The following is a 115,343-nucleotide window of genomic DNA, read 5'->3' as shown; positions in this document are numbered from 1 at the left end:
CAACACTTGCAATTTATGTAAGTAACGAGCCATTTAACTACAACGCTCAACAAGCGGGTTTATTTGGTGTAATAGCATTGGCTGGCGTAATTGGCGCTAAGTCATCGGGTAAATGGGTCAGCAAATTAGGGTCTAAAGCTCTAATTATGATTGCACTTACGCTTGCGGCAATCGGCTTTGCTATTACAGGTTTGTTTAATGGCAGTTTAGCGTCGTTAATTATTGGCATTATTTTAATCGACTTTGCCATATTTAGTGCACAAGTGGCTAACCAAGTGCGTGTTTTTAGTATTGACCCCACTGCGCAAAGTCGCATAAATGGAATTTACATGCTGGGCTATTACATTGGAGGCGCTGTTGGCTCAATGGTTGGTGTTAAAGCATTTGCACTGTATCAATGGCCTGGCGTTGTTGCTGTAAGCATTATATTTATTTTGTTAAGTGGCATTTTTAATTCATTTGCTAAAAAGTAATCGCTTAAAACTTAAGGAGTAAAAATGGGTATGTTAAAAACAGCGGGTAGCTTTACATTACTGTGTATTGCCAGCTTAACTATTATGGTGGGAACCCTAATTGCGCCAGGTTTAGTAATTATTTCACAAGGATTAGGTATAACCGATAACACCATACTTTTAATTACGTTGCCATCGTTAGGCGCTGTGGTTTTTGCGCCGTTAGCAGGAAAATTAATAGATAAATACGGAGCTTATAAACTTTTAGTCATTGGGTTATTTTTATATGGGGTTGCAGGTGCCAGCGCTTACTTTTTAAAAGGCTCAACGCTTGTATTTGCTAATCGATTTTTACTCGGCGGTATAACTGCTGTGGTAATGGCAAGTTGTACGGTTTTAATTTCTACGTGGTACACAGGCGAAGCACGCCTTGGCATGATTGCAAAACAAGGCATGGCGATAGAGTTAGGCGGTGTTATATTTTTATTTTTAGGCGGATTATTAGCGTCGCAATTTTGGGCACTGCCATTTTCACTTTATTTAATAGCGTGGGTATTTTTGGCCATGCTTTTATTATTTGTGCCAAGTAAAAACTCACTGGCTAGTAATAACGATGAAGTGTCAGAACATCTAAACCACAAAGCTAATAATGGTCTCTCGTTAAAAAGCGTTTATGTAATTTCAACACTCGCGATGACCATATTTTTTACGTCTACTGTTTTACTGCCCATTACAATGAACGAGGAAAACTTTAACGAATCACAAATAGGCCAACTACTCGCATTTATATCTTTAGTGGCTGTAGTTACCGCAGGCTTTATGCCTAAAATAACAAAGAAGCTTGGTGAGCCCAAAGTTTTGGCATTTGCCTTTTTAGCGTTTAGTTTATCGTATATTTGTTTTACACAAGTAAGCACCCTACTTTTAATTTTAGGCGCAATATTAATAGGTATAGGATTTGGTTTTAGCATCCCGCTTTTAAACCATATGACGGTAGAGCTCAGTGATGTGAAAGTACGCGGCCGTAATTTATCGTACTTTACGATGGCTGTATTCTCGGGTCAGTTTTTTACCTCATTTATGCAGTACATACCTGGTGGCGAGAAAAACGTATTTATAATTTGTAGCGTTTCAGCGTTTATAATTGCACTAGTATTGTTTTTTAAACCGATCAAAGCAAAGTAGTAGTAACTTAAAAAAGAGCATTTTTATAAATGCTCTTTTTATCTAAACATCCTGCTTTATTATCTGCACTATCTTATTGATAATCTTTTTCTAATTCAACTCTATTGCTAAGTTTAGCGTTATAACAATACTTAGTATGATGTGTTCTTATACTATAAAGCCACCAGCTAATTTATATTAACTACATTAAGAGCGTAAAAAGATCGTTAAACTGTACTGAAACTACAAAGTACTTACACTGCTTATTGCTGATCACAAAGGCGTAAAGCTGATTAAAAGCAGTAACAAATACGTGTGTTATATACCCATAGGTACTGGCGTCATTCTAACTCAACACCTAAGCACTGTATATAAATACAGTTAATTTATTTGCTGTGCAAATATAAATTAAACCAACTGCCCTTTCTAAGTCGTTAATAATATTAAACTTAGTAAAGTGCTATAAAGCAGATTGAGCATTCTAAATACATAAAACAGCGATAACTGTATATACATACAGTTATCGCTTAAACCTATCTAATCTACTTTTTAATAAACGCACTATAACCAGCTAATGCCTTTGATACACTAAGTGGTGGATTATCTGAATGCTCAGCACCTTTGTTTATAGCGCTTTGCCACACAAGGTTATTGTTAGGGTTGGCTGTTAAAACAGTCTCTAAATTACTAAACGCTTTTAACATTAACGGATGCTCTGCCCCACCAACAGAAAGATATAAATAAGTAGGTGACTTAATTTTGTTAGCTTGAGAAGTTAAAAACGCTTCTACATTATTAACTACGGTCATATCGTCATACCAAGCCGCTGGGCTAAAAGCAAAATAGCCATTAAACAGTTCAGGCTTTGTATGCAAGGTATAAAGTACAAAGCTGCCACCGGCAGAAAAACCACTTAATACACAGTTATTACTAAGCTTATATTTTGCCGATAAATACGGGAGTAACTCAGTTTCAATAAATGCTAAAAACTTGTCGGCTTCACCATTAGGCTCTATAAGTGTTTCATTTTCTGGGCGCGCTTGTGTATTTACATCTTGGCGAGCATAAGGAGGCACTAAATCGCGATTACGTGTATCTGTAAAAAATAAATTAGGAATAGACACCAATATAGCCTTATCCCCTTTTTCGCTCTTAGCTTGTTTGGTAAGTGCTTTATCCCATGTATCTAAATTAAAATTACCATCGGTTTTAATAATTAACGGATATGCTTTTTTAGGATTGTAATTAGTCGGTAATCTTATAAACACTTTGCGCGACTCATTAAGCACGCTTGAGTTAATTGTTACATCTGTATAGGCCGATACATAATGGTTGTAATAACGTATGGCTAAAATACCAATTGCAAAAATGACTACGGCCAAACTTAAATTAATAATATAGTGTTTTGTTATTTTTATTGCCATACAGCATTCCTTTTAATGTTTAGGGGTTATTTAACCAAGCTTAACCCATTGTTTTATTTCAAGCGCGGTCATAATAAGCTCAACCGAAAACGCGGCTAAAATCATCCCCATCACACGCGTTAAAATAGACGCGCCGCCAGTACCAATTAGCTTAATAATTTTACCCGAAAGCAGCAACAGTATTAATGTAATACCCAACACACCAAGTGTAACAAGCGCTGTCCCTATTTGAGTAGTAATTGGGTGAATATGATTGTCGGTAAGTAGTATTACCGCCAAAATAGCGCCTGGGGTCGCAGTTGCTGGTATAGCAAGCGGAAACACGGCTATATCGTGATCGGGGTCTTGTTTAGCTTTGTTAGAATCGTTTCCAAAAATCATTTGTAGGCCAAACAAAAACAATATAATTCCGCCCCCTAACTGAAACGATACCAATCTAATTCCCATCGCATTAAGTATTAGTTGCCCTATTAAAATAGACCCTAATAATACGCCCCCCGCATAAAGCACCGTTTTAAATGCAGTTTTACGACGTTGTTGATCAGTTAAATGAGAAGTAAGCGCAGCAAACAGCGCCATTGTGCCTATAGGGTCAATGGTCGCCCAAATTACAAGCGCATCTTGAGAGAGTTTTTCTAGCATATAAAATCCTTGTTAAGCGTAAATGTTTAATAAAACACGGGTAACAAATTCATTTACTTACGCTTAACTATAATAGAAAGCTACTATATTTTGTATTTTATTTACTGAGCTTTAAGGATTGACGATTGTAAAAAGATAAGCGCTTATAATTCTCGTGATGAGTTAAAGTGATTTATGCCAGACAGAATTTTCTCTTAAACTAAACCCTAGTTTCATAAGTAAATTATGACAACGTGCATTATGTGCGCTCACCTCGGCCGACAAATGTTTAAGCGGTACATGCTTAACTAGGGTTTCAATAAAACCGGTCACCACTTCAAACATTACGCCCTTATCCCAAAAGTCAGGATGCAGCTCAAATCCTATAAACGCACTACTTTTACACGGCGTTAAATTATAAAGCCCACAAGTACCCATTAACTTTCCAGATATATTATGTTCAATTGCAACTCTAATCACTTCACCTTCGTAATATGCACTAATATCATCTTGTATTAATTGCTTGATTTGCGTTTTGCTGAGCGGTGTTTCGTAGTCGTTAAATTCTGACACATGTGGGTGGTTTAAAATATTAAATAAACACGCAGCGTGTTTGTGGGTAATTAAACGCAGCGTAACGCGTTCAAGCTTTGTGGTATTAAACATTTTATTTAAGTGGTAAGTTAATTAGCTCTTTATGGACACGCATTATTAACTTACCATACGCCATTAACAAGCATTATCTTTAAAGCAAAAAGAGTGGATAACGTAATGAGTGACGATTTTAAAGTAATACAACCCACTACCACAGTATATTGCCCAAAGCGCGGCGAAGGCTGGACCTTAACAGGCATTACTAATATTAACGAGTTTACCTCAGTAATGTTTGACGGCACACGCTATACACTGCCAGCACGCGAAATAGTAGAAGAGCTTCTTCCTAACCAGTTAGCGCGTGAGCAAAATAGCTAACCAAACACATACACAGTAAAAAGGCTGCAACTTTGCAGCCTACTATCTAATTAACGAGTTAAAATGCTTCGTCTTCACTGTAAACATTAACGTTTAGCTCGTCATCATTCTCAAATACCACAAACGAAATTGGCTTACAGCATACTTGGCAGTCTTCTATGTATTGCTCATCAATATCTGCTGCATCAAGTAATACTTCAATACTTTCTCCACAATAAGGGCAGCTTATTGATTTTTCAGTTAACTGGTTCATTTGTCACCTGCTAATTTATATCACTAATGTTGTCACTTTAATGAACACGTAAGCATAATTCAACAACCCTTTAAATAACGCTTAATTGGTTAACTTAATTAAACCATGCTACTAACTTAAATAGTGATCTTACTACTAGCCTCATCCCTATAAAGCTTGTCAAAAGACAATATTGCACCATAGACAAATTAGCCAGCCCTCTACAATGAAATTGTATTAGCACTAAGCGGGTCTAACTTTATAAGTATTTATAAACTCACACTACAGGTGGATAATTTTATGAAAAAATCACTTACGCTTGCATTAACATCTGCCGTTATTTTGTTTAGTACATTTTCCCATGCAGAAAAAACTGAAAAAGCCGTTTTAGCTGGAGGCTGTTTTTGGTGTATGGAAAGTGACTTTGAAAAGCTAGAAGGCGTAACCGATGTAATTTCGGGGTTTACCGGCGGTAAACTTAAAAACCCGACATACAATGGTAATCATAAAGGCCATTACGAGGCCGTAGAAATCACTTACGATCCAGCTATAGTAAGCTATCAAGGTATACTTGATCATTACTGGGTAAATATTGATCCCTTTGATGCAAAAGGCCAATTTTGTGATAAAGGCCCTAGTTACTTAAGCGCTATATTTGTACAAAACGACGAACAACGTAAATTAGCTGAAAAAACAAAAGCAGCAGTAGTTGCCGAGTTTCCTAATCAAACTGTGGTTACACCTATACTAAACGCAAGTACCTTTTACCCTATTAAAGGGAAGGAAAGCTTTCACCAAGATTATTACAAAAACAACCCAATCCGATATAACACGTATCGTTGGCGTTGTGGTCGCGACAGCCGTCTAGAAGAAATTTGGGGCGACAGAGCAACTCACTAGTATTTATTAAGCAACTTAAATTACACCAATAAAAGGCTGCATATTGTGCAGCCTTTTACTTATCTACAAAACTAGCTATCTCTGCTTCAAGTAAGTATACAAACCTTCATTATCAATAAATAGTATATTCTGTTTCCTAAAGCAGGCTGTTTATCTACTAAATCAAATGCAATAAATTGCACTCTTAGATTGATATAAACCAAATTCAACAACTGGAGTGACACAAAATGTTTGCCAACCAATTACAGCTAGCGCGTGCTCTAGAATTACCAACACGACAAGCCATGCTTTACCGTGAACAATCAGTACAACACTTTTGGAATAGCAACACCGACCTAATTACAAACGCGTGGAGCGAATGGGAAGCAACATCAATAGATAGCTCAACGTTCACGCTTGACGACACACTACTTGATAAAAACCTACGCGAAGCAGTAAAGCAAGCATGGGACGATCCATCAAAAGAGCTTGCCGTAAAAGCGTTATTACACGAAGTAGCCCCTGATGTGTTTCAATTTCAATTTTTTGATCCTGAGCGCCTCGCAGTTTTACGCGGATATTTAGAACAAGTATGGAATTCGCAAATTCCTTTGCGCCCGCCATACGGCATAGTGTTGAATCGCCGTGGCGCCATGCTTGATAGCCGCTCAGAAGGTTATTTAGCCGCGCCAAGCTTTCAAGCATTTTATAACGAAATACTAAACACTTATATGCGCCCTATTTCGCGTATGCTGTTCCCTGAGGTTATGGGGTTTGATACACAAACATTTGGTTTTTCAATTTATTATGAGCCAAATACAGATTCGTCAATTCGTCCACATACCGACGCATCAGCTGTAACGCTTAACATTAACTTAAACTTACCAGGCGAAGAGTTTACAGGGTCAGAAGTTGACTTTTATCACCCGTACACAGGCGACATAAAATCACTTACCTTTAAGCCGGGTACTGCCATGTTACATCGAGGCAATATTGCACATGCAGCCAAGCCTATTACCAGTGGCGAGCGAACTAACTTTGTCTTGTGGTTGTATGGGGAGCGCGGTCGATTACCAGCACAAGGTGCACCACGAATTCCTGTTGATGCTAAACAGCGCTGGAGTAACCCTAACAAGCCAAATGATGGCTATGCACCGTTTTAAGTACGTATTTTAGAGGTTTTAAAAACAAAAGGCTGCCTAATTTAAGCAGCCTTTTTGAGTTTTAGATTAACAGTTTAAAATTTATATGATGCAGAAAACTTAACGTTTCTAGGTGTACCAGGTTGTACCCATGCATCAGCAAACGAGTTTGTATAATACGTTTCATCAAACACGTTATTTACCTCAGCCGTAATATCAATCGCGTCTGTTACATCGTAATTTACAAAAGCACGCGCGGTTGTGTAACTTGGTAGTTCAAAGTCGGTACCAAAAAAACCATTACGCTTACCACCATGTATTAAACCACCACCAAATTTTATAGCTTTACCGTATAAAGCGGCCGATTTAACCAATTGCAAGCTAAGCTGTTGCTCTGGTATGTTTAATAACGAGCTACCCGCCTCTACTGTGTAACCAAAGTTGGCATCAAAAAATGAGTTTTCGATTGTTGCATCAGTATAAGCATACGACGCCCACACTTCTAATGTATCAGTAAGCTCACCTGTAATATCAATCTCTATTCCTTTACTTTGTGCTTCACCAATAGCTGCGTAAGTAAACGCAGTTGCATCGTCTACAACAAGCATGTTGTCTTGCTCTACTTTAAACACAGCAACAGTACCAAATAAGGCGCCATCGTTTAGCGTAAATTTAACACCCACCTCAGCAGATGTAGACTGGTTTGGCTCAAAACCATCACCATTAGCATCAGCGCCCGAAAGCGGACGGAAGTTTTCGCCATAAGCTCCATAAACAGATACATAATCGCTTGCTTCATACACCACACCAAACTGCGGACTCACACGTGACTCAGTTTGTTTAGTGTTGGTGTTGGCTAAGCGGTTATTTAAGCGCTGCTCATAATCATCAAAACGTGCACCAATGCGAATATCTAACTTATCGGTAATGCTTATTTGGTCTTGAATGAATACCCCTACCGACTCTTGAATTTCTACTCGGTCAGTATTAGCTGTTGGCGTTGGTAATTCGTACGCGCCGTAAACAGGGTTAAATACATTAATATATTGATCACCACGTACACGTAAAATTACTTGATCGTTTTCAAATTTATCGGCATCAACACCCATAATTAAACGGTGCTCAAACCCGCCCAGCTCAAGATTACCACTTACCTCAGTTCTAAATACTTGGTATTTTGCATCAAAATCGCGGTAGCGTCTAAAGCGATTTACTTCACCGTCAATCACGCCATCAAAGCCGGTTTCGGTTGCAAAGCCCTCCATAGAGGTATCACGATAGTTTGCACCAAATAAAATGCTCCAGTTATCATCAAAGTCATGAATGTACTCTAACTGATGCCCTAGTACATCGGCTTCAATTGGGCCGTCGCCCGGCTCACCTAAAAAGCGACTTTCAGGAATTAAACCAAGTTCGCCATCTATAGCTAAAACGCCTCTATCAAATGGGACTTCTTGATCGGAGTATTCAAGTTCATATATTAGCTGGCTGCTGTCGTTTATATTCCACACTATTGATGGGCTAAAGCCTTGCTTAGTGGTTTCTATGGTATCTCTAAAGCTTTCGGCGTCTTCGTAAAAACCAACCAGTCTAATTGCTACGTCGTCGTTAAGCGGCGTTGTGTAATCAACATCGGCGCGATAAGTATCAAAACTACCTACAGTAAGCTTAATTTCACCTGCGGTATCGAACGTTGGGCGTTTAGTAACTAAGTTTACTGTACCACCTGGTTCACCACGGCCAAATAACGCCGCGCGTGGGCCTTTTAAAACCTCAACCGATTCAATACCAGATAAGTCACGCGAGCCACCAAAACCACGCCCAGCATTAAAGCCATTTACTAAGTAGTTACTAGGTAGGTTTTCATCACCTACAAAACCACGTAATGCAAAACTATTCCAAAGCCCACCAAAGTTATTTTGGCGCGCAACAGAGGCTGATAAATCAAGTGCTTGATCAAGGCTTACTGCACCAGCGTTTTCGAGGGCTTCTAAATCTATTTTAAGCTCCGATTGCGGTGTTTCTAAAGGGCTAAAGTTACCTTGGTAAGCTTGGCGAGTTGCAACAACGGTTACTTTTTCAATTGCGTCATCCGTTACGCTTTTAACTTGCTGCTTTTGCTCAGCGGCCATAATCTGGCTGCTAAACAAACTTACTAAACAAGCACTTAAATAGGTGAGCTTATGCCCTTTTGTATTGGTTTTCATGTTTTACCTTGTGAGTAATGTACGTATTTTATAGTTGTGTTTTAAATATGTTATTGCGCTAAACAGCTATGTTTAGCGCTGTATTTTTATTTGCTGGTTTGCGTGGTGCTTTCAAAGCGTGGCATGTTTTCAAGGGCTGCTTTAGTTGGGTCGCCTTTGTAAAATAACCACGGGTAATAAAACTCGCGTAATTGTTGATGGTAATCTCTAATTTGCTGCTCGTAGTTATAAGCTGCCACCGAGTCGGTATTAGCTGCACGCGTTAGGCTACGTTGTAATAAAAGCGGTGGCGACAACCAAGATACAGTCCCCGCTAGCTCATATTTTTTAGCGGCTGAATCGCGGTAAGCTTGTGAAAGTTCTGCCGCTTTCAAGTCCCCCATTTGCTGAAATGCGTAATACCATTTCCATTCAAATTCACTGCTCATATCAACGTAAGGCGCAAGTGCTGGGTACTCTTTAATAAAAGCATTCATGGTGGTTGATTTATGTAAATCCCACGCGTCGTTTACCGCTTCACGCTGTGTAAGCACAATGTCGCCACCATTAGGAGAGTGCACCGTTTTATTAATAGCAAGGTCGCCTAAAATAGGAATAATAAAAGCAAATAACACCCACAAACCAATTAAGCTTGAAGCAACACGCGGCGCACTGGTTGCATTTTTACCTAACCACACACTAAGCACTGCCCAAAATGCAAGGTATGCAATGCATAAAAGTGATACATACGCCACTTTAAAGGCGCTTGCTCCAGCTATAAAAGCACCCACAAAAAATGGCAGCATTAAACACACTATTAACGCTACAAACCTCACGGTTATGCGTGCGCCCCATAAAGCAAAGTAAGACTTAGCAGTAGTTACTAATAGATCGTGCCTGCCGCTGGTGCGCTCGCTTGCAAATAAATCATGAAACAGCAAAATAATAACCAGTGGCGCAAGCGCACTAATTACAAACACAAAGTCTATTTTTCCGGCTTGTGCCAGCTCAGCATTTTGTGCATCGCTTTCGTAAATTTGCCCCTCAAGCGCCAACAAATTAATGCGGTGCTTCCACGGGAAAATATCGCGCTCACCTAATGCAGCAAATGCAAGGTTAGATGGCTGAGAGTACGTTAAATGAAAGCTGTAATACGCTAACATGCCCGCATCGTTTTGCTTTTGCTGTACGTTAGCGCGGTCGCTTTGATCTGCAGCTTTTAAACGCTCAATAGTTTGCTGCTGTTCGCTTACTTCGCTTAGCCCGCTGTAAATAGCAAAACCAGATAACACAAGGCTACAAAGCAGTAACACCACTACGTATTTTTGGCGCAGTAAAAAGCCCCATTCACGCGTAAATTGCTTAATTAAATAGTTCATGACAAACGCTTCCCTACAAATTTAATACCGCCTACTAGCACTGCTATCCACAGCAATAATTGTAAAAAAGCAGGTACACTTCTTTGTGCGCGAATATTTGCGCTATCTACAGTAAAGTTAAAGGCTTGCAGAATTTGCCAATTATCAGCGCTTACGCGTGCTTTTTGAGTCGCTGCGGCATTGGCATTGCGGTTCATGTCGTCTTGGTAGTTAAGTTTTTCAATGTGAACTTTATTAAGCCCTTGCACAAAATCAAAACGTAGTTGCTCGGTTTCGCGTAAAAATCGGTGGTGCGTTTCTATACTTGTACCCACAACAATCATAGAGAGCGAGCGAATAGCCACCATAGGGGATACCCAGCCAAAATAACGTGATACTTGCGTTTGTTTAAGCTCAGCTTGCATACGCTGTTCGGCAAATTGGTTTAGTACATCGGTTTGTTTTGCCTCTGACTCACTTGCCACTAACCCTCTAAAGTTTACTGGCAGCTCATCAATGCTATTTACGTTGTACTTTTCAAGGAGTGATTGTTTAAATTGCTTAAATGCAGGATCGTTCGTGTTATGGCCATCGCCTAGTTTTCTAAGCTCAGCTTTAACTGCAAAGTCGGTTTCTATTTTGCCCGTTGATGGTACAGCTGTTGATGCACTCGTACTTGCAACACGCGGCATAACAATACACAGTAAAATCCATACAAACGCAAGCGCTGTAAAGCTACCACTGTTTTTACTAAACACGCTCGATGCTAATAAAATGAGTAATACCCACACGGTTAAATATAAAGCGTAACCTACAACAAAGCTTGTAACTGCTAGTAAGCTTTCGCCCGCAGACATCGTAAATAAAGCCGATACTGCCAGTGGCGCAATAATTAAGCCCACAACAGAAAGTAACGCTAAACCTTTACCGACTATTAATGTAGTACCCGATGTGCCTTGCGCTAATAAGTATGAAAGCGTTTGCGATTCACGCTCACGACTAATAGAGCTGTAACCAATTAATATAAGAAGTAACGGCGCTAATGTTTGCACAATAAAAGCAGGTGTTAAACTACCTAATTTGGTAAGTGCTGTACCTTGTCGTTGGTCGGCAAACATTGCGCTGTTTTGCCTATGTCCTTCTAAAAATATTGAGTTACCTGTGTAAGCGTCAATACCTGGGTCGAGCGTGCTCAGTGGTGAAGGCGTTCTAAATGCATAGTGCCCATAGTGCACCATTCTGTGCGGGTGACGATCGGGTTGATCAACAAAGCTTTGCTCAGCATTTGATTGAAGCTCATGGCGAGCATGGCTAAGTTCATGCATAGTAATGGCGGTAACCACTACCGATGAAAGCGTTAGCAATAAACCAATAGCCAGCACAGTCATTGCTAGTTTTGAGCGTAGCCAATAGCGCCATTCATCTTTGGCGACTATAACCACTTTTGAAAAGTTATGTATGCTCATTACGCGCCTCTTTGCGCAAAAGCTGCATGCACTTGTTCAGTATCAATACGGCCATTTTCGGGCGCGTCAAATTCGCCCACCAGCTCACCCGCTCTTAGTAAACCAATTCGATTTGCTACCTGGCAGGCGCCATATACATCGTGTGTAACCATTAAAATAGTAGCGCCTGATAATGCAAGCTCACGTACTAACTGGTTAAACTCATCTATGGCAACAGGATCGAGGCCTGATGTAGGCTCATCAAGTAAAAATATCGGTGCTTCACGTAAAATAGCTAATGCAATCGCGGTTTTTTGTCTCATGCCTTTAGAGTATGTTTGCATAGGGCGCTCCCACGCCCCTTCTTGCAAAGCAACACGCTTAAACGCGGCATTAATCTGCTCGTCTGTTTTATTAATATCAGCAAGTGATAAAAAATATTCTACGTTTTCGCGTGCTGTTAAATGCGGGTACAACGTTGCAGACTCTGGTAAATACGCCGTTTTACCACGAACAAAGTCAAGTGCTTTACTCACCTCTTTGCCCGCTACTCGTACCGAGCCCTGCGTTGGTTTATTAAAGCCCAGTAACGTTTTTAAAGTGGTTGATTTACCCGCGCCATTACCGCCAAGTAATGCGTAAATTTCGCCTGAGCCCACCGTAAAATTTAAGTTTTTTAATATAGCGTTGTTTTTAATACTAAAACTAAGCGAGTCCACTTCAATAATGGCTTTATAATTAGCCCTCTTATTGTCATTATTTTGATTTTTTGATTGTTCTGCAATTGTAGAATCGTTATTAGATGTGTGGTTAACCGGTTGGTGTGTTGTCACATTCAAGCTCTTTCATGAATTAGAATGCGGCGAATGTTATACTATATCAATATTTAAATGCAACAATATAACGTTCAAATCATTAACAAACGATATAAAGTATATTTGTAAGTTACAAAGCCTACTGTAAATAGGTTTACTGGTATTTTATATATGCAGCTAACTCACCTGCATTTACTTAACTACTTGTATCAATTACGTTTTATAAATAATTTAGCGTTAAACAATCAAAATTTTGCGCTAATGCTAAATAATGTCATTTTCTTAAATTCATCATTCTTACGGATTTAGTTAAAGACCATGTTGATGAAGTTGGTAATTTAATAAATTGTGCTATCTTTTTATTATCTACATTATAAAAATACGGGCTAACATGTTGTTCCGAGGTACAATTGCCATAGCAATATTGGCAATCTCTGCTGCTAATAAAACCTATGCAAACGACATAGACGTACAATTTAGCGGTTTCGCATCCTTAACACTCAGCTACACGGACGATTCAGATATTGGCTTTGCATCGAGCTATTCAAATGTCAACGAATCTGGTTTTTCAGCAACGCGAGATTCAATTTTAGGTGGGCAGGCTAATATATCATTGGCCAAAAATTGGGACTCTGTGGTTCAAGTGGTCATTCAAGATCATGCTTTTAAAAGCTTTGATAATTTTTTAGAGCTCACATTTGTACGTTATCGTCCCTCGCGCCATTGGGCTGTTCGTGCTGGCAGGTTAAATAGCGATCTTTACTTACTGTCTGAATACCCTTACGTAGGGTATGCCTATTTATGGGTGCGCCCGCCGCATTCGTACTACTCGTTTGCAAACATTGCAGGAAATTTCGATGGTGTAGATGTTGAATACAGTAAAGCCATTAACGATGGTTTTTTACGTTTAAAACTTGCTTATGGTAGTACAACAGCCAAGCTACAAGCCTATAATGACGACTTTTTTATTGATTTTGATAACTTAACAACTTTTAGTGCAACCTACTCTTTAGATGCATGGACTATGCGCTTTTCATTATCAAAATCAGACTTTGGGGATTATAAGTTAACCGCTTTAGATGAGTATTTAGCCGCACTCGATGCCATACCACAAAGTATATGGCCGCAAGCACAAAAAATATCAAGCAAATTTAACACCAAAGGCAACAGTATAGAATACGCTGCGTTTGGGCTTACTTACGATCACAACAATTGGCTAATCCAATCTGAGCTAGGTATTTCAGAATCCGATTGGATAGTTGCTCCTTCAGTTATTAGTGGCTACATTAGTGCAGGTTACCGTGTAGATAACGCAATATTTTACACAGGTTTTACAGCGGCTAAACACCGCCATGACGTAATAAAAGTAAACGATCCCGCTTTTGCGCCAAGTACTCCCGAACAATTTTCAGTACCTATACAACAGCTCGCAGTTGCCAGTCAGTCAGCAGTTAAAATTACCAATGTTCACCAGCACTCAATTAACGTAGGCGTAAAATGGCAACTGTCTGAGCGCATAGCATTAAAAGCCCAGTTAGACCGCTTTGATATAAAACCTCAAGGTGCAGGCTTATGGAGTCTTAGTAACCCTTCAGATGTTGATGAGGGCCACAAAGTACATATACTTAGTCTAAATGCTAGTATGGTGTTTTAATGATGAGCCCTAGCAACCTATTTATAAACGCATTGCTGCCCTTGTGCCTGCTTGTTGTGAGCTTTTATGCTAAATCGACAGAGTTTGTCGTCGTTGTTAATAAAAGCAATGCAATTAACACATTATCAAAACGAGAAATTATTGATATTTACATGGGCCGCTATTTAACCTTCCCTGATGGTGAGACCTCAAAACCGCTTGATTTGCCCGCGCAATCAACATTAAAAAACGACTTTTACTTAAAACTGGTTAATAAAGACGAGCAAAAAATAAATGCGTATTGGGCAAGGCTTTTATTTTCAGGGCGCGCAAAGCCACCCACGCCTTCAACATCGGTAGAAGACGCAATAAATAAAATAGCTTCATCACAATTTGCAATTGGCTACATACCGCTATCGCAAGTTACAGATGCAGTAAAAGTGGTATACACATTTGATTAAAGTTATTAGCCAAAAACTCTATATACGGGTCGCTATATCAATTGCGTTAGTGGCTATTGTTGTGTCTTTAGTCTCGTCAACGCTGTCATATTATTCAGGCTTTAAAGAAAAGAAAAACACCAACTACTTACTCGTTCAACAATTAGCGCAAACAATGGAAAAAACAGCCGCCATAGCTGCTTATTTAAACGATAAAGAATTAAGCCAAGAAATAATCAACGGTCTACTAAGTAACGACCTAGTACAAGGCGCAAGCCTAGAAGGTGAAGCAAACGCAAAAGGCGACATGGCGTTATTTATTGCCAATGGCACTATTAATAAACAAAAAGAAGCTGTGTTAGTTAGGCTTGTGCACCCCTTTTTAGATGACACCTATATAGGGGCATTATCAATATATCCCGACGATAAGTTTATACAGCAACAAGCACAGGCAGCGCTTAAAAAAGAGTTTATATTAATGCTGATTCAATCTATTGTTATCGCATTTTTTGTATCGCTTGTAGTACAGCGTTGGCTTACTCAACCTATTCAAAACCTGACCGATAGCTTTGCTAAAATAAACCCAAGCGAGCCAGAAACCCTTAAAATGCTAACCTTTAAGCAAGGCAAGCGAGACGAAATAAGCCGTTTAACGCACGGTATAAATGCCTTAATGAACGAGCTGCATTTAACTATTAGTAATGAGCAAACACTGCGTAAAAAAACCCAAGAGCTAGAAGCCAAGTTTAGACTTATTTTTGAACAAGCCAGCGCAGGTATTTGTTTACTCGATAGCAAAAATAGTATCACCACATTTAACCCTGCATTTAAGCATTACTTTACTGTACCTGGCGAAAAAGAGTTACCAACCTTAAATTTTCCTGAGTTACTAAGCAATGAAGACGAGTTACAAAGCCTACTGGACGATATTCGCTCTGCTAAAAACCCACCACAAACCACCTTAGATGTTGAGTGTAAAGTTGGCTACAAAACGGTGTGGTTTCATTGCTTATTTGTAAGATTAACAGACCAAAGAGAAAGTAAACGAAGCCCTAAACAAGAGCAACTAGTAGAAGTAATTTTACACGATGTAACTGAGCGCGCAGAGCGTGAACTACAAACCCGCTTTGAAGCCGATCACGACCCGCTCACCGGCTTATTAAACAGGCGTGCCGGTGATAAACGCCTTAAAAAAGCACTGCGTGAATGTATTAAACATAATGAACACTTAGTGCTTATGATGATTGATTTAGATAAGTTTAAACCCATAAACGACACCTACGGCCACGAAGCCGGCGACAAAGTGCTAATTGAAATAGCGCACAGATTTAAAACACTGTTTCACGAAAAAAACGACATGTGTATCCGCCTAGGCGGTGACGAATTTATTGTTGCAAGGCAAATTAAAACCTACGATAAAGCGGCAACACAACAAAAAGCGAACGCCTTACTCAATGAGTTAAAACACGATATTAATATTACACAAAATAAAACATGCGCAGTAGGTGCAAGCATAGGTATTGCAGTAGCCCCAAATGATGGTAACGAACTAGTTGCGTTAATGCTAAACGCAGACAACATGCTCTACCACATTAAAGAAACTGGCCGAGGGCAAATTGCATTTTTCGATGAGTTTAAAAAATAGCGATTAGTAATAAACGGCAAAAGTTATCACTTCGTCGATTCAAATATCACGTTGATGTAATAAACCACGGTTAATTAAACTAACAAAAACATATTTTAAACCTAACCTCTAAAGTACATTGAACAATTAAGTTTTTGATTGCTAGAATGCCAACCTATTTTTCTATCAAGAGATACAATGGCAAATTTCAATACTCACCTTAATACTGCAGTCATCGTCACCGGTTTAGGTTCAGCCACTTTATTATCTGCAGGCCATGTTGATTTAAACGGCGCGCTTTGGTTATGGTTTTTAGGCTCTATTGGCGGCTTATTACCCGACATAGACTCAGATAACTCCACATCGCTCGATACTATTTTTAACTTATTTGCACTGAGCGCTGTATTACTGGTGCTGCATTACATAACCACCGAGCTCATTATTACAATTAGTTTTGTTGAGTTAATAGTAGTGCCGTTATTAGTGTACGGGTTTATGAAATACATTATCAGACCCATTTTTGAATGGATCACAGTGCACAGAGGTAGTTGCCACTCTTTACTATTTATACTGTTATGCGCGCTATTAACAACTCAACTAACATGGAAGCTGAATGACCAATCCACTACACAAGCAGCCGTCTTTGCCTGGTTAACGGGTGGATTTATTTTACTCGGCGGGTTAATTCATTTATTGCTAGATGAAATTTACAGTGTAGATTTAAGTAATGTCACCATTAAACGCTCTTTTGGTACGGCTTTAAAAATAGCTGACTTCGATAATAAATTAATTACGTTGGCATCAATAGTTGCTATTACAGGTTTAATTTATGTTGCACCCCCTACCAAGCAAACAATCATAGCGTTAAGTGACTGGTCTAATTTTAGGTTTTTATCTTAATAAAGCCGATTTAAGCCCTTGTACAACCTTATCCGACTAAAGTAAGTAGCTTTGTTCAAAGTCGCTTATGCCCATTGCCAAAATGCATCTAAATACCCTCTTAGTAATTAAAAGTTAATTCACAAAGAGGGTATAAGGCGCAGTGCTTTTAAAGGTTTAAAAGCTTAACTCAATGCGACTTTGCCAGTTTAAGTTTTATAAAAAGCTAATGCTTGAGTCTATTTGTAATTAATTATTATTTTTATTGGTTTTAGTGAAATTTTAAAATCGCTTTGCCTGTCTTATAGTTTCAATATTTATATAAAAGTTTCAACGGTTTGATGTGTGCAAACTTACTGCATCTTTTAAAAGCGTTAAATATAAAATCAAAAGAGGTCCATAATGGAATTTACACATAAACGCACTACCCTAATTACAGCATCGTTATTGTTGATATTGGCGATATCACAGGGTATTTATTCAGCCCTTTACAGTGCTGAAATTAGCTTTTCAAGACAGGTTGCTTGGGGGCTAGAAGCACTAATATTTACTTTACTTGTTGCCTTTGCAGGCACAGCTATGGTGCAAACAAAAAACGCTCAACTAGGCTGGTCGGCTATCGCGTTTAGCGCAGTACTTAACATAGTACAGGTGAGCGTTGGCCTTACATTGTTTTCTACATTTGGAAAAGTTGCAGGCACAGTAGAAGGCGCACAACCTTTAATTGGTGGCGTAGTTTCGTTGTCATTCATGATTTACTACGCAGCTAAATTATTATTAGGATTAGCAGCACTTGTATTTGGCCTATCATTTATCGCTAAAGGCGGCAAAGCCATTGGTAATATTACAGCCCTTGCAGGCGCAATTGCAATGCTTGCCAATGGTATTTTAATTACCTGTGGCCGTGATGGATTTCTGCCATCAGGTGTTGCTGGCGCATCAGGCATGATTGCAACGTTACTTTTAGCAATCTGCTTATTTGGTCTTAACCGTAAACAAGATTAATACTTAATCTCTTATTAGTAAGGTATTAAGTTAAATAATGTTTAAACATCGGCGTGAATTAGGTTGCTAATCCGCCGATGTTTTACATTTAGAGTGATGAGATTTACAACCTTAATTATGTATAGCTAATTCACAAAGAGATTATGAGGCGCTTCGCTTTTAGAGAATAGAAATAGCTAATATCAAAACCTTTAAACCAATTCATATTTTAATGTATGAAGTCAAGATTTGACCCCTTCAGCTTTGACCCCTTCAGCTATTTGACCCCTTCAGCTATTATTTGCACTTACACCAGTTTAAACCTTTCGATGCCACCCACCCTTTGCCGTTAGATTCGAAAATGACATTTTGCTTAGGTGTGTTAAAGGGTCTGCACAATGTACATGCTCTTTTAGCAACTGATTGCAAGTAAGAGTTCCCTGGCCGTGATTTATACTTTCCGTCACTACGAATAAGAATGCTTTCATTTGTAATAACATTGTTATTTGTTAGTTCTTGATATGCGTTTTTGTTATGTTCTGAGCCATGGTGAGGTGCAGTGATAATAGAATCATTCCCAACGTCCCGTAAGTTATAATTTAAAGCTAAATCTGAGTCAGCGCTGAAGAGTACATTTGCTCTTCCATTTTCTGTGGGAGAATGGAAAACAAGACTTTCTTTGTTAGCCTTGCTTAATGATAGATACTCTAAGGCTGATTTACGCTTTGAAATTTGAAATGTTTCTCTTGAATTTATAGGCTTCAGGTATTTTTCACCACAGTTTTTTGTGGGCTTTTGGCCAAATTCAAACCATCTTATCTTGGCCCCAGAATGATAGGCTAATATTGCCATCTCTCTAATTTTTTCTGCAGTTTGAATTGCATCAATATATATATCTATTTTTCTATCCAGCATTTTATGAATATGACGGTGGTATAAATACTCAGAAGAAAAGCGAAATTTCCATTCATTATTTTTTCCTTGTCTTTCAATTGATGAATAAATCCTTGATATGTCAATATATGATTCATCAGGTCTTAAATTTTCAATACAATCTGTATTTATACTTTCACCTATTTCTTCTAGGTTGATCTCATCTCCCAGATATTTATCCACTATATCCTTGTGGGCTTCAAAAATGAATTCGTCAGGTGTGTTTATAAGATCTTCTAGCCTGCTGGTCCAAACACCTGGTAGCCAGACTTCTGCAATGCTAAACCCTTGCTCTAATAATCCAAGTAAACCATTTATATGATCTGCATCAGCATGGGTGCAAACTAATATGTCTATAGACTCAGAATTTGTTGTTCTTAAAAATTGCTGTGGGAATCCATTTCTAGATTTTCCACCATCAACAAGGATTTTTCGTTTTTCCCTTTCTAAATAAAAGGCGTCCCCCTGGTTGACACTTATCGAGATGAATTTTTCCAATTAAACTCCTAATGCTTCTAACGCTTTGCTAAGAGGAAAATAATGGTTGGCTATAATCGCGAAGCGATGGCCAACTGCTATTATTCCGTTTAAGCAACTTATTAGCCATTTTTGACCAGATAAAAGATGAATCCTTGCCGAGGTAAAATACCTCCCTCAACACGATAAATTTTTTGAGTTGAACTTTTAGTTATTAACCTTGGTAATGATGACATCAAAGGAGAAACATCAAAGTCATACTTCTCAGGAAAGTTAACAATTATGTCAGCACCGATAACAGGGACTTTTGTTGCTTGAGCATCTGTAATATCTCCGAGGTAAGCTCTTCGAAATACAGTTTTATACTCTACGTAGCTTTCAGGTGGAATATTGACCGTATATTCCACCGAAGTATGCTTACCGTCAGTGTTTACATCAATATTTTTGTTATTACTCAAATCAGAAGGATCATAGTGGACTAAAACCTCTCCAGCGATACTAAGACATTCTGCAGAAATAATTTCGTATTCTTCACCACCAAGAGAATCAAGCTCCAACTTAACTGGATCAGAAACAGCCTCTTGGCTTAAGTTATGAAGTTCATACCTAGTAGTTTGAGTGCAAATAACTTTACCACCTGACTCTTCAAAGTTATAAATCCATTTTGCTTCACGCCTAACAACTTTATTTTCAATAATCTCTTGCTTAATTATTTTAAAAATTTCTTCTGGGATAATCGTTTTAAAAAGACTATCAAAAACATTAACATTGACCGCTTCATTTAACTTTATTAATTCGTTTTCTTTTTCTTTCTGCTGACTACTTTGTAGTTTATTAGCAACAAATACAGTTATAAAAATTGCAGCTGCAAGGCCGTATAAGAAGTTCTTTACTAAATTAATAATTTGATGCCATAAAGGATAAACAATCTCTAAAGTAGTGGTTATATTACCATCTTTATCAAGCAAACTTTTGGGTCCTATTTCTACAGTCAAGTGTGAAGATAAAACATCTAAAGCAAACGCTGAAAAAGCAACAAAAAGAACTAAAACAATGTAACCTGATATTTCTCTATTCTTCAAAACTACCTCGTAAATATTAATAATGGCTAACGTCTTATTGAACCCCACTTTGGGGTTTCTAACACCCCAAAACGGCGTATATTACGTTGTCCGACAATTACACTAAACAACTCGTTTATAAAAAATAATTACAATTACTACTCAGTAGCCTTTGATATTTAACCCCAATAACGCCTTTTAATAATGTTATGGGGCAAAAATTACATGGCTGTATTTATACACAGCCATTAATTAACTCTATTTTTATTTAACCAAACTTTTAATTGAACGATTTATGAAATTACCACTCATCTTGGAACCTTGTATCTCTCTCACAAGGGTCACCATCTCTATCGCCATCCATTTTTGTATTCGGGCAATTATTAATAAAAAACACAGCCTCTTCACGTGAGCGCATTTCAGTACAATATTGCCTGCCATCACAGGTAAAATTTTGCGTGTTTTTTGGTATCACGATTTTTGGGTATTGCTCATCGAAGGTGGCTAAATCGTCGTTGGTAATAACGGAAGTGTGGCTATTAAATTGCTCGTTACTTTTATAATGGTTGTATTTACTTACTGCGACAAAGCCAAGCACGGCGATAATGCTAATGGAGGCAACTTTGCCTAAAAAGCTACTGGTAAAATTAGACTTGGCAATACGGTGTGGCTGTTGTTTGTGTTTTTGATAAGGTGCTTTAAGCTCTGCAACGCCTTCTATGCGGCAGTTAATGGCTTTGGTTTTACCATCGGGCTGCGTAGCAACTTCAAAATAAATGGTGTCGCCCACTTTAGGCTTGCGGCTCATGTGTTTGAGCGCTGATATGTGTATAAACGTGTCGTGTTCTAGAGAATCTGATTTAATAAAACCAAAACCTTTGTCGGTTTTCCACGTCTTTAACAATCCTTTGTTCATGTACCCGCCTATTATGCTTAAGCTGCGTTTTACGCAAATTCCATTTAGTTAACACTTGTTATTATACGTTCCTAAATTAGGACGATGCAACCACATATTCATGTTGCGTTAATTTTACGCTTTACTTAATTATTAAATTCAGCTTAAAAATAAACGCGCTAAAAACAACTAAAACTCAACTTATTTTATTTATAATTTGCGGCCAAATGTCCTTTAATTCATATCAACCATTACGCACTCACCCACCAACTTAACAGCTTGTTTACACTCGATTTTGTTATTAGTTATTTTTATCTAAATTAACCTTTTTTAGTACGATTTTTCATTCGTTATTTACTTAATTTATCTATACAATCCACACCTTATTTTTACGCACGTATTTTAAGTGATTATCTCATGTTACTAACCGTTGTTTATATTATTGGTATTACCGCAGAAGCCATGACCGGCGCACTTAGCGCTGGGCGTATGAAAATGGATTGGTTTGGCGTAGTGCTGGTAGCAAGTGCAACGGCAATTGGCGGTGGCAGCGTGCGAGATATTTTACTAGGTAATTACCCGCTTACCTGGGTACTACACCCAGAGTATTTATTAATTACCTGTATTGCCGGTATTGTCACTACGTGGCTGGCTAAGTGGGTAGTTAAATTTAAAGGCATTTTTATGCGCTTAGACGCACTGGGCCTTGCTGCCTTTAGTATTATTGGCAGCCAAGTGGGGCTAAATATGGGATTGCATTATGGTATTTGTGTAGTGGCTGCGGTTGTAACGGGTGTTTTTGGTGGCTTACTACGTGATTTAATATGCCGCCAAGCGCCGCTTGTATTACATAACGAGCTATACGCGAGTGTATCGTTACTTGTAGCTTGTTTATACTTGGCGCTGCACCATTACAATATTGATGACAACATCAGCATTATTGCAAGCCTTGTTGCAGGCTACTTAATACGTATGGCTTCAATTCGCTTTAAATGGCGCCTACCTACCTTTAGTTTATTAGAGCAGCACGCTAAATAAAAATAAGCTTAATACAAAATAAGGCAGGTAATATACCTGCCTTAGTTAATATAATTATTAGCGTATTACTTTACTGCCCGCTTACATCACTTAGCGCGGTTTTTATCCCGCTGTTATTTTGCTTAAGTACGCTAAAACTGCCATCGGTTTCTAGCACTACGGCGGCTACATCTTCTATGGCTAATATACCCGCACCACGAATAGCGGCGCGAATTTCTGATTTAGTTACCCGCTGCGACTCAAGTGCTGCCGTGCAGTATTCACCATCACTTAGTAAGAGCGTGGGCTCTGCTTTTATGAGTGAAGCAAATTTAGATGAGCGCACACTAAGCCACGTAATAACATATTGCAGCCCTATTAACACAACAAACGCGAGTATGCCCTCTATCAGCGCAACGCTTTTTGAAATGATCACCGAGGCTAAAATAGATCCCAGCGCAATAGTGACTATAAAGTCGAACACGTTCCATTTAGAAAGCGTACGTTTACCCGATATACGCAGCCAAAACACCAGCGCGATATAACCTAGTACGCCAATGATAAGTACACGTATTAAGCCCTGCATATCATCAAAAAACATAGTCACTCCTTTATATGCGTTATTTACTTTGTGTAAGTAATTTCTGCAGTAGTTAATTAAACCCTACATGGCACTTAGTTAAATAACGATGAATAAAGCGCCCTATTTTATTTTGCTAATTGTTTTACAAACTTAATTTTACTGAGCATCGTACTGTGTTTATCGACATAGCCACCTATGTAATAGCCATTTGTGATTAACATAGTGAGCATTTGAGGAAACCGGTTCATCGATTTTACATGTATATGGGTATAGCCTTGCTCCGCGGCCCATTGCTCTTGCCTAATAAGTAGCTTTTTAGCTATACCACGCCTTCGGTATTTATGATGTACGCCACCAAGCCAGCTATAAAACTGCGAATTAGACTGCTCATAGCCAATTTTAAAACCGACTAATTCATTTTCATGGTAGGCCACTAATATAAGTGCTTTTTTATTATTTAAGCGGCTATCCAAAGCTTGGTTATCAATAGTGGTTAAAAGTTCGGGAATATGTTTACTTACAGCGGTTATATCCTTAAATGTGCCCGTGGTTATTGTAATAGCCATGTACTTCCTTATTTTAAAATTGCGCTATGTAATTTAAACGACGGTTGATTATAATAATTTAAGCATTATATCTCTATTTTCGCTTCTTAATTTATACAAAGGATTACCATGTCTAACTATAACGAATCGCCAGAGCAAATTGAACAGGCCACTAAAGGCTATGTGATGCAGCAAACTATGTTGCGTATTAAAGATCCAAAACCGTCGCTCGAATTTTATCAAAATGTATTAGGTATGAAGCTGTTAGGTAAGTATGACTTTCCTGAAATGAAGTTTACATTGTACTTTTTAGGCTACGAGCCTGAGCAGCCAGAAGGTGATGATAAAACTAAGGCTAAATGGGTATTTGGCCGCCCTGCGCTAATAGAACTTACCCATAACTGGGGCACAGAAGACGACGATAGCTTTGAGGGTTACCACAGCGGTAACCAAGAACCGAAAGGCTTTGGTCACATAGGTATTAGTGTACCCGATGTATACGCAGCGAGTGAACGCTTTGCAAAGTACGATGTAGAATTTGTTAAAAAGCCAGACGATGGCTCAATGAAAGGCTTAGCATTTATTAAAGATCCTGACGGCTACTGGATTGAAATACTCTCCCCAGAGGGCATTACCGATATTATTTTTGGTAAATAACCAGCTCCCACACACTAAAAAGCCAGCTATTACGCTGGCTTTTGTGTTTTTAAATAAGGGTTAGCTTATTTACGCAGAGCGTCTATTCGCGCTTCAAGCGGTGGGTGCGATGAAAACAGCTCAGCAACACCTTTACCACTTGCAATACCAAAGGCCATCATTGAACCTTGTAATTGCGACGGGTGGTTTTGCTTTAATCGCTCAAGGGCTGATCGCATTTTGTCAGCACCAACTAGTTTTGCTGCGCCGCTGTCGGCTGCAAATTCACGTTTACGACTGTAACTTGCAACCACTATGCTTGCGAGTACACCAAATAATACTTGGAATAACATATCGAATAAGAAGTATGTCCAGCTACTACCGCCCTCTTCTTCATCGCTATTTATAAAGTTATCTACAATGCCTGCCAGTACTTTTGCGGCAAATATTACAAATGTGTTTACCACGCCTTGTATTAGCGTAAGCGTTACCATGTCGCCGTTAGCCACGTGCGATACTTCGTGGGCGAGTACAGCTTCGGCTTGATCTTTGGTCATGTTGTGCATTAAGCCTGTGCTTACTGCCACTAACGAATTGTTTTTACTTGGGCCCGTTGCAAACGCGTTCATTTCTGGGCTGTCGTAAATTGCCACTTCTGGCATTTTAATACCCGCTTTTTGTGCTTGCGCAGATACCGTTTGTACAAGCCAATGTTCGGTTTCATTTCGAGGCTGCGTAATTACATGCGCGCCTGTTGATTTTTTAGCGATCCATTTCGACATAAATAACGAAATAAACGATCCACCAAAACCAAATACGGTGGCTATAAGTAAAATTCCGCCTAGGCTACGATGGCTTAAGCCCAGCGCACTCATTATTATTGAAAGCACTACACCTAATACCAACATAACCGCTAGGTTAGTTAATAAAAACAAAAATATACGTTTCATATTGTCCTCACAAAAATAGGTTTGATCACCGAACATAAAATTAAATTAGGTTAAAGCAATCACTGCGTTATGACACACTATGTCATAACGTTAGTGCTATTCTGTGACAAACTATGTCATAACACAAGTGTTATTTATGTGTTTATTGATAATTTTTTTAAGAAGGGTTTTACAGCAAATTTAAGACTAAAGTTTTTATAGATCCGCTTATTACAAGCTGTTATTTAGCTCTGCCATATCGATTGGAAAACCACGCTCGTGTGCCAATATGCGTGCAACTTCGTCAATTTTTTCGCCGCTATTATGTTTAAGGTACGACCATTGGTGGGTACTGCGGTGATGATTTACAGCAGGATCGCTACTTATTATTCCTAATTTTATAAACTCACCCACTATTTGATCTGCCGCTATTAACGTTGACGATGCTTTTACATTTTCAGCCCGTGCGTAACTAATATGCGAATATAAACTTACATCGGCTACGCGCAAAGTATCGTCATCACCTGGGATTTGTTGCCCGCCATACAAGGCATTATTTTGTGTGCTAGCAGTTTTAAATGCAGGTACAAACTCCGCTACATAATCAATTGCTGTTTGAGTGCGTGTTTGCAATGCTGCTTCATCCCAGCCATCTTTAATATAATGCAGGTATTTATTGGGAATTTTAGGCTGTGCGCTCATTGGCGTTGCATCAGCTAAGCCATCATTAAACAATGTAATGTTGTTAGTCATGCCATGTATTTGAAAGTAACCATTAGGGTAAGGGGTTAGCTGCGCCATACCTTCTGGCGTACCTCGGTTACCATAAATAATTATTTCGGGTATTTGTCCACCAGCACCTTGCCAATGAGTAATGTAAGAGGCTTTAAATTCGACCATGCGTTTTACATCTACACCAACCATGTCGTCAATAATACCGGTTTGAAAACCACACGCATTAATTAGGTAATCTACCTCAATGGTTTGTGAATCGGCTTGTGTATCGGTTGAAGTATCAGGTTTTTCATTAAGATTTAGCTCTGATTGATATTCAATGCGCCATTTAACTGTTTGCTTATCATTATTGGTATTTATAACTGGCGATACATTTTTAACACTGGTGCTTGTTAAAACGTGAGCATGTTTATACTCGGCAAGCGCGAGTTGTGCACTGGCCGATAAACGAAATATATTCCAGCCATATTCTTGTGCAACAATTAGCGGAAACTTTAGCTTATCTAAATCTAAATGCTTAGCAACGGGTATCATCCACTCATCTAACGACGTTGGCTTGGCTACTTGCTTTTGCTTGGCAAGCTTTAGCATTTGCTCATAACTATATAACTGATAATAATGCTCTGGCTCGCCTAATACTTTATTAGCGCTGTCTTGCTCAACAAGCTCGCTATAGGCTTTTACCAATTTATTTAAACGCGGAAATAAATCCTCCGGTGAGTCGTCATCGCGCTTGGGTACGGCAAATACTGTGGGGCGAACATCTATGGTGTAAGGATAAAGGCGAGCAATATCTATACATTGCTTGAGTAAATCTATGCAGTCTTCGTCGGGGATTTCACGATATAAGTTGCCACCTGCATGCAAGTGGCACATTGGAGGGCCATCAATTAACGACTTTTTCTTTTCAAACACATAAGTCTCTAACCCTAACGCAGCAAGCCTAATGGCTATTGTGGCACCAGCTGTACCCCCACCTATTATGCCTACGCGTTTTTTAGGTAAGCCATAGTTTAGTGCTTTTGGCTCAGCGCTTACGTGCGCATCTGGGGCGTAGCTTTCAATAAATGGGGGCGTCATATAGTGGTTATGTCCTTAGTAACATTGTCTTTAAGCAAACTATGTATTTATAAAGGTTTATATGTGTACTAAGGCTGACTATTTCAAGATTTACCTAAAAAGTAACTTTTTTAAAACCACTTAAGTGTTAATAGATAACGCACTAAGCAAGCTTTTGTATATTTGTAACTTAGGGGTTTGCTCGCTGTATGGACTTATGGCAAGTATTGGAAACGGTAAACGTGCTTTAAGTGAATCAAGGTTTGCTTGGTACTCGTCCATGTTTTTATCTACTTGGTTTGCAATCCAACCAACGCAGTTTATACCCATACTTTGCATATGCGCAGCGGTTAATAACGCATGATTTAAGCAACCTAGCTTCATACCAACAACCAGTATTACCGGCATTTTTTCTGCTTTAACCCAGTCGTATAAATAATCGTTTTTATTAATAGGCAATGCCCAACCACCAGCACCTTCGGTAAGTATAAAATTAGCGCCCTGCTGTTTTACGTTTTTATAAGCATCGCTTAGTTTATCAATAGTAATACTAACTCCCACTTGCTCAGCGGCTATGTGCGGCGCAATAGGTGGTGCAAACGCAAACGGATTTACTACGTCGTATTTTGCGCTCACTGTTGCGCTTTCCATTAGTATGAGGGCATCAGCATTTACTAGCTGATCGAACGCCATTTCGCAACCAGCAGCAAGAGGTTTAAAGCCAATGGCTTGTTTTTTGTGTTGGGCAAGTAACTTTAATAGCAAACTGGTAACGTGGGTTTTTCCGGCATCGGTGTCGGTGCCTGTTATAAAAAATTCTTTCATGCGTTGCCTTTAATGTCTTTGGGCTTATTTAGTGTTTTTCTAATGATAACAGCACCACATGATAAGACACACATGCTTTGTTATTTATAAGCGGATACGCACTGCATACTTTTTTAAGCGACGATTTGGTAAGTAACCCTTGGCGCGTATTGGTATGATTTTGCGTTGTTGCACCAATAGCTTTAATTGAAGCAATAGCTTTTAAAGGTGTTATGTATTCATCGGTGTAAATACGTTTTTGAGCGCTGTTAATAGTAAAACCTGCTTTTTGGACTGATTGGTTTATATGCAACTCACTATTAAAGGTATTTATGTGGCTGTTAGAATCAAGCGCTGCAAAGGCTGTTTTTATTTCGTTAAGTGAGCCCTCTACCACAGCGCTTATGTACGCCTGCCCGCCTGGTTTTAATATGCTGTAAAGTGATTGCATTAAAGCCGAAAAATTAGCAGACCACTGCACTGCAAAGTTACTGTAAATAACATCAACACTGTTTGCTTGCAGCGGTAAGTTATCCATATCGGCGCATATTTTGGGTGCGGTTAAATCACTACTTTGCAACATGTTTAAGCTCAAATCTATTGCTACAACGCTTGCAAACATACTTTGTAAGGTATGCGTATTAACAAGTGGGCCTGCGCCTAAATCAACACAAAGCTTATTTTTATTAATGCCTGGTTTTATTAGCGAAAATAGATCGCTCGCAGCATGTTTTTGTACATTTGCATGGGTGTTATAACTCGCTGCCGCCTTTGAGAACTTACTTTGAGTAGACTTTTTAAGATCCTTGTTTAGCTCTCGACTTGATTCTCTATTTAACTCGTCATTTAAATCGTTACTTACTAGGCACGGTTTTACAAGTTGTGTTTGCACTAGGTCTGTTTTTAATACCGGCTGAGCAGTCATGCTATTGCACCTACTAAATGCTTAACTAAGTGCGTTATATCTTGCTCGGAATGTGCAGCGGTTAAAGTAATGCGTAAACGTGAGGTGTTATGTGCAACCGTGGGCGGTCTAATTGCAGTGAGCCAAATACCCTGTTGTTTAAGTTTATCTGCGGCTTGCAACGTTTGCTCAGCGCAGCCTAATACTATGGGTTGTATGGCTGTGTTTGATTGCATTACAGCAATATTATGGGTTTTAGCGAGTTGCTTAAATAATGCAATATTAGCATTAAGCTTATCGCGTTTATCATCAGCTGTTTTTATGCTTTTAATACGCGCAAGTGTGTGGCTTGCCATAAGCGGTGATATGGCGGTTGAATAAGTGTAATCGCGATTAAATTGCAGCATGTAATCAATAAAMTGTTTACTGCCTAATACACACGCGCCACTACTGGCAACGGCTTTACCAAAGGTAATAACTAAAATATCTGGAAGTGTAATACCCTCTTCTAAAAGTACTTCGCAACTACCAAGCCCTGTTTTACCCAAAGCGCCGAAGCCGTGGGCATCATCAATCATTAACCAGGCATTATGTTGCTTTGCCAAGGCGAGTAATTCTTTTAATGGCGCGGTATCGCCATCCATCGAAAATACGCCTTCGCTAATAATTAGCTTGTTTTGCGCTTTTGATTTTTCGAGCCGTGAACGTAAATGATTCATTTCGTTGTGATTAAAACGCACTAAAGCCGCGTTAGAATGCATAGCACCGTCAATCAAGCTTGCATGGTTTAACTTATCTTGAAAAATAGCACTGTTTTGCGCAGCGGCTTTATCTTGAAACAATGCTTTAATTACGCTGCTATTAGCGCTAAATCCTGAGTTAAATAGCATCCCTTCGCCATAACCAAATTGCTCGCATAAGCATTGTTCAAGCGCTTTTTGCTGCGTCTGATAACCTGTCACTAATGCAGAGCTGTGGCTGCCTAATGCTTGGGAGTCATTAAGATTAACAGCCTCATCACCAAAGCCTAAGTAGTCGTTACTGGCAAAGTTAAGGTAGGTTTTATTATTAACCGTTATGGTGCGCGCTGTAGCGTGTTGTACTATGTGGCGTTTACGAAGTAACGCATCTTGCTGGCGATCCTGCAGATGCGTATTTATAAAATCAAAAGGCATAGATATAAAAGCCTACGCTTCGTAAAACAATTCAGAGGTTGCTTGGTCGGCTACTTGCGATGAAAGCGAGGCTTCTACTGCTTCGTCTGAATAGTCGTGACGTTTTTCTGGGTTCATGCCTAGTTTTTTAATTAGGTTCATATCGGCATCAGCGTCTGGGTTTTCGGTGGTAAGAAGTTTGTCGCCATAAAATATTGAGTTAGCGCCTGCAAAAAAGCACATTGATTGCATTTGCTCGTTCATGGCGTTACGCCCTGCCGATAAACGCACATAGCTATGTGGCATCATAATACGCGCTGTTGCAATGGTACGTATAAATTCAAAGTGATCTAAATCCTCTGCGTTTTCAAGCGGTGTGCCTTTAACTTTAACGAGCATATTAATAGGCACGCTTTCTGGCTGTTGTGGCAAATTAGCTAGTTGCATAAGTAGTCCAAAGCGGTCGCTTGCTTGCTCGCCCATACCGACTATTCCGCCAGAGCATACTTTCATACCGGCATCGCGTACGTGGTCAATAGTATTTAATCTATCTTGAAAGGTACGGGTTGATATAATTTGCTCATAATACTCAGGTGACGTGTCAAGGTTATGATTATAGTAATCAAGCCCTGCGTCTCTAAGTTCATGGGCTTTTTCGTTTGTGAGTTTACCCAGCGTCATACAGGTTTCAAGCCCTAGCTCTTTTACTTCTTTAACCATTTGCGAAATGTATGGCATGTCTCTGTCTTTTGGATCTGACCATGCAGCCCCCATACAAAAACGCGTCGCGCCTTTTTGTTTTGCAAGGCGTGCTTGCTCTACAACTTTTTCTACTTCTATTAAGCGTTCGCGTTCTAAATCAGTTCTGTAATGGCCCGACTGCGGGCAGTACTTACAGTCTTCTGGGCAAGCGCCTGTTTTAATTGATAACAACGTTGAAATTTGCACTTCATTTGGATTGAAGTTAGCACGGTGAACCGATGCGGCTTTAAAAAGTAAATCGTTAAATGGCATTTCAAATAATGCTTTAACTTCAGCGTGGGTCCAATCGTGACGGACAGGTGCAAGTTCCATAATACTCTCTTATTTTTTTTCATAACGGTGATATTGGCTTAGTCTACGAGTTGAAGTACCATTGTCAACGAAGCCCACCAAGTTAAAGTTTACATATGATTAAAAAGAATACGATTGACCTTGATTTTGATCGTGAGCACATTTGGCATCCATATACGTCTATGACTAAGCCAATTCCGATATACCCCGTTACACATGCAAATCACAATATTATTCACCTCGAAACTGGCGAGCAATTAATCGATGGTATGGCCTCGTGGTGGAGCGCAATACATGGCTATAACCACCCTGTTATAAATAACGCCATGATTGAGCAAATTAATAATATGAGCCACATTATGTTTGGCGGTATTACGCATAACAGCGCGGTAGAGCTTTGCAAAAAAATAGTAAATATAACGCCGCCGAGTTTAACTAAAGTGTTTTTAGCCGACAGCGGCTCAGTAAGCGTTGAAGTAGCGATTAAAATGGCGCTGCAATATTGGTTAAGCCAAGGCATTACAACAAAACAAAAATTAATGACGCCATACAAGGGCTACCATGGCGACACCTTTGCAGCCATGAGTGTATGCGACCCAGTTAACTCAATGCATAGTTTATATTCAGGCTTTTTACCTGAGCATGTATTTGTGCCTGCACCGGTTAGTCAATTTGGGGGCGAGTTTAACCAAGCTGAAGCCCAGGAGCTTGAAGAATACTTTAAAACAAACCATAACCAAGTAGCCGCCTTTATCATTGAGCCAATAGTGCAAAACGCGGGTGGTATGAACTTTTATCACCCTGATTATTTAGCCTGCGTACGTAAATTGTGCACCCAATATAACGTACTGCTAATTTGCGACGAAATTGCCACAGGCTTTGGCCGTACAGGTAAATTATTTGCTGTAGAGCACGCCAATATAGAGCCCGATATAATGTGTATTGGTAAAGCATTAACTGGCGGCTCAATGACGCTATCGGCCACTATCACTAGCGACAAAATAGCCATTGGCATCAGCGAAGGTGAAGCAGGTGTTCTAATGCACGGCCCTACTTTTATGGGTAATCCGCTTGCCTGTGCAGCAGCCTGCGCAAGTATTGATTTATTACTTGAGCAAAACTGGCAACAACGAATAAAGCAAATAAACACCCAGCTACAACAACTTAATAAATGCAGTGAACTAGAAGCGGTTGCCAATGTACGTACCTTAGGTGCTATTGGTGTTGTTGAGCTAAACGAGGCTACTGGCAATGTTGATGTTGCTAAAATTCAGGCTTATTTTGTAGAGCAAGGCGTATGGATACGTCCATTCGGTAAACTAATTTACCTTATGCCACCGTATATAAGTGATGATGCAAGTATAAAAACACTGTGTGATGCCATTTATAATGCTATTAAAGGCAAGCATTACGCTTAATAGCCGGTCTCAATATATTCTCTTAATACAGGTTATAGCACTATTTGCTGTAACCTACCGCTACATTTAGTGTTTTTATCTATTAAGCGAGTTTGTGGTTATTGATCTCGTTAACTATTAGCTATATGATAATGTCTATCATTTACAATTACCTTTTTGGACTCTTTTGCTATGAAATTACTATTTAAACCAGCCAAAACTTTAGGCGCAAGCCTTTTACTAGCCTCGGCGTTTATGGCTCAACCAGTATTAGCTAACGGCCCTATTGGCGAGCATGTTAATCATCTTCAAGCTAACCTTAAAAGCTACACCGAAGAAGTAGAATGGATGGTAGGCAAAGTTGATACCATGGTAAGCGACTACGATACTAAAGGCTCAAAAGCAGTAAAAACTGATGATTTAATTGAATATTGGGAATCAGTTAAGTTTCACAGCGCAATAGAAACTAATTTTGTACCAGTATACGCTTCTATTTGGCAGGGTCTTTATGGCGTAAAAATGGCCATTGATAATAAAGAGCCTGCTGAGGAAGTTCGTAAACAGCAAAAAGCGATGAACATAGCCTTGTGGCAAGGCCTTGGGGCTGTTAAGCTTGCTGCAAAATTCCAGCAAAAAGGCTTGTTAGACACTGTAAAAGCAACCGCTACAACTCAAATGACACAAAGTGCCACAATTGATGAAATTAAGCACAAATTAGACCGTGTTGTAGCTAAATTTGCTGAGCGTTTACGAGACGAAGCAACTGAAATTGTTCACGATACTTACCTGCACCTATTTGAAGGCGTAGAAGGTACGCTTATTGAACAAGACGCTAACCTAGTTGAAGTGCTGGAAAAAGACTTTAACGTAACACTGCCACAAGCCATTAAAAACAGCAAAAGCGTAGACGAAGTACGCGATGTGATCAGTGATATGCAAACAAAATTAGACCGCGCTAAGGTTTTAATAGAAAAAGCCGAAAAAGCACGTAAGGATGTATTTTAAGTGAAGCGTAGGACCTTTATTCAAGGCCTAGCTGCGTTAGGGGTGGTTGGCTCATTGCCACTGCCTCTTTCTCGTGCGCTAGCCGCTGATATAGCAAACCCTGTTTCTGTTGACGATTTACCAAAGCTTAAAGGCGAGTTAACCCTTTACTTAGGCCGAGGCGAAGGTGGTTTGTATGAAAACGTATTACAAGCAATCCAGAAAAAAAATCCAGACTTTAAGTTAGGCATTCGCCGAGGTCCTACTGCTGCTTTAGCAAATACCATTGTTGCAGAAGCTAAAGCTGGCGTTAAACGCGCTGATTTATTTTGGGCGGTTGATTCAGGCGCGATTGGTTTAGTAACCGATGCAGGCCTTGCACAACCTTTCCCTGGCGATTTATCTGCTCAGTTACAACCACAATTTAGATATAAAGAGTGGGCACCAGTAACTGGCCGTATTCGTACATTGCCATATAACACGTCGCGTTTAACTAAAGATCAAATTCCAACAAGTATTATGGAAATTGCCGACAGCGATTTAAGTATTGGCTGGGCACCCGCCTACGCTTCTTTTCAATCGTTTGTAACCGCAATGCGAATCTTAGAAGGCGATAACAAAACCGCTAAGTGGCTTAAAAAGATTCAAAAACGTGCTAAAACATACGCTGGAGAATTAGGCGTTGTTATGGGTGTTGAGCGCGGTGAAGTTGATATTGGTTTTGCAAATCACTATTACACTCTGCGTTTAAAATCAGGCAAGCCTGATGCCAAGCTTGATTTAGCATTTACACAAAATGATGCGGGCTGTTTAGTTAATGCATCGGGTGTATTAGCACTTAACGATGATCCGCTTGCTACTAACTTTATGCGTTACTTACTAAGTAAAGAAGTACAAGGTTACTTAGCCAGTGAAGCGTACGAAATTCCGTTAGTAAATGGTATTACCCAACCTGAGGGTTTACCGTCACTTGCTAATATTTCTCCACCTAAAGTAGATTTAACACAGCTTGCTGATTTACGCCCTACTATAGATTTGATGCGAAGCAGCGGCGTATTGTAATGAAAATACCTGCCTCTTATCCAATGGCGCTGCTTGCAGCGCTTGTTGCACTAACCCCTGTTTATGTATTAATTGTGCTTGCAAGCGATGCAAGCTCAGTATTTGACACCCACAATCTGCAAATTTTAGGCAACACGTTATCGTTAATGGGTTTAACGGTACTCGGATCTATTTTAATTGGTGTGCCACTAGCGTTTATTAGCGCGTACGTGCATTTACCATTTAAAAAGCTCTGGCTGGTTGTATTTGCAGCCCCACTGGCAATTCCCAGTTATATTGGCGCATTTACCCTTTATGCTGCTTTTGGCCCCGGTGGCGAAATAAACACCTTAACAGGAATAGAAACACCATCAATGTATGGCCTAACAGGTGCCGCCATTGTAATGACACTTTATACCTTCCCATTTGTAATGATGACAACTCGCTCATCCTTACTAAGCCTTGATGCAAGCATGGTTAATGCCGCGCGTACGCTGGGCATGTCGATGACGCAAAGTATATTTAAAGTTATATTACCGCGCGTAGTAAACGGTATTGCAGCAGGCTCTTTGTTAGTCGCGCTTTATACGTTATCAGACTTTGGCACGCCCGCAATGATGCGCCTAGATACTTTTACCCGCGTAATTTATGTTGAATACAACGCCTTTGCGTTAGGGCGCGCTGCAATGCTTTCACTTCAACTGATGGTTATTGTCGGCTTTTTACTTTTAGTAGAATCACAAATAAAAACAGCGCCTGAGCGCCATGGTCGTCCGTTAATTTTATTTCCAAACAAGTTACAGTTAAGTGCAATGTTTGTTACTTTTTCACCTGTTTTACTACTCGCTATTGGCTTGCCTTTGGCTATATTTTCGCTTTGGTTAGCTCGCGATGGTTTTAGCTCATTTGATTTTAATATTGCGTGGAACTCTACGTATGCATCGGGTATTGCGGCAATTGTAGCCGTTATCGTTGCGATCCCCGTTGCGCATGCCGCACTGAGTGGAAAAGCGGGTCGTATAATGGAACGTGTTACTTACTTTGGCTTTGGTATTCCGGGTATAGTAATGGGCACAGCGCTTGTTTACGGTGGTTTACAGTTGCCGTTTTTATATCAAACACTGGGGTTGCTTATTATTGCTTACATGCTGCGATTTTTACCACTTGCTGTAGGCTCTGTTAGAACAAGCACCGAACACTTAGATCCGAGCTTAGTAAAGTCTGCGCGCGTATTAGGGGCAAGCCCACGTGAAGTATTTACTCGCATAACACTGCCTTTAACTATGCGCGGTATTATTGCTGGTGCAGCACTAGTATTTTTAGAGTCAATGCGCGAACTAGAAGCCACGCTACTACTTGGCCCAACGGGGTTTGAAACCCTCTCTACCTATTTATGGCGTGTATACGAAGCGGGCTATTTTGGTCGCGCCGCTATTCCTGGATTGTTGTTAGTAGTGATATCTGCCTGCGGGTTAGCTATTATGATGGCTGGCGAAAAACGCAACCAGTTTGAAAATTAAGGATTAAAAAAAACAATGCTATCTGTAAGTCAGTTGTCTATAGATTATGGCAGTAACCGCGTAGTAAGCGATTTAAACCTATCGCTTGAACAAAGTGAAATCCTTATGCTTGTCGGCCCTACAGGCTGTGGTAAGAGCACAATTTTACAAGCACTTGCTGGGCTTTTACCTATCAGCGAAGGCGAAATAAACGTGGGTAAATGGCGTGCTACGCCTAAATTAACGGTACCACCTGAAAAACGCAGTGTTGGTATGGTGTTTCAAGACTTTGCATTATTTCCGCATTTAACGGTTGAGCAAAACATTTGCTTTAGATTAAAAGATACAGCCCCTGCTGAGTATTGGATAAACCTACTTGGACTGAGCGATTTTAGAGACAAAAAACCAGCAACGCTTTCTGGCGGACAAAAGCAGCGCGTTGCACTTGCGCGTACCCTTGCCCATCAACCTGACTTTGTATTACTTGATGAGCCGCTTTCAAACTTAGATGCCGCCCTTAAAGACATGCTTCGTTGGGATATTAGAAACGCACTAAAAGCCGCTGGAGTACCCGCTATTTGGGTAACACACGACCAAGAAGAAGCACTCTCAGTGGGCGATCGCGTTGGTATTTTAAAAGGCGGTAAAATTCAGCAAATCGATACACCCGAGCGCTGTTTTAGTACCCCAAACAATCGCTTTGTGGCACGCTTTTTAGGTGAAGCCAGCTTTATTAGCGGCCAATTTAGCCAAGGACAAGCCACTACCTCAATTGGTAATGCGCCCGCTCATGGCGTTGACTGTGAAAGTGGCGACGTTGATGTACTACTTAGACCAGACGATGTGTTACTTGTACAAAGCAGTGTTGGCAATAACGGCGAAGTGATTTGGGTACGTTTTGAAGGTGGTAGCCGCTTATGCGCTGTAAAACTTGTGTGCTCTACGGTTGTAACTAGCCGAGTAAGCCATGAAGTTGTGGTAAACCCTGGCGATGAAGTGCATGTATCACTCAGTACCTCGCACCCACTAGCGGTTTATACAAAAGCTAACTAGTAGAGCTAAAAACTAAAAAAGCCCATATGTATGGGCTTTTTTAGTTAATACATTAACGCAAATCACCACTCAAACATGTAGGCCATTTTGCTTATGGTTTTTAGCGGCACATTATGTGAGTTTCGTTTAGCGTATAGGTGCTGCATAGCTTTGTCTTTTACTTCACCCACTATCACTTCTTTTACTTGATAACCTAAAGCAACGGCAGCTTGAGAGTAAGCTATAAATTCCCACTTTTTAATATTGGTGTTATCTACGATCACCAATGGAATGCCTTGAGCAAGTGCATTTATAAAGCGCGCCAAATTTAAATTATGAAATTGTGGTAACTTAAATTTATCAAAATGATATTCGCCCTGCTCATTACTAAAGTAATCATCAGTTGAGCAAATTAGATACTGACTTTCGTCGGCTCCACCTAATTCGTCAGCAAGGCTTTGCGCGTAGTAAGACTTACCACTTCCTGGTAGTCCTCGTAAAATAAAAACTTGTTTCATAGCATCGATTTTTTAAGGGTGAATAAATATTAATTTAGTTTGTATGTTAATAATGCCACAAAATCATTAAATTTCAGAGTAACAAATCATAATAGTGGCAATTAAACTCTAAAAACTGTTTAAAAATAAAGCGCATGCATAAAAACTTTTAAAGAGTTGCCCACAATAGTTTTTTTATTTAACTTTACTAGGTAAGATACAGGGTTCAAGTGCAACGCCGTTTATGTGCAATTTATGCCCGAGTGTTGCGCACAGTTAAAATAAAATAGTTAGGCAACTTATATCATTGGAGTGAAGATGAGCCATTTAGCGATTTCAGAGCTATTAAAAGGCAATGTTGCGGTAGACAGCCAAGTAACAATTAAGGGCTGGATCCGTACTCGCCGCGATTCAAAAGCAGGAATTTCATTTTTAGCCGTTCATGACGGTTCGTGTTTTGATCCTATTCAAGCGGTAGTTCCTAATTCACTGAATAATTATGATGAAGTTACTAGCTTAACAGCCGGTTGTTCTGTGTCGGTTACTGGTGTTTTAGTACAATCTGCTGGCCAAGGTCAGTCTTTCGAAATTCAAGCTAATACTGTAACTGTATTAGGTTGGGTAGAAAACCCAGATTCATACCCAATGTCGGCAAAGCGCCACAGCATTGAGTACTTACGTGAGCACGCACACCTTCGCCCTCGTACAAATATGATTGGCGCGGTAACACGTGTACGTAACTGTTTAGCACAAGCTATTCACCGTTTTTACCACGAGCAAGGCTTTTACTGGATCAGCACGCCAATCATTACGGCAAGTGACTGTGAAGGCGCTGGCGAAATGTTCCGTGTATCAACGCTTGATATGCAAAACTTACCGCTTACAGACAAAGGCGACGTTGACTACAGCGAAGATTTTTTCGGTAAAGAAGCATTCCTTACTGTATCTGGCCAGTTAAATGGCGAGACTTACGCGTCTGCAATGTCAAAAATTTACACGTTTGGTCCTACGTTCCGTGCAGAGAACTCAAATACATCTCGCCACCTTGCAGAATTTTGGATGGTAGAGCCTGAAGTAGCATTTGCTGATTTAGAAGATATAGCAAAACTTGCTGAAAACATGCTTAAGTATGTATTTAAAGCTGTACTTGAAGAGCGCCGTGATGACATGGAATTTTTTGCACAACGTGTAGAAAAAACTGCAATTACGCGTTTAGAAGAATTTGTAGATAAAGACTTTGCACAAGTTGACTACACAGACGCTGTAGAAATTCTTAAAACATGTGGTAAAAAGTTTGAGTACGCTGTTGAATGGGGCGTAGATTTACAGTCTGAGCACGAACGTTACTTAGCTGAAGAACACTTTAAAGCACCGGTAGTTATTAAAAACTACCCACGTGACATTAAAGCATTTTACATGCGCCAAAACGAAGACGGTAAAACCGTTGCCGCAATGGACGTTGTAGCACCTGGTATTGGTGAGATCATTGGTGGTTCACAACGTGAAGAACGCCTTGACGTACTTGATGCACGCTTAGAAGAAATGGGCTTAAACAAAGAAGATTACAGCTGGTACCGCGATTTACGTAAATACGGTAGCGTACCACATTCAGGCTTTGGTTTAGGCTTTGAACGCTTAGTTGCTTATGTAACAGGTATGGGCAACGTACGCGACGTTATTGCCTTCCCTCGCACTAAAGGCAGCGCAACTTACTAATACTAAGTTAGCCGTTTATAAATACTAAAAACCAGCCATTTGGCTGGTTTTTTTGTGTCTTGAATTAACCGTATAAAAAAGCCGCAGCACTCAAAGAGCACCACGGCTTTCAACCAGAATAAGTTTGTTTATTTAAAGGCTATAAAGCACTCTCTAACTGTGGCAGTACTTCAAACAAATCAGCCACTAAACCGTAATCAGCTACCTGAAAGATAGGTGCATCAGGGTCTTTATTAATCGCGACGATTACTTTTGAGTCTTTCATGCCGGCTAAATGCTGAATAGCACCGCTGATACCTACTGCAATATACAAGTTAGGTGCTACAATTTTACCTGTTTGCCCTACTTGCATGTCGTTAGGTACAAAGCCTGCATCAACTGCAGCGCGCGACGCACCAATAGCTGCACCTAGTTTATCGGCAATACCATTGAGTAATGCAAAGTTTTCGCCGTTTTGCATACCGCGACCACCCGATATGACCACACTAGCAGCTGTAAGCTCAGGGCGTTCTGATTCGGTTTGCTCAACACTTACAAAGCTACTTAATTGCGAATCTGAAACTGTATCAATACTTGTTATAGCAACAGCTGATTGCTCACCTTGTAAATCAAAACTACTGGCACGCACGGTAATTACTTTTTTACTGTCGAGTGATTTAACCGTGGCGATTGCATTACCAGCATAAATAGGTCGTTTAAATGTATCTGCATCCACTACTGCGATAATTTCAGAAATTTGCGCAACATCTAATAGCGCGGCAACACGTGGCATAAAGTTTTTGCCCGTTGTAGTAGCACTTGCAACAATGTGGCTGTAGTTGTCGCTAAGTGATAAAACTAAATCGCTCATGCTCTCAGCTAACTGATGTTCATAAACGCTATTATCGGCAACTAAAACATTAGCTACGCCATCAATGCTGGCAACTTGTGAGCTCATTGCGCTTAAGTTGTTACCTACAATTAGCACATTAATAGGAAAACCCATTTTTACTGCGGCGTTAATAGTTTTTGAGGTTTCTGGTTTTAAGGCACCGTTGTCGTGCTCTGCAATTACGAGTGTTTTCATTTAAATCACCTTTGCCTCTGTTTTTAATTTTTCTACAAGCTGCGCAACGTCTTCAACAATAATTCCTGCGGTGCGTTTAGCTGGCTCTTCTACACTTATTAACTGCATACGCGGTGTTAAATCAACACCAAGCGAATCTGCTGCTATTACTTCAAGCGGCTTACGTTTGGCTTTCATAATATTTGGCAGTGATGCATAGCGAGGTTCGTTTAAGCGTAAATCGGTTGTAACAATCGCTGGTAAATTAAGAGCCACCGTTTGCAGCCCGCCATCAACTTCGCGGGTAACATTTACTTTGCCATTTTCAATAACTACTTTTGATGCGAAAGTACCCTGCCCGCGATTAGTTAATGCAGCAAGCATTTGACCTGTTTGATTATTATCTGAGTCGATTGACTGCTTACCTAAAATGACAAGTTCAGGCGTTTCTTGATCAACAATTTTAGCGAGTAACTTTGCAATATGAAGTGACTCGAGCTTTTCATCGGTTTCGATGTGAATGGCTTTGTCAGCGCCCAGTGCTAATGCTGTGCGTAATTGTTCTTGCGACGCTTTTGGACCAATAGTTACGGCAACCACTTCAGTGGCAGTACCGGCTTCTTTGAGGCGAATTGCTTCTTCTATAGCGATTTCACAAAACGGGTTCATTGCCATTTTTACGTTAGTTAAATCAACGTCGCTGTTATCACTTTTAACGCGTGCTTTTACGTTGTAATCAATCACTCTTTTTATTGGTACGAGAACTTTCATAGGAACTCCATAATTATTTAAACCTACAAGGTAACGTGCACGTCAACTTATTTATTTCATGAAATTAGACTACTTCCTGTTGACGTAAACGTCAACCTAAAATAACCTTTAACTATTCACAGTCTGTAACGTTTAATTTGCAAGGTTAAAAATAGGCTGTACACCTTATTTAAATGCGTAGTAAACATTGAAATAAGTCCGTCATAGATAAAGAGGTTATTATGGTCGAACGTGAAACCATGGAATTTGATGTAGTAATTGTTGGTGCAGGCCCAGCTGGGCTTTCAAGTGCAATTAAACTCGCGCAATTAGCACAAGAAAAACAACAAGAGTGCATGATTTGCGTAGTCGAAAAGGGTTCGGAAGTAGGCGCACATGTTCTCTCTGGTGCTGTTTTTGAAACCAAAGCTTTGGATGAACTACTACCTAATTGGCAAGAGCTTGGCGCACCGGTTACAACCAAAGTAACTAACGATGAAATTTATTGGTTTAACAACGAGCAAAAAGCGACATCAATTCCCAATTTTGCTACACCAAAAACATTTCATAATGATGGTAACTACATTGTGTCTATGGGTAATGTATGTCGATGGCTTGCAGAGCAAGCTGAAAGCTTAGGCGTAGAGATTTTTCCAGGATTTAGCGCACACTCTTTAATAATTGAAGATGAAGCAATAAAAGGCATTATTACTGGCGATATGGGTGTCGACAAAGACGGGAATGAAAAAGACGGTTACATGCCTGGCATGGAGCTTCGTGCAAAATACACTATTTTTGCTGAAGGTTGCCGTGGTCATTTAGGTAAACAATTAATTAATGAGTTTGCACTTGATGCAGATTCATCGCCGCAGCATTACGGTTTAGGCTTTAAAGAAATCTGGCAAATAGATGAAAGTAAACATGAGCTTGGCAAGGTAGTTCATGGTACAGGTTGGCCACTTAGCGGCGATACTAATGGTGGTGCATTTATGTATCACAGTGAAAAAAATCAAGTTGTTGTTGGTTTAATTGTTGATTTAAATTACTCAAACCCACATTTAAGCCCGTTTGATGAGTTTCAGCGAATGAAGCACCATCCAGTATTTAAAAATGTACTTGAAGGCGCAGAACGTATTGCTTATGGTGCGCGTGCTATTGCTAAAGGTGGCTTGCATTCATTACCAAAAATGCATTTTGCTGGTGGTTTACTTGTAGGGTGTGATGCAGGCACACTTAATTTTGCAAAAATTAAAGGTAATCACACCGCAATGAAATCGGGAATGATTGCCGCTGAGGTTATTTTTGAAGCATTGCAAAATGAGTTGGCAAATACCGATTTAACTCATTATCAAACGGCATTTGAGCAATCGTGGGCATATAAAGAGTTATATCAATCTCGTAACTTTGGCCCTGCAATGCACAAACTCGGTAAGTTTGTAGGGGGTGCGTATAACACGCTTGATCAAAATATTTTTAATGGCGGTTTACCGTTTACATTTAAAGATAATACGCCCGATCACTCTACCCTTGTTGATGCTAACGCCGCTGAGAAAATAGCGTACCCAAAACCAGATGGACAACTTAGCTTTGATAAACTCTCAAGTGTATTTTTATCAAATACTAATCACGAAGAATCACAGCCGTGTCATTTAAAGCTTAAAGATGCGTCAATTCCTATAAATGTAAACCTAGTTAAATTTGATGAACCCGCACAACGTTATTGCCCAGCAGGCGTTTACGAAGTACAAGAAATGGCAGGCAATAAAGAGTTTGTTATTAATGCACAAAACTGTGTGCATTGTAAAACCTGCGATATTAAAGACCCAAGCCAAAACATTACCTGGGTTACGCCAGAAGGTGCTGGTGGGCCAAATTACCCTAATATGTAACTAAATTATGCGTTATATAGCCATATAACTACGTTTTTTACATATAAATTATAAACATATCCTAAATTGCAGGGGCTTCGGCCCCTTTTTTACGTTATGCTAATAATAGTTTTAATAATAAGAGTGTTATTTATGCCGTCGTCAAAAGTTATTTTTCGTTTTTTAGCAGAGCCTACCGATGTTAATTTTGGTGGTAAAGTTCATGGTGGGGCCGTCATGAAGTGGATTGACCAAGCAGGTTATGCATGTGCTGCAGGTTGGAGTGGTCATTACTGCGTAACTGTTTCGGTTGCGGGTGTTAAATTTAGACGTCCTATTTTAGTGGGTCAAATAGTCGAAGTAGAAGCTAAAATTGCCCATACGGGTAGAAGTAGCATGCAAATATTTATTCAAGTGCGTTGTGGCGATCCAAAAACGCAAAATATGGTTGAAACAAATCATTGTGTTATCAGCTTTATAGCAATGGACGAAACAGGCTACCCTATAGAAGTGCCTTCGTTTAAAGCTGTAACAGAAGAAGATATTAAATTAGAAAATTACGCTATAAAAATGAAAGAAATAGCAATTGAAACAGAAAACTTGCTTCATACAGTTTAAATTACAATTAACACTTTAGAGATGTACCTGATAGGCATGTAAAATACTCATAAAGTTTTGTAAAACATGCAACTCGTATTTGAAAGCAAAATCATAGAAAAGTTCAATTTGTTTATAAAACAACCTAAACGTCATGGTAACTAATACAAAAGTAGCTATTATGGCGTTTTAATACCCTCTTTTAAAATTGGCATGTTCGCTGCAACTAGTTAATTGTCGTTTGATAAATTTAATCAAACATTTAAATTATTTTAAAGGAGCTATTCAATGATTAAAACACTTTCTCTTTCTGCACTTGCTTTAGCAACAATGGGTTTTAACTCTGCAGCACACGCTGACATTTCTGATTTCGATTCTCCACGTATCTATACAGGTATTGGTTACGGTCAATATTCTTTTGAGTTTGAAGATAGCGACAACGACACTGACTTTGACGACGATGCACAAATGCTTAAAGGTTACGTTGGTGCACAATTTAACGAGTACTTAAGCTTAGAGCTTGCTTATCAAAACTTCGATGAAGTAAGTGATATTGATAGTAAAGCTGAAATTGATGGCGTATCGCTTGCCGCACGTTTAGGGTACCCAATAACAGAGAGCTTTTCTGTATACGCAAAAGGTGGTTGGCTTGAGTGGGATGCAGATTACACACAAGATTTACCAGTAGGTAGTGTATCAGCCTCTACAGATGGTGGTGATGCATTTTATGGTGCGGGTATTGAATACGCGCTTACAACAAATGTACAGTTTCGTTTAGAGTACGAACGCTACAAGCTTGATGATGATATTGATCCAGACATGGATGTAGCGTCTGTATCAGTTCAATACATGTTTTAATATGTCTTGAACATGTTTGAAAAGGGTAAGCTTAAGAGCTTACCCTTTTTTGTTTTAGGTCCTTTTTAAATACATTAATATAAACTACTCAGTCTAATAAATAACTTTAAACCATTTGGTCTACAAGCAATAAACTTACTTACATTAATGCCATAAATACTAAATGCAGGTAGAATAGCGCTCTATTTTATTTGTACCCGAGTACTATGAGCGATTATACCATTTCGGCTATTGGCCACATTGAATCTCCTTATAAACAAAAGTTTGCTATACCTAGGCAACCTCGTTTAGTGCCACAAGCCAAGGCAAAACTTATTTTTGCACCTGATTTTAATCGCGAAGAATTTGTACGCGGGCTCGATGAGTTTACTCATATATGGTTACTATTTCGTTTCCACGAAACGGCCGATAAAGGTTATTCTGCCATGGTGCGCCCACCACGTTTAGGTGGCAATGAGCGAAAAGGTGTATTTGCTACCCGCGCTACATTTAGACCAAACGCGATTGGTATGAGCGCAGTAAAACTTGAAGGTATTGAGTATAAAAACGGACAACTTAGTTTATTACTCGCTGGCATTGATTTACTTGATGGCACACCCATTATCGATATTAAACCGTACTTACCCTATTCAGATGCAATGCTTGACGCCAGTGCTGGCTTTGCAGATACACGCCCAGAAACACAAATGACGGTTGAATTTAGCCCTCAGGCAATTGAGTTTGTTAATACGCAAACACAATACCCAGATTTACATGATTTTATAGCTAATGTTTTAAAACAAGATCCCCGCCCCGCTTATAAAAAACAAAAAGAAGGCGAGCAGAGCTATGGGATGACTTTGTACAACTTTAATATTCGTTGGCAGGTTAATGACTCGCATAACGTAGTAACAAGCATAGAAAAAAACTAAATAACTCACTTAGCGCTTTAGTGTAAAAGCATCCGCTGGTAAACTTAAGCTCTATTAAAAGAATATAATTACTCTATTTCGGAAAAAAAATGCGTACAAGCCAATATATACTCGCAACACTTAAAGAAACGCCATCAGATGCTGAAATCGTATCGCATCAGTTAATGCTTAGAGCCGGTATGATCCGTCGCGTCGCTTCGGGTTTATACACTTGGTTACCCTCTGGTTTACGTGTGCTACGTAAAGTAGAAAACATTGTACGTGAAGAGATGGACAAAGCAGGTGCTATTGAAATGCTAATGCCTGTTATTCAACCCGCTGACTTGTGGGAAGAATCTGGTCGTTGGAATGAATTTGGTCCCGAGCTTATGCGCTTTACAGACCGTCATAACCGTACGTTTGCACTTGGTCCAACACACGAAGAAGTAATAACTGATTTCGTACGTAAAGAAATAAGCAGCTACAAGCAGTTACCAGTTACTTTATACCAAGTACAAACTAAAGTACGCGACGAACGTCGCCCTCGCTTTGGTGTTATGCGTGCTCGTGAATTTACAATGAAAGATGCCTACTCTTTTCACTTAAGTGAAGAGTGTTTAGATGCGACTTATCAAGCGATGCACAAAGCATACTGTAATATTTTCGAGCGTTTAGGCCTTGATTACCGTCCTGTTATAGCCGATACAGGCTCTATTGGTGGTAGCGTATCGCACGAGTTTCATGTACTTGCTGAGTCGGGCGAAGATGCAATTGCATTTAGCGATGGCAGTGATTACGCCGCTAATATTGAAAAAGCAGAAGCACTGGCGCCAAACGAGCCACGCCCTGAAGCATCAAAAGAGCTTAAAGCGTTTCCAACTCCTGACGCTAAAACAATTAATGAACTTAAAAAACACTACGGTGTAAAACCTCATCGCGGTGTTAAAACGTTAATTGTTTATGGTACGCCTGATGAAAACGATGTACGTGGTTTAGTGGCGCTTGTACTGCGTGGCGATCATGATTTAAATGAACTTAAAGCTGAAAAACACCCATTAGTAGACTCTCCGCTTGAAATGGCAACAGAGGCAGATATTGTTGCTGCTATTGGCGCAAGACCTGGCTCATTAGGCCCGGTTGGCTTATCTATGCCTATTATTGTTGATAGAACAGCAAACATACTTGCTGATTTTGTTGCCGGTGCAAATAAAGACAACGAGCATTACAGCGGTATTAACTGGGATCGTGACGTAACAGATTATGAAGTTGCTGATATTCGTAATATTGTTGAAGGCGATATGAGCCCATGTGGCCAAGGCGTTTTACAAATTAAACGTGGTGTTGAAGTAGGTCATATATTCCAACTTGGTACTAAATACTCAGAAGCGATGAAAGCGGGCGTATTAAACGAAGGTGGTAAAAACCAAACCATGACTATGGGTTGTTACGGTATTGGTGTTTCACGTATTGTTGCCGCTGCCATTGAACAAAACAACGATCAATACGGGATCATTTGGCCACAATCAATCGCGCCATTCGATTTAGCAATTGTTCCTATGAATATGCATAAATCACATCGTATTCCTGATATTGCAAATAACCTTTACCAAGGTTTAAAAGATGCAGGTCTTGATGTGTTATTTGATGACCGTAAAGAGCGCCCTGGTGTTATGTTTAATGACATGGAACTCATTGGTGTGCCATTTACGCTAGTAATTGGTGAGCGTAACCTTGACGAAAACAAAGTTGAGCTTAAAAACCGCCGAACTGGTGAAAAGCTAATGATTGATATCGATACAGCTATTGATGCAATTAAAGCAGCCGTTAAAGGTTAGCAAAACGCACGCTTAAAAAGACTATAGGCTGCATTTTAAATGTGGCCTTTTTTATGCGTAATCATATCTGATCATCACTCACTTTCCTCGATGTTTTAATTACATGATTTTGTATAAATTGTCATAGAGGCTTCGCTAAAGTGTCCCATAAGTGTCATTAGATTTATCTACAGTGTATAATTATTACACTATAGATGACGGGCATGACAAACAATCAGCAGCATAAAAAACAACACTACCCTACTATTTGGATATCTGATGTTCATTTAGGTTACAAAGACTGTAAAGCAGATTACTTACTCGATTTTTTAAACTCGGTAGAATCCGACACACTTTATTTAGTGGGTGATATTATTGATTTATGGTCAATGAAACGACAGTTTTATTGGCACCCTTCTCATTATGAAGTATTAAACTGCATACAAACAAAAGCAGCTAGCGGTACGCGCGTCATTTATATTCCCGGTAATCATGATGAAGCGTTTAGAAATTATATAAATCAAACATTATTTGGTGTTGAAATCCACCAGCAGTTTATTCACACCACTAAAGCTAATAAACGTTTTTTAATTATACACGGAGACGACTTTGATTCAGCGACTCGTTACAACAAACTTATCAGTATTGCGGGGGATGCAGGATACGACTTTTTATTATTTTTAAATCGCTGGACCAATCGTATACGTAAAATATTTGGTGGAAACTACTACTCGCTAGCATCATGGATAAAAGCTCGCGTACACAAAGCTCGAGAAGCGATTAGTGCATTTGAAGATGCTGCAGTTCATGAAGCTAAAAAGCAAAACGTAGACGGTATTATTTGTGGGCACATTCACAACCCAAAAATAAAAGTGGATGACGGAATTATTTACTGTAACGATGGTGACTGGATCGAGAGCTGTACTGCGCTTGTAGAGCAGCAAGACGGAAAGATAGAATTACTACACTGGTCAGATACTCAGTTTATACTCGATAGCGCAGACATAGCTATTATTAAGACGCCTTTAAATACATCAACAAGTACTAAACCAAAAAAATCAGCTGCCTAGCAGCTGATTGTCAAAACGATTAGCTTAACCAAGTAATTAGCTTGTCTTTTAAAGTTTGTGGTTTAATTGGTTTAGTAATGTAGTCGTTCATTCCAGCAGCTAAACATCGCTCTCTATCACCTTCCATCGCACTCGCTGTCATAGCGATAATAGGTATGTGAGTATAATCTACTCCGGCCTTACTATTTCTAATTTCACTTGTTGTATCGTAGCCGTTTAAATTAGGCATTTGGCAGTCCATTAATATAACATCAAAAGCTTGCTCTGTGTTTTCTCTCAGTGCTTCTAATGCTTCTACACCGTCTGATGCACAGGTGATTTTTACTTTAGTGCGTTTTAATATTGCCTTAGCTACTTCGATGTTAATCATATTATCGTCAACTAATAAAATATGATAGGCAGATAGATCAGGCTCTACTTGTTCCTCTTCCAAGCCTTTAGGTGGCGCTATAATACAATCACTACTAGCACCAAATAAGCTGGCTAACTTATAGCTAAATTGATCTTGGGTAAGCGGTTTATTTAGAATATGGCTACCCTCAGGTAATACCATTTTTATTGGCTTATCTGTCACCATATCTCGTAAAATTAAAACATACTTTTTATTAAACTGTTTACAGTAATCAATTAACGCATCAATTTGAGGATGCTCATCATCAATTAACAATAAATCTGCTCCGAACTCCTTGTGCTCGCTAAAGTAATCCAGTCGTACAATGTTTTCTGCTTTTACTTTGCAGGTTAATAGTAATAAGTCGCACACGTTTTTGTAGACGTTATCGCGCGCTATTAATGCAGCGACGTTAATACTTGTAGCAAGCTCTATGCCTGTGTTTAGTTTTTTCTCTTGTGCCACGTGTAGCTCGACCGTTGCAGTAAAGGTACTACCTGCGCCCTTTTCACTTACGACAGTAATATTGCCACCCATTAACTGAGCAAGTTTTTTACAGATAGATAAACCTAAACCTGTACCACCAAAGTGGCGGGTTGTGCTTGAATCTTCTTGTGTAAATACTTCAAATAGTTTGTCTATGTTTTCAGGTGCTATACCAATTCCGGTATCTTTTATTGTAAAGCTCATTAATAGCTTTGAGTCAGTAATGTACTTAGAGCCAATAGTTAAACTTACTTCACCTCGATGAGTAAATTTAAATGCATTATTAACTAAATTAATTAAAATTTGTTTCAGTCGATGGCTGTCGCCAATAACCATTCTGTCTACTACACCTTTAGTATCTAAAAAAACTTCAAGACCTTTGCGCTGGCCCTGTAACGCTAAAGAGCTAATCATATCGCTACATACAGTAACAACATCAAATGTATGATTATCAATATCAAGCTTACCTGCTTCTATTTTAGAAAAATCAAGAATATCATTAATCAAATTCATCAATGAATTTGCACTGCTATTTGCTAGTTTTAAATAATGATATTGTTGATCGGTTAAGCCATCTTCTTTGAGCATTTCAAGCATACCCAAAACACCATTCATTGGTGTGCGTATTTCGTGAGAGATATTTGCTACAAAGTCACTTTTTGCTTGGCTTGCTGCTAATGCTTGGTCAATTGCGCGCTCTAGTTCAATGGTCCTTTGTGAAACCTTTAGCTCCAGAGTACTGTTTAACGCTTCGAGCTCTGATTGCGTATTTTTTAATGAGCTGATATTTCTTAAAATAGCCGCAACTTGATAACGATTATTGTATACATCAAAAATACTGCTAAGCGTAATTGAAAAATATTGTTCGTTACCATAGCCATCTGTGTAGATTGCTTCAAACGGCATTTTTGAACCGTTTGTAATAGTCTCTTGTATACAATTAGTGTCTGCTTCATTTAAATTAAACAACGAGACAAAATTAGGATTAATGCCTGAAATTGAACTACCAAAAACCTCTTTAGCTGTATTATTAAAGTGAACAATTTCGCCGTTTTGCTCAATTGTAAAAATAGCATCTAGAGAATTTTCTATTACTTTATTGTTTTGCTCTTTTAGAGAATTAATTAACAGCTTACGGTTTATAAAGCGTTGGTATAAAAAGGCGATAACTAAAAATATGCTAAAAAATACCACTAACGTTGCAATAAAATTTTGACGTCTCTCGTTCACCTTTGCAAATAAAGTTTTTGTATCAACACTTACACCAAGCTCTAAAGGTAGCATGGCTACATCACCTTCAAACGAAATTCGTTTTTTTAAAGTGAAAGCCACAGGATAATTACTTATTGGTAAAGTACCTTGCTCTGTCATTGTAGTGTCAGTTGTAAACTCTTCAGTCCACGTTTTAGCTTTATTAAATTCAAAACCAAAGCGGAGTTGAGGGTTTGGATGATATAAAAATTCACCTTCATTGTTCATAAGGTAAATTTGTATTCCTTGAGGGGATTCTACCGTTAAGCTTTTTATTAATTTATCTGCAAAGTAGTTAGTGACTAATATTGCGAATATTTTATTTTTTTCATCAAAAACTGGCTTAGCTACACGAAAAGTACTGATGTAAGGTTCTTGTATCTGGCCATTTTCACGGTTGTAGTTAATTGGAGAAATATAAACACTTTTCTTATCAAGCATACTGGCTTTGATTATATAATCGCGTTGACCTTTTTTTTGTAATTGCAGACCTTGCAGTCGATTAATCTCTCCAAGTTGATTTCTATCAACTCTGACAACTTCTTGCCCACCATCTTCGAGCATAATATAGCGAGCTTGCAAAATACTGTCATCGGTCTGCATAAAACCTGTAAAAATGCTTGCTAAGCGCTCTTGCCAAACATCAATTGGCGTACCAAGAACGGGATCAATTAGTTTATTTTCTTTTGCGCGGGTAATGCCTTGTATTGGTGGTGTAGCATCTAAAAAGCGAATGGCGGTAACACTGTCTTTAAGATGTTTTTTTAATGAAAGGCTTTTTGTTTCAAGTTCACGCTTTAATTCTATTTGAGCTGAATGGTAAACATCATTTCTTACTTTTTGATCAAACAAATACAGAGATGGTAAAGCTATAAGAACAAATATTATTGTTGCAACGAGCATTAGTCTATTATTTTTTGTCACATTCAAAAAATTATTCCTTTTTAACATTTATCTTCACCATAAAATTCTACTCGCTATATTATAGAGCATTAATGGCTAAAAAGGACCCCAAAACTAATTAGTTATCGTTATTAATTTTAATGTTTTTACATATTAAAGTACTAATGTATTACCTAAAAAGCTGTATTTGCAAAAGGTTAATTCAAGATAAACAAACGTTGAACCTAAAGGATTATTTAGGAATGCTCGGATTGTTCAGACCTTCTTTCACAACAAATATGACTATAACCATGCAGAAAATAAACCCTCCTCCTATACAGATATAGTTGATTATTGGGTTAGACTCAGTATCAAGAGTCATTGCTAAGAGCCCATAACTCAAAAGAATTAAACCAACAAGTGACGCAGCCATTAATCTAATAAGTTTTTTTGTGGTTTTTTTCATTCTATTACTCCTTGTTCCCTGGCAATACTCTCTAAATTCTTCAAAAATTGAACCGATTCATTAGTTATGTCTTTAATCATAAACTGTGGCTCTATTTCAACTTCAGTACCATCTATTTCACTGTTACTAACAGTCTTTAAAAAAACAGCTTTGCCTTCATCATGCAGTGATATTTCTGTCGGTATTTGATTTGTGTCGTACTTAAATTTACGCATAAAATCTATTAAAGGCACATCTAAAAAGCCAGCAAACGTTTTTCCAAAATAAGTATCTTCTCTTGCTCGTTTTAAAAGCCAAGTATATTCAGCAGATGATAGAAATTGGTTTGGGAATGAACTTGTTTTTACTGTTTGGACTTTTTCATCATCAAAATACCCTATAAATAAATTTTCGCCTTCCTTTTCGTAGGCAATATAATTATTAGGGTCGTTTTTAGGATCTAAGCTCATTTCATAAATTTGTTCTTTAGTAAACCCTGGCGCATATTTCATCATATCAGTAAGAGCTTTATCACTATTTTCTTTATTTAAAGCATAATCTAATCTGTATGCGATATTTTTTTGATGATCTAAAATATATTGGCCATCATCTTTAATAGTCATTTCTGTAAAGGTTTTATTTGGCAAAAAATAGTCTGTACGAAGATATTTATCGGTGACTTTTATTTTAATGTATGCAAAATGATTTAACTCTTTAGTAACTTGATAATTAAGTGTTAGGTTATTTTGTGCGTGTACATAACCACATAAACTTGCAGTGAGTAATATTATAAATTTAAATATCTTTTTCAAAACCTTATCCTTAAAATTTAATGGTTAAAAAGCTACATTACTACAATGGCTTATAATTAACACTATCAGTAACCCAACACTAAATACAGTACCTATTAAAGAGATATAACTTTTGGCAGAGCAATAGCAAGTATAATGAGTGTAAACAAGCAAACCAATAAACCAATATGCAGCTTAAATGGGTAAACCATTTGGCTTGTTCTGTCTAACGATACTGGATATTTATATTTTAATAATGAAAACACAAGTGTTTTACTATCAACACTCCAATGAGACAGTGGGATACTCTGCCCCTTTGTTGTATTAAATACTAGTGAGATTAAATGCGACCTTTTAGTTGTTCTTCCAATTGATCCTTCAACTGAGTCGTAATCGTAATTCCATTTAGCCTCAATGCTAATAATATCCTGCTTAGTTAGTGTGCGCGGTGTTTTATCAGTAAATAATAACGCGGGTAAATAAAGTTCATCATCATCTATTATTATGGAGCTTAAGGGCGCTGTTTTTATAAAATAGTATTTATTACAAATAATTACCCTAGCAAAATAGTAGCTTGCATAAGTTATAACTAAAAATGCAAAAGAAGGTTTCCAGTTTTGTGATGAGAACGCAATAAATAGCGAAAGCAAAGCAAAACACACTACGATGAAATGAACTAAGTTTTTCTTACTATCAGGGAGTGGTAGCGCGCATCTAAGTATGGAAATATTATTTTTAGCCTCAGCATTACCTAAAATAGTATTTTGTGGGAATATTTTTGAAAATTTGTTTACTGTTGCTGAGTTTGTTTTTTCAGCCTCGGCCTCTTCACGTTTAGCAGTATAAACGCGCTCAACGGTTGAAAGCTTATTCACTAATAGCTGCGCTTGTTTAGCTTGCTTAAAACACCTAAACGTATAAGTGCTCAATTTCCCCTCTGCTGAAGTGTAATTAATATCAATTACGCTAATAGGTTTATCTGCTCTAAACGATATTGTGTTTATACTGTTTGTATCAATGGTGTGGTGACTATACGTAAAGAGTTCTTTCTTAAAAAAATGAGCACCTAACTTTATATCTATTTGATTCTTGTGTTCATCAAACTTTAACCGATATTGAAACATCAAAAGCGCAAAAATGAATAAAACGTCAAGCCCATCGCTTGTATCAAAAATCAAGCCTTGACTTAAAACACCCAGTACAAGCCCTGCTACAGTTAGCCAAATGAATAGCCATTTAATCGTTTCTAATATTGATTTTAATATAATTGAATTAGCCAAAATTCCCTCTTTGAATAAAAAAGTATGCTTAATTGCAAGCTCTTATAACATATAAATACTTAAGGTGTTGGAAAAGCCAATTAGCTAGACGCAACAATTATTATTCAGCCATTTTCTTTGGTAAGTTCTAATACACAGCCGTCAGACACGAATTTTTTTCACCATACTGGGCTCTTATGTCAACCTGTGCATAATTAGATTTTGATTCAGTTGATAATTTTTGAGATATAACCTTAAATTCAGGGCTTGTTACATACTTTTGAAACTTTTCTGCCTTTTTACTCAAGTATGCGATAGCGCGTTTTTTTTTCTTCTTCTGTATCTTTAAAATGCTTTGGTACAAAAGACATCAAGGTATCAATGTCTTTATCAGCTTTTGCTTGTCTAAACTCTTCGCATTTTTTTATAAATAATGGATCTTGATTATCCTCAGCAGGCAAATCTACGTTAGATTCATCAGCAAAAGCTGCTGTGCTTAGAAACATAATGCTAGAAAAGGCTATTAATTGTGATTTCATTTCAAACCCTTTGTTAACGGAACAAATATGGGGGACGTGGTGTAAATATTAAGCTTTTCCTCATCTACACTGATTGCTGTGGCATCCATAGTAAAATTAAACCCACCATTAGCCTCTTCTCAAGTAAAGCTACTAACGTCAGGTGCTTGAGCAAATAACTTTCGCTCATTATTAAAACAAGAAACTCCCTGTAGCATTTTTTGTTGATTTTCTAAATGCCAGAAGTCGTTATCTGGTCAAGAATCCATCCTTGTTGGTTTATCCATAAAGCATTTACAGTTATAAACTGTACCTAATTTATATAAAGTATGCAATTTAATCAAAAGTGATTCTTAGAGTAATCAATTGTGTATACTTTAAGCTAAATTAAAGTCATATTCAATATGACTTTTTTGTAAGTCCTTTATAAAATGGTGATAGCAAACCGTACATACTTAAAAGTCCGCCACCAATCATTAACCCAAAAGTAATTGCTTGCGAAAATTCAGGCTGAATTGCAAACCGATATAACCCTATACTTAATAACGTGATCCCAGTACGGCAATTACAATAATACTTATAAATCCTTTAATCATAACGTTCCCTCTGTTTTAAACTTTGTGTATTGATGAATACTCTTTAAATAATCCGTTAGGTTGAAAATTTCTGCTTGAGCTAAATAATTGATTTTAAATACCCTGCCCCTAGCCAATATAAGTAGAGACCTATCATTACAAAGTTTCCACCCATTGACATAGCCCGCAGCAGAATGAACACAACACTGTCACCGCCATCAGTAAGGCCATACTTGTAACTCACGGGGTAATCAAAATAAATGCAAAGATAAAGCAAGTATGTTGCGATGGTATTCGGTTTAATTGTATAGCGTTCATTGTTTTTTAGAACTACAACAGCTTGGGAAATGTGTAATTGTTTTGATTGATAGCCTTGCCCGTTTGAACGTGTATACCCGTAGCTAAATTGTATGTAATCTATATCGGCTTTAGCCATAGTTATGTGTTGCTGTTTAGATGCTTGCAAATAAAAACTCAATTCCTAAATTTAGCTTAAATAATTTAGTCACTACCGACATAGTAATTTTACTCGTGGGGGTCAGGACATCTTTTTCTGGTAAAATTACGAGCTTAAACCAAAATTTGTCATCTAATTGTATATCTAACTGTTCGCTTTGCATTAATAATCTCAACAGTAAATTATAATAAAGAGCATGTAGTAATAACTATTGCATGCACTTCTGGTTTTAACGTGCACGACAACTAATCTTACAGTAAATTAATATGGTTATTTAAGTTAAGTATGTTTGTACAATAATCATGCTTGAGAGTACTGTTAAAAACAGTGCTGCGAACATAATTGCAATAACCTTTATAACCGGTGGGAACAAATAAGATACTTCTACAGGTGTTCTTTTAGTCATGACTTCTACCATTTCAGGTAGCATAAAAAGGTTTATTCGATTAATTGTCAGCGTGTGTTTATCAGTAAATAAAAATGTAGCATGAGTAAAAAATGGCAGTTTAATATTTTCATGGCGACTTATCGTTCCGCGGATACGCTTAACTATGGTGTAATCAAACTTACCTACTGTTACTCCTTCAATATCCCGATAGTAAAATTTCTTATTTACATTACCAGTATCTTTAAATTCAAAATAGTCTTGATAGAGAGTAATTGATTGTTTACTGCCACGCTTAAAAAACAAAATAGCGAATAAAAAAGCAAAGTAAAAGCCGGTAAAATAAAATACAACATATTCAGCTCTTATATTAGTATCAAGCACCTCACCTTCGCTTATAAAAAAACAGGTTAATAAAAGCCCAACAATGTAAGCTATTACACTGTGTAGGTAGAGTTGCTTTTTAGTGAAGTTTTTTAATAAAGGATACGTTGTTAAATCGGCTTGACACTCTTTCTCAAGGCGTTCATCCGCGCTATATGAGTTAGTAAACTGCCTAAATTTATTACACAAAAAGTCCATAAAGCCTCTTTTATAAAATCAAAGATTCCCTTTGACGGGTTAGATAAAAAATAACAAAATCATTAAGAAAAAAATGGTCAACAATAAAAAATACAGTGGGAATTTTGTAATTAAAGATGTTTTAAATTCAATACTTACATCATGTTTCTTATTTAACCAATCTACGAATTCAGGAAGCTGTAATATCGATAATCGATTAAAAACCTGTTTTTTATTGTTCTGGTATTCAATTACCGCCCCGGTAATAATTTTAAAATCAGTACTTTTAGTCGGAAATGCTTTTACCGTTACTTTAACCGGCTTAGTAAATTCAATGGTTTCTACACAGCCTGTATGTTTATCTACGGTTAAATCTTTGGCACATTTAATACTATGGTTAACCCATATAACAAAGCGGATTGTATTTATGAGTAATAAATTTAAAACTATTGATTGGATTAGTTGTGGATCTGAATAGGTAGGATATTTATTGGGGGTAAGGTCTATGCCGATTAATCCAAAAATAACGGCAACAAGTGTATTTATTACAAAAAACATCAACCACTGTTTTGTTGTTTTTTGTGGCCAGCGCCCCGTATTTTTTAGTTTATAATTATCATTATGTGCAAAAACAGGCATGTTTTTTACATTGTTATATATATAGTGCGAGAGTGAATCTTTCACGTTTTAAAGGTTCCTTCTTCTAGCGTATTGCGATGCAGTAAAAACTATTTAGCTAACCAATTTACAATGAATATTCAAACTCTACAGGGCCAACAGTTCTTGCTTCATAACTTACACCATGATCCGCCACTAATTCACCATGAAAATTAAGCGTGGCTTTATTTCCACCAATAAATTTAAGTGTTGTATTAAAGTACTCTGATGTTATTGGCATGCCTACATTTTTATAGCCATCAAACGAACACCCAATCATTAAGTTGTTAATACCTGGGCCATCGATCTCCGCTTTGTTTTCAAGGATTTTACAGGGGAAACTTATTTCACAGTATTCTTGTTTGTTATTTCCCTCTAGATTAAAGAACACGCTATGGAAAGGGTGACCTTTATCATCAGCTGGTTTAAACTTTTTAAACGAGGTCATTTTAATTTCGCCATTGGTGCAGCCTGTTAATAAAACTAAGCTGGCTGTAATTACTGTAATAAAAATATTTTGCACATTATTCCTTTTAAAAAATAATTTTTTTAAGAATTACAAAGCACCTTACTTATTAATCTTAAGTTAGGTTAATCCATTTTCCTGTGTATATATTATTTAAAGCGTGTATTCAAACTCAAGTGGCTTTAGTGTTTTCACTTCAATCGATAAATCTTCTTTTCGCGTGTACAACACTACATTTAATGATAACGTGGCTTTGTTGTCACCTAAATGGTGTAACTCTGCGTGTTTATATTCATGTGTATAACCCGTGCCATAACCTTTAACATCATCATATTTACAACGCATTCGCAGTTCAGAGCCGGTGCCTTTGATCGCTCTTTTACTTTTTAGCATACCTATTGGAAAATCAATCTTACAGGTACCCGCTTTTCCATCACCTTCTATTTCAACAACCAAAAAAGGCTGTGTTTTAGCATTTTCGCGCATAAATTTTGATGGTTCAAAGCTAATCGCTTTTGTCATAACAACATCTTGTGTGCCACACCCTGTTAACACACTGGCAAGTAGTGGGATTGATAGATATTTTAATTTCATGTCTTTCCTTAGTTTTTTAAATAAATTAAACAATAAAGCCCAATAAAAACCCGATTGGGAAAAGAGATAAGTAGGTTAATGTCCACCATGAAAAACGGTGTTTAATTTTTACGTTATGCACTTTCGCTAAATAATTAACAATGCTTCTATAGTCACTTAAATTAAACGTATGTACTCCATAACGTTCACCGTTGACTGATTTAATCGCTAAATGCGTACTTATGTATGGACCAAAGCAAAATAGCGGCGTCAACGGAAAGTAATTAATATACATTGCCTCTATATCTTTAAAAGCAATAAACACCTCACGCTCGCCTTTAAAATCCGGCATGGTTATGGCACTAGGCGTAACATAGACATCGGCGTTATAAAATGTTTTTTGTAACGAGGATTGCAATAGCACCAAACCAAAAAACAAAAACGGGGTAACCACAAACATAGTATTCAATGTTTGGTCAGCATTTGAGTAACTCGGTTGACCATCAATAAAAAAGGAGGCGACAAACGCCCCTAGTAACATACCTAAAAACGATTTTATTCGCGTATAAGGCACCCAGCGCTTGTGTGCAAAACATACTTCAAATGTATGCGTAAGCTTTTCAGATATAAAGTTCATAATCAAAGTAGTCTATGATACATATACCATTTGTTATCAAACTCCAAAAATGAGCATGATTTACCTTCATCACGTTCATCATTTTTAAAAGTATAATTTAAGGTATATTCTCGAGTAGCTTCTGGGTAAAAGCGGGCCATCCGTTTATCTACTGAGCTCTGTAAGCCTACTGGTAACATATTGCCATCTTCACCTACACCTCCATAATCTAACATTGTAATAACCAAATTATTTGAATTTAGTTGTTCCCAATCCTCTTTATAGTCTTTTATCGCTTTATCAACTTGCTTCCATGCTGTTTTACCTTCATTCCAGCTTTGTAATTTTGGTGGTAACTCTGCAAATAAAGCCTCTCGGTCTCCGGCTTTAATGCTTTGCCATGCGTCCATACAGCGTTTATTAAAATACTCTTTTGTTGGCACTTCACTAGCCATCGATAAAAAAGATGAGCTGATTAAAGGCGCTGCAATTAAAAGTGTGATTAATTTATTTTTCATAAAAATGTCCTTTTATTTTTTAATATGAGCAGTAATTGCATCCACAGCCGCCCATTTTAAAGTCGTAAATTCTTTGCTTTTATATTTAGGCAATTGATTATTATTTTTTATAATATAATCTGCAAACTCAATCACTTCATCTAGCTTAAGTGCTTGTGCGAATAAAGCTTTTAATTTTGCGAGTTGCTGTGTTTGGTTCACGCCACTTAAGCCCCATGCAGTAGATGCAGCAACAAATCGTGGTGTAATTTGTAAATCTGCTTGCCCTAAATAAAGTGCATTTAAATAATACTTTTGTTCATCACCAAAATATAAGGTAATCGTTGTGGCGTTATTGCTTGATACAGGCACGACGGCAACACTATTGTTAACATCGACCGTTTTTTCTATGCCAGATATAAATGTACTTGCAACCACTTTAGAATTAGCAAAAGTCAGGGACTTATCTATTGTTAATGTTGTTTTACTAAATAAAGCAATTTTAGATGCGTTACTTTTTCCATAACTGTTTTTTAAATATAACTTGCCTGAATCAGCATTTGCAGGAACTGTAAAACTTAAGCTAGTAGGAGAAGTTGCTAAAGGGGTAAGCTCTACCTCATTTAAATACACTAAAGTATCGTCTGAAAAGTTTATTCCAGATAAAGTAACTTCCTGATTCACTGAAGATTCTATAACCCCTTGACTCACTATTATCGGCGAGAATTGTTGATTAAACGAAAGTGCAATAGGTGCTGTACGTATATTTGCTGCACTATAACTAATGCTAGTTGCATTGCGCGGCATTACAAAATCTACATAATCTTTCCCATTAGCATTTACAGCTATATTAACGGGTACTGTACTGCCTTCAATATTAAAATTTAAAAAGCCGGTTGCTAAGTTTTCACCGTAAACACGGTGTTTTTGGTTAGCTAAAATAACCCCCTCAATTGTTTGACTGCCATATAATAAGTAATAAATATTACTCACTTCTAAATAGCTATCTGTTCCATACCCGCCATTTGAGGCTAAGTTTAAAGGCTCAGGATCATTCACATCTAAAATTAGATCGTTATCGTCATCTAAATCTATAAAATTGGCAAATTGGTCTTTATCATGATTTAAAGGTCTTTTAGGGTTCCCCGCATCTTTACTATCGTCAATAGTGTTTGCATCGGAGTCTAAATCTACAAAGTTACCCAAGCCATCTTCGTCTAAATCAAATGCACCTTCTAGTACATCTTTAATCCCGTCATTATCTGAGTCTTCATCAAGCCAGTTTGGTGTACCGTCATTATCAACATCAAGGGCATACGCTGAATCTAAATTAAACACGTAAAATTCAGTACCGTCATAAATGCCATCGCCATCAGTATCCTGCGTATAACCTTTAAAGCCAAAAGCAGGCTCTAAAGAGTCATCAATTACATCTACATCCTCATCTACAAACACATGTAGTTGGTAATCGTAAGACACCTCACCTCTAAATTCTTTATCGTTAATAACAATATAATAGGTGCCAGACTCGCTCGGCTTTACTTGAATAGCCCGCTTATACTTACCAACAGCAGTAAAATTGGGTGCCCATGATTGAATAGCCACTACAGAGCTGTCCATTACTGCCATACCAGGGTCAAACTCATTACTTGAAGAAGATAAAAGTACAGTTATTGCCACATCTTTTTTAAGTTTAATTTTGTAATAATCTTGATCGTTCACTTGCTGAATTCGGCCAAAAAGTTTAATTGGTAACTTTTCAGGTGCGACAGTCGCTACATCATTATTGTTGTTAAATTCTTCTTCTTTAACAAATTCGTATTCACTTTTACTCGTATCAAACGGATAAGCATCAAGCTCATCAACAACCCCATCGCCGTCTTCGTCTTTATTTTGCCAAGTGCCTATATGGGTAGTTGGCTGAATTGTTTTTACTTGTGAAGGTGTTGCAAACGTGAGTAAACTAAAAGTACTGCTTACACTAAATAGCGAGATATATAATAGGTGTGCTTTCAAGAATCCATCCTTGTTTTATAATCCAGAGTTCAGCCCATAAATTTAAACTATTTAATCACCGAATACAAACCACTTTAAAAATTGGCTTCAAAAACAAAAAAGCATCACTAAAGTGATGCTTTTTATTACCAATAAATTCTTACCTAAATAATACATCTTCTCGGTTAAACCATTTAACACAAAATGCTAGTAACGCTCCTGCAATAAGCGCGGTTGCTAAAAATATTAAGCCTACAAATGTGTAATCAACTGTGCCTTTAATTATATCTTTAATTGCTAAAGCAACATTAGTAACAGGTATAAACGCAGTTTTAGCGGTTAGCTCCATATTAGGTAATATTGAAATTATAATAGGAAAGAACACACCCATACTAAGCGGTGCCATATAATTTTGAGCTTCTTTAAACGTACGTGCATAGATAGATATAGCCAATGCTAATGATGAAAATATTGCAGCCAAAGGTAGCAGCAATACAAATATCATTAGTAAATCTGTTACTGCTAAAGAACTAAAAGCCGTTTTAATCACATCTAAATCTGCAAATGCTAATGCCACTGCAACCCAACAGCCCATACTAAGTACTGTTATTGTTGTGGACGCTATAGAAGTCGTTAACAGCGTTATAAATTTACCAAGTACTAACTCAGTACGAGTAATAGGAGTGAGCAGAAGAGTTTCTAGTGTGCCACGCTCTTTTTCACCGGCGCCTAAGTCTATAGCTGGGTAAGTCGCCCCCATTAATACAAGAGGGATAAGTAAATAAGGTAAAAAACCACCCATTTTTTCGCCTAAGTTTTCACGCTTATCTGCGGTATCAACCTTTATTACATCTACTGGATTTAACAGCGCTGCGTGCGCTGACATATCAATACCAAAACTAATCAATTGTTCTTTTTGTAAGTTGTCGCTGTATTCTTTTGCGAGCTCTTTTACACGTTCAAATAAAAAATTAATTGATTTTGAATCGTTAAATACTACTTGCCATTTACTTTGCTTTTCATCATTTAGCGTTTGTTTTGAATCACTGGGTAAATAGATACCCATATCGATATCACCAGCAATAACACCCGCTTTAAGCTCTTCAATAGTATTAAACGTTTTGTTGCCTTTATACAACTCAAAACTTTTGTGATAAAACACTTTGTCTGTAAATTCTTGTGCGTACTCACCATTGATAATTACGTATGTATTTACTTTTTGATCAGCATCAAGCGCTGCTTGAGAACTTATAAATGCCATTACTGCAAATATTATTGGAAATATAATAACGGGCAGCGCTACAACAAACAGTAGCGTTTTTTTATCGCGAAGGAGTTCTCTTAATTCCTTTTTAAATACTTCAAACATCGTGTTTCTCCGTTAATATATTCATAAAGGCTTGGTTTAGCTCTTCGCTATTACCTGCTTGTTTAAATTCTTCTACTGTTCCGTCAAAGCAGCTAACGCCTTCGTTAATTACAGCAACTCGGTCACATAAAAGTGCAACTTCATCTAAATGATGGGTTGAGAAAATAACAGGCGTGCCTTGCGCTTTTAAACCTTTGATAAATTTAATAACAGTTTGTGTTGTCATTATATCTAGGCCCGTTGTTGGCTCATCGAGTACCACAACTGCTGGGCGATGAACGACTGCACGTGCTATATTTGCTTTTTGCTTCATACCTGTTGAAAGGTTTTCTGCCCGTTTATCAATAAACTTATGCATATCAAGCAATGTGAATAGCTCATCACAACGCGTTGCTATATCTCTTTTGCTCATACCGTGGAGCTTTGCAAAATACTCTATGTTTTCTTTTACCGTTAAGCGACCATACAAACCGGTTGAGCCTGATAAAAAACCAATAGACTTACGCCCTAATAACGGTTTTTTTACAATATTGTTTCCGGCAACCGTTATTGAGCCTTCGTCTGGCTTTAACGCGGTTGAAATCATTCTCAGTGTCGTTGTTTTACCCGCACCATTTGGGCCGAGCAATCCAAGTACCTCACCTTTAGCGCAGCTAAAACTAACGTCTCGTACTGAGTGAAAGTAGTCTTTATCTTCACGAGGATCGATGTCGTCTATTTTATTTTTTTTGTGATCTTTAGTTAGCTTAAATTTCTTTTTAAGCCTAGCAACTTCTATCATATTCGGTTCCTTCGTTTCGCTCTAAAATAATCTGTATTGTTGTAAAAAGAGTCATCTTTGTTTTCGTCATGCCAGCCAGGCACGCCTAATAACGGCAGTGGTGAAAGCTGTTTGTTATCGGCTAAGCAGTTATCTATTTTAATCATCTCATAAAGGGCTTGGTCTAGGTACTGATATTGAGTAACTAAATCTTTACAAAATATTTTATCTGGTACACAAACAAACAATGCTTTACCCGTTAAACCTATATAAGGTTTAGTGAGCATTTCATAATTAGCGTGGCCAAACATAAACGCTTTAATGCTTTTTCCCCATTCGCTTTTATGCTCAACAAATGCTGTTTTCCATTGGTGATCGCAAAGCCACTGCTGCCATTTACTCTCACTTATAGCTAATACCACACCACATTCATCAAAGAGCGTTAATGCATTACGATGTTTGGTACGCTTTTGCAAACCATGCTCAGCTATATCTTGTACATGTCGCTGGTTTATAAGCGCTTTAGTTTTAGGAAATAAACACCAAATAAATCCACCGAACAAGTCATGCCAATTTTCACTACGTGTAGGTACAACACCCGTTTCAAAAATTACTTGCTCGTAATACCTATCACCAAAGTCTACCTTTGCATCTTCTTCAAAAGTAATAGGAATATTATTCTCATTTATAGCGGTTAAAAATGGAGAAAACCACTGCGGCGCCGGCCAATCTGTCAGTTCGTTAACTTTAAATAGCTCACGTAAATGCGCAAATGCACCTGTTTCTAAACTACTGATTTGCCACTTCTCGGGGGGAGTAAAACGCTTCATTTAAACCTTTAACAATTTATGCCTATAATTTACGATAAGTTTACCGTAAAAACTGGTTCTGCTTAATAGAAGTTAATATACTAATCACAACTTAAAACAAAAAAAGAGCTGACATGAAACATTATTTCTCTCTCACACTCCTCGCTACTGCTGTTTTAGCTGGTTGCGCAACAACAAGTATTACCCCTACTGATATAACAAATGGATATAACAGTATTCAAGCTAATGAACTGGCTAAACATGTAAAAGTACTCGCATCGGACGAATTTGGTGGCCGTGCTCCTTCATCACCTGGTGAAAAGCTAACACTTGATTATTTAACTGCGCAGTTTAAAGCCTTAGGCTTAAAACCAGGTAATGGCGACAGTTACTTACAAGAAGTGCCATTGGTTTCTTTAGAAGCTGATTCGGACATGGTGCTTAGTATTGGGGGTAAAGACTATCAATACAAAAAAGACATGGTTATGGGTAGCAGCCGCATTAGCGCACAAGAAGGCATAGAAAATTCTGAACTTGTATTTGTCGGCTACGGCGTTAATGCACCTGAATACAATTGGAATGATTACAAAGACTTAGACGTTAAGGGCAAAACCGTTGTAATGCTGGTTAACGATCCGGGCTTTGCAACAAAAGACCCTGCTTTATTTACAGGCGATGCAATGACCTATTACGGTCGTTGGACATACAAATATGAAGAAGCAAGTCGACAAGGTGCAGCTGGCGCAATTATTATTCATGAAACAGCACCAGCATCTTACCCGTGGTCAGTTGTTGAAAACTCGTGGAGCGGTGAGCAGTTTGGTTTTCAAAAAGAGAACAACAATATGGACCGCGTAGCGGTTGAAGGCTGGGTTACAACTGACGTAGCAAAAGAGCTTTTTACTAAAGCAGGTTTAGATTTTGATACTGCGAAAGAAAACGCTGCTAAAGGTGCTTACCATGTTGATATGGGCGATTTAACTGCTTCTGTTAGTGTTAAAAACACGATTAAAAAATCAGTATCGTATAACTTTATCGCTACGTTACCAGGAAGCGAGCAACCAGATGAGCATGTTATTTACTCGGCGCATTGGGATCACTTAGGTACAGATAAAACCCGTAAAGGCGATCAAATTTACAACGGTGCTCACGACAACGCAACTGGTACAGCTGGGCTTATTGAAGTAGCTGAAGCCTTTACTAAATTACCAAAGCACCCTAGCCGCTCAATGACATTTTTAGCGGTAACTGCTGAAGAACAAGGCTTACTTGGCTCTAAATACTATGCAGCTAATCCAGTGATTGCAGCGGATAAAACAGTGGCTAACATAAACATGGATAGTTTAAATTTATTAGGCAAAGTAAAAGACATGAATGTGGTTGGTATTGGTAAATCACAAATGGATGAGTTTTTAGCAACTGCAGCTAAAGAGCAAGGCAGAACAATATCAGGCGATCCTAAACCATCATCGGGTGGCTATTACCGCTCTGATCACTTTGCATTTGCTAACATGGGTATTCCAGCCATGTACGCCGGTGGAGGCACAGTCGCTGCTGATGAAGAAACGGCTAATTACCGTAAACGTATGAGCTTAGTACTTCGCGGTTGTTATCATCAACCATGTGATCGTTACCGTGATGAATGGGATTTATCGGGTGCTGTTCAAGACTTACAATTATTTTATAAAGTAGGCTTTGATATTTCTGAGCAAGAGCAATGGCCAACGTGGAATGCAAACTCAGAATTTCAGCGTAAGTAGCATTAAGCTTAACATTGAAAAACTCAAAGAGAGCAATCGATTTAAATAGATGCAAATGATATTGATTATCATTTAATTAAAATATACAGTGTCACTAAGTTTATTTAATTGGTAACACTGTATGATTTTACTCTCTCAAATAGGATTTATTACGCCCACTTCTAAACGCTTTGTTAGCCAAAATAAACGTTTATTATTACCACTTTTTTTATTGGTATGTTTAGCACTGCCATCACTTCGTGAAATTGCAATAACAGCACTGAGCGATGCTTTTTTTCAAGTTAGCGTATTTGTTGCTGCTACATTATTAATTTATTACTACGCCATAGAGCATTTACCTCAGTTAGAGCTTAGTTATTTAAGTGCTAAATCGCCGGTATTAGAAATATTTTTTGCTGCCGTTTTAGGTGCCCTTCCTGGATGTGGTGGTGCAATAATAGTGGTTACCCAATTTACAAAAGGCCAAGCAAGTTTTGGGGCTATTGTTGCTGTTTTAACAGCTACAATGGGAGATGCCGCATTTTTGCTCCTTGCCACTCGCCCTACTGAAGGTTTAACCATAATGGCCATTGGCTTAGTCGTAGGCACGCTTTGTGGTGTCATAGTAAATGCCCTTCATGCAAAAGATTTTTTACGCCCAACCAAGCAAGAACAAAAACACCAAGTTAAAGTATTGCCAACTAGTATAATTAAAATAAGCAAACCCGTTTGGATGTTCGCTATTATCCCAAGCCTCATTATTGCTTTTTTAATTGCATTTAATGTCGACCTTGATCAATTTGGAAAATACACAGGCACAAGTATTAGTATTTTTGGTGCTGCAATGGCGTTATTTACTGTCACTATATGGGCGTATTCTTCTAAAGGTGAAAGCTATAAAGAAGTAACCTCAGAAGACGATGAATGTAATCCACCTTCTAAAATTATTAAAGTACTTCAAGACACACACTTTGTAACCGCATGGGTAGTGGCATCGTTTATGTTGTTTGAGATTTTAGTAAATATAGCAGGGCTTGATTTAAAAACTTGGTTTGCACATTACGCTTATTTAGCGCCACTTATTGCTGTAGTGATTGGTTTTTTACCAGGTTGTGGCCCGCAAATAATTGTTACAACACTTTATATTCAAGGCATTATTCCATTTAGTGCATTAACTGCTAATGCAATATCTAACGATGGTGATGCGTTATTTCCAGCAATAGCAATGGCACCCAAAGCGGCTGTAATTGCGACTGTGTATACATCTATTCCTGCTTTGGCCGTTGGTTATGGCCTTTACTTTTTAAGTTAAAATTGCCATACACAAAAAAGCTCAGCATTAGCTGAGCTTTAAAATACTAAATTATTTTAACTTATACAGTTGTTGGTTCAACTGCTAGTTCTTTTGGGTTTGGACCAAAATCATTCTCACCTTCATGTGAATCTTGCGCAAGAAAAACAATTAAAACAATCCAACCAATTACTGGCACTAACCAAAGTAGCTGCCACCAGCCTGAACGACCAGTATCATGAAGGCGACGTGCACCAGCGCTTAAGCCAGGAATTAATAGCGCTAAGCTATAAATAGAGCCAATGAACATTGTACCTAGTACACCATCAATCGCATTACAAACTACCGAAAAAATGAAGTTAAATAATACAAACATCCAATATGCTTTACGACGATTACGGCCTGAAAAATCCGCGTAACTACGCAGCGCATTCATATAATGTTCCATAATATTTCCTTAGTGTTATTTTTTATATTCCCTAACGGGCTTAATTTACATTACTATTTAGTAACAATTGTATCTTAATTAAAAACAGCTGACTTTAAAACAAAAAACCAGCTAAAAGCTGGTTTTTTATTACATTTTAACAATTTAGTTGTTAACTCATTACCATCATCATTGAAGATGGATTTTCTAAGTACGATTTCCATAGGTTATTAAAGCGTGCAATCGTTCCGCCATCAATAACACGATGATCGCCAGACCAACTTACTTGCATAATAGCTTTACTTACAACCAGCCCATTTTCGTCAAAACGCGGTAAATGCTGCAGTTTACCTAGCGCAACAATCGCCACTTCTGGTTTATTAATTATAGGGGTCGCAATCGTGCCGCCAATCGCACCAATATTAGAGATGCTAATTGTCCCACCTTTTAAATCATCCGGTGCAACACGCCCTTCTCTAGATGACTCGGTCAATCGAGTTAAATCATTTGCCACATCAACAATACTCTTACTCTGACACGATTTAATATTAGGCACTAATAAGCCAACTTTTGAATCAACCGCTATACCAATATTATGGTCATTATAATAAGTAAGCTCTGAGCATTCATCGTTCACTTTTGAATTAAGTACTGGGTATTCTTTCATAGCCAGTGACAATGCTTTTACAAAAAATGGCATCATGGTGAGCTTAACTCCCTGTGCTTTGTACTGCTCTTTTAAAGCGCTACGCAAAGCTATAAGCTGTGTTAAATCTATTTCGTCACTGAACGTAAAGTGCGGAATAGTTGAAACCGACGCCACCATTTGCTTAGCCATAGCCGCTTTAATGCCTTTAATAGACTCTACACGTGTATCACCAACCTGAGATTGTTGAGGATCTGGCGCTACACTGCGCTCATTACTTGTAACTGCATTATTTAGCGGTGAAGTATCAATGGTATTAGGCACTTCCCCTTTAATAAACTCTTCGATGTCTTGCTTGTAAATACGGCCATTTTTACCACTACCTGGTACACACGTTAAATCAACATCAAGTTCGCGTGCTTTACGACGAACCGCAGGTGATGCCACCGCTTTTTGATTGATAACTTTAGTAGCTTGCTGCGTTTTAACCGATGCTGTTTTTTCAACTTTAGCATTAGTTTGTGCCTTTACGACCGCTTGGTTTATATCAACATTTGGCTTAGCTGCACTGCCCGCAATCGTCATTTGAAACAACGGGCTATGTACTTTTGCTATTTCACCTTTTTGATAATAAAGCTTTTGCACAGTACCCGTATATTTTGCCGGAATTTGTACTAATGCTTTGTCAGTCATTACGTCACAAACCGCTTGGTCTTCTTCTATTTCGTCGCCTTCAGCAACTAACCAATCAACAATCTCACACTCAACAATACCTTCACCAATATCAGGAAGTATAAAGTCCTCAACTACATCAGAAGCATTGTTATTAGTTTGATTTTCAGCTTGAACTGGCTCTTGTACTACTTCATTGTTAGTGCTTTCACTGGCTACATCCATAGCAAACAAAGGCGCATGTACTTTAGCAATTTCACCTTTTTGATAATATAGCTTTGTAATAATGCCATCATGCACTGCCGGAATTTGCACTAATGCTTTGTCTGTCATCACATCACAAATTGGCTGATCCTCAGATACGGTATCGCCTTCTTGAACTAGCCATTCAACAACTTCGCATTCAACAATGCCTTCACCAATATCGGGTAATATAAAATCTTTCGCCATGGTAACCCCTAAAAATCCATTGATTGTTTAATTGCAGCCAACACTTTTAGTGCATCCGGTACGTATTCTTTTTCAAGTGCCAACGGGTATGGTGTATCTAGGCCACATACACGTAAAATTGGCGACTCTAAATGCAAGAAACACGCTTGTTGTATTGTTGCTGCTATCTCAGCACCAAACCCATTAGTTATAGGTGCTTCATGGCTCACAATTAAACGGCCGGTTTTAATAACCGATTTAGCAATCGTTTCAACATCCCATGGTAAAATACTACGAAGATCTATTACTTCACAGCTTATACCTTGCTCACTTGCTTGCTTTGCTGCCTCTTCAATAATCTCCATTTGAGCCCCCCACGCTAAAAGCGTAATATCGGCACCCTCTTGCACTACTTCAGCCGTGCCTAATTCAATACTGTAATCTTCTTCTGGCACTTCGCCTGTTGATGCACGATATAAACGCTTAGGCTCAAAAAATATGACCGGATTATCATCTTTAATAGAGGCACGTAACAAACCTTTAGCCTGATAAGGGTTGCGCGGTACAACCACTTTTAAGCCCGGTGTATGTGCAAAATAAGCTTCGGGTGATTGCGAGTGATATAAGCCACCAGCAATACCACCGCCATAAGGCGTACGAATAGTTAAGTTACCAACATTAAATTCATTACCACTGCGATAACGAAATTTAGCGGCTTCATTTACTATTTGATCAAACGCTGGGAATATATAATCAGCAAATTGAATTTCTGCCAATGCAGGCGCACCAAAAGCCGCTAAGCCATTAGCGAAACCTAAAATACCTTGTTCGGTTAAAGGCGTATTAAAAACGCGATGCTTACCGTACTTTTCTTGCAAGCCTGATGTTGCTCTAAATACACCACCGAAGTAACCAACATCTTCGCCAAAAATACAGGCTTGAGGGTGTTCATTCATCGTAATATCGAGGGCAGAGTTAATTGCGTGGAGCATGTTCATTTTAGCCATTACTTAATTCTCCCTGCGGTTACTGGGTAAGCATCTGGATACTGCTTTATATGTTCTTTTAACTGTTCGTACTGGCGTTGCAATAAGGGAATTGGAGTATCGTAAACGTCTGAAACCAATTCTTCTAAAGCGGGCTTGGCAACAACTTCTGCACGCTTAAGCGCTGCTAAAATTTCTTCACGAATCGACTCTTTTGCTTTTATATCGTCTTCTTCTTTTAACCAATCTTGCTTAACAAGCCATTTTCTAAATTTATCAATAGGACAAATTTGATTGTTTGCTTCTTCATCTTTAGAGCGATAACCACTGGGATCGTCTGATGTAGAATGCGCGCCTAATCGATAAGCAATCGATTCAATAAGCACAGGCTCACCTTGTGTTGAGGCTATTTCGCGTGCTTTTTTAGTCGCTGCATACACTGCAAGTGCATCTGTACCATCAACACGAATTGTTTTAATACCATAACCTACACCACGCGACGCAATACCGTCGCCTTTAAACTGCTCATCAGCAGGGGTAGATATGGCATAGCCGTTATTACGTGCAAAAAATATAACCGGCGCTTTGTGAACAGCCGCCATATTTAAGCCCGCATGAAAGTCACCTTCTGATGCAGCACCTTCACCAAAGTAACAAATAGTCACGTTATCAATTGTGCTTGCAAGCTCACCTGTTTTAGCGTCGATATGCTTTATTTTTTGACCATAAGCATAACCCGTTGCCTGTGGTATTTGCGTACCCAGTGGCGATGAAATCGTCATATAGTTGAGTGCTTTAGAGCCATAATGGATTGGCATTTGGCGGCCTTTGCCTAAATCCAATTCATTTGAAAACATTTGGTTCATAAATTGATCAAGCGTAAAACCACGATAATGCAGTGCAGCTTGTTCACGGTACTGAGCCATAATCATATCGTCTTGATCAAGCGCAGCAGCAGAGGCTGTAACTGCGGCTTCTTCGCCTAGGCATTGCATATAAAAACTAACACGACCTTGGCGCTGTGCGCCTTGCATACGTTCATCTAGCAAACGTATAAAACGCATCGTTTCATATAACTTAATAGCGGTATGTTTTGAAATATCAGGTGCGGTTGCACTAGGATGAATGTCGCCGTCCTCAGTTAAAATACTAAGGGTTGGAATATTAAGCGCATTACCATCTATAAATTCTAGATCATGATTAATATTCAGCGATACGTTATTTGGATTACTCATAACCTACCTTCTTTTGTTGTCGGTAAAACAGTGCCCCTTTAAATTATTATTGTGGGTGATTGTTGCTGGTTAAACTTTGCAACATCTGCACTATCTTTAATTAAAGCTGCCAACACTTTACGTTAACGTAAAGTGTTATTCAACACATCTGGGACGAAACAAAAGCAAATACAGGTTAAATAAGTGGCAAGTTAACGATACGATTACTTTAATTAATAGTAATCATATAGTTAACTTAAGGTTACCAGTGGTCTGATGAGTTTAATTAGACGAAATTGCTATCAATATCCATTGGAATAACAGTAAGCAATGCTCTTTGCCCTAATGCTACACTCGCATTTGGAAAAATAATAGCCTCACCTTCAACGTCAGCGTATATCTCCGTATCACCGTCAGTTGCAAGTAGTTCACCTTTCGCAAAGCCAGTAAAGTTCTCAGCATCATCAGAAAAGGGGAAGCTAAAATCATCCTGCGTTCTATTAATTGTGCGGTGCACTGCAAATAATTCAAACTCACTTGCATTAAAATCAGGATATTCAACTTCATTTTGGCTAATTAATGCAGTTAAGGTTTGCTTTGTTTTTTCAAAGCGGGTCATATCATTTTGGCCAAATGGCTTAACCTGACCCAGCTCGACCGTAAACGAGTCTGCACCATGAACAAACGACGAATAATAGCTAAACGTTGTTGCGGGTGATTTCATCATAAGTACGGTATTTACACCACAGCTCAATAAAAATTGTAACTGTGACTTTTTCCATGGTTTACCATGTAAAAATGGATACACTGCAAATTTTTCATTTTTAGAGCCTCTAATTGCAGTGTGTAAGTCGTAATGACATCGGCTACTGCCTTTCTCACCACGAGCATAAAAGTCACTCACGTATTGCTCAAGCTTTGCGGCGCGGTTTCGTTCATTATTCATTGGTACACCTTCAACTGTATGGTGACCATTAAATAATCTATTTAGGTTTTCTTCTACAAAACGCAGGCCAATATTAATTGATTGTGGATTACCATAAATAAACAAAACACGCTGCTTAAGGACTAGCTCACCTTTTATAATTTGTTTAATGAGCGCATCACAAATTTCAATTGGTGCAGTTTCGTTACCATGTACGGCGCTTGAATAAATTACATCTTTGCTTGTTTTAACAGTAGGTTGAAACTCAATTACACCGGTATCGTGTATATTTACACGAGTTCCATTATCTAAAACAAATTCACCTGCATCTAAATGCCATTCGTTATTACGGCTAAGCGTTAAAAAATCGCCCGTTTGTTTTAATTCATTTAAGTAAGATGGATTGGCTGACATGAAAAAAACCTTTAAAAATAATGTGAGAGTAGACTCTTATGCATATATATGCACAAGGTAGAGGTATAGAAACAAAAACGGCTGAATAAATCAGCCGTTTTAAAATAGTTTAAGCAGTGTTAGCTGATCACAGAATCGACTAACTTTTTAGCTTCTTTTTCAAGTAACGCTAAATGCTCTTCACCTTTAAATGATTCAAGGTATATTTTATAAATATCTTCAGTACCTGATGGACGCGCTGCAAACCAGCCATTTTCAGTGACCACTTTTAAACCACCAATTGCCGCATCGTTACCTGGTGCATGAGTCAGTTTTTGCAAAATAGGTTCGCCAGCAAGTGTATCTGCTTTAACATCAGAAGCACTCAATGCTTTTAAACGTGACTTTTGGCCGCTTGAGGCCGGTGCATCAAGGCGTTTGTAAATTGGAGAACCAAACTCTTGTTCTAGTTCTTTATAAAGCGCTGATGGCGTTTTACCTGTTACTGCAAGTATTTCTGCAGCAAGTAGTCCCATAATAAAGCCGTCTTTATCTGTACACCATACAGACCCATCAAAACGTAAGAATGCAGCACCTGCGCTTTCTTCGCCACCAAAGGCAAGCTTGCCTTTGCTTAAGCCTTCAACAAACCATTTAAAGCCTACTGGTACTTCTTTTACTTTACGATTATTGCGCGCTGCTACTTTATCGATCATAGAGCTAGAAACCAGTGTTTTACCAATCTCTACTGTTTCATTCCAATCACGGTGTTTAAGTAAGTAATCAATTGCCACTGCTAAAAAGTGGTTTGGATTCATTAAACCATCTGGCGTTACGATACCGTGGCGATCGTAGTCAGGGTCGTTACCAATAGACACATCAAAATCATCTTTTAATGCAATAAGATTCGCCATTGAATAAGGTGATGAACAATCCATACGAATTTTGCCATCTTTATCAAGTGGCATAAAAGCAAAACGTGGGTCAACAACATCATTAACAACGGTTAAATCTAAATTATATTTTTTAGCAATAACAGGCCAAAAATTAATACCCGAACCACCAAGTGGATCGATACCAATTTTGATACCTGCATCGCTAATTGCTTTTAAATTAACGATATTTGCTAAATCATCAATATAAGGAGTCATTAAATCTTCGTAGCGGATAAAACCAGAACGCGATGCTTTAGCGAATGGGAATAACTCAACTTCAACTAAATCTTCTAATAAAAGTTGATTAGCTCTGTCTTCAATCCATTTCGTTACGTCTGTATCAGCAGGTCCGCCATTAGGTGGGTTGTATTTAAAGCCACCATCTTCAGGAGGGTTATGCGAAGGCGTAACAACAATGCCGTCTGCTAATTCATTTGGGTGTAGCTTATTGTGGCTCACTATGGCATGGCTGATAACTGGCGTTGGTGTAAAATCACCGTCTTCTTGCGTTATCACTTGTACTTCATTAGCAACTAATACTTCAATAGCAGAATTAAATGCAGCTTCACTCAAAGCGTGTGTGTCTTTACCTAAAAATAACGGACCAAAAATATCATTTTGTTTTCTATAATCACAAATAGCCTGAGTAATCGCTAAAATGTGTGACTCGTTAAATTTAACATCGTAAGAACAACCACGGTGGCCTGATGTACCAAAAGCAACACAATGCTCTGGATTTTGTTCAAGATCAGGTTCGTTTAAGTAATACGCAGATACTAATTTAGGTACGTTAACCAGTGCTGATTGTGGAGCAGTTTTGCCTGCGCCTGAATGAATAGCCATTATATTTCCTTACAGGTAATCGCGAATTTTTTCAGCTTGCTCTGCACTATAACCAAGGCAAAGAGCCACTTCATGAAGCATCATTTTTTTACGTGTAGTATTAGAATTCGTCATAACCCAGTATTCGCTATCGGTTATGTTTTTTGGATTCATGCTACTGCCGCTATTGACCAAGTCTTCTTTACTGGTAGCAAAATAAACACGGTCACGGCCTTTTATATCTAATACAGCCGAAAAATCAGTTTTATGTGTGCGGTAAAATGCACTTAAAATAAACAAAAAGCGTCCAACAACGCCCTTTTGCATTGCAAGCTCTTCTTTATTTAATACATTAAAAACATTATCGCTTTTTTTCTTCACGGGTGTGACAACTGAAGGCGTTTGTTTTTTTGAAGTCTCAGCAGCAGATGGCTCTGGGCTTTTTAATGTGGCGGTAGACGTAGTCGCAGTTTGATTGTTTTGAGTTAGTTCTACGTTTGTGGTTTGGATTTTTTCGCCGCTCAGATTTAATAAACGACGTAAAATAGTGGATGCACTTTCACCAATACTTTGAGTATTGCTTGCAATATATTGATATAACTCGTCGTCTATGTCGATTTGTTTCATGTTCTTCCTGTCATTACGGGTCACATTTTTTTCTCCCGTGTGATTATACCCAAACCAATCAAAAATGCGAGTTACAACAAGCACTCCCATAAACATATTAATATTTACCTAATTGTTGTTGATTTAACGCCCAAAAGCCCAATTTGGTAAATAGTGACTGTATTTTTTGCTTTTTAGCGCAATGCTCGGCAAACTATGCGAAATTTTTAGGAGGCTGGTATGCAGTTAAATTACAAGCAACAAGGGCAAGGTCCTAATGTTGTTTTGATCCATGGGCTTTTTGGCTCCTTAGAAAACCTAAATGTAATCGCAAAACCCCTAAGTGAAAACTTTAGTGTGATTAATCTCGATCTGCGCAACCACGGACTTTCACCTCATAGTGATGAAATGAATTACCCGGCAATGGCACAAGACATTGTTGAGTTATTAGCGCATTTAAACATAGATAAAGCACATTTAGTTGGGCATTCTATGGGTGGGAAAGTCGCAATGGAATTAGCACTAACACACCCTGAACTGGTAAATAAGTTGGTTGTACTTGATATTGCACCTGTTAGTTACCCTGCTCGCCACACAAAAATATTACAAGCATTAAAAGCAGTTTCAGCGCAGTTAATAGACGATAGAAAGCAAGCTGATGCAATTATGCAGCCTTATGTTGAAGAGCTGGGGGTTCGACAGTTTTTACTTAAAAGCCTTGCCAAAAATGAAGAAGGTCATTTTGCATGGCGATTTAACTTAAATGTGCTTGATAGAAAATATTCGACAATCACGTCCAATGTTAATGAAAACAATTCTTGTTTATGCGATACTCTTTTCATTAAAGGTAATGATTCTGACTATATACTGCCTGAGCATCGTACTGCAATTACAGCACGCTTTAAAAACACCAAGGCTAAAATTATTCATGGCGCAGGTCATTGGCTTCATGCTCAAAAGCCTCTTGTTGTTAATAAAGCGATAAATGACTTTTTAACTGCGGTTTAAAGCAATTTTAATCGCGTGTTTTTGATTCAGCGCACTAAATATATGAATATTTATATGCTATAGTACGCGCCGTTTAATTTAAAGGTTATACGTTGATGGTCAGTCAGTTAATTAACGAATTTGATACCCTAGGGTTGTATTTTGGCTTAGCCGGTATTTTCATATTCATCGGCATGGCAATTAAAGACGTACTAAAAAGTGGCAATGTACCAAAGTTCGGACAATACATTGTTTGGGGCGTGCTCTTTTTAGGTTGTTCGGGCTTTATTGCTAAAGGGCTTATTCAAGTATTTTGGCAAGGCGCAGGTGTAGGTTAAGCATGGCGAAGTCAGAAACAGATAGAACTACACTCGATTTATTTGAATACGAAAAACGCCCAGGCAGACCTAAAACCAATCCCCTTTCACGGGATATGCAGTTAAAGGTAAATAAACGTAATCAAATAAAAAGAGATAAAGCACGTGGTTTAAAGCGTGTTGAATTTAAAGTTTCATCGCAGTTATATCAAGCATTGAGTGATATGGCAGATGCACAAAATATTAGCCGTAGTGCGCTGATTGAAACGATTTTACAAGAAAGATTGGCTATTGATACATAAAAGGTTTTAAATCCATGGCAAGTGTAGGCATTTTTTTCGGAAGTGACACAGGTAACACAGAACACGTAGCAAAAATGATCCAAAAAGAATTGGGTAAAAAGCTAGTGGCTGTTCATGATATTGCAAAAAGTTCTAAAGAAGAGATTGCTGAATTTGATTTAATCTTATTCGGTATTCCTACTTGGTACTACGGTGAAGCTCAATGTGACTGGGATGACTTTTTTCCAGAACTTGAGGAAGTAGACTTTGAAGGTAAACTTGTAGCTATTTTTGGTTGTGGTGACCAAGAAGATTACGCTGAGTACTTTTTAGATGCGATGGGCATGATCAACGATATTGTTACTGAACGTGGCGCTATTGTTGTGGGCCATTGGCCATGCGAAAGCTATGACTTTGAAGCATCTAAAGGCATGGCTGATGATAAGCATTTTGTAGGTTTGGGTATCGACGAAGACCGTCAGCCAGAGCTTACAGAACAACGTGTTAAAGCATGGTCTGCTCAAGTATATGAAGAAATGTGTTTAAGTGAATTAGCTGACTAATTTACTGCATATATCGCTAGCTGTTTAAATAATTATCAAACAGTTAGCGTTTTAAGCTTTAGTGGCAATATAAATCAATTGTTCTTTGCACTTAACGCTTAGGCACGTTATCCTGTTTGTTGCTAATGTGTCGTGTACATCTTTGCAAGATGTCTAGTATAACCAAATAAAATTGAGACAGATTTAATGACTGATCATAACTTGGAACTTAAAAAAGCCGGTTTAAAAGTAACTTTACCGCGTATTAAAATATTAGAGATTTTACAATCTCCAGATAACCAACACATCAGTGCTGAAGATGTTTACAAAATTCTTTTGGATCTAGGTGAAGAAATTGGTCTTGCAACTGTATACCGTGTACTTAACCAATTTGATGATGCGGGTATTGTAAGCCGTCATCACTTTGAAGGCGGAAAGTCTGTATTTGAACTCTCTGGAAGCACTCACCACGACCATTTAGTATGTTTAAAGTGTGGCAAAGTAGTAGAGTTTGAAGATGACATGATTGAGCGTCGTCAACTAGAAATTGCTGAAGAAAATGGTATTACCCTTACAAACCATTCTTTATATTTATACGGTGAGTGTAATGACAAAGCAGCGTGTAAAGAATTTAGCGACGCCAACAGCTAATACCGCTTTTAAAAGCAATAAAAAAACCTGCTAAGTGCAGGTTTTTTTGTGTCTAAATATTGTGACTCATGTAAATTTTCTAAATTATACCAATTCGCTCGATAAAGAACCTTTTTAGAATGTGATAAACGTGCTGATAGCTCTTACTGGTAATTGCACCTGCATTGCCCTGCATTTATGCATTTAATAAACAGAATTATTTAAAACTGCTAATGTAAGGTTTACCTCTTAAAATGATTGAGTATTATTACAAATTGGTATTATGCCCAATGTACTATTGGGCATAAAAATTAGTGATTACTGAGTTTTAGACCATGAATCGCGAAGACCCACTGTTTGATTAAATACAACGTTCTCTGATTTAGAATCACGAGAGAAATAACCCGTACGCTCAAACTGGAAGCCCTGCTCTGCTTGTGAATTAGCAAGCGATGGTTCTAATTTAGCATTAGGTAAAACATCCAGTGATTCCGGGTTTAGCGTAGTTTCAAATTCCTCTGCAGCTGCTGGATTTGGTACGCTAAACAAACGGTCGTATAAACGAACTTCTGCACTAATAGACTCTGGTGCTGAAACCCAATGAATAACACCTTTTACTTTACGACCATCACTTGGGTTTTTACCAAGTGTTTCACTGTCGTAAGTACAGAAGATAGTTGTGATTTCGCCGTTTTCGTCTTTCTCAACACGCTGTGCTTTAATAACATAAGCGCCACGCAAACGTACTTCTTTATCAAGCACTAAACGTTTGAATTTGTTATTCGCTTCTTCTTTAAAGTCTTCTCGTTCGATGTAAATTTCGCGAGTAAACGGTACATCACGACGACCCATTTCTTCTTTATTTGGGTGATTAGCCACTGATAAAGTTTCAACCTTGTCTGCATCGTAGTTTTCAATAACAACTTTAACAGGATCGAGCACAGCCATTGCACGTGGTGCATTTTCGTTTAAGTCTTCACGGATACAGGCTTCAAGCATGCCCATTTCAACCATATTCTCTTGTTTTGTTACACCAATACGCAAACAAAATTCACGAATTGAACCTGGTGTATAACCACGACGACGTAAACCTGCAATAGTAGGCATGCGAGGGTCATCCCACCCTTCTACATAGTTATTTACTACTAAATCATTTAGCTTACGCTTTGACATAATAGTGTATTCAAGATTTAAGCGCGAAAACTCAATTTGTTGCGGGTGACACTCTAAACTAATGTTATCAAGTACCCAGTCGTATAAACGACGGTTATCTTGAAACTCTAATGTACATAATGAATGTGTAATACCTTCAAGCGCATCAGAAATACAGTGAGTGAAGTCATACATTGGGTAAATACACCACTTATCACCTGTTTGATGATGGTGAGCAAAACGTACACGGTAAATAATTGGATCGCGAAGCACCATAAATGAGCTTGCCATATCAATTTTAGCACGAAGTACACATTCACCTTCTTTGAATTCGCCAGCGCGCATTTTTTCAAATAACGCTAGGTTTTCTTCAACTGAAGTATCTCTATAAGGACTGTTTTTACCTGGCTCTTTTAATGTACCGCGGTACTGTCGTGCTTCGTCTGCAGTTAAAAAACAAACGTACGCTAAGCCTTTTTCAATAAGCTCTACTGCGTATCCATATAAAGTATCAAAATAGTTAGAAGAATACTTTATGTCGCCATCCCAATTAAAGCCTAACCACTGTACATCCTCTTTAATAGAGTTAACGTAGTTAATGTCTTCTTTTTCAGGGTTTGTATCGTCAAAACGTAGGTTACATAAACCGTTGTAGTCTTTTGCGATACCAAAATTCAAACAAATTGATTTGGCATGGCCAATATGTAAAAAACCATTTGGTTCAGGTGGAAAACGTGTATGCGTTGTCGCATGTTTGCCACTTGCTAAGTCTTCATCAATTCGGGTTCTAATAAAGTTACTTGGGCGATTCTCAATTTCCGCCATAGGAGTGTGATCCTCTAAATATTACGTAATAACAAAACTAATGCATTATTACAAAAACATACACTAACATACAGCAATAGATTAAGGTTTATTTTAGATATTGATTAACTTTAATCCACTTGTTCAATTGTTTATGAATAAAATTTGTTTTAACGCAACATTTAAGTCATCAAAGCCAATTATAGTAGCTAAATAACCTACTTTATAAGGATTCTAAGATGGCGACACTTAATCAACACCGTGTATATATTCCAACTAATGCACGCGCTAACCACTATTTATTGGCTGAAATAATACCTAACGAAGCATTTTATAATAGCTTTAGCACTATAAACTGTTGCTACGAGCGTATTGCGCGTCAATTATTTGCATGTTGTGATGAATATGAACTGCATAATGTACATTTATTAGCAAACGATAAACTACCGGTTGTCCGTTTTCATGATGAGTCATACCAGCTAGAAACCGATAAGCAAATGCTGTTTTTTTATAATCCTCGTTATCACGAGGCACATAAAATTTATTACTCACCAGATAAAAAAAGTAAGAAAATACGTTTCTTGTTTTTAGCCACAGGTGAAGATTTACGTGCAAACTCAGCTTTGTTTCACAATAGAGTACAAAAAGTATTAAATTCACTCCAAGAACAGTTATTTATAAATCAGCCCCAATTTAAACTTCGCGATCACCAACATCTAACTTACGATTTATTTGCTAAAGATAAGGGAAATAAAGAGAGTTATGGATATAAACTCAGGAGCCTCTACCCTCGTTATCAATCAAGGCAATGTAATATTCCTAGTGACTATGCTGAAATGACTTATGCAACATTTACCATTGCGGTTTCTCGGGCCATCAAAACACAGTTTCAAACACTGATGAACAATAACGATGTGGACAAGTTTTATGATTACTTTGCAGATAGTTTTAAACGCGCATGTGAAAAAAACAAATTAACACACGGTGCAATGGTAGCTAATGGCGCAATACCCATTGTCCGAAACAGTAAAATAGATAAAAACGAGGGTAATGCAGAGTTACAAAAGTTGAGTTTTGATGTTGAATCAAATGAAAATCAAATTAAGTATTTTTATGAAGCAACAAAGTTAGTAGAAACAATACATTTTGTTATTGTCGCAACGCAACAGGATAAACATGAAATTGGTTATGGCCGCTTTATGAACCAAGTAGAAAAAACCATTCATGCATTATGTAACGGGCTGGCTATAAATAAACAACGACAAGATTTGTCTGTACGATTTTTTCAGCACATTAGTTATCCGTTTTAGATTTTCATCCCAATAACAAAAAGGCCCGCATAAGCGGGCCTTTTCAGAGGAAACAAGCAATTACCAGCCTGTTTTCTCTTTAAGTGCTTTACCGATTTCAGCAAGTGAACGTACAGTTTTTACGCCCGCAGCTTCTAATGCAGCAAATTTCTCATCAGCAGTACCTTTACCGCCTGCGATGATTGCGCCAGCGTGACCCATACGCTTACCTTCTGGTGCAGTAACACCAGCAATGTAAGATACTACAGGTTTAGTTACGTTAGCTTTGATGTACTCTGCAGCTTCTTCTTCTGCAGTACCACCAATTTCACCAATCATTACGATTGCTTCAGTTTGTGGATCTTTTTCGAACATTTCTAAAACGTCGATAAAGTTAGTACCTGGAATTGGATCACCACCAATACCAACACACGTAGACTGACCAAAACCAGCATCAGTAGTTTGCTTAACCGCTTCGTACGTTAAAGTACCAGAACGAGAAACAATACCTACTTTACCAGGTTTGTGGATGTGACCAGGCATGATACCAATCTTAGTCTCACCAGGAGTAATAACACCTGGACAGTTAGGACCGATCATACGAGTACCTGTTTGATCTAGTTTAACTTTAACGTCAACCATATCAAGTGTAGGAATACCTTCAGTGATACAAACAATCAGCTCGATGCCAGCATCGATAGCTTCTAAGATTGCATCTTTACAGAAAGGTGCTGGTACGTAGATAACTGAAGCAGTTGCGCCAGTTTCTTGAACAGCATCACGAACTGTGTTGAATACAGGAAGACCAAGGTGCGTTTGACCGCCTTTACTTGGGCTTACACCACCAACCATTTGTGTACCATACTCAAGCGCTTGCTCTGAGTGGAAAGTACCTTGACCACCAGTGAAACCTTGACAGATAACTTTTGTATCTTTATTGATTAATACAGACATTATTTGCCCTCCGCAGCAGCAACAACTTTCTCAGCAGCGTCTGTTAGTGATTCAGCAGCAATGATATCTAGACCTGAGTTCTTAAGAACTTCACGACCTAATTCAGCATTAGTACCTTCTAAACGTACAACTACAGGTACATTTACGCCAACTTCTTTAACTGCGCCAATGATACCTTCAGCAATCATGTCACAACGTACGATGCCACCAAAGATGTTAACTAAAACAGCTTTAACATTATCGTCAGAAAGGATGATTTTGAATGCTTCAGAAACACGTTCTTTAGTCGCGCCGCCGCCAACATCTAGGAAGTTAGCAGGTTTGCCGCCGTGTAGGTTTACGATGTCCATTGTACCCATCGCTAGGCCTGCACCGTTAACCATACAACCAACATTGCCATCTAGTGCAACGTAGTTAAGCTCGAAGCTTGCTGCGTGTGCTTCACGTGCATCTTCTTGAGATGGATCGTGGAACTCACGGATTTTAGGTTGACGGTAAAGTGCATTACCATCAATACCGATTTTTCCGTCAAGACAGTGAAGGTTACCTTCGTCTGTAATTACTAACGGGTTGATTTCAAGTAGTGCGAAATCAAAATCAGTAAACATGTTACCAAGACCCATAAAGATCTTAACAAACTGCTTCATTTGTACTGGGTTAAGACCCAATTTGAAGCCTAGTTCACGTGCTTGGTAAGCTTGAGGACCCACTAATGGATCAATTTCAGCTTTGTGGATAAGCTCTGGTGTTTCTTCTGCAACAGTTTCAATTTCAACGCCGCCTTCAGTAGACGCCATGAAAACTACTTTGCGAGATGCACGGTCAACTACTGCACCTAGGTACAATTCGTTAGCAATGTCAGTACAGCTTTCAACTAAAATTTTAGCTACTGGCTGGCCTTTCTCGTCTGTTTGGTAAGTAACTAGGTTTTTACCCAACCAGTTAGCTGCAAACGCTTTTACTTCGTCGATAGTTTTTACTAGCTTTACACCGCCAGCTTTACCACGTCCACCTGCGTGAACCTGAGTTTTAACAACCCACATATCACCGCCGATTTTTTCAGCAGCTGCTGCAGCTTCTTCAGGTGTATCGCAAGCGAAACCCTGAGAAACTGGTAAACCATATTCGGCAAAAAGTTGTTTTGCCTGATACTCATGCAAATTCATGATGCTTTATCCAATTTTTTATACTAAAAGAGCTGAATATTTTTTCAAATAAACAACTATCCCAAATTGCGCACCTAGTATAGATCCCAAGGCTTAACATGAAAACCCCAGTAAGACCAAAGGCGCAAAAAAAAAGCTGTGAATGTTCATTCACAGCTTACATTTCATACAACTAGATTAAACATCTAGCAATAAGCGAGTTGGATCTTCAAGTAACTCTTTAATAGTCACTAAGAAACCAACAGATTCTTTACCATCAATGATACGGTGGTCATAAGAAAGTGCTAAATACATCATAGGTAGTATTTCTACTTTACCATTTACAGCCATCGGACGGTCTTGGATTTTATGCATACCCAAAATTGAAGACTGTGGCAAGTTAATGATAGGTGTAGATAGTAATGAACCAAATACGCCGCCATTAGTAATAGTGAAATTACCACCGGTCATATCTGCAAGCGTTAGCTTACCATCACGACCTTTAAGTGCTAATTCACGAATACCCTTTTCAATTTCAGCAACAGATAGTTTGTCACAATCTTTAAGTACTGGAGTAACTAGACCACGTGGAGTAGATACTGCAATGCTGATATCAAAATAGTTATGGTAAACAATATCGTCACCATCAATTGATGCATTAACATCTGGGAAGCGTTTAAGTGCTTCAGTTACCGCTTTCACGTAGAAAGACATGAAACCTAAACGAATGCCATGACGCTTTTCAAATACTTCTTGGTACTGCTTACGAAGGCTCATGATTGGTTCCATGTTCACTTCGTTGAATGTTGTTAACATTGCAGTTGAATTTTTAGCTTCAAGAAGACGTGTAGCAATCGTTTTACGTAAACGAGTCATAGGAACACGTTTTTGAGTACGATCGCCCATCGGTGCTGCAGGTGCAGAAGCTTCTACTTTTTTAGCCGCTGGCGCTGGTGCTTTTAAGAACGTATCAACGTCTTCTTTAGTTACGCGGCCATTTTTACCCGTGCCGTTAATTTTAGAAGCGTCTAAGCCTTTCTCAGCAATTAAACGACGAACTGATGGTGTTAACACATCTGAACTGTCGCTAGAATCTGCTGCTGGCGTTTCGTCTGCTTTTGCAGCTGGAGCCGCTGGTGCACCGCCTGCTTTAACCGAACCAATTACTTGCTCGCCAAGTACAGTATCGCCTTCGTTGTGAATGATATCACCCATGATGCCATCTTCTTGAGCTACTACTTCAAGAACAACTTTATCTGTTTCAATATCTACCAAGTTTTGGTCGCGTGTTACTGCGTCACCTGGTTGTACATGCCATGTAGCAATTGTTGCGTCTGCAACTGATTCTGGAAGTACAGGTACTTTAATATCCACTTCTTTACCTTCTGATGCTGGTGCTGATTGCGCCGCTGGCGCGTCTTCTGATTTAGCTGGTGCTGATTCTTCTTTAGATGAACCTTCACTTGCTGGCGCTGCATCAGCATCACCAAGTAAACCCATAACTTGATCGCCAAGTACGGTTGCACCTTCTTCTTGTGATATTTCTGTAATTACACCGTCATGCTGTGCAACAACTTCTAAAACCACTTTATCTGTTTCAATGTCTACTAAGTTTTGATCGCGAGTTACTTTGTCGCCAACACTTACATGCCATGTAGCAACGGTAGCATCTGCAACCGACTCAGGAAGAACAGGAACTTTAATTTCTGTGCTCATTGCTTATCCTTTATTTTCTATAGTAAGCGCGTCGGCAACGAGCGCTTGTTGTTCTTTAGTATGTACTGACATGTAACCACACGCTGGTGATGCAGACGCTTTACGTCCTGCATATTTTAATTTAGCACCTTGTGGGATTGCATCAATAAAGTGATGTTGTGAACAATACCATGCACCTTGGTTTTGTGGCTCTTCTTGACACCATACAAAATCAGTTACGTGTTGGTAACGCTCCATAATTGTTTGCATTTCGTCATGTGGGAACGGATATAACTGTTCAACACGAACAATAGCAATATTATCTTGCTCTAGCTTACGACGCTCTTGTAATAGTTCGTAATAAACTTTACCACTACAAAATACAACGCGTTCAACTTTTTCAGGGTTAATATCATCAACTTCGTCGATCATATTATGGAAAACACCATGCGAAAGCTCTTCAAGCGATGAAGTAGCAAGAGGATGACGAAGCAATGACTTAGGCGTCATAACAATCAACGGACGACGTAGTGGTCGAACTGATTGACGACGAAGCATAGCGTAAACTTGTGCAGGAGTAGATGGAACACATACTTGCATATTGTGATCAGCACATAGTTGTAAGAAACGCTCTAAGCGAGCTGAACTATGCTCTGGACCTTGTCCTTCGTAGCCATGTGGTAACAAAATTGTAAGACCACATAAACGGCCCCATTTTTGCTCACCAGAACTTAAGAATTGGTCAAATACAACTTGGGCACCGTTGGCGAAATCACCAAATTGTGCTTCCCAAAGCACTAATGAAGTAGGCTCTGCTGTTGCATAACCGTATTCAAAAGCAACTACAGCTTCTTCAGAAAGAACAGAGTCGTATACTTCGAAAGTACCTTGATCTTCGCTTAAGTGCTGTAGAGGTGTATAAGTAGCGCCGTCTGATTGACTGTGGACAACAGCATGACGATGGAAGAATGTTCCACGCCCTGAGTCCTGACCAGTTAAACGAATATCAGTACCTTCAGTTGCGATTGTTGCATAAGCAAGTGTTTCTGCCATACCCCAATCTAAAGGTTTCTCACCAGAAGCCATTAATTTACGATCATCGTAAATCTTTTTAACGCGTGACTGTGCTTTATATTGCTCAGGGTAGGAAGCAATTTTCTCACCCAGTGTTTTAAGCTCTTCAACAGATACGCTGGCATCGTAATCAACATCCCATTCATGGCCAACATACTTTGCCCAGTCTGAAGAATGCGATGTCTCTGGTTGTATTTCTGAAACAACACAGTCGCCTTCGTCTAATGCATTACGGTACTCATCAGCAAGTGCTTTTATTTCTTGTTCAGAAAAAGAGCCTTCAGCTATAAGTTGATCTGCGTAAATTAAACGTGGAACTGGGTGCTTTTTAATTTTTTGGTACATAACAGGCTGAGTTGCATTAGGCTCATCAGCTTCATTGTGACCATGGCGACGGTAACATACTAAATCGATTACTACGTCACGTTTAAACTGGTTTCTGAAATCAAGTGCAAGTTGTGTAACAAATGCAACTGCTTCAGGGTCATCAGAGTTAACATGGAATATAGGTGACTGAACCATTTTAGCAATGTCAGTACAGTAATCAGTAGAGCGTACATCATCTTGTTTTGATGTAGTAAAACCAACTTGGTTATTTACAACAATACGAATACTACCACCACAACTAAATGCGTTAGTTTGTGATAAATTAAACGTTTCTTGTACAACACCTTGGCCGGTAACCGCAGAATCACCATGAATTGTAATTGGTAAAGCTTTAATACCAGAACTGTCACCTAAACGGTCAAGACGAGCACGTACAGAGCCCATAACAACTGGGTTTACAATTTCAAGATGAGACGGGTTAAACGCAAGCGCCATATGAACATTGCCACCTTTAGTAGCAAAGTCAGATGAATAACCCATGTGGTATTTAACATCGCCAGAACTTAATGTTTCTTTATGTTTACCAGCAAACTCATCAAATAATTCTGATGGATTTTTACCAAGTACATTTACAAGAACATTTAAACGACCACGGTGAGCCATACCAATAACAGCTTCTTGTTGGCCGCTTTCACCAGCGCGGTGAATAAGCTCTTTTAACATTGGAACTAACGCATCGCCACCTTCAAGTGAGAAACGCTTAGCACCTGGGAACTTAGCCCCTAAATATTTTTCAAGTCCGTCAGCAGCAGTTAATCCTTTTAGGATACGCAGCTTTTCGTCTTTTTCGAATTTTGGCCTAGACTGGACAGATTCTAAACGCTGTTGTAACCAACGCTTTTCCTCTGTTGATGTGATGTGCATATACTCAGCGCCAATTGAACCACAATATGTAGTTTTTAGTGCTTGGTATAGTTCACCTAAAGGCATAGTATCGCGGCCTACGGCAAACGATCCTACGTTAAACTCGCGGTCAAAATCACTTGAAGATAAGTCGTGGTACTCTAGCTCTAAATCTCGTACACGCTCTCGTTGCCAAATACCTAATGGATCTAGGTTTGCATTTTGGTGTCCACGAAAACGGAAAGCATTAATAAGTTGTAGAACTTTAACCTGTTTAAGGTCACCGCCACTACCCTCTGCTACCACTACTTCTCTATGCTTGTTTTTTGCAAGCTGTGCAAACTGCGTTCGAACTTCTGAATGTTTTACTTCAACATCCACACCATCAACTTTAGGTAATTGTTCGAACACTTCTCGCCATTCATCTGGCACAGAAGTCGCATCGTCTAAATACGCTTCATAAAGCTCTTCTACATAAGCAACGTTGCCGCCGTTTAAATGTGAAGATTCTAGCCATGCCTTCATCACACCTTCGTGCATTTATAAGCCCTTTTCTTTAGCGCAGAAATTAATAGTTATCATAACAAGATGGCTAATAATCTATATTAGCCATCTTACGTTTACTAAGTAATCAAACCGCTCGGTTTAATAACATAGATTTGATTTGCCCAATTGCTTTAGTCGGGTTAAGACCCTTAGGACAAACGCTAACACAGTTCATGATACTGTGGCAACGGAACACACTGAACGCATCGTCTAAATCAGCTAAACGTTCTTCAGTTGCTGTATCTCGGCTATCAGCTAAGAAACGGTAAGCGTGAAGAAGGCCTGCTGGACCAATGAACTTGTCTGGATTCCACCAGAACGAAGGACATGATGTCGAACAACATGCACACAAAATACACTCATATAGCCCATCTAATTTATCACGTTCTTCAATAGATTGAAGACGCTCGCCTGCTGCAGGCTGATCATTAATTAAATAAGGTTTTACTTTTTCGTACTGAGTGTAGAACTGACTCATGTCAATAACAAGGTCACGAACCACAGGTAAGCCTGGTAATGGACGTACTACAATTTTACCTTTGCCATTTTTTTGTAGCGTAGATAAAGGAGTAATACATGCTAAACCATTTTTACCATTCATGTTAACACCATCAGATCCACACACACCTTCACGGCATGAACGACGAAAAGATAATGTAGGATCTTGTTCTTTTAAAAGAATAAGTGCATCTAACACCATCATGTCGTGACCTTCCTCTGTTTGCAAGGTGTATTCTTGCATACGAGGAGCGTTGTCAACATCTGGATTATAACGATAAACTGAAAATTGTACTTGTGCCATCGTCTATCTCCTAGTAAACACGTGCTTTAGGTGGGAAAGCTTCACGCGTTTTAGGCGCATAGTTTACATCACGCTTGCTCATTTCATCCGTTACAGGATTGAATACTGAGTGACATAACCAGTTTTCGTCATCACGATCTGGGTAGTCAAAGCGAGAATGTGCACCACGGCTTTCTGTACGGAAGTTTGCAGCTACTGCAGTTGAGTAAGCTGTTTCCATTAAGTTATCTAGTTCAAGACATTCGATACGCTGCGTATTGAAGTCTGATGATTTATCATCCAGACGAGCATGTTGCAGACGTTCACGAATTTCTTTAAGTTCTTGAAGACCTGAAGCCATTGAATCACCTTCACGGAATACCGAGAAGTTAAGCTGCATACATTGCTGTAGGTCTTTTTTGATTTGAACTGGATCTTCACCTTGGCCAGCCGTTGAATTTTCCCAACGGTTGTAACGTGCAAGAGACGCTTCTAAATCCGACTCTGAAGCCGCTTTTGATACTTCAACATCTTTAAGGTATTTACCTAAGAAGTTACCAGCAGCACGACCAAATACAACTAAATCTAGTAATGAGTTACCACCTAGGCGGTTTGCACCGTGTACAGATACACATGCAATCTCACCAACAGCAAATAAACCTTCAACTACTTTTTCGTTGCCTTGAGCATCGATTTGTAGTGCTTGTCCATTTACGTTAGTAGGAACACCACCCATCATATAATGACAAGTAGGAATTACTGGAATTGGCTCTTTAGCGGGATCAACGTGAGCGAAAGTTTTAGCTAGATCACACACACCAGGAAGACGTAGGTTAAGCGTTTCTTCACCTAAATGGTCAAGTTTCAGCTTAATATGAGGACCCCAAGGACCATCACAACCACGACCTTCACGGATTTCAGTCATCATTGAACGCGCAACAACATCGCGAGACGCTAAGTCTTTTGCGTTTGGTGCGTAACGTTCCATGAAGCGCTCGCCATCTTTATTTAAAAGATAACCGCCCTCACCACGACAACCTTCAGTTACTAGCGTACCAGCACCTGCGATACCCGTTGGGTGGAACTGCCACATTTCCATGTCTTGCATAGAAATACCAGCGCGTGTTGCCATACCAACACCGTCACCGGTGTTAATGTGAGCATTTGTTGTTGATGCGAATATACGACCAGCACCACCAGTAGCTAATACAACTGCTTTAGATTTGAAGAAAGTGATTTCACCTGTTTCAATCTCAATTGCTGTACACCCAACTACATCACCATTGTCGTTTTTAACTAAATCAAGTGCATACCACTCAGAGAATACATTTGTTTTGTTTTTAACGTTTTGTTGATATAGAAGATGAAGTAAAGCATGACCAGTACGGTCAGCAGCAGCTGCAGTACGTGCAGCTTGTTCACCACCAAAGTCTTTCGATTGACCACCGAAAGGACGTTGGTAAACACGGCCATTTTCAAAACGAGAAAATGGTAGTCCCATGTTTTCTAATTCAGTAATAGCTTCTGGGCCAGTTTGACACATGTATTCAATAGCGTCTTGGTCACCGATAAAATCGGAACCTTTAACGGTATCGTACATATGCCATTCCCAGTTGTCTTCGTGTGAATTACCAAGCGCTACTGTAATACCACCTTGAGCAGATACAGTGTGTGAGCGCGTTGGAAATACTTTAGATATTAATGCACACGTTTTGCCAGATTCTGTAATTGCTAAAGCAGCGCGCATACCAGCACCACCTGCACCAATTACTACGGCGTCAAATTCACGAACAGAATATTTCACTTAAACACCCCATAATACAATTAGACCAATAGCTACGTAAGCAACGGCCATTAGGTTTAAAACAAAACCTAAAACAGCTCGCAACTTCGAACACTTAACATAGTCTGTAAGAACTTGCCAAAGGCCAATGCGGGTATGAACCATAATGCAAATAAGGGTAATTAAAGTAAACCCTTTCATTGCTAGGTTAGAGAAGAGGCCTGTCCAGGCTTCGAAAGTGACTTCTGGCGTCGCTAAAAAATAGCCGATAATAAAAATCGCGTATGCGCTGATTATTAATGCCGTGGTACGTAAAGATACGAAATCTTGTACACCATCACGTTTTAGAGTTGCTTGATTTAAAACCATATCCACACCCCTGCCAATACGGCAAACACAACACCAAGAGCCATTGATACTTTAGCGCTGAGGTTACCTGATTCAAGTTCTTCCCAATGTCCCATATCCATAATCATATGACGGATGCCACCAATAAGGTGATAACCTAATACAGAAACAGTGCCCCAAGCTATAAATTTGGCAATGAATCCGTTAAACAGACCCTTGACGAATTCAAAACTTTCAGCTGAAGAGAGAGACTCAGACCAAGCCCAAATGACAAACGTTAAAGCAAAAAACAATGCAACACCGGTGACGCGGTGAAAAATTGAAGCTTTAGCCGTTGCCGGCATAGATATAGTTGTTAGATCTAGATTTACAGGTCTTTGCTTTTTCACAGTTACTTGCCCATCTTTGCTCACAGTGGAGCTCATCTACTTGTTTTTCTAAAAACCCACCAAATATTTCTGATGGAACTATCAGAATAAACGTATCAAAATAGTTAAAGTTCACAAAACAGTAAATTTTAAGCTGTTAAGAATATGTTTACCCAAATACAATACGGTTTAAAACCACCGTTAGTATATATACCCACAGGACTTTTTACAATTCTTGTTTATTTAGAGATGTTTGCGAATTAGCCAATAGTATTATATTTAATTAATACCGAATATTTATTATACATATATGCATATTGTTTATAAAAATTGACTTTAACCCCCTCTTTCACGTTAAAATGCGAAGATGTGCTTAAAACAGATTTCAGAACTTTAAAATCTAAAAATCAGAATAGATATCTTAATAGGAGATACATAGCGATGGCAGATAAAAAAGCCACAGTCCATATTGATGGACTAGATCCAATCGAACTTCCAATTTATCAAGGCACTGCTGGCCAAGATGTAATCGACGTACGAACGCTCGGTTCACATGGTCACTTTACTTATGACCCAGGTTTCATGTCGACTGGTTCTTGTGAATCTGCAATCACCTATATTGATGGTGGTAAAGGTGTACTACTTCACCGTGGTTACCCAATTGAGCAATTAGCTGAAGATTCTAACTATATTGAGCTTTGCTACTTACTTTTAAATGGTGAGTTACCTTCTAAAGAACAATACGAAGTTTTTAAGAATGAAATCACTACAAGCACTATGCTTGACGAGAAGATTGCTAACTTTTTCCAAGGTTTCCGCTTTGATGCTCACCCAATGGCAATGCTTTGTGGTGTAGTGGGTGCGTTATCATCTTTTTATCATGAAGACCTTGATATTACTGATGCAGAACAACGTAAAACAAGTGCAGTTAAGCTAGTTGCTAAGTTACCAACTATTGCTGCAATGGCTTATAAAACAAACATCGGCCAACCGTTTGTATACCCACGTAACGATTTAAGCTACGCAGAAAACTTCTTACACATGATGTTCTCTGTACCTGCTGAAGAATATAAAGTTAACCCTGTAACTGCAAAAGCTATGGATAAAATCTTTATGCTTCATGCAGATCATGAACAAAATGCATCGACTTCAACAGTTCGTCTTGCTGGTTCATCAGGTGCTAACCCGTATGCATGTATTGCAGCTGGTATTGCTTCTTTATGGGGACCTGCTCACGGCGGTGCTAACGAAGCATGTTTAAACATGTTAGAAGAGATTGGCTCTGTTGACCGTATTGATGAATACGTTGCTAAAGCTAAAGACAAAGCTGACCCATTCCGCCTTATGGGCTTTGGTCACCGCGTTTACAAAAACTTCGACCCACGTGCTACAGTAATGCGTCAAACGTGTCATGAAGTTTTAGCTGAGCTAAATATCCAAGATCCACTTCTTGATATTGCTATGAAGCTTGAGCAAATTGCCCTTGAAGACCCGTACTTTGTAGAGAAGAAACTATACCCTAACGTAGATTTCTACTCTGGTATTATCTTAAAAGCGATTGGTATTCCAACAAGCATGTTCACTGTAATTTTTGCAATGGCACGTACTGTTGGTTGGATCACTCACTGGGATGAGATGCTATCTCAACCTGGTCATAAGATCAGCCGTCCTCGCCAAATGTATACCGGTTACACTCAACGTGACTACGTATCAACTGACAAGCGTTAATTAACGCTGGTTAATAAAAAAGGCCGCATTTTGCGGCCTTTTTTATTAACAGTACTTGAGAATTATCAAAAACCGATTACAATCCCTGCCTTAAAAACACTATGTAGATGAGCTATGCCTACTTTAAAGTTTGATATAAATAAAATTAGAAAAGACTTCCCGACATTAAATCAAACAATAAACGGCTGCCCGCTTATTTATTTAGACTCAGCAGCAACCTCACAAAAGCCTCAATCAGTTATAGATACAATTACTGAGTTTTATACGTCTCAAAATGCAAATGTACACCGTGGACGCCATACACTTAGCGAGCAGGCCACTTATTCTTATGAACAAGTCCGGGATAAAACTGCAAGGTTTTTTAATGTCTTAAGTAAAGAGATTGTATGGACTAAAGGTGCTACAGAAGCCATAAATTTGGTCGCTAACGGCTTAAAAAAGCGTTTAGATGAAAGTCATACCATAATAATATCTCCGCTTGAGCATCACGCAAACATAGTGCCTTGGCAGCTAGTGAGCCAACAAACGGGAGCTAAATTAGTCTCTCTGCCACTTAACAATAACGGCACGCTAAACATACAAAAATGCTGTGAATTTATAAAAGAAACTAAACCTGCCTTATTAGCGATTACACAAGCATCGAACACACTGGGTAATATCACTGATTTAAAACCACTAATTGTAGCTGCAAAAGAGGTGAATTCGCTTGTTTTAGTGGACGGAGCCCAAGGAGCACTGCATTTAAAACCCGATTTACGTGAATTAAACTGTGACTTTTATGTTTGCTCAAGCCATAAAATGCTCGGTCCAACAGGTTTAGGTGTACTTTATGGCCAATATGAAGAGCTCAATACGCTAGATATTTACCAATCCGGCGGTGAAATGATCGATAAAGTTTACTTAACTCATAGCACTTATCGCCCTGCGCCTGCAAAATTTGAAACTGGCACACCAAATATTTCTGGAGTTTTAGGCTTTGGTGCCGCTTTAGACTATTTAAATGAATTAGATCACGTGCAAATACAGCAATATGAACAAGAATTGTTTAGTTACGCGGCACAAAAATTGGTAAAGGTGGATGGCATTACCATATTCAGCAATCTATCTGACAATATTGGTACGCTCTGCTTTAATTTTAAAGATGAACATCCTTACGATTTGGCAACTTTACTTGACGGATATGGGGTTGCTGTCAGAAGCGGACACCATTGTACGCAACCATTAATGACACATTTAGGGCTTAATGGAACGTTAAGAGCGAGTTTTTCTTTTTATAATACCTACAAAGATGTAGATATATTCATTGATTCACTTAAAAAATGTATCGCTTTATTAGATTGAACACCAGTTTAATAGAATTAATTAGGATAACTCATGACAAATACGTTTAACAAAGTCACAGAATCTATAAAAAATGCACCTGCTTGGCAGCAAAAATATCGTGAAATAATGCTTTTAGGAAAAACGTTACCGGCTTTAGCTGATGTTTTAAAAACTGATGACGCACTTGTATCTGGTTGTGAAAGCAAAGTATGGATGTTTGTTGAATTTGACTTAACCGAAAATACACTTGTTGTAATAGGTGACTCTGATACTCGTATAGTAAAAGGGTTATTAGCTATTATTTTAACGCTTTATAACGGGCTCACACCAGAGCAGGTAGTGAATAAAAATGCGTATGAAGAATTTGAAAAGCTGGGCCTTATTAGCCACTTAAGCGCATCACGTGGTAATGGTATTAAAGCCATGGTTGAAAAAATTCAAACCATGGCACAACACAAGCTTAGTTAACCAGAGTCAGTTGATCTTTCAAGGTTAAATTACAGCAGTCTGCTTGGTATTTAGGCAAGGCAGACTCTAGGCTTGCGAGCGTTGTTTTTTATCTAGATATTTACGTACAGCTTTAGCAGCTACAAAAAAACCAAAGCTTCCTGTGATCATAGTCACAGAACCAAAGCCATTATTACAGTCCATATTCATCGTGCCATCAGCACTTTGCTTAGCATGGCATACGATGCCATCGCTTCCTGGGTAAACCAATTGCTCTGTTGAGTAAACGCAATCAATATTAAACTTACGTTTAGGATTATTACTAAAATTATATTGCTTGCGCAAAATATAGCGCACCTTTGCAAGTAATGGGTCTTGCGTAGTTTTAGCTACATCACCAAACGTTATTTGGCTAGGATCTGTTTGCCCGCCAGCACCACCAGTTGTGATTATAGGTAGTTTATTGCGTTTACAGTGAGCAATTAATGCTGCTTTTTCTTTAACTGCATCAATGCAATCAATTACATAATCAAAGCCTTGAATATGCTCTTGAATATTATCAAGCGTAATAAAGTCATCTATTACATTAACTTGGCATTCTGGATTAATGAGCTCGCAGCGCACTTTCATTGCATCTACTTTAGCTTGGCCAATAGTGCCCGTTAATGCGTGAATTTGTCTATTGACGTTAGTTGCGCAAATATCATCCAAATCGATAAGTGTAATTTTGCCTACACCAGTACGAGCAAGAGCTTCTGCTGTCCAACTTCCTACACCACCAATCCCTACTACACAAAAATGTGCTTCTTGAAGCCAATCAAACTGTTGATGACCATATAGACGTTTAATACCACCAAAACGTATATCTGTAACTTTTTCGCTCATTTACCAATCCAGTTGCCATGGCGATTGCCATGCTTGAAAATCTTGATGTTTAATCAACGCCAAAAACTCATCACCATTATCGGGTAATAAAGTTAGCTGTATTTGTTCACCTTGCCATAAAAAGCTCAACGCATATGAGTGTAAATAGGTACGACTTGATGGCGTGCCTGCATACATTGCATCGCCTAAAATAGCTGCCCCCACACTTTTTAGTGCCACTCTTAGTTGATGTGTTTTGCCAGAGTCAGGTTTTAAAATATACCCTCTAAATCCTGGCTTATAACTCAGAGAATAGAATCGCGTTATTGCAGGGTTAAGTGTACTCGTCAGTAACTTAAACGAGCCACGGCGAGACTTAGCCATATCGCCTTTTATCCACCCCTGCTTCTTTTTTGGTTTAGCATCACTAATCGCTAAATAAAATTTAGCAATCGCATGCTCAGTAAACATAACAGTAAAGGCGGCTGCAGCGGCTTTGTTTCGCGCTAAAATAATCAGCCCTGATGTCACTTTATCTAAACGATGAACGGCATAAAGCTTTTGCGATAATTGTTGTTCGGCTAAAACAACAAAGCCGGGCCCCTCTTCAGAATGAAAATTAAGCCCCGCTGGCTTTTCTAAAATATAAAAATCGTTATGTGTATAAACAACTTTTAATATCTTACTTACTTGGTCACTCACACGTTTTTACTTTTAATATGCGCTATCACTTTAGCTAAATCATCAGGCGTATCTACACCTGCATGAGGAGCTATTTGAGCTTGTTCAATTTTAATTTTATAACCGTGATACAAAACACGTAACTGCTCAAGTGATTCAAGTAATTCTAGTGGTGATACACTCAGCTCTATATATTGTTTAATAAAACCCGCTCTGTACGCATAAATACCTACATGGCGTTGAAACGGGGCTAAATTAAGGGTGGTGCTATCATCCATCATCGCATTTCTATCAAACGGTATACTGGCACGAGAAAAATACAGGGCATTTTTATTTATATCGCTAACCACTTTAACGGCATTAGGATTAAATACTTCATCACGTTCTTCAATAGCAACACTTAACGTTGCCATGGGTGCTGTTGAATCACTTAATAGTGCGGCAACTTGGGACACATTTTCTGGTGCAAGTAATGGCTCATCGCCTTGTACGTTAACCACAATTGTATTGCTATCAAGTTTAAGTAAATCAATTACTTCTGCTAAACGCTCAGTACCCGACTGGTGATCTTCACGCGTCATTACTACATCATTAGTAAACATGCTTACTGCATCAAATACTTTTTGATGATCGGTTGCTATAACTACTTTACTAGCACCTGATAAACATGCTTTTTCGTAAACGTGTTGAACCATTGGCTTGCCACAAATATCAGCAAGCGGTTTACCTGGTAGTCGGGTCGATGCAAAACGAGCAGGAATTACAACTACGAATTCCACTTTTCAACCTCTTCTAGAGATAGTTCTCGCGCTTCATTTTCAAGTAATACAGGAATATCATCTTGAACAGGATAAGCAAGCTTCGCTGCTGTGCTAATTAGTTCATTGTTTTCTCTGTCAAAGCGTAATTTACCCTTACAAACTGGACAGGCAATTATCTCGAGTAATTTTGTATCAAAGGCCATTGAGTATTCCTTTTTCTTTTAATATTGAATTTAATCTATTTATTACGCTATCGTTAGGCTCTGCATCAACAGGTAGATAATACCAATTAGGCTTTGCAAAGGACTTACATTTAACGGCATCTTTTTCGGTCATTATAATGCAATCATCACCAAATTGGGCAAAATCATCTACTGTATAAGCATAATGATCTCTAAAATGATGGGTCGATAATAACGTAATATCTTGTGCTTCTAATGAGTTTTCAAACCGTTTAGGGTTCCCAATTGCACTTATTGCATGTGCTTCACTTACGTCATTTTTTGCATAATCGCTTGAATTAACTAATCGTAAGTTACTTACTTTTAGCGTGTAGCTATTATTAGCCTCACCACCATTTTCAATTACTATATCGACACTTTGCAAACGTTTAGTTGTTTCACGAAGTGGCCCTGCAGGCATAACAAAGCCATTACCAAAACGACGCTCACTATCAACAATACAACACTCAATGCTACGAGGCATTTTATAATGCTGCATTCCATCATCAGAAATAATAACATCGAGTTTATAATTATTTTCTAATAAATCGATATTGTGTTGTCTGTTAGGCCCAACCGCTATTGGGCACTTTAAACGATGATATAAAAGTATGGGCTCATCTCCAGCCTGCTGAGCATCTACAAGCTCAGTGACTAACAGCGGGTAATTTTTTGATTGCCCACCATATCCTCTACTGATAATACCCACTGATAAACCTTGCTGTATTAAATGACCATACAGCCACAAAACAAAAGGCGTTTTACCATTACCGCCAACACTTATATTGCCAACTACAATTACAGGCGTTTTGCACTCAAAAGGTTTAAGTATTTTAGCGCTATATAAGTATTTTCGAAATGACGATACAACCCAAAACAAAGCACTTAATGGTAATAACAGCAAAGTAATTAAACCAAATGGTTTATACCAGCTTTGTTCTATTTTACTCACGCCTGATCACCAAACTGCATTTTGCAAAGGGCTGAATAAGTACCGTCATTTGCTAATAAGCTATTGTGATCGCCACTTTCTATTACACGACCGTTATCAATAACATATATTCGGTCACTGTTTTCGATAGTAGATAAGCGGTGCGCAATAACAATTGAGGTTTTATCTTTCATTAACGTTTCAAATGCTTGCTGAATAAGCTTTTCAGATTCGGTATCTAGTGCTGATGTTGCCTCGTCTAAAATCAAAATAGGTGCGTCTTTTAATATTGCACGTGCTATTGCTATACGCTGACGTTGACCGCCGGAGAGCATTACGCCATTTTCACCTACCATGGTGTTTAATTGTTCTGGCAAGTCTTTAATAAACTCCCAAACATGCGCTTGTTTAGCAACTTGCTCTAATTCTTCCTCAGACACATCATGCTTTATGCCATAACAAATATTGTTAGCAATCGTATCGTTAAATAACACGACCTGCTGAGACACTAAAGCAAATTGGCGACGCAAATCTGTTAATTTATAATCCTGCAGAGCTATACCATCGAGTAATATCTCACTCGGTAACTCTAAGTCATAGTAGCGTGGTAATAAATTAGAAATTGTTGATTTACCCGAGCCTGACCGCCCTACTAAGGCAATACTTTCACCCGCTTTAATCGTTAGCGACAAATCGTTTAATACGGCTTCATCTTTTGTTGGGTACTTAAAGGTTACATTTTTAACTTCAATTAACCCTTTAACTTTATCGACTGAAACGGTGCCTGTGTCTTTTTCCATTTCTTCATCTAAAACTAAAAATATACTTTGAGCAGCAGAGATACCACGCTGCATATCACTATTGACATTGGCGAGCTGTTTTAGTGGGCGCAATAGCATCATCATCGAAGCAATTAATGCCATGAAGTCACCAGAGGTAATCGTATCAATCATTGATGGAAGAGATACTGCCCATAAAATAACAGCCATAGCACTTGCTGCTAATATTTGAATAATCGATACACTTAAAGCTTTTGTCGCATCCATTTTAATGCGTTGCTGGCGGTTATGATTWTTAATCTTTKAGAAATGGTTTATTTCTTGGTCTTGTCCGCCAAATCCATGAATAACTTTATGCCCGCTAAGCATTTGTTCAGAGCTACGTGTAACCTGCCCCATAGCTGATTGGATACTTTTAGAAATATGGCGAAAACGTTTCGATACTACCGCTACAATAATGGCGACGAGAGGGATGATGACTAGAAATATAAGTGAGAGCTTCCAACTGGTATAAAACATTACACCAAGTAAAAAGACGACAAAGGCTCCTTCACGTACAACAATAAGTAACGCTTTAGTAATTGCTTGTTGAACTTGCTCTGTATCAAAAGTGATTTTTGAAATTAAATCGCCTGTTGAGTTTTTGTCATGAAAAGAAACGGGTAAATGCAATATGTGCTCAAATAACTCTTGGCGTAAAGAGCGTACAACTTGAGAGCCCACATAACTTAAACAGTACGAAGACATAAAGTTAAAAATACCACGTCCTAGTACTAACGCGATAACGACAAAAGGAGCGTACTTTAAAACTTCTGTATTACGCTGGTTCAAACCTTGATCAATAAACGGCTTCATTAATTGAATAAATAGAGCATCCATTGCTGAATAGCCTATCATCCCAATAATTGCGACAAATGCGACGCTTTTGTAGGTGCCAACATACGAGACAAGACGTTTATAAATTTGTGTAGTACTTTGATCCATAACACTCTCTAAATACAGTAACAATCTGTATTGTATCCTCCGATGAGATAAAACTAAACGTCAATCTTTGATAAACCAGTAACTTTCCTGCCCTCTTGCTGTTTCTATAACCAAATTCTTTGCATAAAATTTAATACTAATTTGCCCTTCAACGCCTGTCGTAAATTGCTGAGCGTTTATTTGGTTATAACGTTCGACGACAAGAGGCTTGGGGAATTCCCACTGTCCTTTATAAGCACTTGAGTGAATGACTACTTGGGGAGCTACGTTGTTTATAAAATTAACACTTGAGGATGTATCGCTGCCATGATGCGGGCTTAGCATTACAGAACTTTTCAATGATTTATTATTAACTAATAACGATGCTTCACGCTCTTTTGAAATATCACCCGTAAGTAACACGCTATGAGTATTATCTGATACCCTAACAACGCATGAATCATCATTTTCATTTCCATACCCTTTTGTAGTAAAGCTTTGTACTTTTAATCCAGCAAAATCAATGTTTATGACTTCACATACATCTTGGGTGTTTTTAGGATGGAAATACTTTAATGTTTGTTCTAATCCAGTATCAATAAAATGCTGTAATCCTCCAGCATGATCATTATCTTCATGGCTTAAAATTGCTGTTTTTACTGTTAAATTATTTGCTTTTAAATAAGGTAATAAGATACTTCGCGTGCGGCTAAAACGATTAAAATAACTGGGGCCAAAGTCATATATAAGTGCTTGATTATCCTTCTCGATTAACACCATGAGTCCATGACCTACGTCAAATACATGAAGTTGCCACTTTGGCTTTTCTGTTAACCAATAATCTAATAAAAGCGTTATTACTGGAATAAAAGCGAGCCATTTATAAGGAAGGAAATAAATCATCAACATAATAATATAAGTAAAAACGACAGATATTGGCTCAACTCTCCCTGTTGTTATCCACCTTAACGATTCAGGGATTTCGTTAAGTAATTTAAATAGCGCATATAAGCCAGTATCAAACAGGTTTATTAAAATGCCTATATCTAAAAGCATACTCAATAGTGTAAAAACGATCAAAAATGGCAAAATAATGATTGAAAGCAGCGGTATTGCTATTAAGTTTATTATTAATCCCGCAATACTGACGCCATTAAAAAAATAGAGTGAAAGCGGTAATAAGCCAATAAATAACGCTATTTGCATTACAAGCAGTGCAATAACTTTATTTTTTACTCGTGTATTTAGTATTGGGAATTTATTAATAACTGTAAAAATGATAGCGACTGCTAAGAATGAAAAGTAGAGTCCTGGGTTGAGTAAATTAAATGGGTTAACAATAAGAACAATAACTAAGGCAAATAAAATACTACGCCAACGCAATGGCTGCTTAGCCAGGAAATAAAGTAATAGATAACATCCGAGCATAATAAGCGCTCGCGTTGCCGATACTATAAATTCACTTAAGTATACATAAACAAGGGCAGCTAGAAATCCGAATAGGCTGTAATAAAGAGTAAGGTTAGATGATTGCTCAATTGATAAATTAATTTTTGAAACTATGAATCGAGTAAATAGATAACCAAAACTAAAAATTAAGCCAATATGTAACCCTGAAATAGCGAGTAAGTGGCTTAACCCCAGAGACTGCATTAATTGCTTATCTGTATAGCTCATCAAGGACTTATCACCACTGAGCAATGCGTAATAGAGCCACTGTAATTCTGTATCCGCATAGGTGTTTTTAAGGAAGTGTCGATAATCTGAAATGATACTTTGGTCGTCGCCATTTATAATATCAAGGTTTTTATTAAGCACTTTGCCTTTAAATAATATCCTATTTATAAAAGCATAACGTTCATTATCAAATACATTAAAATTTTTATTACTACGAAAATGTTTTAAATGAATTAAAGCAGAAAATTTATCACCGACTGTTAAAGGCTGCACTGAATTAATGCTGAGCATTGCCTTAGGTGCTCTAAAGTTTGAAAAATGCCTCCCTTGTAATGCGACTATTTTAACTTTTATATACTGAGGTTTTTTGCTAGAAATAACTTCTTCAATTACCAAAGTCGATTCTAGTGCATACTTTTCGTTCGGTTTTGGTATTTCAAAACTATAAAATAGATAAAAATGCAGTCCGACAAAGCAAAATGCGCAAATAAAGCCTAACAATACGTTTGAAAACGGCTTAAAATAAGCGCTCATTATTACAATTAAAATTGTGAATACTGTAAATTCGAGAGTTTGATAATATAATACGGTTGCTATAGAACCAATTACAAACCCAAGACTTATCCACACTGATGTAAATGGTTGCTTTAAATGGCTAAAAAAACGATCCAAAGATTTTTACCTGATCCAAATAAAATTAGACATCATAAATCACTAAGAATATTTGGGCGCCTCTTACAAGATGCAAATCTTTGGCATTTAAATAGACGTTCTGCTCGAGGTGCATTTGCAGTCGGGTTATTCTTTGCTTTCATCCCTGTTCCTTTTCAAATGGTTTTAGCCGCAGCAGGCGCTATTATTTTTAGAGTTAACTTACCTATTTCAGTTGCTTTAGTATGGCTTACAAATCCTTTAACTATGCCACCTATTTTTTATGGCTCGTATTTAGTGGGTACGCTAATACTTAATCAACCCGAACAGCATTTTGTATTTGAAGCAAGTTGGTCTTGGTTTTTAGAAAGCATAGAAACTATTGGCCCCGCATTTTTACTTGGCTCATTAGTGTGTGCTTCAATTGCATCAATTATCGGCTATTTTGGTATTGATATTATTTGGCGTCGTTCCGTTAAAAAAGCATGGTTAGCACGTAATTAACAGTAATCTTGTAAAGTATTATAGACGAAAAAAAACCAACTTTATTAAGTTGGTTTTTTTAATCAATATTAGTAATACCAATCTTATTATACATGGGGTCTATTTAACGTTAAGAAAATTACGCTAGAACTAGGCAAAAATTTTTATATCTAGTTGTTCTAAATAAAAAATTTTTAACGACGTCATAGTGCAATTTAATTCGTTAAATTGATCAAAGATTTATGTAGATTGGTATAAGCTTTAAAAACGAAATACACGTCTTAAGCCAACTAATGGCAATAACAATAGTGTATACCAAGGGAAGCTAGCAGAGTTACGCTCATAGACTTCAGCCTCTGGTGGAGCACAGTTTTCTACTTCACCATTTGCGATTGGCGTTAGTTTAACTGCAACTGCAATACTCTCATATTCAATTTCGCCATTTACATCAGTTACTACACCACCTAAAGAATCTAGCTTTTCAACTGTCTTGGTCGCAGTACCAAATATTTCATTATTTTCGTTAATAGATGTGGCTTCGGCCATTGTATAAGCGTAATTAGTTTCTCCATCGGTATCAAAACAAGGCAGTAAATCGTTTAAATTAGTGATTTTATCTTCACCAATTTTATAAATAAATGCTTCTTTACGACGTGTATTATCAGAAACCCCCACTTCACCTTCACCAACAATATAACCTTGATTATTTATATCGTTACCGTAAGAGCTTGAACTTGAAAAGTAGTCGGTTGGAAAAACGGTATTACCGGTTGCTATATCATGATAGAAGAACTTGTTACGAAGCGTACCTTCAATACGCTTAGTTGCATAACCTGTAATTACATCATTATCATTAATTGCAATTGATTTACCAGCCTGCCAGTCATCTTCTTGATCAATAAAATCTGTAACTGCACCGTCTTTAAAATAAACTGGCATTGTTAGGATCGTATCGTCATTTTTGTAATAACGCGTATTCGATGAACCTACAATTATACCATTACTATTAACTGCTAAAGCAGTACTTGCAAAAGCGTCATCTTCAGTTTCACCTTCATCAGGTGTAAGCGCTAAACCGAGCTCTTTAACAGAAATAACATTCAGTGATTCGTCAAGTTCCCATTTAACAGCACGTTTATTAAATAAACCTCGTGAAATATTAGTATTTAATAAGTTGATACATACTGACGCTGGCTCGTCTTCGTTATCACAGTTATCATCAATATTATCTTGTCTGTCGTCAGGGATACTTGTAGACATATTGCCTACAACAGTATATCCACTGTTTGTTTTAACAATATCGTTAGCACGACTTGTGCCGCCGTATTCATTAAACTCTGGTTCTAATGGAACTTTGATCATGCCATCAGCGCTTATTACAATCCCACGCTCTATAAATTCATGAGTAAACCATGTTTCTGCTTCATCATCGCCATCGGGTGTAAAAGATACTTTATTGTAAGGAGCACTGCCCCAACCGACTGTTACACCATCTTCACTGACTGCATTATATATATTCGATGTTGAACGAGTAAGCCCATCATAGTCAAGTGATGCTATATCGAACAATGGTTGCTCTATTACTTGTGTGTCACTATATTTTACGCCAACTAAGGAACTTAATTTCTGATATTCAAAATTTGTAGGAATTGAAGATAAAAAACTAACCATAAAAGTATGCGCATCAGCATTGGTGAACACTGCATCATTATTTTCAATGTCATCAAGTGTAAAAGTAATTTCTTTATCACTTAATTCAAATGCAGCTTCTGTATTATCATAGCTATTTTCAATAATACTTTCAGTAAAATCTATATAGCTGATATCAATAGGTAAACTGTATAAACCATTTGCGAAACCAATGATATGCCCGCTTTCGCTTACATCTGTTACATAAGAGTATTTAGCGTCTTCAAGAGTCCCTAATTCACTTAACTGGTACGTTGCACTTGTTGCTGTAGTGCTTAATGTCGCTAAAATACTAGCAGCGAGTAATTTATATTTCATTTTAGTCCTTACTACTGATTCTGTAATTCTTCAAGTTCTTCCCAGCGCTCAAGGGCAGCTTCAAGGTCAGACTCAAGTTGTGCTAAATGGTTCAATGCTTTAGTTGTTACATCACTTTCTTGTTTAAAAAAATCTGAGTCACTAACTACAGCTTGTTGAGCTTCTATTTCAGCTTCTAGTTTTTCCATTTTATTCGGTAGTTGCTCTAATTCAAGTTTTAATTTGTAAGAGAGTTTATTTGTTTTAGCTGCTGGTTTTGCAGCTGGAGCGGCTACTTTTTCAACTTTTTTTACTGGTTGTTGCTGAATTTTTTTTTCTTGTTCAGCTAAGTAACTTACATAGGCTTCATAGTCGCTATAACCACCGACTATATCTGTTACTTTACCATTGCCTTCAAATGCCCAAACACTCGAACATGTATTATCAATAAATTCTCGGTCATGACTTACAATCAGCACTGTACCTTGATATTGATTAATAATGTCCTCGAGTAACTCTAACGTTTCAATATCCAAGTCATTCGTTGGCTCATCGAGAACAAGTATATTAGATGGTTTTAGAAACAGTTTAGCTAATAGCAGTCTATTTTTTTCACCACCAGAGAGTGCTTTAACCGGTGTTCGAGCGCGTGCTGGCGGGAATAAAAAGTCTTGCAGGTAACCTAAAACATGGCGTGAACGACCGCCCATCATCACTTCTTGTTTACCTTCGGCAACGTTATCTTGAACAGTTGCTTCTTCGTCAAGTTTTTCACGGTATTGGTCAAAGTAAGCAAACTCTAAATTAACACCTTGCTTAGTAATACCACTATCTGGTTCTAAATCACCAAACATTAGTTTTAATAATGTTGTTTTACCAATACCATTTGGGCCTACTAGGCCGATTCTGTCGCCACGCATTACAAGTGTTGAAAAATCATCAGCAATAACTTTATCTTTAAATGCATGGCAAAGGTTCTTAGCTTCAAATACTAACTTACCAGAGCGATCAGCTGTTTCAATATTAAAGTCAGTTTTTCCAACTTGATCAACACGTTGCTTGCGCTCATTACGAAGCTGCTTTAGCTCTCGTACACGCCCTTCGTTACGCGTTCTTCGCGCTTTAACACCCTGGCGAATCCACGTTTCTTCTTCTGCTAAACGCTTATCAAACAATGCATTTTGTGCTTCTTCTACTTTTAAATCATGCGCTTTTTGCTCTAGATAAGTCGCGTAATCACCTGGGTATGAAATAAGTTTACCGCGATCTAAATCTAAAATACGCGTGGCAACAGCACGAATAAACGCACGGTCATGCGATATAAATACAATGCCGCCTTTAAATTCTTTTAAAAACTGTTCAAGCCACATTACACTTGCCATATCTAAATGGTTTGTTGGCTCATCTAGTAATAATAAGTCAGGCTCACTTACAAGTGCACGCGCAAGAGCTACTTTACGTAACCAGCCACCAGAAAGAGACTCAAGTTTAGCCTCTGGTGTTAATTCTAATTGTGTCAAAACTAATTGAATTCGGCTATCGAAGCGCCAACCATCAGCGGCTTCAAGTTGGTTTGATAAGCGTTCAAGTTTATTTAATAACTTATCAGTACATTGTGTTTGAAGTTCGTTGCTAACATGATGAAAATCAATGAGTAGGTTAGCAATTTCCGGCATACCCTGCGCAACGTAATCAAATACAGTTCCGCTTGCACCTTTTGGTGGATCTTGCTCTAAGCGAGAAATTCGAATGCCACCTAGCTGATTTATTTCACCATCATCTAAAACAACTTGTCCATCAAGTACTTTTAATAGTGTTGATTTACCCGCACCATTTCGACCAACAACACACACCCGTTCGCCACTTTCTATAACGGCATCTGCTTTGTTAAGCAAAGCATGTGTACCAAAAGCAAGTTGTGCTTTTAAAATTCTAATTAAATCCATAGTTCTTATTTGCTCTTATTCTGCTTGTGCTAAAAATTCGCGCACAGTGTATAAAGTAAAAGGCCAAAATAATTTCTCGCCTTTTTCACTTTTTAATACCGGAATAGTAATTTGATACTCAGCAATAAGCTGCTCATCAGTCATAATATCGATTAGTAATAATTCACTCGAGTCACCAAGTACCTCAGTGATAAGTTGCTCAGCTTGTTCGCACAAGTGGCAACCGTCAGTGTGATATAAAACCCATTTAGCCATGCGTAATTAGCCAGCTATTATGGATTTTTTTATTACGTTTAAAGTCGGGTGATAATGTTTTATCTGAAATATTAACGGCTTTTAAACCTAAACCAATCAAGCCAACTTCATCCATCACAAAGCCACGTTTGTTATTAGAGAAAATCAACGTACCTGAAGGGCTTAAAATCTTTTTAACCCAGGTTAATAATTTAATATGATCGCTCTGCACATCAAATGCATCTTTCATACGTTTTGAATTTGAAAACGTTGGAGGATCTAAGAATATAAAATCGTATTGCGCCGTTGCATGCTCTAACCATTTTAAACAATCAGCTTGTTCAAAGCGGTAACGTGTATTACTAATACCATTTAAGTCAAAGTTATCTTGACCCCATTTTAAATAGGTCTTTGATAAATCAACTGTTGTAATCGCTTTAGCGCCACCAAGAGCTGCGTGTACAGAGGCCGTACCTGTGTATGCGAATAAGTTTAAAAAACGCTTATCTTTAGCGTTTTCTTGAATGTAGCGGCGCATTAAACGGTGATCTAAAAACAAGCCCGTGTCTAAGTAGTCAAATAAGTTAACTTTAAACTTAGCACCAAACTCCTCAACAACCATAGTCCGGTTTTGTTTTGCCATGGCTGTATATTGATCTTCGCCCTTTTGCTTTTTACGTACTTTTACAGCAATGTTTTCAGGCGAAATTTCTAGCTGTTGAGCTGTTAAGCTGATTACGTCTTGCAGGCGTTTTTCTGATGTTTGTTCGTCTATTTCTTTAGGCGCTGCGTATTCGAAAATAACCGCAGAATCACCATAAATATCTACAGCAACATTGTACTCAGGGATATCAGCTTCATAAACACGATAAGCGTCTACTTTATTTTGTTTAAGCCAGTTCTTTAAGCCTTGCTTATTCTTTTTCAATCTATTTGCGAATGACGTAGAGCCCTCAAAATTAAGTGCTTTTTTATCATCAGTGGTCAAACTTACTTGCTTATCATCTAATTGATATAAGTTAAGTTCAACATCAAGTGGGCCATTTTTAAACTTATAACGCTTAAGGCGCACGAGTTTTAAAAGTTTAAATAAGCTCTCGTCCATACCTAGTAAGGCAAGTTTCCAATGATTAAAGTGCTTTTTAAAGCCAACACCTAAATTACGGTGTAAGTCAACAAGCTCAGCCATAGAGCCAATACGCTCACCGTAAGGTAAGTTTGAAATTACAACACCCGGTAACTTTGCAACAGCAGTAAGTTTAGTTGCATCACTTTGCTTAAACTTAATAATATCATCAAGCTCAGCACGTTTGGCATTATCAATCGCTTTATTTAAAACTTGTTCATCGTAATCGTGGCCAATTAACCACAATTTAGGATCGGTAATGTTGCCAAGTAACTCTTCTTTAAGTTCTTTAAACTTAGCGGCTCTAAAACTTGGTAAACGCTCAAAAGCAAAGCCTTCACGAAATAATCCCGGTGCTTCGTTTCGTGCCATGCCAGCCGCTTCGATTAAAATAGTACCCGCACCACAACATGGATCGAATAAAGGTTGTTTTACATTATCAAGCCAACCACTTCGTTTAATTAATGCAGCAGCTAAATGCTCTTTAATGGGTGCTTTACCTTGACCTTGACGGTAACCACGTTCTGACAAACGAGGGCCCGAATAGTCAATATACATAGAAACGCCGTAACGATTTAATCGTGCAACAACGCGCACATTTGCATCTTGCTTGTCAACGTTAGGACGCTGCTCGTATAAATCATTAAAGTAGTCAACAATCGCATCTTTTATTACAAGGCCCGAAAATTGTGTGTTTTTTAATGAGTCATTGGTACCGTTGAAGTCGACAGCGAATGTTTGAGTTGGTCCAAACCACTCTTGCCAAGGTTGCGAGCGCGCAAAATTGTACAGGCTATTCTTGTCATCTACGCCTTCTTTTTCTTCAATAAGCATAAGCACACGCGTTGCAAAACGACTTGATAAACAAACCTTTTGCGCCAGTAATGAGTCAGCCTCAAAACGAACAGAACCAACAGTTTGCTTAGACACAGTTGCGCCAAGTTCTGTTAGTTCATCAACCAATAAATTTTCGATTCCGATAGAAGTAAGTGCGATAAATTGCAAAGTAATAACCCTTAATAGCTAATTGCGCAGGATTATAACATAGGTTGAGTGACAAACACGCCATAAAGACACGCTTAAGACTTAAATTTGGTTAGGCAGTTTGACTTTGGTATTGCTGGTTTAGAATGGGGTGGACTCGATTATTCAAAATACGGATTACTTCAAATTGTGCTAAAGATAAATTTTCGTCTAATTTAAAGGTTTCGCTTAAATTTAAGCAAATAGATGCATCAGGGCAATGCTCTACAATTAAAAAATCACCAGTCTGCGCTTTAGATGTTAATTTAACTATTGCTTCTACACTTGGCTCTGTTCCAGTGTACTCTTCAAAAAACCAGCTTTTTGATAAAACGGGTTTGAGGTGATATTTAACCGCGGTTGCATTTAATGATATTTGACAAATTTGAGCCGAAGACCACAATTCAAATCCATCTAAATAGTTATAAACTTGTTCATAAAATGCAGCATCTTCTAAACTAAAACGTGGATTTTTAAAAACAGAATCGGTGAGTTGTCTTAATTTATAGGGCGTACATAATTGCATGTCGTCATTTAAATCAAGTAGTAAACGATTTTTATTAGGACAAGTAATCCACTGCCATTGCTTTGATGCTTGTAACATTTACTCCTCCTTGGGTATGTTGAATAATTATTGCTCACAGTATAACCGCTTTTGACCACTTTTAAAATGCTTGCTTAGAACATTTATCGAGCGATCAAAAGCTTAGATAACTGATCCTTATAAGCCGTTAACGATCGACTTTACCAATTGTGGACCTTTGTAGATGAACCCAGTATAAACCTGGACTAAATTTGCGCCTGCATCTAACTTTTCTTTTGCAGATTGCGCATCATCTATTCCGCCTACTCCGATAATTGGTAATTTACCTTGTGTTAAGCGTTTCAATTCACTCACTACCTCTGTAGAACGCATTCTAACTGGGTGACCTGATAAACCGCCCGCCTCTTCTGCATATTGCTGGCCCATAACTGCAGCTCGCTCAAGCGTGGTGTTGGTGGCAATTACACCATCGATTTTATTATTTAAAAGTGATTCACTTACTTGTTGTATTTGAATTTGATCTAGATCCGGTGCAATTTTTACAAGCATAGGCACTTGTTTATTATGCTTTGCAACTAAATCTAACTGTTCGTTTTTAAGACTTTGCAGTAAATCATCAAGTGCTGCGCCATATTGTAAATCACGAAGTCCAGGTGTATTTGGTGATGAAATATTTACGGTAATGTATGAGGCGTGCTCAAATACTTTACGCATACAATGAATATAGTCATCTTTACCTTGTTCATTTGGCGTATCTTTATTTTTACCAATATTAATACCAAGTATGCCGGTGTATTTTGCTGCTTTTACATTTGCAACTAAGTTATCAACGCCTTTATTGTTAAAACCCATACGGTTAATAATAGCGTTTGATTCTGGCAGCCTAAAAATACGAGGTTTATCATTACCCGCTTGAGGACGCGGTGTAATAGTTCCAACTTCAATAAAACCAAAGCCCATTTGGCTGAATGCATCAATACATTCTGCATTTTTATCAAGGCCAGCTGCTAGCCCTACAGGGTTTTTAAATTTAAGACCTAAAAAATCTACTGGCTTATCAGAGATATTTTGCGACCAAGCTAAATTCAAAGGTGTATTGGTAAAACGACGAAGATTATTAAGTGCAAACTCATGCGCCCACTCCGCATCACGGGTAAACATAAAACGGCGAGCTAAATCATAAAACATCAATATAATCCTCTTTTTTAAATTTTAGACAAAAAAATACCTCAGACAAGGCTGAGGTATTGTATAACAATTTTAACAATCAGTTATTTATTTACTAAACAATTAACTGATTAAAGCTAAATTATTTTCCTGATGTATCACAATTATGGCTTAGTAGCATAAGTTCACGAAGTGCAACCGAGAACTTAGCAAAGTCGTGGCTTTGTGATGTTTTAAACTCAGCCAGCATTTGTTTCCAGCGTTGAAGTAATAAATCTTGGCTATCCATCCACTCATCTATTTGACTATCAACATCGCTCTCATCACCTTCAAAGCTATTTAATACAACTTCAGATAACGTACGTTGCTGCCAATCAAGCTCTTCTCGATAAGACGAGCGAGCAAGTGCTTGCCAATGATTCACTACTGGTTGCTTAGTTATTTGTTCTAAGAACCAATGCAGACCCATTCTTGCACCTAGTTTAAAGTAAGTATTGGACACCATAGAAATACTCTTACCTGAACTATTAGCAACTTCTGCTAAATCCATCACAGAGAATAAGCTTGATAAAGAAACAATACGCTTAGCTATATCTGTTGGAACGCCTGCATCAATTAACTTATTAGCTTCAATTACAATACGATCATTTTCTTTTTCAATCATATATGTATTTAAGTTATCGCTTAAATCTTTGAATGTTGGCGCAAAGAATTCAATTCCTTGTTCAATCGTTTGTGACTTATTACGGTGACGTAAGAACCAACGCGTTGCACGGCGCACAGTACGACGAAGTTGGTAAAGCATTTCAGTTTGAACAGCTGCTGGTATTTTATTATCAAGTGCACTAATAGAAGACCATGTTTCACGCATTTCAAAGATTTCGCTAGCAATTGAATAACACATTGCTATTTCAGCTTCATTAGCACCGGTTTCTTCATGCATACGTACCATAAAGTTTAAACCCATATCGTTAACGATACTGTTTGCAAGTTTAGTTGCAATAATTTCTTTACGAAGTGGGTGGTTGTTCATCGCATCGTTAAACTTCTCACGCAATGGACGTGGGAATGACTTAACAAGCAATTGACGATAGTAAGGGTTTTCAGTAATTTCATCACTTACTAAAGACTCTTTTAATACCATTTTTGCGTAAGACACTAGCACTGAAAGTTCAGGACGAGTTAAGTCTTTACCTGCAGCAGCGCGTTCTGCCAATTCTTCATCACTTGGAATAAATTCGATAGCACGGTTTAACTTGCCTTCTTTTTCAAGCGCATGAATAAAGCGAATCTTTTCTTTGAGTGTTGAAGTACCTTTAGACTGCGTAATTGAAATAGTATGTGTTTGACGGTAACAGTCTTTTAATACTAATTCAGATACTTCATCTGTCATAGAGTAAAGTAGCTCATCACGTTGTTTACGTGTTAAATCACCTTCAGCAACTAAGCCATTAAGTAATATCTTAATGTTAACTTCGTTATCTGAACAGGCAACACCCCCTACGTTATCAATAAAGTCAGTATTAACACGACCACCCTTAGCTGCAAATTCAACACGACCTAATTGCGTTGCACCTAAATTACCGCCCTCACCTATTATTTTAGCGCCTAAATCTCGACCGTTGATACGTAGTGCATCGTTTGCACGATCCCCTACATCGGCATCAGTTTCTTTAGAGTGTTTAATGTATGTACCAATACCGCCATTCCACAGTAAATCAAACTCCATCATTAATGAGGCTTTCATTAACTCATTTGGAGTCATACTAGCTTTTTTAGTGCCCAACATTTTTTTCATTTCTGGGCTAAGCGTAATTGATTTAGCTGCACGAGAGAACACACCACCGCCGGCAGAAATTAACTCTTTATTGTAATCTTCCCAAGATGAACGCGGCATATTAAATAAACGTTCGCGCTCTGGATAAGAAGTTGCAGCATCTGGGTTAGGATCAACAAAAATGTGCATATGGTTAAAGGCAACTTGTAGACGAATATGCTTAGATAACAGCATACCATTACCAAATACATCACCTGCCATATCGCCAATTGCTACTACTGTAAAGTCGGTAGTTTGACAATCAATATCCATTTCACGGAAATGTCGTTTAACTGACTCCCATGCACCTTTCGCTGTAATACCCATTTTCTTATGGTCATAACCAACCGAGCCACCAGATGCGAATGCATCACCTAGCCAGAAATTGTATTCGTTAGCAATGCCATTTGCGATATCAGAAAAAGTAGCTGTTCCTTTATCCGCTGCAACTACTAGGTAAGCATCATCTTCATCGTGACGAACAACATCGCGCGCTGGTACTATTTCACCGCGTTCAATATTATCAGTAATATCTAAAAGACCACGGATAAAGATTTTATAACACTCTTGGCCTTCTTTAATAAACGCTTCGCGCTCAGTCGGTAGTTGTTTACATACAAAGCCACCTTTAGAACCAACAGGTACGATTACTGTATTTTTAACTTGTTGTGCTTTAACTAAGCCAAGTACTTCAGTACGGAAATCTTCACGACGGTCAGACCAACGCAGACCACCACGCGCTACTTTACCGTAACGTAAATGCACTCCTTCTACACGCGGAGAATAAACAAAAATCTCAAATGCTGGAAGAGGAAGCGGTACATCAGGAATTAAGCTAGGTTGTATTTTAAATGATACATACGACTTAAACTGACCTGCATCATCTTTTTGGAAATAATTAGTACGAAGCGTTGCAACAATCATATCGACGTATAAACGAATAATACGATCATCATCTAGGTTTGCTACATTTTCAAGTTCTAAATAGATTTGTGTGCTTAGCTTTTCAAGTGTTTTAGCACTTGCAGGGCTTTTAATTGAGAACTTTTTAGCAAATAAATTTACAATTTGCGCAGCAATATTTGGATAGTTAGCAAACGTACTTTCAATGTAAGTCTGAGAGAACGTAACACCAATTTGACGCATATATTTAGCGTATGCACGTAAAATAGATGCTTCGCGGCCTGTTAGGCCACCCATTAACACTAAACGGTTAAAACCATCGTTTTCAAGGCGGTTGCCCCAAACATTTGTTAATGCAGCGCGAAAACGTGCTGAAATTTTATCAAAATCTGCCATCCCTTTACTGTCAATAAGCATCGAGAAGTCCATGATCCAGTTGATACGACCATCGCTAGTTTTAACTGAATATGGTGTTTCACCCACAACGCGAAGGCCAAAGTTTTCAAGCATTGGCATAACATCAGATAAGTGAATCGGCTCATCTTTATGGAACAAGCTTAATCGTACAATATTGCTGTTTGCTTCTTCTTGAGGACGGTAAAACAACATTTCTAGTTTGTTTTCATCGCTAAGTAGTTCTAACTTCTCAATATCAACAACCGCAGCACTTGGAAGCACTTCATCTTTGTATGAGCGTGCAAACGCATTACAGTATTTACGATTTAAATCGTTACCGCGTGCTTCGCCCGCAGACTCTAAAAGAGCAGATTGAAGTTTATCTTCCCACGTACGTGCTGCTTCTACTAAATTGTTTTCGATGTCTTTCACGTTATATTCGATCTTGTTGTCGGTCACACGAACGGTGTAATGAGTACGCGCCAGTGTTGACTCAGAGAAATAAGTAGTAAATTCGACTTTATCGTCAGAATTAAATGCATTAGCTAATATATCTTGCGTTTCACGACGAAGAGCCGTGTTATAACGCTCGCGAGGTACATAAACCATACAAGATAAAAAGCGACCATACGCATCTTTACGTACAAACAAGCGACACATATCGCGCTCTTGTACTTGTAAAACACCCATAGCAACTTCAAGTAGCTCACTTTCGCGCGCTTGGACAAGCTCATCACGTGGGTAGGTCTCTAAAATGTTTAAAACAGCTTTGTAAGCGTGAGTACCTTTAGCAAAATCACACATTTCCATAATGCGATTAATTTTACTTTTTAACACAGGCACATCTGTAGCGCTGTTATTGTAAAAGCTTGATGAGAACAAACCAATAAAGCGGTCTTCTCCAATTACATTACCTTCATCGTCGAAACGCTTAATACCTACATAATCAATGTAAGCTGGGCGGTGAACGCGAGAAACAGAGTTAGTTTTAGTTAAGATCAATAAGTTGCTGCTACGTGCTTCTTGGCGAGCAACTTCTGGTAATTCTGATAATAATCGTGTGTGTTCTTCAGTAGAATTTTTCATCAAGCCAAGGCTTGATTCCATTTTACCTTTTAATTGGTAATCACCTTGAACTGGGCTTAATTCATATTCACGGTAACCCATTAGGGTAAAGTTATCTTTAGCTAACCAATCTAAAAACTCAGTTGTTTCTGACACTTCTTCTTTTGTTTTATTATGATGGCGCTTAGGTAACTCTTTGGTCACTGCCATCAATTTTTTACGGATTGGTTGCCAATCATCAACAGCAACGGACACATCAACAAGAACCGATTCTAACTCTTTTTTGAAAGACTCAATCACAGAAGAATCTGTCTGACGGTCGATTTCAATAAAGAATACGGTTTTAGTAGATGAAGATTCTTGCTCTGCTTTTAAATTTGATAATCCAGAAATTTTAGCGTTTGTATCGCGCTTAATTTTTAATGGGCAATGAAGTAATAAGTGAGAGGCGATATTTTCACGAGTCATGGCCATACGAACAGAATCAACTAAAAAAGGCATGTCTTTAGTAATAATTTCTACAATTGTATGCGATGACTGCCAGCCATCTTTTGCCACTTCAGGGTTGAAAACGCGGATAAAAGCGTCGTCGGTAGTATTTTTTTCTAGTGCGTTCCAAAGGCTTAATGCTGCGCCATATAGGTCACTATCGTTGCGATTTGCCAAATCCTCTTTAGACATGTTGCTGTACAAGGCTTTGGCGAATTTCTCAACGAGTAACACATTATCAGCGCGAACTTTTTTCTGGATCAGCTTACAGACATTATCTAGGATAACCGAG

General features: G+C 38.3%; 104 protein-coding genes (2 of these 104 cut by a window edge). 36 read left to right on the top strand and 68 right to left on the bottom strand.

Features of this window, described 5'->3' with window-relative positions; translation table 11 throughout:
* On the top strand, positions 1 to 473 hold the 3' portion of the coding sequence (locus EU510_RS03895; protein WP_149592345.1) for an MFS transporter. The gene continues 700 nt to the left of window position 1, outside the view; the window shows 473 of its 1,173 coding nt (coding positions 701-1,173); the start codon falls outside the window, past its left edge; its stop codon occupies positions 471 to 473.
* A gap of 24 nt (positions 474 to 497) precedes the next feature.
* On the top strand, positions 498 to 1,637 hold the full coding sequence (locus tag EU510_RS03890) for an MFS transporter (protein WP_149592344.1): 1,140 nt from the start codon (positions 498 to 500) through the stop codon (positions 1,635 to 1,637).
* A gap of 521 nt (positions 1,638 to 2,158) precedes the next feature.
* Here EU510_RS03890 and EU510_RS03885 read toward each other — a convergent pair.
* The 3 genes from EU510_RS03885 to EU510_RS03875 form a co-directional block, all read right to left on the bottom strand.
* Positions 2,159 to 3,040 carry an alpha/beta hydrolase gene (locus tag EU510_RS03885; protein WP_149592343.1) on the bottom strand — a complete coding sequence of 294 codons (882 nt, stop codon included), beginning with the start codon at positions 3,038 to 3,040 and terminating at the stop codon, positions 2,159 to 2,161.
* A gap of 30 nt (positions 3,041 to 3,070) precedes the next feature.
* Entirely contained in the window at positions 3,071 to 3,682 is a 612-nt protein-coding gene (locus EU510_RS03880; protein ID WP_149592342.1) for a MarC family protein, read from the bottom strand.
* A gap of 162 nt (positions 3,683 to 3,844) precedes the next feature.
* On the bottom strand, positions 3,845 to 4,327 hold the full coding sequence (locus EU510_RS03875) for a GNAT family N-acetyltransferase (protein ID WP_149592341.1): 483 nt from the start codon (positions 4,325 to 4,327) through the stop codon (positions 3,845 to 3,847).
* A gap of 105 nt (positions 4,328 to 4,432) precedes the next feature.
* On the opposite strand from EU510_RS03875, the gene EU510_RS03870 reads away from it, so the two are divergent.
* Positions 4,433 to 4,633 carry a hypothetical protein gene (locus tag EU510_RS03870; protein WP_002962626.1) on the top strand — a complete coding sequence of 67 codons (201 nt, stop codon included), beginning with the start codon at positions 4,433 to 4,435 and terminating at the stop codon, positions 4,631 to 4,633.
* Between the two features lie 58 nt (positions 4,634 to 4,691).
* Here the strand turns inward: EU510_RS03870 and EU510_RS03865 are convergent, their stop codons facing one another.
* Positions 4,692 to 4,886 (bottom strand): CPXCG motif-containing cysteine-rich protein, encoded by a 195-nt coding sequence (locus tag EU510_RS03865; protein WP_149592340.1) that lies wholly within the window; start codon positions 4,884 to 4,886, stop codon positions 4,692 to 4,694.
* Positions 4,887 to 5,165: 279 nt separating this feature from the next.
* On the opposite strand from EU510_RS03865, the gene msrA reads away from it, so the two are divergent.
* On the top strand, positions 5,166 to 5,765 hold the full coding sequence (gene msrA / locus EU510_RS03860; RefSeq protein WP_149592339.1) for a peptide-methionine (S)-S-oxide reductase MsrA: 600 nt from the start codon (positions 5,166 to 5,168) through the stop codon (positions 5,763 to 5,765).
* 227 nt (positions 5,766 to 5,992) lie between these two features.
* Positions 5,993 to 6,907 carry a 2OG-Fe(II) oxygenase family protein gene (locus EU510_RS03855; protein WP_149592338.1) on the top strand — a complete coding sequence of 305 codons (915 nt, stop codon included), beginning with the start codon at positions 5,993 to 5,995 and terminating at the stop codon, positions 6,905 to 6,907.
* Between the two features lie 74 nt (positions 6,908 to 6,981).
* On the opposite strand, the gene EU510_RS03850 is transcribed toward EU510_RS03855, so the two are convergent.
* The 4 genes from EU510_RS03850 to EU510_RS03835 form a co-directional block, all read right to left on the bottom strand.
* On the bottom strand, positions 6,982 to 9,093 hold the full coding sequence (locus tag EU510_RS03850; RefSeq protein WP_149592337.1) for a TonB-dependent siderophore receptor: 2,112 nt from the start codon (positions 9,091 to 9,093) through the stop codon (positions 6,982 to 6,984).
* 86 nt (positions 9,094 to 9,179) lie between these two features.
* Positions 9,180 to 10,451 (bottom strand): DUF3526 domain-containing protein, encoded by a 1,272-nt coding sequence (locus EU510_RS03845; protein ID WP_149592336.1) that lies wholly within the window; start codon positions 10,449 to 10,451, stop codon positions 9,180 to 9,182.
* Positions 10,448 to 11,896: an ABC transporter permease gene (locus EU510_RS03840; protein ID WP_149592335.1), complete on the bottom strand. Its 1,449-nt coding sequence runs from the start codon at positions 11,894 to 11,896 to the stop codon at positions 10,448 to 10,450. The genes EU510_RS03845 and EU510_RS03840 overlap by 4 nt, the downstream gene beginning before the upstream one ends.
* Positions 11,896 to 12,660 (bottom strand): ABC transporter ATP-binding protein, encoded by a 765-nt coding sequence (locus EU510_RS03835; RefSeq protein ID WP_149592690.1) that lies wholly within the window; start codon positions 12,658 to 12,660, stop codon positions 11,896 to 11,898. The genes EU510_RS03840 and EU510_RS03835 overlap by 1 nt, the downstream gene beginning before the upstream one ends.
* A gap of 421 nt (positions 12,661 to 13,081) precedes the next feature.
* On the opposite strand from EU510_RS03835, the gene EU510_RS03830 reads away from it, so the two are divergent.
* From EU510_RS03830 to EU510_RS03810, 5 genes are all read left to right on the top strand, one after another.
* Positions 13,082 to 14,344: a hypothetical protein gene (locus EU510_RS03830; protein ID WP_149592334.1), complete on the top strand. Its 1,263-nt coding sequence runs from the start codon at positions 13,082 to 13,084 to the stop codon at positions 14,342 to 14,344.
* Entirely contained in the window at positions 14,344 to 14,784 is a 441-nt protein-coding gene (locus EU510_RS03825) for a hypothetical protein (protein ID WP_149592333.1), read from the top strand. The genes EU510_RS03830 and EU510_RS03825 overlap by 1 nt, the downstream gene beginning before the upstream one ends.
* Positions 14,777 to 16,408, top strand: a complete 1,632-nt coding sequence (locus EU510_RS03820) for a diguanylate cyclase domain-containing protein (protein WP_149592332.1) — start codon at positions 14,777 to 14,779, stop codon at positions 16,406 to 16,408. The genes EU510_RS03825 and EU510_RS03820 overlap by 8 nt, the downstream gene beginning before the upstream one ends.
* 177 nt (positions 16,409 to 16,585) lie before the next feature.
* Entirely contained in the window at positions 16,586 to 17,287 is a 702-nt protein-coding gene (locus EU510_RS03815) for a metal-dependent hydrolase (RefSeq protein ID WP_149592331.1), read from the top strand.
* 381 nt (positions 17,288 to 17,668) lie between these two features.
* Positions 17,669 to 18,271, top strand: coding sequence for a thiamine biosynthesis protein ThiC (locus tag EU510_RS03810; RefSeq protein WP_149592330.1), 603 nt, complete (start codon positions 17,669 to 17,671; stop codon positions 18,269 to 18,271).
* Positions 18,272 to 18,547: 276 nt separating this feature from the next.
* Here the strand turns inward: EU510_RS03810 and EU510_RS03805 are convergent, their stop codons facing one another.
* The 3 genes from EU510_RS03805 to EU510_RS03795 form a co-directional block, all read right to left on the bottom strand.
* Entirely contained in the window at positions 18,548 to 19,681 is a 1,134-nt protein-coding gene (locus tag EU510_RS03805; protein ID WP_149592329.1) for an MBL fold metallo-hydrolase, read from the bottom strand.
* 101 nt (positions 19,682 to 19,782) lie between these two features.
* Entirely contained in the window at positions 19,783 to 20,742 is a 960-nt protein-coding gene (locus EU510_RS03800) for a hypothetical protein (protein WP_149592328.1), read from the bottom strand.
* A 280-nt stretch (positions 20,743 to 21,022) separates the two neighbouring features.
* A complete protein-coding gene (locus EU510_RS03795; RefSeq protein ID WP_149592327.1) occupies positions 21,023 to 21,637 on the bottom strand; it encodes a cold shock domain-containing protein in 615 nt (204 codons plus the stop codon).
* 396 nt (positions 21,638 to 22,033) lie between these two features.
* On the opposite strand from EU510_RS03795, the gene EU510_RS03790 reads away from it, so the two are divergent.
* Positions 22,034 to 22,654 carry a trimeric intracellular cation channel family protein gene (locus EU510_RS03790; protein ID WP_149592326.1) on the top strand — a complete coding sequence of 207 codons (621 nt, stop codon included), beginning with the start codon at positions 22,034 to 22,036 and terminating at the stop codon, positions 22,652 to 22,654.
* 70 nt (positions 22,655 to 22,724) lie between these two features.
* On the opposite strand, the gene EU510_RS03785 is transcribed toward EU510_RS03790, so the two are convergent.
* Together EU510_RS03785 and EU510_RS03780 are read right to left on the bottom strand one after the other, a co-directional pair.
* Complete coding sequence (locus EU510_RS03785; protein WP_149592325.1) at positions 22,725 to 23,234, bottom strand: DUF421 domain-containing protein; 510 nt, start codon at positions 23,232 to 23,234, stop codon at positions 22,725 to 22,727.
* Between the two features lie 107 nt (positions 23,235 to 23,341).
* Positions 23,342 to 23,782, bottom strand: a complete 441-nt coding sequence (locus EU510_RS03780; protein WP_149592324.1) for a GNAT family N-acetyltransferase — start codon at positions 23,780 to 23,782, stop codon at positions 23,342 to 23,344.
* Positions 23,783 to 23,890: 108 nt separating this feature from the next.
* Between EU510_RS03780 and gloA the strand changes: the two genes are divergently transcribed.
* Positions 23,891 to 24,418 carry a lactoylglutathione lyase gene (gene gloA / locus EU510_RS03775; protein WP_149592323.1) on the top strand — a complete coding sequence of 176 codons (528 nt, stop codon included), beginning with the start codon at positions 23,891 to 23,893 and terminating at the stop codon, positions 24,416 to 24,418.
* Positions 24,419 to 24,483: 65 nt separating this feature from the next.
* On the opposite strand, the gene htpX is transcribed toward gloA, so the two are convergent.
* The 6 genes from htpX to bioB form a co-directional block, all read right to left on the bottom strand.
* The gene (gene htpX / locus EU510_RS03770) at positions 24,484 to 25,347 is read right to left on the bottom strand and encodes a protease HtpX (protein ID WP_149592322.1); all 864 of its coding nucleotides are present in this window, start codon (positions 25,345 to 25,347) and stop codon (positions 24,484 to 24,486) included.
* Between the two features lie 210 nt (positions 25,348 to 25,557).
* The gene (locus tag EU510_RS03765; RefSeq protein WP_149592321.1) at positions 25,558 to 27,141 is read right to left on the bottom strand and encodes an FAD-dependent oxidoreductase; all 1,584 of its coding nucleotides are present in this window, start codon (positions 27,139 to 27,141) and stop codon (positions 25,558 to 25,560) included.
* Positions 27,142 to 27,261: 120 nt separating this feature from the next.
* The gene (gene bioD, locus EU510_RS03760) at positions 27,262 to 27,945 is read right to left on the bottom strand and encodes a dethiobiotin synthase (RefSeq protein WP_149592320.1); all 684 of its coding nucleotides are present in this window, start codon (positions 27,943 to 27,945) and stop codon (positions 27,262 to 27,264) included.
* Between the two features lie 28 nt (positions 27,946 to 27,973).
* Positions 27,974 to 28,849: a methyltransferase domain-containing protein gene (locus EU510_RS03755; RefSeq protein WP_149592319.1), complete on the bottom strand. Its 876-nt coding sequence runs from the start codon at positions 28,847 to 28,849 to the stop codon at positions 27,974 to 27,976.
* On the bottom strand, positions 28,846 to 30,003 hold the full coding sequence (locus tag EU510_RS03750) for an aminotransferase class I/II-fold pyridoxal phosphate-dependent enzyme (RefSeq protein WP_149592318.1): 1,158 nt from the start codon (positions 30,001 to 30,003) through the stop codon (positions 28,846 to 28,848). The genes EU510_RS03755 and EU510_RS03750 overlap by 4 nt, the downstream gene beginning before the upstream one ends.
* A gap of 12 nt (positions 30,004 to 30,015) precedes the next feature.
* Positions 30,016 to 31,056, bottom strand: a complete 1,041-nt coding sequence (gene bioB / locus EU510_RS03745) for a biotin synthase BioB (protein WP_149592317.1) — start codon at positions 31,054 to 31,056, stop codon at positions 30,016 to 30,018.
* A 95-nt stretch (positions 31,057 to 31,151) separates the two neighbouring features.
* Between bioB and bioA the strand changes: the two genes are divergently transcribed.
* From bioA to EU510_RS03720, 5 genes are all read left to right on the top strand, one after another.
* Positions 31,152 to 32,453, top strand: a complete 1,302-nt coding sequence (bioA, locus tag EU510_RS03740; RefSeq protein WP_149592316.1) for an adenosylmethionine--8-amino-7-oxononanoate transaminase — start codon at positions 31,152 to 31,154, stop codon at positions 32,451 to 32,453.
* 171 nt (positions 32,454 to 32,624) lie between these two features.
* A complete protein-coding gene (locus EU510_RS03735; RefSeq protein WP_149592315.1) occupies positions 32,625 to 33,437 on the top strand; it encodes a hypothetical protein in 813 nt (270 codons plus the stop codon).
* A complete protein-coding gene (locus EU510_RS03730) occupies positions 33,438 to 34,478 on the top strand; it encodes an extracellular solute-binding protein (protein ID WP_149592314.1) in 1,041 nt (346 codons plus the stop codon). It abuts the gene before it with no gap.
* The gene (locus EU510_RS03725) at positions 34,478 to 35,977 is read left to right on the top strand and encodes an ABC transporter permease (RefSeq protein WP_149592313.1); all 1,500 of its coding nucleotides are present in this window, start codon (positions 34,478 to 34,480) and stop codon (positions 35,975 to 35,977) included. Before EU510_RS03730 ends, EU510_RS03725 begins: the two co-directional genes overlap by 1 nt.
* A 15-nt stretch (positions 35,978 to 35,992) precedes the next feature.
* The gene (locus EU510_RS03720; RefSeq protein WP_149592312.1) at positions 35,993 to 37,009 is read left to right on the top strand and encodes an ABC transporter ATP-binding protein; all 1,017 of its coding nucleotides are present in this window, start codon (positions 35,993 to 35,995) and stop codon (positions 37,007 to 37,009) included.
* A 62-nt stretch (positions 37,010 to 37,071) separates the two neighbouring features.
* On the opposite strand, the gene EU510_RS03715 is transcribed toward EU510_RS03720, so the two are convergent.
* On the bottom strand, positions 37,072 to 37,506 hold the full coding sequence (locus EU510_RS03715; RefSeq protein WP_149592311.1) for an ATP-binding protein: 435 nt from the start codon (positions 37,504 to 37,506) through the stop codon (positions 37,072 to 37,074).
* 297 nt (positions 37,507 to 37,803) lie between these two features.
* Here EU510_RS03715 and asnS point away from each other — a divergent pair, with 297 nt between their 5' ends.
* The gene (gene asnS, locus EU510_RS03710) at positions 37,804 to 39,201 is read left to right on the top strand and encodes an asparagine--tRNA ligase (RefSeq protein WP_149592310.1); all 1,398 of its coding nucleotides are present in this window, start codon (positions 37,804 to 37,806) and stop codon (positions 39,199 to 39,201) included.
* Between the two features lie 139 nt (positions 39,202 to 39,340).
* On the opposite strand, the gene EU510_RS03705 is transcribed toward asnS, so the two are convergent.
* Both EU510_RS03705 and EU510_RS03700 read right to left on the bottom strand, forming a co-directional pair.
* A complete protein-coding gene (locus tag EU510_RS03705; RefSeq protein ID WP_149592309.1) occupies positions 39,341 to 40,267 on the bottom strand; it encodes an electron transfer flavoprotein subunit alpha/FixB family protein in 927 nt (308 codons plus the stop codon).
* Positions 40,268 to 41,017, bottom strand: a complete 750-nt coding sequence (locus tag EU510_RS03700; protein ID WP_149592308.1) for an electron transfer flavoprotein subunit beta/FixA family protein — start codon at positions 41,015 to 41,017, stop codon at positions 40,268 to 40,270. It abuts the gene before it with no gap.
* Positions 41,018 to 41,238: 221 nt separating this feature from the next.
* Between EU510_RS03700 and EU510_RS03695 the strand changes: the two genes are divergently transcribed.
* The 6 genes from EU510_RS03695 to EU510_RS03670 all read left to right on the top strand — a co-directional run bounded on the left by EU510_RS03695 (position 41,239) and on the right by EU510_RS03670 (position 48,093).
* Complete coding sequence (locus EU510_RS03695) at positions 41,239 to 42,885, top strand: electron transfer flavoprotein-ubiquinone oxidoreductase (protein ID WP_149592307.1); 1,647 nt, start codon at positions 41,239 to 41,241, stop codon at positions 42,883 to 42,885.
* Between the two features lie 132 nt (positions 42,886 to 43,017).
* Positions 43,018 to 43,482: an acyl-CoA thioesterase gene (locus EU510_RS03690; protein WP_149592306.1), complete on the top strand. Its 465-nt coding sequence runs from the start codon at positions 43,018 to 43,020 to the stop codon at positions 43,480 to 43,482.
* 267 nt (positions 43,483 to 43,749) lie between these two features.
* A complete protein-coding gene (locus EU510_RS03685; protein ID WP_149592305.1) occupies positions 43,750 to 44,319 on the top strand; it encodes an outer membrane beta-barrel protein in 570 nt (189 codons plus the stop codon).
* A 206-nt stretch (positions 44,320 to 44,525) separates the two neighbouring features.
* A complete protein-coding gene (tsaA, locus tag EU510_RS03680) occupies positions 44,526 to 45,230 on the top strand; it encodes a tRNA (N6-threonylcarbamoyladenosine(37)-N6)-methyltransferase TrmO (protein WP_149592304.1) in 705 nt (234 codons plus the stop codon).
* An 89-nt stretch (positions 45,231 to 45,319) separates the two neighbouring features.
* Positions 45,320 to 47,044, top strand: a complete 1,725-nt coding sequence (locus EU510_RS03675; RefSeq protein ID WP_149592303.1) for a proline--tRNA ligase — start codon at positions 45,320 to 45,322, stop codon at positions 47,042 to 47,044.
* A gap of 203 nt (positions 47,045 to 47,247) precedes the next feature.
* Entirely contained in the window at positions 47,248 to 48,093 is an 846-nt protein-coding gene (locus EU510_RS03670) for a UDP-2,3-diacylglucosamine diphosphatase (RefSeq protein ID WP_149592302.1), read from the top strand.
* 19 nt (positions 48,094 to 48,112) lie between these two features.
* On the opposite strand, the gene EU510_RS03665 is transcribed toward EU510_RS03670, so the two are convergent.
* The 16 genes from EU510_RS03665 to EU510_RS03590 form a co-directional block, all read right to left on the bottom strand.
* Entirely contained in the window at positions 48,113 to 51,124 is a 3,012-nt protein-coding gene (locus EU510_RS03665; RefSeq protein ID WP_149592689.1) for an ATP-binding protein, read from the bottom strand.
* 232 nt (positions 51,125 to 51,356) lie between these two features.
* Entirely contained in the window at positions 51,357 to 51,569 is a 213-nt protein-coding gene (locus EU510_RS03660) for a hypothetical protein (protein ID WP_149592301.1), read from the bottom strand.
* A complete protein-coding gene (locus EU510_RS03655) occupies positions 51,566 to 52,360 on the bottom strand; it encodes a hypothetical protein (protein ID WP_149592300.1) in 795 nt (264 codons plus the stop codon). The genes EU510_RS03660 and EU510_RS03655 overlap by 4 nt, the downstream gene beginning before the upstream one ends.
* Positions 52,361 to 52,455: 95 nt before the next feature.
* A complete protein-coding gene (locus EU510_RS03650; protein WP_149592299.1) occupies positions 52,456 to 53,619 on the bottom strand; it encodes a hypothetical protein in 1,164 nt (387 codons plus the stop codon).
* A gap of 278 nt (positions 53,620 to 53,897) precedes the next feature.
* Entirely contained in the window at positions 53,898 to 54,137 is a 240-nt protein-coding gene (locus EU510_RS03645; protein ID WP_149592298.1) for a hypothetical protein, read from the bottom strand.
* Positions 54,138 to 54,791: 654 nt separating this feature from the next.
* Positions 54,792 to 55,127 carry a hypothetical protein gene (locus tag EU510_RS03640; protein WP_149592297.1) on the bottom strand — a complete coding sequence of 112 codons (336 nt, stop codon included), beginning with the start codon at positions 55,125 to 55,127 and terminating at the stop codon, positions 54,792 to 54,794.
* A gap of 295 nt (positions 55,128 to 55,422) precedes the next feature.
* Positions 55,423 to 56,115 (bottom strand): hypothetical protein, encoded by a 693-nt coding sequence (locus EU510_RS03635; RefSeq protein WP_149592296.1) that lies wholly within the window; start codon positions 56,113 to 56,115, stop codon positions 55,423 to 55,425.
* Between the two features lie 39 nt (positions 56,116 to 56,154).
* Positions 56,155 to 56,733 carry a hypothetical protein gene (locus tag EU510_RS03630; protein WP_149592295.1) on the bottom strand — a complete coding sequence of 193 codons (579 nt, stop codon included), beginning with the start codon at positions 56,731 to 56,733 and terminating at the stop codon, positions 56,155 to 56,157.
* 106 nt (positions 56,734 to 56,839) lie between these two features.
* A complete protein-coding gene (locus EU510_RS03625; RefSeq protein ID WP_149592294.1) occupies positions 56,840 to 57,274 on the bottom strand; it encodes a hypothetical protein in 435 nt (144 codons plus the stop codon).
* Positions 57,275 to 57,370: 96 nt separating this feature from the next.
* Positions 57,371 to 57,811, bottom strand: a complete 441-nt coding sequence (locus EU510_RS03620; protein WP_149592293.1) for a hypothetical protein — start codon at positions 57,809 to 57,811, stop codon at positions 57,371 to 57,373.
* 25 nt (positions 57,812 to 57,836) lie between these two features.
* Positions 57,837 to 58,427, bottom strand: a complete 591-nt coding sequence (locus EU510_RS03615) for a hypothetical protein (RefSeq protein WP_149592292.1) — start codon at positions 58,425 to 58,427, stop codon at positions 57,837 to 57,839.
* Positions 58,428 to 58,429: 2 nt separating this feature from the next.
* Complete coding sequence (locus EU510_RS03610) at positions 58,430 to 58,924, bottom strand: hypothetical protein (protein ID WP_149592291.1); 495 nt, start codon at positions 58,922 to 58,924, stop codon at positions 58,430 to 58,432.
* Between the two features lie 12 nt (positions 58,925 to 58,936).
* Positions 58,937 to 60,919, bottom strand: coding sequence for a hypothetical protein (locus tag EU510_RS03605; protein WP_149592290.1), 1,983 nt, complete (start codon positions 60,917 to 60,919; stop codon positions 58,937 to 58,939).
* 139 nt (positions 60,920 to 61,058) lie between these two features.
* The gene (locus EU510_RS03600) at positions 61,059 to 62,267 is read right to left on the bottom strand and encodes an ABC transporter permease (RefSeq protein WP_149592289.1); all 1,209 of its coding nucleotides are present in this window, start codon (positions 62,265 to 62,267) and stop codon (positions 61,059 to 61,061) included.
* Positions 62,260 to 63,048, bottom strand: coding sequence for an ABC transporter ATP-binding protein (locus tag EU510_RS03595; protein ID WP_149592288.1), 789 nt, complete (start codon positions 63,046 to 63,048; stop codon positions 62,260 to 62,262). The genes EU510_RS03600 and EU510_RS03595 overlap by 8 nt, the downstream gene beginning before the upstream one ends.
* On the bottom strand, positions 63,045 to 63,857 hold the full coding sequence (locus EU510_RS03590; protein WP_149592287.1) for a DUF3025 domain-containing protein: 813 nt from the start codon (positions 63,855 to 63,857) through the stop codon (positions 63,045 to 63,047). The genes EU510_RS03595 and EU510_RS03590 overlap by 4 nt, the downstream gene beginning before the upstream one ends.
* Before the next feature lie 113 nt (positions 63,858 to 63,970).
* Between EU510_RS03590 and EU510_RS03585 the strand changes: the two genes are divergently transcribed.
* On the top strand, positions 63,971 to 65,596 hold the full coding sequence (locus EU510_RS03585; RefSeq protein WP_149592286.1) for a M28 family metallopeptidase: 1,626 nt from the start codon (positions 63,971 to 63,973) through the stop codon (positions 65,594 to 65,596).
* A 121-nt stretch (positions 65,597 to 65,717) separates the two neighbouring features.
* A complete protein-coding gene (locus EU510_RS03580) occupies positions 65,718 to 66,887 on the top strand; it encodes a putative manganese transporter (RefSeq protein ID WP_149592285.1) in 1,170 nt (389 codons plus the stop codon).
* A gap of 61 nt (positions 66,888 to 66,948) precedes the next feature.
* On the opposite strand, the gene EU510_RS03575 is transcribed toward EU510_RS03580, so the two are convergent.
* The 7 genes from EU510_RS03575 to seqA all read right to left on the bottom strand — a co-directional run bounded on the left by EU510_RS03575 (position 66,949) and on the right by seqA (position 74,942).
* Positions 66,949 to 67,314 carry a DUF805 domain-containing protein gene (locus tag EU510_RS03575; RefSeq protein ID WP_149592284.1) on the bottom strand — a complete coding sequence of 122 codons (366 nt, stop codon included), beginning with the start codon at positions 67,312 to 67,314 and terminating at the stop codon, positions 66,949 to 66,951.
* A 151-nt stretch (positions 67,315 to 67,465) separates the two neighbouring features.
* Positions 67,466 to 69,061 carry a dihydrolipoyllysine-residue acetyltransferase gene (locus EU510_RS03570; protein WP_149592283.1) on the bottom strand — a complete coding sequence of 532 codons (1,596 nt, stop codon included), beginning with the start codon at positions 69,059 to 69,061 and terminating at the stop codon, positions 67,466 to 67,468.
* Positions 69,062 to 69,069: 8 nt separating this feature from the next.
* Positions 69,070 to 70,047, bottom strand: a complete 978-nt coding sequence (locus tag EU510_RS03565; protein WP_149592282.1) for an alpha-ketoacid dehydrogenase subunit beta — start codon at positions 70,045 to 70,047, stop codon at positions 69,070 to 69,072.
* Positions 70,047 to 71,261 (bottom strand): thiamine pyrophosphate-dependent dehydrogenase E1 component subunit alpha, encoded by a 1,215-nt coding sequence (locus EU510_RS03560; protein ID WP_149592281.1) that lies wholly within the window; start codon positions 71,259 to 71,261, stop codon positions 70,047 to 70,049. The genes EU510_RS03565 and EU510_RS03560 overlap by 1 nt, the downstream gene beginning before the upstream one ends.
* Positions 71,262 to 71,526: 265 nt before the next feature.
* The gene (astE, locus tag EU510_RS03555; protein WP_149592280.1) at positions 71,527 to 72,579 is read right to left on the bottom strand and encodes a succinylglutamate desuccinylase; all 1,053 of its coding nucleotides are present in this window, start codon (positions 72,577 to 72,579) and stop codon (positions 71,527 to 71,529) included.
* Between the two features lie 119 nt (positions 72,580 to 72,698).
* Positions 72,699 to 74,336 carry a phosphoglucomutase (alpha-D-glucose-1,6-bisphosphate-dependent) gene (gene pgm / locus EU510_RS03550; protein WP_149592279.1) on the bottom strand — a complete coding sequence of 546 codons (1,638 nt, stop codon included), beginning with the start codon at positions 74,334 to 74,336 and terminating at the stop codon, positions 72,699 to 72,701.
* A gap of 9 nt (positions 74,337 to 74,345) precedes the next feature.
* Positions 74,346 to 74,942: a replication initiation negative regulator SeqA gene (gene seqA, locus EU510_RS03545; protein WP_149592278.1), complete on the bottom strand. Its 597-nt coding sequence runs from the start codon at positions 74,940 to 74,942 to the stop codon at positions 74,346 to 74,348.
* A gap of 219 nt (positions 74,943 to 75,161) precedes the next feature.
* Between seqA and EU510_RS03540 the strand changes: the two genes are divergently transcribed.
* The 5 genes from EU510_RS03540 (at position 75,162) to fur (ending at position 77,699) form a co-directional block, all read left to right on the top strand.
* Positions 75,162 to 75,929, top strand: coding sequence for an alpha/beta fold hydrolase (locus tag EU510_RS03540; RefSeq protein ID WP_149592277.1), 768 nt, complete (start codon positions 75,162 to 75,164; stop codon positions 75,927 to 75,929).
* Between the two features lie 95 nt (positions 75,930 to 76,024).
* On the top strand, positions 76,025 to 76,246 hold the full coding sequence (locus EU510_RS03535; protein ID WP_002962930.1) for a DUF2788 domain-containing protein: 222 nt from the start codon (positions 76,025 to 76,027) through the stop codon (positions 76,244 to 76,246).
* 2 nt (positions 76,247 to 76,248) lie between these two features.
* On the top strand, positions 76,249 to 76,527 hold the full coding sequence (ybfE, locus tag EU510_RS03530; protein WP_002962928.1) for a LexA regulated protein: 279 nt from the start codon (positions 76,249 to 76,251) through the stop codon (positions 76,525 to 76,527).
* Positions 76,528 to 76,541: 14 nt separating this feature from the next.
* The gene (gene fldA, locus EU510_RS03525) at positions 76,542 to 77,069 is read left to right on the top strand and encodes a flavodoxin FldA (protein ID WP_149592276.1); all 528 of its coding nucleotides are present in this window, start codon (positions 76,542 to 76,544) and stop codon (positions 77,067 to 77,069) included.
* A gap of 186 nt (positions 77,070 to 77,255) precedes the next feature.
* The gene (gene fur, locus EU510_RS03520) at positions 77,256 to 77,699 is read left to right on the top strand and encodes a ferric iron uptake transcriptional regulator (RefSeq protein ID WP_002962922.1); all 444 of its coding nucleotides are present in this window, start codon (positions 77,256 to 77,258) and stop codon (positions 77,697 to 77,699) included.
* Between the two features lie 297 nt (positions 77,700 to 77,996).
* Here fur and glnS read toward each other — a convergent pair whose 3' ends face one another.
* Positions 77,997 to 79,655, bottom strand: coding sequence for a glutamine--tRNA ligase (glnS, locus tag EU510_RS03515; protein WP_149592275.1), 1,659 nt, complete (start codon positions 79,653 to 79,655; stop codon positions 77,997 to 77,999).
* A gap of 218 nt (positions 79,656 to 79,873) precedes the next feature.
* Between glnS and EU510_RS03510 the strand changes: the two genes are divergently transcribed.
* The gene (locus EU510_RS03510; protein ID WP_149592274.1) at positions 79,874 to 80,944 is read left to right on the top strand and encodes a DUF3083 family protein; all 1,071 of its coding nucleotides are present in this window, start codon (positions 79,874 to 79,876) and stop codon (positions 80,942 to 80,944) included.
* A gap of 60 nt (positions 80,945 to 81,004) precedes the next feature.
* On the opposite strand, the gene sucD is transcribed toward EU510_RS03510, so the two are convergent.
* The 8 genes from sucD to sdhC form a co-directional block, all read right to left on the bottom strand.
* Positions 81,005 to 81,877 (bottom strand): succinate--CoA ligase subunit alpha, encoded by an 873-nt coding sequence (gene sucD / locus EU510_RS03505; protein ID WP_149592273.1) that lies wholly within the window; start codon positions 81,875 to 81,877, stop codon positions 81,005 to 81,007.
* Positions 81,877 to 83,043: an ADP-forming succinate--CoA ligase subunit beta gene (sucC, locus tag EU510_RS03500; RefSeq protein WP_002961809.1), complete on the bottom strand. Its 1,167-nt coding sequence runs from the start codon at positions 83,041 to 83,043 to the stop codon at positions 81,877 to 81,879. The genes sucD and sucC overlap by 1 nt, the downstream gene beginning before the upstream one ends.
* A 177-nt stretch (positions 83,044 to 83,220) precedes the next feature.
* On the bottom strand, positions 83,221 to 84,738 hold the full coding sequence (odhB, locus tag EU510_RS03495) for a 2-oxoglutarate dehydrogenase complex dihydrolipoyllysine-residue succinyltransferase (RefSeq protein ID WP_149592272.1): 1,518 nt from the start codon (positions 84,736 to 84,738) through the stop codon (positions 83,221 to 83,223).
* 3 nt (positions 84,739 to 84,741) lie between these two features.
* On the bottom strand, positions 84,742 to 87,561 hold the full coding sequence (sucA, locus tag EU510_RS03490; RefSeq protein WP_149592271.1) for a 2-oxoglutarate dehydrogenase E1 component: 2,820 nt from the start codon (positions 87,559 to 87,561) through the stop codon (positions 84,742 to 84,744).
* Positions 87,562 to 87,652: 91 nt separating this feature from the next.
* A complete protein-coding gene (locus tag EU510_RS03485) occupies positions 87,653 to 88,369 on the bottom strand; it encodes a succinate dehydrogenase iron-sulfur subunit (protein ID WP_002961804.1) in 717 nt (238 codons plus the stop codon).
* Positions 88,370 to 88,379: 10 nt separating this feature from the next.
* The gene (gene sdhA, locus EU510_RS03480) at positions 88,380 to 90,152 is read right to left on the bottom strand and encodes a succinate dehydrogenase flavoprotein subunit (protein WP_149592270.1); all 1,773 of its coding nucleotides are present in this window, start codon (positions 90,150 to 90,152) and stop codon (positions 88,380 to 88,382) included.
* Positions 90,153 to 90,500 carry a succinate dehydrogenase, hydrophobic membrane anchor protein gene (gene sdhD / locus EU510_RS03475; protein WP_002961798.1) on the bottom strand — a complete coding sequence of 116 codons (348 nt, stop codon included), beginning with the start codon at positions 90,498 to 90,500 and terminating at the stop codon, positions 90,153 to 90,155.
* Entirely contained in the window at positions 90,491 to 90,868 is a 378-nt protein-coding gene (gene sdhC / locus EU510_RS03470; protein ID WP_076914908.1) for a succinate dehydrogenase, cytochrome b556 subunit, read from the bottom strand. Before sdhC ends, sdhD begins: the two co-directional genes overlap by 10 nt.
* Positions 90,869 to 91,288: 420 nt before the next feature.
* Between sdhC and EU510_RS03465 the strand changes: the two genes are divergently transcribed.
* From EU510_RS03465 to EU510_RS03455, 3 genes are all read left to right on the top strand, one after another.
* Positions 91,289 to 92,575, top strand: a complete 1,287-nt coding sequence (locus tag EU510_RS03465) for a citrate synthase (RefSeq protein WP_002961796.1) — start codon at positions 91,289 to 91,291, stop codon at positions 92,573 to 92,575.
* Between the two features lie 114 nt (positions 92,576 to 92,689).
* Positions 92,690 to 93,916 carry a SufS family cysteine desulfurase gene (locus EU510_RS03460; protein ID WP_149592269.1) on the top strand — a complete coding sequence of 409 codons (1,227 nt, stop codon included), beginning with the start codon at positions 92,690 to 92,692 and terminating at the stop codon, positions 93,914 to 93,916.
* A 33-nt stretch (positions 93,917 to 93,949) separates the two neighbouring features.
* Entirely contained in the window at positions 93,950 to 94,366 is a 417-nt protein-coding gene (locus tag EU510_RS03455; protein ID WP_149592268.1) for a SufE family protein, read from the top strand.
* Positions 94,367 to 94,432: 66 nt separating this feature from the next.
* On the opposite strand, the gene tcdA is transcribed toward EU510_RS03455, so the two are convergent.
* Genes tcdA through EU510_RS03420 form a run of 7 tightly spaced genes read right to left on the bottom strand, consistent with a single transcriptional unit; the run spans position 94,433 to position 101,894 of the window.
* The gene (gene tcdA / locus EU510_RS03450) at positions 94,433 to 95,230 is read right to left on the bottom strand and encodes a tRNA cyclic N6-threonylcarbamoyladenosine(37) synthase TcdA (protein WP_149592267.1); all 798 of its coding nucleotides are present in this window, start codon (positions 95,228 to 95,230) and stop codon (positions 94,433 to 94,435) included.
* Entirely contained in the window at positions 95,231 to 95,911 is a 681-nt protein-coding gene (locus EU510_RS03445) for a TIGR01621 family pseudouridine synthase (protein WP_149592266.1), read from the bottom strand.
* Positions 95,908 to 96,669 (bottom strand): 3-deoxy-manno-octulosonate cytidylyltransferase, encoded by a 762-nt coding sequence (gene kdsB / locus EU510_RS03440; RefSeq protein ID WP_149592265.1) that lies wholly within the window; start codon positions 96,667 to 96,669, stop codon positions 95,908 to 95,910. The genes EU510_RS03445 and kdsB overlap by 4 nt, the downstream gene beginning before the upstream one ends.
* Positions 96,657 to 96,854 carry a Trm112 family protein gene (locus EU510_RS03435; RefSeq protein ID WP_002961789.1) on the bottom strand — a complete coding sequence of 66 codons (198 nt, stop codon included), beginning with the start codon at positions 96,852 to 96,854 and terminating at the stop codon, positions 96,657 to 96,659. The genes kdsB and EU510_RS03435 overlap by 13 nt, the downstream gene beginning before the upstream one ends.
* Positions 96,844 to 97,824, bottom strand: coding sequence for a tetraacyldisaccharide 4'-kinase (gene lpxK / locus EU510_RS03430; RefSeq protein ID WP_149592264.1), 981 nt, complete (start codon positions 97,822 to 97,824; stop codon positions 96,844 to 96,846). The genes EU510_RS03435 and lpxK overlap by 11 nt, the downstream gene beginning before the upstream one ends.
* Positions 97,821 to 99,566, bottom strand: a complete 1,746-nt coding sequence (gene msbA, locus EU510_RS03425) for a lipid A export permease/ATP-binding protein MsbA (protein ID WP_149592263.1) — start codon at positions 99,564 to 99,566, stop codon at positions 97,821 to 97,823. The genes lpxK and msbA overlap by 4 nt, the downstream gene beginning before the upstream one ends.
* A 60-nt stretch (positions 99,567 to 99,626) precedes the next feature.
* On the bottom strand, positions 99,627 to 101,894 hold the full coding sequence (locus EU510_RS03420) for a DNA internalization-related competence protein ComEC/Rec2 (RefSeq protein ID WP_149592262.1): 2,268 nt from the start codon (positions 101,892 to 101,894) through the stop codon (positions 99,627 to 99,629).
* Between EU510_RS03420 and EU510_RS03415 the strand changes: the two genes are divergently transcribed.
* A complete protein-coding gene (locus EU510_RS03415) occupies positions 101,874 to 102,377 on the top strand; it encodes a DUF2062 domain-containing protein (RefSeq protein WP_149592261.1) in 504 nt (167 codons plus the stop codon). The two genes, EU510_RS03420 and EU510_RS03415, sit on opposite strands and share 21 nt — an antisense overlap.
* A gap of 240 nt (positions 102,378 to 102,617) precedes the next feature.
* Here EU510_RS03415 and EU510_RS03410 read toward each other — a convergent pair whose 3' ends face one another.
* The 7 genes from EU510_RS03410 to EU510_RS03380 form a co-directional block, all read right to left on the bottom strand.
* On the bottom strand, positions 102,618 to 104,363 hold the full coding sequence (locus EU510_RS03410) for a DUF3466 family protein (RefSeq protein ID WP_149592260.1): 1,746 nt from the start codon (positions 104,361 to 104,363) through the stop codon (positions 102,618 to 102,620).
* An 11-nt stretch (positions 104,364 to 104,374) separates the two neighbouring features.
* Entirely contained in the window at positions 104,375 to 106,288 is a 1,914-nt protein-coding gene (locus tag EU510_RS03405; protein WP_149592259.1) for an ABC transporter ATP-binding protein, read from the bottom strand.
* A 15-nt stretch (positions 106,289 to 106,303) separates the two neighbouring features.
* On the bottom strand, positions 106,304 to 106,543 hold the full coding sequence (locus EU510_RS03400; protein ID WP_149592258.1) for a glutaredoxin family protein: 240 nt from the start codon (positions 106,541 to 106,543) through the stop codon (positions 106,304 to 106,306).
* Positions 106,536 to 108,653, bottom strand: a complete 2,118-nt coding sequence (rlmKL, locus tag EU510_RS03395; RefSeq protein WP_149592257.1) for a bifunctional 23S rRNA (guanine(2069)-N(7))-methyltransferase RlmK/23S rRNA (guanine(2445)-N(2))-methyltransferase RlmL — start codon at positions 108,651 to 108,653, stop codon at positions 106,536 to 106,538. Before rlmKL ends, EU510_RS03400 begins: the two co-directional genes overlap by 8 nt.
* A gap of 91 nt (positions 108,654 to 108,744) precedes the next feature.
* Positions 108,745 to 109,275, bottom strand: a complete 531-nt coding sequence (locus EU510_RS03390; protein WP_149592256.1) for a cell division protein ZapC — start codon at positions 109,273 to 109,275, stop codon at positions 108,745 to 108,747.
* A gap of 117 nt (positions 109,276 to 109,392) precedes the next feature.
* A complete protein-coding gene (gene pyrD / locus EU510_RS03385) occupies positions 109,393 to 110,403 on the bottom strand; it encodes a quinone-dependent dihydroorotate dehydrogenase (RefSeq protein WP_149592255.1) in 1,011 nt (336 codons plus the stop codon).
* Between the two features lie 121 nt (positions 110,404 to 110,524).
* Positions 110,525 to 115,343: the 3' portion of an NAD-glutamate dehydrogenase gene (locus tag EU510_RS03380; protein ID WP_149592254.1), read on the bottom strand. The gene runs 23 nt beyond the window's last position; 4,819 of the gene's 4,842 nt are visible here — the last part of the coding sequence; its start codon lies off the right edge, out of view — the gene reads right to left on this strand; the stop codon is at positions 110,525 to 110,527.

The sequence above is a fragment of the Pseudoalteromonas sp. FUC4 genome (assembly GCF_008370255.1).
Lineage (GTDB): Bacteria > Pseudomonadota > Gammaproteobacteria > Enterobacterales > Alteromonadaceae > Pseudoalteromonas.
Note: the sequence above shows the minus strand (reverse complement) of the source record. Positions and strands in the feature narration are given on the sequence as shown.

What these genes read in the sequence shown, in the direction of transcription:
- EU510_RS03890 (WP_149592344.1), top strand. Translation starts at nt 498, where the DNA reads ATGGGTATGTTAAAAACAGCGGGTAGCTTTACATTACTGTGTATTGCC.
- EU510_RS03885 (WP_149592343.1), bottom strand. Translation starts at nt 3,040, where the DNA reads ATGGCAATAAAAATAACAAAACACTATATTATTAATTTAAGTTTGGCC.
- EU510_RS03880 (WP_149592342.1), bottom strand. Translation starts at nt 3,682, where the DNA reads ATGCTAGAAAAACTCTCTCAAGATGCGCTTGTAATTTGGGCGACCATT.
- EU510_RS03875 (WP_149592341.1), bottom strand. Translation starts at nt 4,327, where the DNA reads ATGTTTAATACCACAAAGCTTGAACGCGTTACGCTGCGTTTAATTACC.
- EU510_RS03870 (WP_002962626.1), top strand. Translation starts at nt 4,433, where the DNA reads ATGAGTGACGATTTTAAAGTAATACAACCCACTACCACAGTATATTGC.
- EU510_RS03865 (WP_149592340.1), bottom strand. Translation starts at nt 4,886, where the DNA reads ATGAACCAGTTAACTGAAAAATCAATAAGCTGCCCTTATTGTGGAGAA.
- msrA (WP_149592339.1), top strand. Translation starts at nt 5,166, where the DNA reads ATGAAAAAATCACTTACGCTTGCATTAACATCTGCCGTTATTTTGTTT.
- EU510_RS03855 (WP_149592338.1), top strand. Translation starts at nt 5,993, where the DNA reads ATGTTTGCCAACCAATTACAGCTAGCGCGTGCTCTAGAATTACCAACA.
- EU510_RS03850 (WP_149592337.1), bottom strand. Translation starts at nt 9,093, where the DNA reads ATGAAAACCAATACAAAAGGGCATAAGCTCACCTATTTAAGTGCTTGT.
- EU510_RS03845 (WP_149592336.1), bottom strand. Translation starts at nt 10,451, where the DNA reads ATGAACTATTTAATTAAGCAATTTACGCGTGAATGGGGCTTTTTACTG.
- EU510_RS03840 (WP_149592335.1), bottom strand. Translation starts at nt 11,896, where the DNA reads ATGAGCATACATAACTTTTCAAAAGTGGTTATAGTCGCCAAAGATGAA.
- EU510_RS03830 (WP_149592334.1), top strand. Translation starts at nt 13,082, where the DNA reads ATGTTGTTCCGAGGTACAATTGCCATAGCAATATTGGCAATCTCTGCT.
- EU510_RS03825 (WP_149592333.1), top strand. Translation starts at nt 14,344, where the DNA reads ATGATGAGCCCTAGCAACCTATTTATAAACGCATTGCTGCCCTTGTGC.
- EU510_RS03815 (WP_149592331.1), top strand. Translation starts at nt 16,586, where the DNA reads ATGGCAAATTTCAATACTCACCTTAATACTGCAGTCATCGTCACCGGT.
- EU510_RS03810 (WP_149592330.1), top strand. Translation starts at nt 17,669, where the DNA reads ATGGAATTTACACATAAACGCACTACCCTAATTACAGCATCGTTATTG.
- EU510_RS03795 (WP_149592327.1), bottom strand. Translation starts at nt 21,637, where the DNA reads ATGAACAAAGGATTGTTAAAGACGTGGAAAACCGACAAAGGTTTTGGT.
- EU510_RS03790 (WP_149592326.1), top strand. Translation starts at nt 22,034, where the DNA reads ATGTTACTAACCGTTGTTTATATTATTGGTATTACCGCAGAAGCCATG.
- EU510_RS03785 (WP_149592325.1), bottom strand. Translation starts at nt 23,234, where the DNA reads ATGTTTTTTGATGATATGCAGGGCTTAATACGTGTACTTATCATTGGC.
- EU510_RS03780 (WP_149592324.1), bottom strand. Translation starts at nt 23,782, where the DNA reads ATGGCTATTACAATAACCACGGGCACATTTAAGGATATAACCGCTGTA.
- gloA (WP_149592323.1), top strand. Translation starts at nt 23,891, where the DNA reads ATGTCTAACTATAACGAATCGCCAGAGCAAATTGAACAGGCCACTAAA.
- htpX (WP_149592322.1), bottom strand. Translation starts at nt 25,347, where the DNA reads ATGAAACGTATATTTTTGTTTTTATTAACTAACCTAGCGGTTATGTTG.
- EU510_RS03765 (WP_149592321.1), bottom strand. Translation starts at nt 27,141, where the DNA reads ATGACGCCCCCATTTATTGAAAGCTACGCCCCAGATGCGCACGTAAGC.
- bioD (WP_149592320.1), bottom strand. Translation starts at nt 27,945, where the DNA reads ATGAAAGAATTTTTTATAACAGGCACCGACACCGATGCCGGAAAAACC.
- EU510_RS03755 (WP_149592319.1), bottom strand. Translation starts at nt 28,849, where the DNA reads ATGACTGCTCAGCCGGTATTAAAAACAGACCTAGTGCAAACACAACTT.
- bioB (WP_149592317.1), bottom strand. Translation starts at nt 31,056, where the DNA reads ATGGAACTTGCACCTGTCCGTCACGATTGGACCCACGCTGAAGTTAAA.
- bioA (WP_149592316.1), top strand. Translation starts at nt 31,152, where the DNA reads ATGATTAAAAAGAATACGATTGACCTTGATTTTGATCGTGAGCACATT.
- EU510_RS03735 (WP_149592315.1), top strand. Translation starts at nt 32,625, where the DNA reads ATGAAATTACTATTTAAACCAGCCAAAACTTTAGGCGCAAGCCTTTTA.
- EU510_RS03725 (WP_149592313.1), top strand. Translation starts at nt 34,478, where the DNA reads ATGAAAATACCTGCCTCTTATCCAATGGCGCTGCTTGCAGCGCTTGTT.
- EU510_RS03720 (WP_149592312.1), top strand. Translation starts at nt 35,993, where the DNA reads ATGCTATCTGTAAGTCAGTTGTCTATAGATTATGGCAGTAACCGCGTA.
- EU510_RS03715 (WP_149592311.1), bottom strand. Translation starts at nt 37,506, where the DNA reads ATGAAACAAGTTTTTATTTTACGAGGACTACCAGGAAGTGGTAAGTCT.
- asnS (WP_149592310.1), top strand. Translation starts at nt 37,804, where the DNA reads ATGAGCCATTTAGCGATTTCAGAGCTATTAAAAGGCAATGTTGCGGTA.
- EU510_RS03705 (WP_149592309.1), bottom strand. Translation starts at nt 40,267, where the DNA reads ATGAAAACACTCGTAATTGCAGAGCACGACAACGGTGCCTTAAAACCA.
- EU510_RS03700 (WP_149592308.1), bottom strand. Translation starts at nt 41,017, where the DNA reads ATGAAAGTTCTCGTACCAATAAAAAGAGTGATTGATTACAACGTAAAA.
- EU510_RS03695 (WP_149592307.1), top strand. Translation starts at nt 41,239, where the DNA reads ATGGTCGAACGTGAAACCATGGAATTTGATGTAGTAATTGTTGGTGCA.
- EU510_RS03690 (WP_149592306.1), top strand. Translation starts at nt 43,018, where the DNA reads ATGCCGTCGTCAAAAGTTATTTTTCGTTTTTTAGCAGAGCCTACCGAT.
- EU510_RS03685 (WP_149592305.1), top strand. Translation starts at nt 43,750, where the DNA reads ATGATTAAAACACTTTCTCTTTCTGCACTTGCTTTAGCAACAATGGGT.
- tsaA (WP_149592304.1), top strand. Translation starts at nt 44,526, where the DNA reads ATGAGCGATTATACCATTTCGGCTATTGGCCACATTGAATCTCCTTAT.
- EU510_RS03675 (WP_149592303.1), top strand. Translation starts at nt 45,320, where the DNA reads ATGCGTACAAGCCAATATATACTCGCAACACTTAAAGAAACGCCATCA.
- EU510_RS03670 (WP_149592302.1), top strand. Translation starts at nt 47,248, where the DNA reads ATGACAAACAATCAGCAGCATAAAAAACAACACTACCCTACTATTTGG.
- EU510_RS03665 (WP_149592689.1), bottom strand. Translation starts at nt 51,124, where the DNA reads ATGCTCGTTGCAACAATAATATTTGTTCTTATAGCTTTACCATCTCTG.
- EU510_RS03660 (WP_149592301.1), bottom strand. Translation starts at nt 51,569, where the DNA reads ATGAAAAAAACCACAAAAAAACTTATTAGATTAATGGCTGCGTCACTT.
- EU510_RS03645 (WP_149592298.1), bottom strand. Translation starts at nt 54,137, where the DNA reads ATGAAATCACAATTAATAGCCTTTTCTAGCATTATGTTTCTAAGCACA.
- EU510_RS03640 (WP_149592297.1), bottom strand. Translation starts at nt 55,127, where the DNA reads ATGGCTAAAGCCGATATAGATTACATACAATTTAGCTACGGGTATACA.
- EU510_RS03635 (WP_149592296.1), bottom strand. Translation starts at nt 56,115, where the DNA reads ATGGACTTTTTGTGTAATAAATTTAGGCAGTTTACTAACTCATATAGC.
- EU510_RS03630 (WP_149592295.1), bottom strand. Translation starts at nt 56,733, where the DNA reads ATGCCTGTTTTTGCACATAATGATAATTATAAACTAAAAAATACGGGG.
- EU510_RS03620 (WP_149592293.1), bottom strand. Translation starts at nt 57,811, where the DNA reads ATGAAATTAAAATATCTATCAATCCCACTACTTGCCAGTGTGTTAACA.
- EU510_RS03615 (WP_149592292.1), bottom strand. Translation starts at nt 58,427, where the DNA reads ATGAACTTTATATCTGAAAAGCTTACGCATACATTTGAAGTATGTTTT.
- EU510_RS03610 (WP_149592291.1), bottom strand. Translation starts at nt 58,924, where the DNA reads ATGAAAAATAAATTAATCACACTTTTAATTGCAGCGCCTTTAATCAGC.
- EU510_RS03600 (WP_149592289.1), bottom strand. Translation starts at nt 62,267, where the DNA reads ATGTTTGAAGTATTTAAAAAGGAATTAAGAGAACTCCTTCGCGATAAA.
- EU510_RS03595 (WP_149592288.1), bottom strand. Translation starts at nt 63,048, where the DNA reads ATGATAGAAGTTGCTAGGCTTAAAAAGAAATTTAAGCTAACTAAAGAT.
- EU510_RS03590 (WP_149592287.1), bottom strand. Translation starts at nt 63,857, where the DNA reads ATGAAGCGTTTTACTCCCCCCGAGAAGTGGCAAATCAGTAGTTTAGAA.
- EU510_RS03585 (WP_149592286.1), top strand. Translation starts at nt 63,971, where the DNA reads ATGAAACATTATTTCTCTCTCACACTCCTCGCTACTGCTGTTTTAGCT.
- EU510_RS03580 (WP_149592285.1), top strand. Translation starts at nt 65,718, where the DNA reads ATGATTTTACTCTCTCAAATAGGATTTATTACGCCCACTTCTAAACGC.
- EU510_RS03575 (WP_149592284.1), bottom strand. Translation starts at nt 67,314, where the DNA reads ATGGAACATTATATGAATGCGCTGCGTAGTTACGCGGATTTTTCAGGC.
- EU510_RS03570 (WP_149592283.1), bottom strand. Translation starts at nt 69,061, where the DNA reads ATGGCGAAAGATTTTATATTACCCGATATTGGTGAAGGCATTGTTGAA.
- EU510_RS03565 (WP_149592282.1), bottom strand. Translation starts at nt 70,047, where the DNA reads ATGGCTAAAATGAACATGCTCCACGCAATTAACTCTGCCCTCGATATT.
- EU510_RS03560 (WP_149592281.1), bottom strand. Translation starts at nt 71,261, where the DNA reads ATGAGTAATCCAAATAACGTATCGCTGAATATTAATCATGATCTAGAA.
- astE (WP_149592280.1), bottom strand. Translation starts at nt 72,579, where the DNA reads ATGTCAGCCAATCCATCTTACTTAAATGAATTAAAACAAACGGGCGAT.
- pgm (WP_149592279.1), bottom strand. Translation starts at nt 74,336, where the DNA reads ATGGCTATTCATTCAGGCGCAGGCAAAACTGCTCCACAATCAGCACTG.
- seqA (WP_149592278.1), bottom strand. Translation starts at nt 74,942, where the DNA reads ATGAAACAAATCGACATAGACGACGAGTTATATCAATATATTGCAAGC.
- EU510_RS03540 (WP_149592277.1), top strand. Translation starts at nt 75,162, where the DNA reads ATGCAGTTAAATTACAAGCAACAAGGGCAAGGTCCTAATGTTGTTTTG.
- EU510_RS03535 (WP_002962930.1), top strand. Translation starts at nt 76,025, where the DNA reads ATGGTCAGTCAGTTAATTAACGAATTTGATACCCTAGGGTTGTATTTT.
- ybfE (WP_002962928.1), top strand. Translation starts at nt 76,249, where the DNA reads ATGGCGAAGTCAGAAACAGATAGAACTACACTCGATTTATTTGAATAC.
- fldA (WP_149592276.1), top strand. Translation starts at nt 76,542, where the DNA reads ATGGCAAGTGTAGGCATTTTTTTCGGAAGTGACACAGGTAACACAGAA.
- fur (WP_002962922.1), top strand. Translation starts at nt 77,256, where the DNA reads ATGACTGATCATAACTTGGAACTTAAAAAAGCCGGTTTAAAAGTAACT.
- glnS (WP_149592275.1), bottom strand. Translation starts at nt 79,655, where the DNA reads ATGGCGGAAATTGAGAATCGCCCAAGTAACTTTATTAGAACCCGAATT.
- EU510_RS03510 (WP_149592274.1), top strand. Translation starts at nt 79,874, where the DNA reads ATGGCGACACTTAATCAACACCGTGTATATATTCCAACTAATGCACGC.
- sucD (WP_149592273.1), bottom strand. Translation starts at nt 81,877, where the DNA reads ATGTCTGTATTAATCAATAAAGATACAAAAGTTATCTGTCAAGGTTTC.
- sucC (WP_002961809.1), bottom strand. Translation starts at nt 83,043, where the DNA reads ATGAATTTGCATGAGTATCAGGCAAAACAACTTTTTGCCGAATATGGT.
- odhB (WP_149592272.1), bottom strand. Translation starts at nt 84,738, where the DNA reads ATGAGCACAGAAATTAAAGTTCCTGTTCTTCCTGAGTCGGTTGCAGAT.
- sucA (WP_149592271.1), bottom strand. Translation starts at nt 87,561, where the DNA reads ATGCACGAAGGTGTGATGAAGGCATGGCTAGAATCTTCACATTTAAAC.
- EU510_RS03485 (WP_002961804.1), bottom strand. Translation starts at nt 88,369, where the DNA reads ATGGCACAAGTACAATTTTCAGTTTATCGTTATAATCCAGATGTTGAC.
- sdhD (WP_002961798.1), bottom strand. Translation starts at nt 90,500, where the DNA reads ATGGTTTTAAATCAAGCAACTCTAAAACGTGATGGTGTACAAGATTTC.
- EU510_RS03465 (WP_002961796.1), top strand. Translation starts at nt 91,289, where the DNA reads ATGGCAGATAAAAAAGCCACAGTCCATATTGATGGACTAGATCCAATC.
- EU510_RS03460 (WP_149592269.1), top strand. Translation starts at nt 92,690, where the DNA reads ATGCCTACTTTAAAGTTTGATATAAATAAAATTAGAAAAGACTTCCCG.
- EU510_RS03455 (WP_149592268.1), top strand. Translation starts at nt 93,950, where the DNA reads ATGACAAATACGTTTAACAAAGTCACAGAATCTATAAAAAATGCACCT.
- tcdA (WP_149592267.1), bottom strand. Translation starts at nt 95,230, where the DNA reads ATGAGCGAAAAAGTTACAGATATACGTTTTGGTGGTATTAAACGTCTA.
- EU510_RS03435 (WP_002961789.1), bottom strand. Translation starts at nt 96,854, where the DNA reads ATGGCCTTTGATACAAAATTACTCGAGATAATTGCCTGTCCAGTTTGT.
- EU510_RS03415 (WP_149592261.1), top strand. Translation starts at nt 101,874, where the DNA reads ATGGCTAAAAAAACGATCCAAAGATTTTTACCTGATCCAAATAAAATT.
- EU510_RS03410 (WP_149592260.1), bottom strand. Translation starts at nt 104,363, where the DNA reads ATGAAATATAAATTACTCGCTGCTAGTATTTTAGCGACATTAAGCACT.
- EU510_RS03405 (WP_149592259.1), bottom strand. Translation starts at nt 106,288, where the DNA reads ATGGATTTAATTAGAATTTTAAAAGCACAACTTGCTTTTGGTACACAT.
- EU510_RS03400 (WP_149592258.1), bottom strand. Translation starts at nt 106,543, where the DNA reads ATGGCTAAATGGGTTTTATATCACACTGACGGTTGCCACTTGTGCGAA.
- EU510_RS03390 (WP_149592256.1), bottom strand. Translation starts at nt 109,275, where the DNA reads ATGTTACAAGCATCAAAGCAATGGCAGTGGATTACTTGTCCTAATAAA.
- pyrD (WP_149592255.1), bottom strand. Translation starts at nt 110,403, where the DNA reads ATGTTTTATGATTTAGCTCGCCGTTTTATGTTTACCCGTGATGCGGAG.